Source organism: Aquisalimonas asiatica, assembly GCF_900110585.1.
GTDB classification, from domain to species: domain Bacteria; phylum Pseudomonadota; class Gammaproteobacteria; order Nitrococcales; family Aquisalimonadaceae; genus Aquisalimonas; species Aquisalimonas asiatica.
In genome coordinates, this window is record NZ_FOEG01000004.1 from 336,657 (window position 1) to 433,083 (window position 96,427).

Below are 96,427 nucleotides of genomic sequence, written 5' to 3' on the forward strand. Positions count from 1 at the left end.
GGTGGCTCTGATGCGCCGCTTTCGGTACAGTCTTGCCACGCGACCCAGGGGGATGTGATCCATGCAGGACGACCGTATTGCGCCATCGATACTTGCGGCGGATTTCGCCCGCCTCGGTGAGGAAGTGGACGCCGTGCTGGCCGCCGGTGCGGACATGGTGCATTTCGATGTCATGGACAACCACTACGTGCCGAATCTCACCATCGGCCCCATGATCTGCCAGGCGCTGCGCAACCATGGCGTGACCGCCGAGATCGATGTGCACCTGATGGTCAAGCCCGTGGACCGGCTGATCCCGGACTTCGCCGCCGCGGGTGCCGACTGGATCACCTTCCACCCCGAGGCCACCGAGCACGTGGATCGCAGCCTGCAGCTGGTGCGCGACCAGGGCTGTCGCGCCGGGCTGGTGTTCAACCCGGCCACGCCGCTGGACTACCTCAAGTACGTCATGGACAAGGTGGACATGATTCTGCTGATGTCCGTGAACCCCGGTTTCGGCGGTCAGTCGTTCATCCCCGCCACACTGGACAAGCTGCGCGAGGCGCGGGCGCTCATCGACGCCAGCGGTCGGGACATCCGCCTGGAGGTGGACGGCGGCGTCAAGACCGAGAACATCCGCGCCGTGGCCGAGGCCGGCGCCGACACGTTCGTGGCCGGTTCGGCCATTTTCGGCCAGTCCGATTACCGCGCCGTGGTGGACGCCATGCGGCAGGAAATCGCGCAGGCGCGGGCATGATGCGGCAGGTGCAGGCACTGCTCTTCGATCTGGACGGCACGCTGGTGGACAGCGCCCCGGACATGGCCGTGGCCGTGGATCGCATGCTGGTCGACGTCGGCCTGGCCGCCGCCGGGGAGGACAGGGTCCGCGGCTGGGTCGGCAACGGTGCGCGCCGCCTGGTGATGCGCGCCCTCACCGGGCGGGTCGACGGCGAGCCTCCCGAGGCGGATGTCGATCACGCCCTGGCCCTGTTTCTTCGCTATTATGAAGAGCGCCTCAGTGTGCGCAGCCGGCTGTACCCCGGCACGCGCAGCGGGCTGGACCGCCTGCGGGCGGACGGGTATGGTCTGGCTTGTGTCACCAACAAACCCGAGCGGCTGGCCCGGCAGCTCCTGAGCGACCTGGGCCTGGACGACCTCCTGCCCGTGGTGGTCGGCGGCGACACGTTGACGGTGCGCAAGCCCGATCCGGCGCCGCTCCACCATGCCATGGCGGCACTGGCGGTGCCGGCCGAGCAGACGCTCATGGTCGGTGACTCCCGGGCCGATGTGGAGGCCGGGCGCAATGCCGGCACGGGCGTGGTCTGTGTTCCCTATGGCTACAGCCAGGGCGAGGATGTCAATGCGCTGGCCCCGGACGTGGTGGTGGCGAGTATCGAGGAACTCCACGGCTTCCTGCGCGGAGCCGCCTGAGCCAACGGCAGGATCATGACGAGTACACCAGTGATGCAGAGGGTGAGCGCGAACGCAACACGATGGCGTGGCTGAACGGGAGTGCCCCGCGCGATTCGTTGTGTCCACGTGTTTTCCATCATTGGTGAATCTGCATGAACAAGCAACAATTCCAGGAACTTGCCGACCGGGGCTATAACCGCATCCCGGTCATCCGTGAAGTGCTTGCGGACCTCGACACCCCGTTGAGCACCTACCTGAAGCTCGCCGAAGGCCCGTATTCGTTCCTGTTCGAGTCCGTTCAGGGCGGCGAGAAGTGGGGCCGTTATTCCATCATCGGACTGCCCTGCCGCACGGTGGTGCGCGTCCATCAGGGCCGTGTCACCGTCGAGCGTGACGGTGAACTGATCGAAGAGGCGCAGCCGGATGATCCGCTGGCGTGGCTGGAAGCGTTCCACGGCCGCCATGCCGTGCCTGCGCCGCCGGGGTACCCGCAGCTGCCCCGGTTCACCGGCGGCCTGGTGGGGTATTTCGGCTACGACACCATCCGCTACATCGAGCCGCGCCTGGCCGCGTGCGACAACCCCGACGCCCTTGACGTGCCGGACATCATGCTCATGGTCGCGGACGAGGTGCTGGTGTTCGACAACCTGGCCGGGCGCCTCTACCTGGTGGTGCATGCCGATCCGGCCGAGTTCGATGCCTGGGAGCGTGCGCAGGCGCGCCTGCAGTCGCTGGCGCGGACCATGCGTACCGCGGCCACGGGGTATCGGCCACAGCACGAGCCCCGCGAGGTCGGCGAGGCGGATTTCCGCTCCAACATGTCCCAGGCCGGGTTCGAAGCCGCCGTGGAACGGATCAAGCAGTACGTGATCGATGGCGACGCCATGCAGGTGGTCCCCTCCCAGCGCATGAGCACCGAGTACCGGGCCGAGCCGCTGGATCTCTATCGTGCCCTGCGCTGTACCAACCCGTCGCCGTACATGTTCTTTCTCAACCTCGGCGACATGTATGTCGCCGGGTCGTCGCCGGAGATCCTGGTCCGCGTTGAAGAGGGCGATGTCACCGTCAGGCCCCTGGCGGGCACGCGCAAGCGCGGTGGCAGCGAGGCGGAGGACCGGGCCCTGGAGGAGGAGCTGCTCGCCGACCCCAAGGAGCGCGCCGAGCACCTGATGCTCATCGATCTCGGGCGCAACGATGTGGGGCGTATCGCCGAGACGGGTACCGTGGAGGTGACCGATCAGATGACCATCGAGCGCTACTCCCACGTGATGCATATCGTCTCCAACGTCACCGGCCGCCTGAAGCCGGAGTTCAGTCCCATGGATGTGCTGCGGGCGACCTTTCCGGCCGGCACGCTGAGCGGTGCGCCCAAGATTCGCGCCATGGAGATCATCGACGAGGTGGAGCCGACCCGGCGCGGCGTGTACTCGGGGGCCGTGGGCTACTGGTCCTGGTCCGGCAACATGGACACGGCCATCGCCATCCGTACCGCGCTGGTGAAGGATCAGCAGGTGCATGTGCAGGCTGGCGCCGGTGTGGTGGCCGACTCCGTTCCCTCCGCGGAGTGGGAGGAGACCCTGAACAAGGCCCGGGCACTGATCCGGGCGGTGGCCATGGCCGAACGCGGCCTCGACGACTGAGGAGACGGTCATGCTGCTGATGATCGACAACTACGACTCCTTCACCTACAACCTCGTCCAGTACCTGGGTGAGCTGGGGGCCGAGGTGCGCGTCCACCGCAATGATGCGGTGGACCTGGAGACCATCGAGGCGCTGGCGCCCGAGCAGATCGTGCTCTCGCCGGGGCCGTGTACCCCCAACGAGGCGGGCATCTCCCTGGCGGTGGTGGAGCGCTTTGCCGGGCGCATTCCGCTGCTCGGCGTGTGTCTCGGCCACCAGGCCATCGGCCAGGCGTTCGGCGGGCACGTGGTGCACGCCGGTCAGGTGATGCACGGCAAGACGTCGCCGGTGCACCATCGGGACCTGGGCGTGTTCCGGGGGTTGAGCAACCCGATGACCGCAACGCGTTACCACTCCCTGGTGGTGGATCAGCACCGGCTGCCCGACTGCCTGGAAGTGACCGCCTGGACCGAGAACCCGGACGGCTCCGTGGAAGAGATCATGGGGCTGCGCCACCGGAGCCTGGACGTGGAAGGGGTCCAGTTCCACCCGGAGTCCATTCTCACGGCCGACGGACATGCGCTGCTGCGCAATTTCCTGGACCGTTCATCCCCCGGCGGCAAGGCCGCCTGAGCCCGAGGAGCGCGGAACATGGACATGAAAGAAGCCCTGCGCGCGGTGACCGAGCGGCGAGACCTGAGCCGCGACGAGATGACCGACGTCATGCGCCTGATCATGACCGGCGAGGCCACCCAGGCGCAGATCGGCGGGTTTCTCGTCGGCCTGCGGATGAAGGGCGAGACCATCGACGAGATCGCGGCCGCCGCGGGCGTGATGCGTGGTCTGGCCACCCATGTGGACGTGGATACCGAGCATCTGGTCGACACCTGCGGGACGGGGGGCGATGCGGCCGGAACCTTCAACGTGTCCACGGCGACGGCGTTCGTGGTGGCGGCCGGGGGCGGGCGCGTGGCCAAGCATGGCAATCGCTCCGTCTCCAGCGCCTCGGGCAGTGCGGATCTGCTGGAGGCGGCGGGCGCCAACCTGGAGTTGAGCCCCGAACAGGTTGCCCGCTGCATCGAAACGGTTGGTGTGGGCTTTCTGTTCGCCCCGGCGCATCACTCGGCCATGAAACACGCGGTGGGGCCGCGTCGGGAGATGGGCGTTCGGACCCTGTTCAACGTGCTCGGCCCGCTCACCAACCCCGCCGGTGCGCCGCACCAGCTGCTGGGCGTCTACGCCCCCGAGTGGGTGCGGCCGCTGGCCGAGGTGCTGCTGCAGCTGGGCAGCGAGCGCGTGCTGGTGGTCAACGCCGAGGACGGCCTCGACGAAATCAGCATTGCCGCACCCACCCGCGTCGCCGAGGCGGACGGCGATACGGTGATCGAGTACACCATCACGCCGGAGGACTTCGGCCTGGAGCGCGCTCCCCTGGAGTCGGTGCGGGTGAGTGATGCGGCCGGCAGCCTGGCGATGATCCAGCGGGCCTTTGCCGGCGAACCCGGCCCCGCCGCCGATCTCATCGCCATGAACGCGGGCGCGGCCATTTACGCCGCCGAGCTGGCCGAGACCCTGGAAGCGGGGGTGGAGCAGGCCCGGGCCATTCTCTCCAGCGGTGCGGCGGCGGACCGGCTGAACGACTTCGTGGCGTTCACCCGGCGGGTGGACTGAGCCTGACCGACAGTACAGGGTGAATCGATGAGTGACACACCGGACGTTCTCAAGCGGATCCTGGCTCGCAAGGCCGAAGAGGTGGCGAGCAACAGCCAGGCGATGGATGTGCAGAGCCTTCGCCACGAGGCGGGGGTCGGTTCTGAGCCCCGGGGCTTTCTGCGCGCCCTGCGCGCCGAGGCGGAGGCCGGGCGTGCCGGCGTGATCGCCGAGGTCAAGAAGGCGTCCCCGAGCAAGGGGCTGATCCGGGAAGGGTTCGATCCCGAGGCCATTGCCAGGAGTTACGCGGCCGGTGGCGCCACCTGCCTGTCCGTGCTCACGGACCAGGACTTCTTCAAGGGGCACAACCTCGACCTGCGGATCGCCCGCGCCGCCTGCGACCTCCCGGTGCTGCGCAAGGACTTCATCATCGACCCCTTCCAGGTGTGGGAGTCCCGGGTGCTCGGTGCCGACTGCATCCTGCTCATTGCCGCGGCGCTCAGTGATGCGCGGCTGGAGGAACTCTACCGCCTTGCCCGCAGCATCGGCATGGACGTGCTCGTGGAAGTGCACACGGCCGACGAGCTGGAGCGGGCGCTGGCGCTGGAGCCGGAGCTGCTCGGGATCAACAACCGCGACCTGCATACCTTTGAAACCGATCTGCAGACGACCATCCGTCTGCTGGAGCGGGTGCCGGCGGGGACCTTTCTGGTCACGGAAAGCGGCTTCAGCACCCGGGAGGAAGTCGAGTACATGCTGGAGCAGGGTGTGCAGGGCTTTCTCATCGGCGAAGCGTTCATGCGCGCCAGCGACCCCGGCGAGCGGCTTCACGCGATGTTCCGGTAAAACCCCGGCCAGGCCCGGGGGTCAGCGGGTGTTGAACACCACCATGGTCTTGCCGGACACCGAGATCAGCTCCCGCTCTTCCAGGTCCTTCAGCACCCGGCCCACCATCTCCCGCGAGCAGCCGACGATACGCCCGAGCTCCTGGCGGGTGATGCGGATCTGCATGCCGTCGGGGTGGGTCATGGCGTCGGGCTCCCGGCACAGGTCCAGCAGCGTGCGCGCCACCCGGCCGGTGACATCCAGAAAGGCGAGATCGCCCACCTTGCGGCTGGTCCGGCGCAGGCGTTCGGCCATCTGCCCGGCGAGAAAGAAGACGATCTCGGGGTCTTCCGCCGCCACCTGGTGAAAACGGGCGTAGCTGATCTCTGCCACTTCGCAGGGGGTGCGGGTGCGTACCCAGGCGCTGCGTGTCGTCTCCTGGCCGAACAGCCCCAGCTCGCCGAAGAAGTCGCCGGCGTTGAGGTAGGCCAGCACGATCTCGTGCCCGTTCTCGTCCTCGATCACGACGCTCACGGAGCCTTCCGTGATGTAGTAGAGCGCGTCCGGCTGGTCGCCTGCGTAGATGATGCCGGTCTTGCTGGGGTAGCGGCGGCGGTGGCAGTGCCGCAGTAGGTTATCGATCGACCAGTTTGTTTTTCTCATGGGATCAGCCGCGCTCATGCATGCACCTTTGCGTGTTGCGTCCGGGGCGGCCACGGACCACATCCCTGGCTGTCATTCCCCCCATCGGTCCCGAGTATACCGAACCAGGCCGCATCACCAACCCCCCCGTCCACTCAACCCTGTGTCCCCACGGACGTTTTACCCATCCAGGCCATCCGTCTATAATGCCGCGGCCACGCGCGCGGCGCGTGGCAACCAGGCGACACAGGAGCAGGTCCATGCGGGCAACGGTAAAGTGGGTCGGTGACGCGGCCTTCGACGGCACGGCCGGCAGCGGGCATACGGTGCGCATGGACGGCCCGCCGGATCTCGGCGGCCAGGACTCCGGCGTGCGGCCCATGGAGATGCTGTTGCTGGGGCTTGGCGGCTGCAGCGCGTTCGATGTGGTGCACATCCTGCAGCGCGGGCGTCATCCGGTCAGCGATTGTGTGGTGGAAATCGAGGCCGAGCGCGCCGAAACGCCGCCCAAGGTGTTCACGCGCATTCACATGCACTACCGGGTCAGTGGCGACGGGCTGAAGGATGCCGCGGTACGGCGTGCGGTTGACCTCTCGGCGGAGAAGTACTGCTCCGCGTCCATCATGCTCGCCCAGGTGGCGGAACTCTCCCACGATTACGAGGTCGTCGGGACCTGACGGAAGAGTATCGGGGGCGGCCGGCAGGGCTGCCCGGAAATTCAGAAAGACGTCCTGCGGGATGCCTCTCGACCATGTTTCGGAGGACGGGCTCTTGGTCCAGTCGGATTCCCTGAGGCTGCACGGTTTCAACAATCTCACGAAATCGCTCAGCTTCAACATTTACGATGTCTGCTATGCCCGGGATGCCCAGCAGCGTCAGCGGTATATCGAGTATATCGATGAGGTCTACAACGCCGAACGGCTGACCCAGATTCTCACCCAGGTGGCGAACATCATCGGCGCGAACATTCTCAACATCGCGCGCCAGGACTACGAGCCCCAGGGCGCCAGTGTGACCCTGCTCATCTCCGAGGAAGAGGAGATCGAGGGTGCCGAAGTGGGCAGCGCGGCCCCGGGGCCCCTGCCGGACACGGTGCTCGCACACCTGGACAAGAGCCACATCACGGTGCACACGTATCCGGAGACGCACCCGGATCACGGTATCAGCACCTTCCGGGCGGATATCGACGTCTCCACCTGCGGGGTCATCTCGCCGCTGAAGGCGCTGAACTTCCTGATCCATTCGTTCGATTCCGATATCGTGACCATGGATTACCGGGTGCGTGGTTTCACCCGGGACGTGGAAGGGCACAAGCACTTCATCGATCACGAGATCAATTCGATCCAGAATTATCTCTCGGATGACACCAAGGCGCAGTATCACCTGATTGACGTCAACGTCTATCAGGAGCACATGTTCCACACCAAGATGCTGCTCAAGGAACCCAAGCTGTCGAACTACCTGTTCGGGGAGTCGGCCGCGGATTTCTCCGAGGAGGACCGGCAGCAGATCCGCATGCAGCTGCGCCGGGAGATGGCGGAGATCTTCTACGGCCGCAACCTGCAGCCGGGGCAGGAAGTCTCCCTGGGTCTGGAGTTCCGCTGATGCGGTCACAGCGTGCGAGGGCATAATGGGTTACTATCAGCGCCACGTGTTTGTCTGTACCAACAGCCGCGAACCGGGCAAGGACTGCTGCGCGGCCGATGGTGCCGCTGATGACGCCCGCGGTTATCTCAAGGACCGGGTGCGTGAGCAGGGCATGAACGGTGCCGGCCAGGTGCGTGTGAGCGGCTCGGGTTGCCTGGGCCGCTGCGCTGACGGGCCGGTCATCGTGATCTACCCCGAGGCGACGTGGTATACCTATGTCGACCGGGACGACCTGGACGAGATTGTCGATCGACACCTGGGTGGCGGCGAAATCGTCTCGAGACTGCTTATCGACCCCGACTGATCGACGCGCGTCATTCGCGGCTTGAACCCGTCGGGGGATTTGGTTACTATCTGCGCCCTTCTTAACAGGACGACGGCGCTCGGAGTGAGTGTGCATGAAGACCTTTAGCGCGAAACCGGCTGAAGTTGAACGCGACTGGTTTGTCGTGGATGCCGACGGCAAAACCCTCGGCCGCCTTGCCACTGAAGTGGCCCGGCGCCTGCGCGGCAAGCATAAGCCGGAATACACGCCGCACGTGGATACCGGCGACTACATCGTTGTGGTCAACGCCGACAAGATCAAGGTGACCGGCAACAAGGCCACCGACAAGATGTACTATCGCCACACCGGTTTCCCGGGCAACCTGCGCAGCAGGACGTTCGAGAAGCAGCATGCCGAGAAGCCGGAATCCGTGGTGGAGATTGCGGTCAAGGGCATGCTCCCGCGCAACCGCCTGGGCCGTGCGATGGCCAAGAAACTGAAGGTCTACGCGGGTCCGGAGCACCGGCACAACGCGCAGCAGCCCAAGCCGCTGGAGCTCTAAGCCCGCGGAACCAACGATCGGACGGGAACGGCAATGGCAGAAGAGCAGTATTACGGAACCGGTCGCCGCAAGACCTCGCGGGCGCGGGTGTTCCTGCGCCGCGGCAGCGGTGAGATTCGCGTCAACGGGCGCACGCTGGAAGAGTACTTCGGCCGCGAGACTGCCCAGATGGTGGTGCGTCAGCCGCTGGAGCTCGTGGACGCCCTGGACAAGTTCGACATCAACGTCACCGTCGCCGGCGGCGGCGGCAGTGGTCAGGCGGGTGCGGTGCGCCACGGCCTGACCCGCGCGCTGATCAATTACGACGAAGAGCTGCGCGGTCCGCTGCGCAAGGCCGGCTTCGTCACCCGTGACAGCCGTATGGTGGAGCGGAAGAAGATCGGCCTGCACAAGGCCCGCCGCGCCACGCAGTACAGCAAGCGCTGATCGCGAGACCTGTTTATTGGGGGATCGTCTAGCGGTAGGACTACGGACTCTGACTCCGTCAACCCAGGTTCGAATCCTGGTCCCCCAGCCATTTCAAAATCAGGTAGTTACGGAAGATCGAGGCCATGGATGGCCTGCCTGAGTAAGCAAATGGTAAGCAACCCGCCTCGTTGCCTTCCCTGTCATCACCAACGACAGGAGAGCAAGCAATGCGTACCTTTCACGACTGGCGTCATCACTACGGGCTATCCGACAACGCGGATAGCCGCCGCGAGTACTCCGAGTACTGCGAAGCCCTCCAGGCCCTACAAGCTGCCAGCGAGCGCACGGGGGTGGACCATGACTGATTCCACCGGACTCTACGCAATCGGCATCACCGGCGGCTCCCTGGAGGGATACGACTTTACCGGCGTCTACGCGGTCGTCTTTGACCCTGATAAGCCGGTACTCCGTGGGGATATGGTGGCCGTCTGGCCGGCTGGACGGGAGCAGCCCAACGTGATGATGGCCGTTACCGCCATGCCGCCGGCAGACCTCAAGGATGATGACACCTTTGCTCGGGCGATCCTGCTCAAAGGCCGAGGGGTCACAGTGTCGGAAGCCCTGTGCGACCTTGATGCCGTGCACGCGGCCACCGGGTATATGGACCACTCCGGCGCGGTCCATCCGTTGGAAGGCATCGCCGTGGCGTAGGCATGAACACGCCCACCGCGCCCCGCTGCGGCGGGGCTTTTTCGTTTACGCGCGATAATCGTCCATTATCGCGCGTAAACGTCCCTGCGTTCAGGCCGCCGCTTTGCCGTCCAGCGAGAACGGGCCCTCGACCCGCACACCGTTGGCATCCACAACACCGGTATCAAAAGTATCCGACGGGTAGGCCACCCACCCGATGGCGCCGGTGCGCATGGCATGCCCCTGGTTCTCCAGCATGGCCCTGTGGAACCGGGGCACGCGCTGTCCGCGCTCGGCCTGTTCGGAGTAGCGGACCAGGTGCTTGAAGCCCGGCGCAGACTCGCACGGTGCGGGCTCCATGCCGTGCTTCGTCTCTACTCTCTGTGGACGGAAGCCGTTGTCCAGGTCGAACAGGTAAGCCAGACACCGGCCTTCTGAGCGGGACCAGCCGACATGCCAGATACGCATCGCTGTCATGTACGGCATGTTGTGCTGGATCGCCTTTACGACACTCTCGTCGACGTCCGCTGGCAGATCGGATAAATCCCCGTCCCTCCAGCGGATGAATGCCTGGAGCTCGTCAGCGGTCTGCTCCGCCGTGTCGGTCACATCACCGGGCCCGAGCCGATCCACGCACGCCTCGCCCCATAGGGCGACGGGGTACGCCAGGCCCACGCCACCGACGAGCATGTGCCGGTCGGGGAAGGCGCGGACCTTGGGCACCTCTCCCCGTGGTTCCGGGTGCCAAACGAGGCCGGGCTTGCTTGTGTCCTGGTGCCAGGTCGCCCTATCTTGCGTGAGCCAGGCACGCTCCGGCGTGACGGTCACAACGAGGTTGCTCATGCGGCAAGGCCTCCGAGATGGACCTGGGTTGCACAGATACCGAATGCGCCGGCGAATCCGACGCTTCCCGTGCCGAAGGCCGTGGCCGCGGCGATTGCGGATCCTGCTACGACTGGTGGCATATCAGTTGCTCCTCTCGGGTGGTTGATCGTGGATCCCGGCGGCCTGGAGCATGCGCTCATGGAGTGCTGCCAGCACCTTGCGGGTTTTCACTTCATCATCCGCGAGCGCGCTCACACTGGCGCCCACGGCCATAGCCATCACAGCCACGCCGTCACCGGCGTGGAGGCCGCGGCTGTCCAGATACCGGCATAGTGCCTGCGCTTCTGCCCGCAGATCCCTTTCTCCACTCATAGCCGGCTGCGCCCCCGGCGCCGTTGGCGGTCCTGGATCGCCCGGATGGTGTCCTGTTTGATGCGCTCGGCTTCGCGGCGCAGGCTCCGAGCCGCTCCCTCGTCGGCGCCCCTCGCGTCAATGCTCATCGTGACGTGGAACGTATCGCCCATACCGCGCTTGGTGTGATCGATCACGGTCTCCCGCGGGTGCAGGATGGCCGGGAACCCGCCCATGCCATCGAGGCCCCCGGAGCGCGGGGCGTCACCGGTGTATCCGCCGCCGGCAAAGCTGCGGGGAGTCGAGGCCCCGACGCCCTGGAAGGCGCCGCCACCAGCGCCTATGCCCGAGAAGGCGTTGGCGAGGCTTCCCACCAGGGGCTCTGTGACCATCATCCGCAGCATGACCCGCTGGACGTCCTCCATCGCGGAGCTGGCCACGTCGCGCCAGTTCTCGAAGTCGATAATGCTGTCCTCCAGGGCGCTGGAGAATGTCATCTGCAGGCTGCGGGCATGCTGGTTCGTCGCATTCGTGGTTTCCGCGAGCTGCTGCTCCGCCTGCTCAAGCCCCCGGTTGAACTCCTCCTGGCTGATGAGGCCCTCACCGTGGAGGCGCTGAAGGCGGGCGACGGATTCCCCGTAGGCTTCCTGCGGGGTCTGGATCTGGCGCAGGAGGCGGTCACGCTCCTGCAGTAGTTCGTTCTGCCGACGCTCCCGCTCGTTGGCCTGTTCGCCGGTGAGGTCCACGCTCTCCATGTCGGGGCGTGCGCTGGTGAAATTCTCCTCCGGCAGCGCCGCGCGGTCGGGGGAGCGTCGCCGCACGTCGGGAACCACGGTGCCGCTGGCAAGGTCTCGGGTGATCTGCAGGCGGCGCTCCAGCTGGCGGACCAGTTCCCGCTGCTGGTCGACGGCGCCCGGGTCGAAGAACCCACCGCCACCGGTTTCCTCCATGGCCTGAAGCTCGGAGCGCGCATCTCGCAGGAGCCCCACCAGTTCACCAACGTCGTCAGTGGGTGCGTCGGCGCCGCCAAGAAGCGCGAGGCGGCCAGGCAGCGTCGCGGGGGATACCGAGAGCAGGGACTGCCACTGCACATCGAAGTCGCGCAGGGCGTGGTTCGCCTCAAGCACGGCCCCCATGACGTTCATGCGAATGGTGTCACCCAGCTGCCGGAACTCGCGCTCGGTATCCGAGGCGGAATCGATCAGCTCGTCTCGCAGAATGCGGTTCGTATCGTGGAGCGACTCGATGACACCGCGCAGCGCTTGCTCACCCTGGCCCAGGGCGCCGGCAAGCTGCGGACCTGCTGTCTCGCCGAAGATATCGGACGCCGCGGCGGCGCGGTCGGATTCGTCGTCGATGCCTGCAAGGGCCGAGATCGCCTGTTGAAGGGCCGGCCCCGTGCCCTGCTCAAGGGTGATGTTCAGCTCTTCGAGCGTGTCGCGGGCCTGGCCGGTGCCCTGGCGGGCCTGGCCGAACCGGCGGTTAAAGCGGCGCAGAGCGCCGGCGGTGACCGACTCTGCGACGTTGCCGAGGTCCTCGAACCCCTTCGTCAGCTCCTGGTACTGCTCCGCCCCGAGGCCGGCCGTGTCGGCTGCGTCCTGAATGTCGGCGCCAGAGGCGATCATCTGCTGACTCATGCGGGCCAGCATGCTGACACCGCCGACGCCGGCGAGGGGGCCGATGACGCGCCGCAGGGTGCCCAGCGATGACGCCCACGTCTGGAACCGGGAGTTCGTCACGTCGGTCGCCTGGCCCGTGTGCCGGATCTGGGTCTGCAGGCGCCGCGCCTCACGCTCGGTTGTGCGCATTGACTGGACGGCGCCGCGGTGATTACCGGTCAGCTGGACACCGAAGCGGATGTTACGCGTCATGGCTGCTTACCTCAGGCTGCGTCGCGCTCCAGGAACGCCACATACCCACGGGTTCCGGAGCCCCCCTCGGAAGGAACAACCTGCTTCAGCGTCCAGCCATCGTTGGCGGCATCAATGAGCGGTTGCTCATCAACCGGCGTGTCGGCGGAGTCAGTTCCGGTGCGCAGGCCCAAGTAAACTGTCTTGTATTCCATAATTGCCTCCAGTGATCGAGTAAAGTACCGCCAGTGCGGCCGGGCCACGTGGTGTCGAGGTTTCGCCACTGCCCGGTGTCGGGGTTATTCCTGCCGGGACACTCGCCGACTTGTCCCGCTGTCCCTGCCACATGATTGGTCCGAATCCCTCTCGGCATGCGTGCAATGCCACCCCTAATGCTGCGTCCCGCCCGGCGTGTTCAGGCGGGCATAGATCGGTTCCGGGTCAGGCATCTGGCCCTGCTTGCGTTTGCCGCCGGTGCGGGCAGGCTTCCCGTTCATCTGCTCGTAGATCTTCTTCGTCTTGATGCTCATTCAATCACCTCCAGAACCGTCCTCGGGTCAGCATCGGGGCGGCGCGGAATGGTGATTCCAGCCTCCTCGGCCGACGTGATGATGCGCTCCTCGCTGATCTCAAGATCGAGGATCTCGCGGTCGATCTTCTCGGCCTTTTCACCCCGCTGATCCAGCGGAAGGCCCGGTTCATAGCCGGGGGCATTGACGGCCGCCTGAATCAGCTTCTCCCGAATCTCCTCGCGGAAAAGGGCCGCGAGCGCTGGACCCATATCGAGGTTCCCGTTCGACTTGGTGAGGATCGAGAGTGGCGGATCCCCGCGACCATCCGACGACGCGAACTGAGTGGCACGCTCGGGCAGGTAGAACTCCGACGCATTCTCCTCCAGCCACGCGTCAATGCGGGATTCCACCTCTTTACGCGGCAGGGGTGCGTTCAACACCTGGTCCTTCTTCTCCGAGAGATCCCGAATCTGAGACCGGATACCCTCCACCTCCTGGTGAAGCTGATCTGCGGCCGAGTCGATGCGAGAGCGCGCCTCCTCAACCTGGCTTACTGCCTTCGTTTTCGCAGCCATGTCAGTAATCCTCCGCTTCCCAACCAAGATGCTCGACTGCGTATTCCTCCAGCCGATCAGCGAGCCGCCGCTGGCGCTTTGATTGCTCGCTCTTCTCCTGCCATTCGCGATAGGCAGCATCCTTGGACAGCACACGCCCGCGACACCGATCCAGCTCTCTGAGCTGCTGCCGGCGCCCCTGGACACCCGGAGACTCCTCTTCGTAGCCTCGCGACCTCAGATCACTTAGGAGCTCACCGACGCGACGAATCTGCGCGTCGACCTTCTCCAAATCAGAGCCATCGATATGGTCGAACCCCGTCATTTCCGGGATCCGGCTCACCGTCTTATCGACGGAGTAATGCCGGTCCAAGAAAACGTCGTGTTGGCTATTCGCCAGCTTGGCGGCCGCCTCGGCATCCCGTCGGATCTTCAGAAGCTTCTCTTCGTTGAACATTGCAGTACCTCCTGACCTCTATTGAACACCGACCGCTTTGCAATGAAACCGGAGGTTTCACTGCAAAATGCGCATCAGGCCCCAGCGCGATTCCGGCAGCTTCTCGCCGGTGCGCGCCGCCTTGTGGATGTAGCGCTTGACCGCTGGCGCATCGCCAGGGGGTTCGTCCAGGTCGCGCCAGCGCTTCGCCGTGGCCTCGAGGTAGCGCAGCACCTGACTTTCGAGGGCCACAGCACGTGCCCACTTGGTCGAACCGTCGACTTCGCCCGCGGCGAGTCGCAGCCACGCATCACGCCGGCGCCGTGCGATCGTTCGCCAGGCCGGGTCCGCTCCGTTCCCGGGGGCGTGGACCTCCAGGGCACGCTCCAGCGGCTCGCCGCGGAGATGCCGGATAACGCCCTCGCGCAGCCAGTCGCGCACGTCCGCCGGGAGCGGTTGCTCGCTGGCGAGGGCGCGTTCCAGGGCTTGGAGGCGATCCGCTGTCATGCCGTGCGCTTCGCTCGCTCGGCCAGGACCCGAACGACGAGTGCCGTGGCCTCCGCCTTCTTGGCGCCGGCCCGCCTGGCCAGGTCGATGGCCGCCGGATACCAAACGGACTCAGGTTCGTCGCACAGCATCCAGGCATCGAGGTAGTTCCAGACGACAACCCCAGCCGGCGGGAGATCATCGACGCCGGCCGCCTTGGCTCGCTCGCTGCCGTAGAACCAGTGCATGCAAACCGGCCCGTCGTACAGGTTTGGCCGGCCGCGCCCCTGGGACCGGTAGGGCATTCCCCTTCGCTGAAACGCTCCGATGGTGGTCCGGTCCACGTCGAGGAGCTCGGCGAGCTCGTGCTGGTTCAGCTGCTTATTCATCGATCGCCTCCCGACCAGTAGTGGTGGTGGGCCCGGAAACCGGGAAAAGTTGTCGAAATCCGGGGATCGAACTACCCCCGGTGGACCCGGATCGGGCTGGGGGCCCGCCGCATTCGTTGCTGCGGGCCAGCTCTGCCACCCAAGGCGTGACCGCCCTAGGGGCGCCAGTGGTGCAGTGCACTGGCAGCCCCGTAGGGGCAAGGGTCTGCACCACTGCACCACTCCCGTCATACGGGCGTTTCAGCCGGTTCACCCCAGCTGCACCACTGCACCACTTAAACCCGCGCCACGCCGGGCTATAACTGGTGTAGTGGTGCAGTTGCACCGCTTTGCACCACTGCACCGCTGCACCACTTCCACGCCGCTTCATCACTCATCCCCCGGCTTCAGGTGCAGGTCATGGCCGCCACCTCGGGTGTCGCGTGGCCGCTCTAGCAGCTCACCTTCCTCAACAGCCCGACGCAGGCTCGTCCACACCGCTCGCTGACCAGCTCCCATCACGCCTTCCTGTCCGCCGTAGGTGTCCCGGATATGGCGTGCGCTCATGGGGCCATGACGGCGAAGGAGTGCCTTTGTGGCCGTTACGACACGGTCATACCGTTCATCGGCCCGCTGCTGTTTCGCCTCGGCGTGGTGCTCGTGCAACTCGGTAGGGGCCAAGACACCGCCGTCCAGGCGCTCCAGCCACATGCCGTCCCATGGCTCGCAGTAGTTCGCCGCCGGTGTGGTGAAACGCACGTACCGGGGTGCATCTTCCTCCTGGAGGCCGTATCGTTTCGCGTCCGCCTTGCGCAGCTTCTGCATGAGCCCGATCCACCGGGCGCCGTCCACCAGCCCCGACGCGCCTCGAACCGCCTCCTGTCCGGCGTCTTCGTCCAGGGCGGCCGCCTTGCGGGTGTGGTGCGGCAACAGAACCGTAGCGCCTGTGTGCTTGCGGATGTGCTCGGCGGTCTCGATCACGCGTGTGGCGTCGTCGCTGGCATTGGGCTCACCACCGTCGAAGCGCGCCAGCGGGTCCAGGACAATCAGGACCGGCCCGGGTAGCTCGTTGGCTGTGGCGATCACCCGATCCGCCATCGGTGTGCGGATGAGCTCCCGCTCTACCCGCCGGGTCAGCAGGTTGTCGGAGCCGACGCGGTCCAGTACGTGCAGCCGCTCGGCGATGAGTTCCTCCGCGGCCTCGGTCCATTCGCCATCAGCCTGGAGCTGGCGCTGTATCGCCCGCAGGCGTCGCCACACCTCGTTGCGGTCATCTTCGGCAGAGAGGATCAGGACCGAGCCGGTATGATCGATCTCCATGCCGAGCCACGGCAGCCCACTGGTTGCGCTAACGGCCAGTTGCAGCACTGCCATGGATTTACCGGTCTTGCCCGCAGCGGCCAGAAGGCCCACCACCCCGAGAGGAAGGCGATTCTTCACCAACCAGTCACGTGCAGGCGGATCCGCCTCGAGCATGTGCGCCACGCTCGCCTGCGACAGGTCGAAGGGCTCGGGGCCAGCGTGGGCCGCCGGGTCGACAGGGCGAAGGTGAATAGGTGTCTCGCTCATGCAGCCACCCCCTTCGCGTTCACCGCGTCGTTCCAGTCGGAGCCCTGGCTCGGGTCAATCTCGGGTATCGCCACTAGAGCGTCGGCAGCGAGCGCGGCCTCGCGGGCCTTACGGCGTCCTGTATCGTCGGCATCGCCGCAGATGATGATGCGTGCCCCGGGCCAGCGCCGGCGGCACTCAACAGCTACGGGCATGATGTTCCCGGCATCCAGGGCAGCGAGCACCAGAGCCTGCGGCTCCATCGTCGTCAGCGTCATGCCGGTGGCCCAGCCCTCGCAGATGAGGATGCGGTCTGCACCGCGCCGGCCTGCCACCGGGATCACACAACCCTGTTTCCGGCCGCCGCGGATGAATCGCTTGCTGCCGTCCGGGCCAATGAACTGCAGGCTCCATAGGCGGCCATCCAGGTCCACCAGCGGGAGCACCAGCCTCGGGCCCAGCTGCCGGGCGTGACCGGCCGTGATGGCCTTGGCGTGCAGGTACGGGTGCGCGGGATCGGCGTGCCGGGCCTGGCGCCATAGACTGCGGGCACGATCAGCGGCCTGTGCGCGTTTCTGGGCTTCGTCCGCCTCCCGCTGCAAGCGCACCTGCCGGCGCCGCTCGCGGTCCGCTTCCGTCTCCGCAACAGTGCGCGTGCGGTTGCTCCCTCGCCAGTCGCACCGCCAGCAAAGCCAGCACGCCGAGCCGTCCACCTCGACCAGAACCGATAGTGCCCGGTCGCTTCGGCCACGGTCACACCGCGGGCATGGCATTCGGTGGCGTCCGGGTCGATCCGGGATGGCCGGTGCATCTGTCCCCGCGCTATACTGGTGGCCGAGTGCTTGCCCTTGCTCTCGTCCAGCGCCTCCGGTTGCCGCCAAGCTCGCCGGGGGCGTTGCTCGTTTCACTGGTCGCATTCGCGACATCCCCCCATCAGTTGCAACCTCATGGCGCGGAGTTCCGCGGTTCTCAGCAGCGTCTCGCCTGCGACTGAGCGCACCGTGAGGCGACCGGCCAGGATCGCCGGCTGGATCACATCCAGCGGCAAGCCGTACAGGCGCGGGACGGCGGAGATGGTCACCCATTCGCTGGCGTTGAAGGGGCGGGCGTCCATCAGGCCGCCTCCCCGGTCGTGCTGTCGCATGCGGTCTGCGCAATCCATTCATCCAGGTCGGCGCGGTCGTAACGGACCGCCCGCCCGAACTTGTGAAAGCGCGGTCCGTCGCCCGACCACCGCCAGCGGCTCAGAGTGTTGGGGGAGAGGTTCAGGTAGGCTGCGGCCTGCGCCGTGGTGAGAGACTTGCCCTCATACGCCTGCCGCAGAAGTTCGCGGGAATCGTCGGTCATTGCTGTTCGCCCTCAGTCGTGTGACTTCGTGAGCCAGATGCGTTGATCTAACTCTCGGGCGAACTTATGTAATTGCTTTGCGGGTGAAAATTGGCGACAGCATGACACGCTGTCGCCACCCTTGGATTATTCGTTGGAGTGCTGTTGCCAATACCGCAGCGACATCGCTGCGAATTCTCGCCGTGCGTTGTACTCGGGGCGCTCGCGCCAACGACGAATCGTGTCCCGGCTGACGCCCAAGTCATCGGCGAGCGCCTTGACGGATAACGGGGAGCCAGCGGCGTCCGCTTCACCGTCGCGGCGCGAAGCCTCAATGAACCCGGGCCGGTCCCGTACCCCGGCCGGCAAGCGAAGCCGCTGGGTGAGGTCGGCCGCCGGCTTTTGCTCTACCAGCTCTAGCGCTTCAAACGTCAGCTCCATCAGCTCCGTAGGTGGCTGGTAACGGTGCCTACGGCAGTACGCCTGCAGCACATAGGCCCATTGCTTTATGTGCTCAGGGACTCGTGATTCCCGCCTTTGGTGATCAACTTTCTGGCGCTCGTTATCCAGCTCCCGGAGAAGGCGGCATGCAATGGCCTCCACGCCGTGAGTCTGCACATACTGCCTTAGCTCCCCACCGATACCATCCGGGCCGTGGAGCAAAGAGGGTATGGTGCTGTCACGGTTCATCCGCGGCCCTCCATGCTGACGATATTATCGGCCTCGTAGGCGAGGCGTTGCCGGTCGATGAAGTCGGCAATCCGCTGCGCGTGGTCGCGGTACTGCGTCATGTCCGTTGTGTCGTAGCTCTCCATGCGTACCGCGAGCGCCTGGAAGGCTTCGCCCTTGCGGTTGCTCAGCAGCTCCACCACCAGAGGATCGACCGCAGCGGCTTGGGGGCCGCACACATCAACGAACGTGCGTCGGAGATCGTGGGCGCTCACCTGACACTCGGCGGCCTCGTTGGCTCGCACCAGTCCGTCGCGGATCTCCGAGATATACCCTGACTTGCTTTTGCCCGGGAAGACGTAGTCTGTGCCGTCACCGAGCTTCTGCACGTCCTCAAGGATGGTCACGGCCTGCGATGCCAGCGGGAACGTCCGGGGTGTCCGATGCTTCGTGTCGGGGACGTGGATGGTGCCGGCGTCGAGATCAACCTCGCTCCACTGGCGCGGGAGAACATCGGCCTTACGCAGTCCGGTCAGCATCAGCAGAGACGCCGCAGCGGCCTTGATGCGCACACCAAGGAACTCGGCCGGATCAGTGCGTGTTACTTCCAGGGCAGAGTAGAAGGCGCCGATCCGATCCAGCGGCACCCGAGTCTTGCGGCCGGCAACGTCGCCGCGGTAATGGCCGGCGTCGTGGATGACCGTTGCCGGGTTCATGGCTATCACGGTGCCTTGGTGACGCCTGACAACGTAGTTCAGGATCCCCGAAAGGACACGCATCGCCTGGTTGCCCTGCGCCTGCGAGCGGTCGGCGAGCTTCTTGTAGCGCGTGGCGACGTGGTCGGGGGTGATGCGGTTGACGGGGCGGTCCGCCCAGTCGGAGAACGACACCTTCAGGTGCCGTCGAATATCGGCCTTGGTCCGCTCTGCCAGGGGCTTGCCGTCCGACTTGCGGCGCTTGTTGGCGATGTAATCCTCTGCCGCCTGTCGCAGCGTCAGCCCCGATAGCTCTGTGTGGCGTTGTTCCTCGACGGGGTCGATGCCATCAGCCATTTTCCCGAGTGCCGTCTTCGCCCGGTTGCGTGCCTTCTCGGTGGTGAGCGTGCCGTCTTTGATGGGGGCACCATGCCGGCCGATGGTGATGCGCCGGCTCTTGCGCTTCACACGCCCTTGGACGATGTAGGAGCGGGTGCCGGCGGCGGTGACGCGCAGACCAAAGCCTGTGAGTTCGGTATCCCAGTAGAGTGCGGTGCCTGATTCGGGGACGCGTTTGTCGCTCTCGACGCTGGTCTTGGTGAGCTTCAGGTGGCTGCCTTCTGCCATGGTCGGGGTCCGTTTTGTAAGCACATTGTAAGCAGGTTAGAGAATACTGCATCTAAAAACAACGGACTCAGTGAGCAATAAGCCATTGACTTATCGCAGTTGAGGTGCTTACATCTATCTCAGGGAAAGGCAACGCGGCGGACTCTGACTCCGTCAACCCAGGTTCGAATCCTGGTCCCCCAGCCAACAGTGGAAAGGGCCCCTTATCGGGGCCCTTTTTTTGTTCGACACCCGGCACCTCCGCGGCGCCCTGCGAACCACGGCCAACGTAGGCCCGTAGGGCGGACCTTCAGGTCCGCCACCATCATCAGCAATCGCCCCCCGTGGTATCGTTCCCGGCATGGATTTCATCCGCTACAACGGCTGCAACACCCTGAGCTTCCGGCAGCTGGACGCGCTGAACGGTCTGCCCAAGGGCAGCACGTTCCGGCTGTTCAAGCGGTGTGCGGGACTGCAGGAGGGAGAGGACTACGTCTACCTGGCGGCCGGGGAGGCGCCGGAGGCCATTGCCCGGTGGCGGGAGGCAGGGTTGATCTATCCGACGACGGTGAACGTGGTGCTGATCACCGAGGCCGGCTACCGGAAGCTGCAGGCCGCCCGGAGCTGACGCCCCGGGTGCGGCCTGCGGTCACATCGTCGGTCAGAGGTCCAGATCGCGGTCCGTGACGGCGCCGTGGCTCGCCGAGGAGACCAGCTTGGCGTACTTGGCGAGAACCCCCCGGCGGTAGCGCGGTTCCGGCTTCTGCCAGCGCTTGCGGCGCTCCTCGAGCTCGGCGTCGGAGACGTTGAGCTGGAGCAGGTTGCGGTCGGCATCGATGGTGATACTGTCGCCCTCCTCCACCAGGCCGATGGTGCCGCCCACGTAGGCCTCGGGCGCCACGTGACCCACCACCATGCCGTAGGTGCCGCCGGAGAAGCGGCCGTCGGTGATGAGCCCCACGTCGTCGCCAAGCCCCGCGCCGATGATCGCCGACGTGGGCGAGAGCATCTCGCGCATGCCTGGGCCGCCCTTGGGCCCTTCGTAGCGGATGACCAGCACGTCGCCCGCCTTGATCTCGTTGTTGACGATGGCCTCCATGCTCTCCTCTTCCGAGTTGAAGACCCGTGCCGGCCCGGTGATGGACGTCTTCTTCAGCCCGGTGATCTTGGCCACACCGCCTTCCTCGGCGAGATTCCCCTTCAGCACCGCCAGGTGGCCCTGCCTGTACAGCGGCGCCTCCATGGAGCGGATGATGTCCTGGTCCGCGGGAGCGGTGGCCGGGATTTCCGCCAGCAGCTCGGCGATGGTCTGACCGGTGATGGTCAGGCAGTCGCCGTGGATGAGTCCCGCTTCCAGCAGCATCTTCATCACCACCGGCGTGCCACCCACGGCGTGGAACTGGCTGGTGACGTAGGCTCCCGAGGGTTTCAGGTCGCAGAGCACCGGCACCTTGCGGCGGATGGCTTCGACATCGTCGATGGAGAAGTCCACTTCGGCGGCGTTGGCGATGGCCAGCAGGTGCAGGACCGCGTTGGTGGAGCCGCCCAGCGCCATGGTTACCGCGAAGGCGTTCTCGAACGCCTTGCGGGTCATGATATCCCGGGGTTTGCGGTCGGCGCGGATGGCCTCCAGCAGGACTTCGGCGGAGCGCGCGGCCGAGTCGCCCTTTTCCTTGTCCACGGCGGACTGGGTGGAGGAGCCCATCAGGCTCATGCCCATGGCCTCGAAGGCGCTGGACATGGTGTTGGCGGTGAACATGCCGCCGCAGGAGCCGGCGCCGGGGCAGGCGTTCTTCTCCACGCCGGCCAGGTCCTCGTCGCTGAGATTGCCGGCGGAGTACTGACCCACCGCCTCGAACACGCTGACGATGGTGAGGTCTTCGCCCTTGTAGTTGCCCGGCTTGATGGTGCCACCGTAGACGAAGATGCCGGGGACGTTGATGCGGGCGAGCGCAATCATGGCACCGGGCATGTTCTTGTCGCAGCCGCCGGTGGCGAGAATGCCGTCCATGCTCTGGCCCTGGACCACCGTTTCGATGGAGTCGGCAATCACCTCGCGGGAGACCAGCGAGTACTTCATGCCCTCGGTGCCCATGGAGATGCCGTCGGAGATGGTGATGGTGCCGAATGTCTGCGGCATGGCACCGGCGTCACGCAGGGCCGATTCCGCCCGTTCGGCCAGGGCGCCGATGCCCACATTGCAGGGCGTGATCGTGCTGTGGGCATTACCGACGCCGACAATCGGCTTGTCGAAATCGTCATCGTTGAAGCCCACCGCGCGCAGCATGGCGCGGTTCGGGGCGCGCTTGAAACCCTGCGTGACCGCCTTGCTCCGATTGTTGTCTGCCATCTCCCGCTCCCTTCGTCTGGTTCGCGTGTTACCGGAAAACTGCCGTGCGCGGGGCGCCGTTTCAGCCGCCGCCGAATCCGCCATTGTAGCAGCGTGGAGGCTGTCGTGGAGTCGCCCTGTCACCGCCGTTGTTGGACCTGGTGACCCTGGTCTCGGCATACTACGCCCTCGGTGCGTTGCGGAGAGACCCCACAGTGTCGGAAACCACACCCTGGCAGCGGTATCAGGCCGATCTGGAGCATCCGGACTTCAGTCACGACCCGGCTCAGGAGCGTGTGGTCAGGGCCCTGGATGACCTGCATCAGCGACTGGTGCGGGCGAGCCGGGAGCCGCAACCCCGGGCGGGGCTGCTGAGCCGCATCGGGCTCGGCGCCAGGCCGCGACAGACCTGGCCAAGAGTCAGGGGGCTGTACCTGTGGGGCGGTGTCGGTCGCGGCAAGACCTACCTGGTGGACATCTTCCACGACACGCTGCCCTTTCCCGAGAAGCGGCGGCTCCATTTCCACCGTTTCATGCAGCTGGTTCACTATCGGCTGCGCGACCTGGAGCGGGTGCAGGACCCACTGGACGTGGTCGCCCGGGAGTTCGCGCAGGAGACCCGGGTGCTGTGCTTCGACGAGTTCTTCGTCTCCGATATCACCGACGCCATGCTGCTGGGCGGGCTGTTGCGCGGGCTGTTCCGGGAGGGCGTGACGCTGGTGGCCACGTCGAACATTCCGCCGGCCGAGCTGTACCGGGACGGTCTGCAGCGTGAGCGGTTTCTGCCCGCCATCGATCTGCTCAAGGAGTACACGGAGGTGATGGAGGTTGCTGGTGACACGGACTACCGCCTGCGTTTCCTGGAACAGGCCGAGCTCTATCACTCGCCCCTGGACGAGGCGGCCGAGGAGGTCCTCAACGAGGAGTTCGTGCACCTGGCGCCGGACACACCCGAGTTCAATACCGAGCTGCAGGTGGAAGGTCGTTCGATCCCTGTCCGGGGGCTCGCCGACGACGTGGCGTGGTTCGATTTCTCCGCCATCTGTGACGGCCCCCGCGGGCAGGCGGACTACATCGAGCTGGCTCGTACATTCCACAGTGTGCTGGTCTCCAATGTGCCGGCCATGGACGAGACACGCGAGAACCAGGCGCGGCGCTTTATCGCCATGGTGGACGAGTTCTATGATCACGGCGTGAAGCTCATCCTGTCAGCCGAGGTGCCGCTGGAGTCGCTGTACCAGGGGCAGCGGTTGCGGTTCGAGTTCGAGCGCACCCGCAGCCGGTTGCAGGAAATGCAGTCCCAGGCCTATCTTGCGGGGCCGCACAGGTCCGGCTGACGAGGCTGTGGAGGAGGAGGCAGATGTCCGATCTGCTGGATCGTATCCTTGAGGCCCATGGCGGGGCGCTTCACTGGGGGGAGGTGCACGCCGTGCTTGCCCGTGCGTCCATGGGCGGGGTCGGGTTCGCGTCGCGTCTTCAGGGCCAGCCGCTGCAGGACGTGGAGGTCACCCTCAATGCGGCCTGGCCGTCCATTACCCTTGCTGACTGGCCCGAGCGGGGACAGTCCGCTACCTGTCAGCCAACGCGGGCCTGGATCGAGCGCGCCGACGGTGAACTGGTCACCGAGCGCGGCGCACCGGGTGCGGCGTTCCGGTCACTGCCCCACGCGTTGTGGTGGGATTACCTGGACCTGCTCTACTACTGCGGCAACATCCTCTGGCAGACGCTCTGTCTGCCCTTCACCCTGGCCCGGGAGGGGTGTTCGCTGCAGGAGCTGCAGCCGCTCGACGTCGGCGGACAGCGGCTCTATCGGCTGGCGGTCACCTATCCCGCGGATATCCCCACCCTGCGTACCGATCACGTGTTCTATGCCGATGCCACGGGGCTGTTGCAGCGCGTCGATTTCGCCCCCCGTTTCACCGGTTCGTGGATGCAGGCCACGCAGCTGCTCGATGCCTACGAGACGGTATCCGGATTCAACTGCGCAACACGGTATCGGGTGTATCCGGCCATGCCCGGTGGCCGCATGGTTCCGGTGGGGCCATTGAGCTGGATCGACGTTGACGACATCACGTTCGCATGGGCGTGACGCCGGGGTGACAACCTCTGTAGAAGTGTCGAATGGTTCACACGGCTTCCAGCTTTTGCCGCTAACCCCTTGGCAATATTTGATGAATCCCGATTGTCCACAGAAGCTGTGGATAAGGTTGTGGATGACGCGTTAAAACGGCCCTCCGAATCCCGTACCGAGCGGCTTTCCCTTAGAATGTCCAAATTTTGACCGCTTTGTTAAAAAGCCGCAAAAACAGTGGGATAGGGTGGTATTGGGGGATTGGAAGCCGGCATGGTACGACCCGGCACGACGTCGTTCCAGGACGACAGTCGGGTGTGTATAACTTTCCAGCCGGAACGGCTTCCATGCACTGATGTCAAGGGGGGAGCCGGCTTTTTCCGAGGGAAAAGGCCAGAACGAACGGTTTGGTCTATTCGTCCAGCGCCTGCACGTGTGCGGCCACACCATCGGCCAGGGCTTTCAGGTTGTACCCCCCTTCGAGGGTGGAGATTACCCAACCGTTGCTGAACCGGTTGGCCACCTCGACGATCTCCCGGGTTGCCCAGGCCAGGTCCTGCTCATCCAGTTCCATGTTGGCAAGCGGGTCCGACCGGTGCGCGTCGAATCCCGCGGAGATGAACACGAGCTCGGGCCCGAACGAGCGAAGTGCCGGGATGACGTCCTGCCGGAACGCATCCCGGAACGTCTCCGAGTCGGTCATTGCCGGTAGCGGGACGTTATGGATATTGGGTGCGCCGGGAATCGGCCCTCGCCCGGTGCCGGGAAACAGCGGGTGCTCGTGGGTGGAGGCATAGAACAGTCCACGCCGGCCGGCGAACATGGTCTGGGTGCCATTGCCGTGGTGGACGTCGAAATCCACCACCGCGACCCGTTCCAGATGATAGGCCGCCTGCGCATACGTCGCCGCCACTGCCACGTTGTTGAACAGGCAGAAGCCCATGGCGTGGTCCGGCTCGGCGTGATGACCCGGAGGGCGCACGGCGCAGAAGACCCGCCTGGTCTCCCCGGCCATGACGCGGTCCACGGCCGAGCACACGGCGCCGGCGGCCCGCAGGGCCGCTTCCCCGGAGGCGGGGCAGATGACCGTGTCGCCGTCGAGGGCGTCATAGCCTCGACTCGGAATCGCGGCGAGGGTCCGGTCCACGTAGGCTGCGTCGTGCACACGCAGCAGCTGCTCGCGCTCCGCCGGTGGCGCCTCCGCCCAGGTCAGCCCCTCGAACGGAGACTCCCGCAGGCGCGCCAGCACCGCCTCGAGCCGTTGTGCCGACTCCGGGTGACCGGGGCCGGTGTCGTGTTGACTGCAGCTTTCGTGGGTAATGATCCAGGTCTGCATGAGCGGAAGGCGCTCCCTCGTCACAGGCGGTGCCGGTATGCGGTGAACTGCCGTACTACTTTAACAAAGTAGCAGCTCTCCCGGGCACTCAGGCGCGCTCGAACCGGTACAGGGCCACTTCCCCGAGCAGGTTGGGAAACAGCCGCGCAAGGCCGTGTTTGCGATGGGCATTGTCGATGAAGGTGCGCTCGAGGATGCGGATGCCCGTGTCCTCGCACAGGGCTTCGAAGTCCCGGACGGTGCACAGGTGGATATTGGGGCTGTTGTACCAGTCCAGGGCAGGGTCGCCGCTGACCGGCATCCGTCCGCTGAGCGCGAGCCGCAGGCGTGAGCGCCAGTGACCGAGATTCGAGAAGGTGACGATGCCTTCCCGCCCGACCCTCAGCATTTCGTTGAGCAGGTGCTCCGGATACCGCACGGCCTGCAGCGTCTGCGTCATCACCACGTAGTCGAAGGACAGCGGATCGAAGTCCTTCAGCCCCTCGTCCAGGTTGGTCTGGATCACGGGGATGTCCTTCTGCACGCAACTGACGATGTTCTCCGGGGCGATCTCCAGCCCGTAGCCGATCACGTCGCGGGTATCGCGCAGGTAGCGCAGCAGCTGCCCTTCGCCACAGCCCAGGTCCAGCACACGGGTACCGGGGTGGATCCATTCGCTGATCAGCGCCAGTTCCGAGCGCACGCTCATACGTTCGCCTCCTGCGCCACGCGGTTCATGTACGCCTGGAGCAGATCCCGGTAGACCGGGATGGGCATGAGAAAGGAGTCATGCCCCTGTGGCGCGACAATCTCCGAATAGGTGACCCGCTTGTTGCCGTCCTGCAGGGCGCGCACGATCTCCCGGGACCGGCTGGACGGGAACCGCCAGTCGCTGGTGAATGACAGGATCAGGAACGACGCCGTGACGTGCTCCAGCGCCGCGGCCAGGTTGTCATCGTGGTCCGCGGCAGGGTCGAAGTAGTCCAGCGCCTTGGTCATGAGCAGGTAGGTGTTGGCGTCGAAGTGGCGGACGAAGGTCTCCGCCTGGTAGCGAAGATAGCTCTCCACCTCGAACTCGACGTCGTAGTTGAAGTTGATCTTGCCCTCGCGCAGCTCCCGGCCGAACTTGGCCCGCAGCGCGTCCTCGGACAGGTAGGTGATGTGCCCGAGCATGCGCGCCAGGGCGAGCCCGCGCTCCGGGGTGACGCCGTATTCCGCGTACCGGCCCTCGTGGAACTCCGGGTCCCTGAGAATGGCCTGGCGCGCCACCTCGTTGAAGGCGATGTTCTGGGCCGAGAGCTTCGGCGCGGCCGCGATCACCACGCAGTGCCGGGTGCGCTCCGGGAAATCGATGGCCCATTGCAGCGCCTGCATGCCGCCCAGGCTGCCCCCCACCACGGCGGCCCACTGGCCGATGCCCAGCGCATCGGCCAGGCGCGCCTGGCTGCGCACCCAGTCGGGCACGGTCACCATGGGGAAGTCGGCCCCGTACAGTGCGCCCGTCTCCGGGTTGTGGGACACCGGCCCGGTGGATCCCCGACAGCCGCCGAGATTGTTGCTGCAGACGATGAAGAAGCGATTGGTGTCCAGCGGTTTCCCGGGGCCGATGGATGCATCCCACCAGCCGGGCTTGCGATCATCAGGCGAGTGGTAACCCGCCGCGTGGTGGTCGCCCGACAGGGCGTGGGTCACCAGGATGGCGTTGGATGCGTCGGCATTGAGCTCGCCGTAGGTCTCGTAGACGAGGTCGTACTCGGGCAACACCCGACCGCAGTCCAGTTCCAGGGGCTGGTCGAAGTGGAGCGTTTTCGGGGTGACGAGGCCGACGGAGTCAGCTGGGAATTGTTCTGGCATCCGATCCGTAGCGGCTTGCTGTCGAAGAGAACCGAGTCTACTGACGGTCTCCGGGGGCCGCAACCGCCCGGAGACCGGCGCCGCCGTGCGGGCGTTCAGAGGAACGCCCTGGCCAGATCCCGCAGGGGCATGACGAACAGCATTTTCGCCAGCTGAATGCCGATCAGCACCGCAATGGGGGAGAGGTCCAGGCCACCGATTGCGGGGATGACCCGGCGTGCCGGCGCCAGTACCGGCTCCGCCAGACTGTCGATGAGGCCGATGGCCGGATTGTAGTGGCCCGGATTCACCCAGCTCAGGATCACCCGGATGATGATTACCACCAGGAACACGTTGAGCAGCAGGTTCAGCAGCTCCGACGCCGAGCGCACGGCCAGGAAGCCCGCGCTGACATTGGTGCCGTTGATCCAGTACACCAGTGCCAGGGTGCAGAACTGCAGCAGGAACATCAGCACCAGTGCCGAGGTATCCGCACGGCCGATGGGCGGCAGGACGCGCCGCAGTGGTTGCATGGGCGGCTGGGTGATCCGGATCAGGAACTGCGAGATCGGGTTGCTGTAGTCCGCGCGCACCCACTGCAGCAGGAAGCGCAGCATGATGGCCAGTATGTACAGGCCGAACAGGGTGTTGATCAGAAACGCCAGCGGGTCGGTGAGGTACTGTCCTGACATGCGCTGCTCCGGTTATGCACGAGCCGGGGCGGCGCGGTCCCGTGCCGGGCCGCCGGCTCGCGGTTGAGATTCAGTCGTTATTGATTGCCAAGCTCATCGCCCAGGGACTCCGCCCGGTCCGCGGCGGCCTTGAGCGCCTGCTCAACCAGCTCGCGCAGGCCGCCATCCTCGAAGGCCTGTATGGCCTGTTCGGTGGTCCCGCCCGGAGAGGTGACCTGCCGGCGCAGCGTGGCCACGTCCTCGGCGCTCTCCAGCGCCATCTTGGCCGCCCCCAGGGCCGTCTGCAACGTCAGCAGCCGGGCGGTCTCCCGCGGCAGGCCCAGGTCGGCGCCCGCCTGCTCCATGCTCTCCATGAGCAGGAAGAAATAGGCTGGCCCGCTCCCGGATACCGCCGTGACGGCGTTCATCTGATTCTCGTCATCCAGCCAGCAGGTGAGCCCCACGGCGCGCATGAGCGACTCCGCCAGGCTGCGCTGTTCGGTGGAGGTGGCCGTGTTGGCGTACAGGGCCGTGGCGCCCGTCTGCACCAGCGAGGGGGTGTTGGGCATGACCCGCACCACCGGGAGGCCGTCACCGAGCCAGCGCGAGAGGTCCGATTCGCGGATGCCGGCGGCGATGGAGATTACCACGGCGCCCGTGCGCGCGAGTTGCGGCGCCAGCTCCGTGGCGACGTCACGGATGACCTGGGGCTTGACCGCCAGGACCACACCGTCAGCGTCCGCCACCGCGTCCCGGTTGTCCCCCGTGACCCTGACCCCGAACGTTGCCGACAGGTTGCCGCGCTGCTCCGGGTCCGGCTCCGCGACACGGATCCGGTCGGCCGGAAAGCCGTCGGCAATGAGTCCGCCGATCAGGCTGCGCGCCATATTGCCGCCGCCGATGAACGCGATGGTCTTGTTCTCCATGGTGAACAGGCCTCCTCGGTGGTCAGGTGGTTGCCGGGTAATCCCGCGGGCCGAAGATGTCGGTCCCGACCCGCACCATGGTACTGCCTTCGGCGACGGCTGCCTCCAGGTCGCCGGACATGCCCATGGACAGGGTGTCCAGTTCCAGTCCGCTGCGCTGCAGTGACTCCAGCAGCTCCCGCAGCGCCCGGAACGGTGCCCGCTGGGCGTCGAAGCCCTCCGCGGGCGCCGGAATGCACATCAGGCCACGCAGGCGCAGGCGCGGCAAGGCGGCCACGGCGTCGGCCAGCGCGGGCACGTGGTCCGGGGCGACGCCGGATTTGCTGTCCTCCCCGCTGACGTTGACCTGCAGGCAGACGTTCAGCGGCGGCAGGCCGTCCGGGCGCTGCTCCGACAGGCGCCGCGCGATCTTCTCCCGCTCCACACTGTGAACCCAGTCAAAGTGCGGCGCCACGAGTTTTGTTTTATTCGACTGTAGCGGCCCGATGAAATGCCATTCCGCGGTGGTGTCCGCCCCCAGGGCGTCCTGCTTGTCGCGGGCCTCCTGGACGTAGTTCTCGCCGAAGGCGCTCTGGCCGGCTGCCATGGCGTCACGGATTGCCTCAACCGGTTTGGTCTTGCTCACGGCGAGCAGGGTGACGCTGCCGGCGGCGCGCCGGTACTGCGCCTCGGCAGCGCGGATACGGGCCTGCACGGCGGCAAGGCGCTCAGCGGTCTCGGTCATGTTGCCTGGCCCCGGTCATCACTGTAGGTTGATCGGTCATGGCCTGCGCACGCCGCCGCTGGCTGCGACAGCCGGAACAGATAACCAGCGCAAAGGATGCCCGATGGATATTGCCGACCTGCTCGCCTTTGGCGTCAAGAACAACGCCTCGGATCTGCACCTGTCGGCGGGATTGCCGCCAATGATACGTGTGGACGGCGATGTGCGTCGAATCAACCTGCCGGCCATGGACCACCAGCAGGTGCACGGCCTGATCTACGACATCATGAACGACAAGCAGCGGCGTGATTACGAGGAGTTCCTGGAGACCGACTTCTCCTTCGAAATCCCCAATCTCGCCCGCTTCCGCGTCAACGTCTACAACCAGAACCGGGGCGCGGCTGCCGTGTTCCGCACCATCCCCTCCACCGTGCTGACGCTGGAGGACCTGAATGCGCCGCAGGTGTTCCGGGACATCGCCGACAACCCCCGGGGGCTGGTGCTGGTCACCGGGCCGACCGGCTCGGGGAAGTCCACCACGCTGGCGGCGATGCTCAACTACAAGAACGAGAACGACCACGAGCATATCCTCACCATCGAGGATCCGATCGAGTTCGTGCACGACTCGAAAAAGTCGCTGGTGAACCAGCGCGAAGTGCACCGGGATACCCTCGGCTTTTCCGAAGCGCTGCGCTCGGCACTGCGTGAAGACCCGGACGTGGTGCTCGTGGGTGAGCTGCGCGACCTGGAGACCATCCGGCTCGCGCTGACCGCAGCCGAGACCGGGCACTTGGTCTTCGGCACGCTGCACACCAGCTCCGCCGCCAAGACCATCGACCGCATCATCGACGTCTTCCCCGCGGCGGAGAAATCCATGGTGCGCTCCATGCTCTCGGAATCCCTGCGTGCAGTGATCTCGCAGTCGCTGCTGAAGAAGACCGGCGGCGGACGGGTCGCGGCCCACGAGATCATGATCGGCACCGCCGCCATCCGTAACCTCATCCGCGAGGACAAGGTCGCGCAGATGTACTCATCCATCCAGACCGGACAGGCCCAGGGCATGCAGACGCTGGATCAGTGCCTCCAGCACCTCCTCAAGCAGGGGCTGATCAGCAAGCAGGACGCCCGCAACAAGGCCGCCAACAAGGATCTGTTCGCCTAGCCGCGCCGGCTGGCCCAGGGAGATCGCAATGGACTTCAACGCCCTGCTCGAATTCATGGTCAACAAGAAGGCCTCGGATCTGTTCATCACCGCGGGCATGCCCCCGTCCATGAAGATCGCCGGCCGCATCGCCCCGGTGACCAAGGGCAAACTCGCCCCGGATCAGGCGCGTCAACTCGTGCTGGCCATCATGACCGAGGCGCAGCGACGGGAGTTCGAGGAGAGCCGGGAGTGCAACTTTGCCATCAGCGCCAAGGGGCTGGGGCGGTTCCGCGTCAGCGCCTTCTACCAGCGCAACCACGCCGGCATGGTGCTGCGGCGGATCGAGACCGCCATCCCGCAGCTCGACGAGCTGGGCCTGCCGCCGATTCTGCGCGATCTGGCCATGACCCAGCGCGGGCTGGTGATGTTCGTCGGCGCCACCGGCACGGGTAAGTCCACCTCCCTGGCGTCCATGATCGGCCATCGCAACCAGAACAGTACCGGGCACATTGTCACCATCGAGGACCCCATCGAGTTCATCCACCAGCACCAGGGCTGCATCATCACCCAGCGCGAGGTGGGCATCGATACCGACTCCTTCGAGGTGGCGCTGAAGAACACCCTGCGTCAGGCGCCGGACGTCATACTGATCGGCGAGATCCGCACCCGCGAGACCATGGACTACGCCATCGCCTTTGCCGAGACCGGCCATCTCTGCCTGGCCACGCTGCACGCCAACAACGCCAACCAGGCCATGGACCGGATCGTCAACTTCTTCCCGCCCGAGCGGCAGAACCAGCTGTTCATGGATCTCTCCCTGAACCTCAAGGGCGTGGTGGCCCAGCAGCTGGTGCCGACGCCCGACGGCAGCGGGCGGGTTCCGGCGATCGAGGTGCTGCTGGGCACACCACTGGTGCAGGACAAGCTGCGGGCCGGCGAGGTGCATGAGCTCAAGGACATCATGAAGCGTTCCAACGAGCACGGCATGCAGACCTTCGACCAGCACCTCTACCGGCTGTATCAGGAAGGCCGGATTACCTACGACGACGCCATCCGCTACGCCGATTCCGCCAACGAGGTGCGCCTGCAGGCCAAGCTCGGCGCCGAGGACCGCGAGCAGCAGTATGTCGCCGCGGCCGATGACATGCGCCTGGCCGACGACGACCGCTAGTGGCCCGGCCCGGCGGAGCGCGTCGAACGCACGGACTCCCGGACTAGCCCGGAGGCAGGTGATCCCACCATGGGTGGGCCTGTTCCAGCTGGGCGGCGAGGCGCAGCAGCCGCCCTTCGCCTCCCACCGGCGCCATGAACTGGCTGCCCACGGGCAGCCCGTCGGTGCTCCGGTGCAGCGGCACCGACATGGCGGGCGTCCCGGTGAGATTGGCCAGCTGGGTGAAGGGCGTGCGCGCGAGGCTGCGGAAGGCGAGCTTGTCCACCACCCCCGTTTTCATGAGCAGCCGACCGGCATCGAGCCGTAGCAGGGGGCGCAGGGCGAGCTGTTCGACCCGGGGCGTCTCCAGCTCGCCGATGCGTGCCGGCAGGGCGGCGGTGGTGGGGGTCAGGTACAGGTCATGATCCTGGAAGAAATGCCCGAGGGTGCGGCCGAAGTGGTTCCACTGCTGATGCGCCCTGACATACTCGCCGCTGGTGAGAGCCCGGCCGAGCATCGCCAGCGCCCGCGTGTCCAGCTCGAAATCCTGCGGGCGCCCGTCGGTGACCATGGCCGCCACCTGACCGAAATAGAGCGTCAGGTAGCAGCGCGCCAGCGCCATGCCGTCGATTGCCGGCTCCGCTTCCTCGACCGTGTGGCCGAGCGCCTCGAGCTGCCGGGCCGTCTTCTCCACCGCGTCCCGGCAGGCGGGGTCGACCGCCGCACCGAGGGGCGAACGGGTGCTGAAGGCGATCCGCAGTCGACCGGGCGCGTGTTGCAGCTCTTCGCTGTAGGGGCGCTCCGGGGGCGCGACGTGGAACGGCGCACCGGTATCCGGCCCTGCCAGGATGTCGAGCATATGGGCGCTGTCGCGAACACTGCGGGTGAGCACGTGGTCGCTGGACGCGCCTTCCCAGATCTCGTGGAACCGGGGCCCGACGGGAACCCGCCCGCGCCCCGGGCGCAGCCCGAAGAGGCCGCAGTAGGCGGCCGGAATGCGGATGGAACCACCGCCGTCATTGGCCCCCGCCATGGGCACGATACCCCCGGCCACCGCCGCGGCCGCGCCGCCGCTGGAGCCGCCGGGTGTGCGGTCGCGGTCCCAGGGGTTGCGGGTGGCGCCGAAGGTCCGGTTCTCGGTGACGCCCTTCAGGCCCAGCTCCGGCGTATTGGTCTTGCCGAACAGGACCAGTCCGGCGTTATCGGCGCGGCGGACGAAGGTGGAGTCCTCCGCCACCGGCGTGTGGGCGAATGCCAGGCTGCCCATGCTGGTGGGCTCGCCGCCCACGTCCTGGGCCAGGTCCTTGACCAGAAACGGGACGCCGGCGAACGGGCCGGACAGCGGCACCGAGAGCGTCCGTTCGGCCCGGTCGAGGAGCAGCCGGTTGATGGCGTTGAGTTGGCTGTTGGTCTCCTCCGCGCGGCCCGCGGCGAGCCTGAGCAGTTCGGTCGGGGTGACCTCGCCGCTGCTGACCCGCTGTGCCAGCCCCGTGGCATCATGACGCCGGTATTGTTCGAAATTCATTTCACGGTCCTTACAGCCGACGAACGGGAGTCATCATGGGCGCGAGCGAAATACCGGGACGACAGGGTTACAGGGTCTTCCGCGATATCACCACCCGCTGGATGGATAATGACATCTACGGGCACGTGAACAACGTGACCTACTATTCGTACTTCGATACCGCCGTGAACCACTATCTCATCGAAGCCGGCGGCCTGGACATCCATCACGCACCGGTGGTGGGGCTGGTGGTCAGCTCCAGTTGCAGTTATCACCGCCCGGTCGCATTTCCGGAGCCGGTGGAGGCCGGCTTGCGCGTGGACCGGCTGGGCAACAGCTCCGTGCAGTACGGCGTGGGGATCTTCAGGGCCGGCGAGGCAGAGCTCTGTGCGCACGGGCAGTTCGTCCACGTGTTCGTGGATCGCGCCGAGAACCGGTCAGTGCCCATCCCTGGGCCGCTGCGGGTGGCGCTGGAGCGGTTGCTGGTTCCCTCGGGGTAGATTCGGTGGGAGGATGGGAGTCCGGTTCGCGTGCGGCGGCCTGTCGCGGGAGGTCTTGATGCGTTACGGGGTATATCGTCAGGGCGTGGCCCTGGTGCTGGCGGTTGTGCTGACCGCGATGCTGGGCGCGGCTCACGCCCGCGATCTGGCCATGGATCCGGACGACATGGTGCCCGTGGAGCTGGCCACCATCGGGGTGGACCGCGCGGGCGGGACGCCGCTGGTGCTGCTGCGGGAGCCGGAGTCCGGTGACGTGGTGCCCATCCGGATCGGGCTGGCCGAGGCGCGGGCCATTCTCATGGCGCAGCAGGACATGCCCGTCCCGCGCCCGCAGACACACGATCTCATCGGCAATGTGCTCGAGGGCCTGGATGCGACGCTTGAGCGGGTGCTGGTCGACGACCTCTCCGATGGCATCTACTACGGCATGCTGGAACTCAGCGTTGCCGGGCGAGACGAGCCCGTGCTGGTGGACACCCGGCCCAGCGATGCCCTGGCCCTGGCGGTGCGGACCGGTGCGCGGATCCTGGTATCTCCGGAGATCCTGCAGGCCGGTCAGGACCTCGAATACGAGGGCATCGAGGACGACCAGGTGGTCACGGCCCTGGGGATCACCGTTGTCGAGGCCACGGATGACCTTCGCGATGCGCTGGATATCGGCGACCAGGCCGGGGTGATCGTCAGCGGTGTGCGTGGCCACGCAGCCCATGTGGGCCTGACCGAAGGCAGTCTCATCGTCGCCGTGAATGATGAAACGCCCGAGACGCCCATGGATTTCCTTGATCTCGTGCGTGACACTCCGTCCGGTGAACGGGCGCGGATCCGCTACGTGGATGAGGGAGAGGAGCGGGAGATCGAAGTGCCCACCGATGTCCCGGACCGGCGGCGGGACGAGGGCATTACCCTCTGAGCCGCCGCCTGTCGGTCCTGGCGCCCCGCGGCGTCAGGACCGGCTTTCCAGCTTGCCGAACCGCTTGTCCAGCACTTTCTCCAGCCGGTCTGCGGCGCCGGACGCTGCATCGTAGGCGTTCTCCGAGAGATGCTCTGCAGCAACCGGGTCCAGCCCGCGCGGGCGCGCTTCCAGCTTGCACTGTTTATTGACACCGCCTTTCGGACCGTTGACGTCCGTGAAGTAGGCTTCGATCCGGGTGAGCTGGTCGCCGAAGCGCCGCTCGATAGTCTCAAGACGCTGCCGGAGGTGTCCCTCCAGTGCTTCGGAAACCGTGACCCCCTGGGCCGGATTGATCTGCAGATGCATTGTCACAACTCCTTGCGTCGTCTCTACCTGTATAAGGATCTGGCGCAAGCAGCGGTGTTTTTCAAGGGGAGCCTGGCCCCGGGAAGCATCCCGGGGCCAGGTCGGTCGCCTTACGCCCGGGTCAGGCGTTGGCGGCGGGGCGGTGTTCCGCTTCACCGTGGGACGGCAGCGCCGTGGAGGCGAAGTACTCGTCCGCGGTGAACACGTCCACCTCGATGGCGTCCATGGCGGCGTCGTTGGCCTGCTGGAGCTGGCGTGCCTCCGTCTCCGTGATCACGCCCTTCTCCTGCGCCTCGGCGATCACCTCGTAGGCCAGCCCGCGGGACAGTTTCCGCTGCTTCTGGGCCTTCTGGATCTTGCCCATGATCGGCAGTGCCTCCTGGTGCAGCCGGAATGCCTTCAGCAGGCGGCCGGCGCCGGGGGCGCTCTCCGATGCCCGTGCGACGCCGTTGGTAATGCGCCGGTACTGGTCGTTGAGCGCCTGGATGGCGGCGGCCGTAGGGGCGATCAGCTTGTCGCTCGGCCCCTGGGAGAGCGGGTTGATCCGCAGGAAGAAGGCTGCCGGCTTGCGCAGCCACCAGCCCACCACCGGCGCGTCGAAGTTCGCGTGGATGCCTTCGAACGCCTCCTGGATCTTCGCCAGGGCGTGCTCACAGGCGTACTGCACCACCGGCAGGTCCTCGTCCTTCCGGCCTTCGGCTTCGAAGCGGCGCAGCGCGGACAGGGCCAGTACCTGCCATGTAAGCGCGTCGGCGAAGCGGCCGGTGAGGTTGCCCTTGGCCTTGAGCTTGCCGCCGATGAAGTACATGGCCAGATCGGTGAGCAGTGCGAACCGGGACGACGCCCAGGCCAGCCGGCGGTAGTAGGTGGCCGTCGGGCCCGATACCGGGCTGCCGGCACTGAAGCCGCGGGTGAGGCCGCGCACCTTGGTGCGACCCCAGTTGCTGGCAGTGTGTCCGAGCCAGCCCAGCAGCCGCTGCCGGAATGCCGTGGCGTCGCCGTCCTCGATGGCCTTGACCAGCGGCAGCGCGTAGGGATGGCAGCGGGTCGCCCCCTGGCCGAAGATGATCAGGGTCCGGGTCATGATGTTGGCGCCTTCCACGGTAATGCCCACCGGGGCACCGTGGTAGCCGGAGGCGAGGATGTTGTTCGGCCCCTGCATGACGCCGGCGCCGGAGAAGACATCCATGCCGTCGGTGAGCAGGCGCTGCACCATCTCCGTGCTGCTGGACTTCAGCAGCGCCGAGATCACCGGGGGCTGCTCGCCACCGTCGATGGCGGAGCAGGAGTACACCCGCGCCCCCTCGAACATGTAGGCCATGGCGGCGATGCCGGCCACCTTGTCCTGCACGCCTTCCATGTAGCCGATGGGGATGCCGAACTGGTGCCGGACCATGGAGTAGGCGCCGGTCACCGCGGCGGTGGACTTCATGCCACCGATGGCGCCCGCGGGCAGGGAAATGGCGCGGCCGCCGGCGAGCTGCTCCATGAGCATGCGCCAGCCCTGGCCGGCGTACTCGGCACCGCCGATGATCTGGTCCGGGGAGCACACCACGTTTTCGCCGATGATCGGCCCGTTGTAGAAGCCCTCGCCCACCGGCATGTGGTGGTCACCGTTGTGCAGGCCGGGCGTGCCCTTGTGCAGCATCACCACGGTGATGCCGGGGTACTCGCCCTTGCCCAGCAGGTTGTCCGGGTCGTGCATCTGGAACGCCAGGGAGATGAGGTTCGCCACCGGCGCCAGGGTGATGTAGCGCTTGCGGAAGTTCAGGCGGATCTTCACCTCGCCGGCGTCGTCCTTGAAGACCTCGCCCTCAGCCTTGATGGAGGCGGCGTCGGACCCGGCGGTGGGCTCGGTCAGCCCGAAGCACGGCACATACTCGCCACTGGCCAGGCGCGGCAGGTAGTGATCCTTCTGCGCGTCGGTGCCGTAGTGCTTGAGCAGCTCCGCGGCGCCCAGGGAGTTGGGGATCACCACGAAGGTGCCCACCGTGGACGAATAGCTGTTGACCTTGGCCATGACCGAGGAGACCGCGAGGGTGGAGAACCCCTTGCCGCCGTACTCCCGCGGAATGATCATGCCCATGAATCCCTGCTTCTTGATGAAGTCGACGGCGTCGTCGGGCGCGCGACGGGTGCGGGCCACCTCGTAGGTGTCGATCATCTGGCAGAGCTCTTCAGCCGGCCCGTCGAGGAACGCCTGCTCCTCGTCCGAGAGCTGATTGTAGGACTCGGCCATCATGCCCTTGAAATCCGGGTTGCCGGAGAAGAGCTGGCCATCGATCCAGACCGTGCCGGCCTCCAGGGCCTGGCGCTCGGTGTCGGAGATGCGCGGCAGCATGTTCTTGGCGCGCATGACGTTCATCAGTGCAGAAAACATAATCATCCTCCCGGTCACGGCTCGGTGGTCTGACGAGGCGTAACACGACTGCGTTCCCGCGGATCCGCCGCGGGCGAATGCCATGATGTGTCTGTTCCGCAGAGCGGCTGGGGATCACCATCAGGTTAGCTGACGTTTTACCATACTCTCCCGTATGGTCAAGTGTTGGGTGTCGACCGGCAGGCCGGGTCTCGACAGCCGCGATGATTCTTCTATAATCCGGCGCTTCATAGGGAATTGTGACAACGTGATAAGGAGATCCTCATGCGGTTCACTGGTGGAATCGGTGTCGTCGTGGGCGGCGGCCTGGTGCTGGCCGGCGGTGTGGTCGGGCTGCTGCTTGCCCAGACCGGGGCACTGCCACAGGGCGGCGAAACCGACACAGACACCCCCGAAGTACCCAGTCTGACGCCGGGCGACACGGCGGAAGGCGAGCTGACAACCCGCTCCCCCTACAACCCCAACAGCGGCAGCCGTTACCAGCGTTTCCGGGTCGAGATCCCCGCAGGCGACGTGGTGACGTTCGAGCTCAATACCGGTTTCCCGGGCGTACTGGCTCTCTACGATGAGCGCGGAAACCAGATGGTGACCGCGCAGGAGGGGCGTCCCGGCACCGGCTGCTACCGGTGCTCGCGACACGAGCGCAACCCGGTGATGACCTACCGGTCGACAGAAGGCGGCGTTTACGACTTGACCGTCAGCGCGGAGGAGGCCGATGAGTTCGGGCCGGTACGCGTGGAGACGGACACCATGAGCCTGGACAGCGATGACCGTATTGTTCCGGAGGAGGCGTTTCCGGCGTGGTTCGATGGGGACCGCACCCGCCTCGGTTTCGACGTCGACACCGCCGGCTATTATCGGGTGGACCTGGAGGCAGCTCATGACATCGTCGCGTTGGTCGCCAATCCCGGGAGCAGTAACCCGATTGAAAGGCGTGCGGGTGCGGATGGGCGGCTCAGCCTGTACGCCTGGTTCGATGAAGGTGAGCAGGAGCTGGCGCTGAAAGACTACGGCTACCGGCCCCCGGTTCCCGGTATTGTCACCCTGGAGGCGCATGCGGTGGATACGGACGCGCCAGCTCCGGCGGATCGAGAGGCAACGTTGCGTGACGGCGAGACCACCGGTTTTCTGCAGTCCGACGAAAGGGTTGCCTACACCCTGGAGCTTGATGAGGCGAGCGCGGTGGCCATCGTCGTGCAGGCGAGTGAGTTCAGTCCAGAGGTGCAGTTGGAGGGTGAGCAGATTACCCTGTCCGCCGGCCCTGATTGGCGCACAGAGGACGCGATCATCGAAGATGCGTTTCCTGCAGGTGAGTATCAGCTGGAGTTGGCCGCGTCGCAAGGAACCGGCGGGCGGTATACCGTCGATGTCGTCACACGGGCCTACGATGATGATGGCGACGCGGACCTGGAGCCGGGTGTCGCGTTGCAGGGGCGGCGTCATGGGGAGCGGGATTCGGTCCATGCGCTGGTGATCGAAGAAGCCGGTCATTACATCATCGACATGGAGTCGAACGATTTCGACACCTACCTGACCCTCACCGGCGACGACGTCCACATCGAGAATGATGACGGCGGTGAGCAATACAACGCCCGTATTCATGCGCTGCTGGAGCCGGGGGAGTACGAGGTGGTGGCTGGGGCCTTCGGCCAGCGGGAGCGTGGCGCATACACCCTGGAGGCAACAGCGGAAACCCTTGGCGACGTGGATGCCCTCCGTGGCCCAGCCTCACTGGGCGATGGGGAGTCCGTTGCCGCCGTGGTGCCCAGCGGTGAGCGCAACGAGCACACCGTGGTGATCCCGGAATCCGGGGAGTATCGCATCGAGCTGGACGCGGCAGACTTCCATGCCGAGATGTTGCTGTCCGGCGAAGGTGTGGAGGCCTATGCGCCCGAGGGCGTCACAAGCGTTACGCGCACCCCGGTTATGGAGGAATCACTGGAGGCTGGTGAATACCAGCTGCGCGTCTACCCCCTTGTCCGCGAAGAAGGTGGCGCATACCAGCTCGACATCTCGCGATAGCCGCCCGTGTCCAGCCTGCCCGCGCCGGATTACGCCGGCAGCGGGCAGGTGTGGTGTTCGCCGACGCGGCCGCGCAGCAGTGCCGTGAGTTCATGCACACGGGCCGTGGAACCGATCACGGTGACGGCCATCTGCCAGCGTTCATGGGCGGATCGTGTCGACAACCACGTGTCCACGAGCGATGCCAGCACGCCTTCCTGACAACCGGGCAGCGGGGTGGGGTGCGCTACCCGACTGGGGATGCCCGCATCCTCCAGTGCACCGACGCCGGCGATGGCGCCGGCCTCGAACCCCTCCAGCACGAAGCGCGAGGGGCGCAGGCGGACGTCCGGAATTTCGCTTTCCAGGGCGATGAGCGCCAGTGCCACGGGCTCTCCCCGGGCGGCGGCGAACAGCACCGCGGGCAGGCCCGTCTCGTCGCTGACCACCACCTGCTGGCGCTCGCCCGCGGGATCGGGGAGCGGGCTGCCGTGTGGTCCGTCGCTGTCGCAGGGGGCGCCCCGGGTCACGTCCGCCAAGGCCGCCGGTGCCTGGAAGGCGAGCCAGCCTTCCCGAGGCGATGCATCCAGTACCGCCAGGCGGTGTTCCTGTCCCGCCACGGTGAGCCGGAACCAGTGGCCCGGCCTTGCCTGTCCGGCACAGTCGCTGTCCAGCCGTAGCAGACGGCCGCCGCCCGGTAGCGCCGTGTTGGCGAGTATGGCGGTCAAGCGGCCTGATGGACGGTCACGCCGCCCACGAGCGTTCTTGCCACGCGCCCCGTCAGCTCCCAGCCCAGCATCGGCGTGTTGTGTCCGCGGCTGCGCATGGTGTCGGTGGTGAGCCACCAGGGCGCTGCCGGATCGACAATGCAGAGGTCCGCTGGGGCGCCGGGCTGCAGTGTACCGGCCGCGAGCCCCAGGGCGCCCGCCGGGCCGCTGGTCACCCGGGCGATGGCGTCGGGCAGGGGCAGGAGGTTCTCGTCGTGGAGCCGCAGCGTCAGGGCCAGCAGGGTGTCCAGACCCGAGATCCCCGGTTCGGCGGCGACGAAAGGCGCCGCCTTGGCATCCGCGTCGTGGGGCTGATGATCCGAGCACACCGCCTCGATGGTGCCGTCCGCCACGGCCTGGCGCAGGGCGGCGCGATCGCCATCCCCCCGCAACGGCGGCTGGACATTGCACAGGCTGGCAAAGCCGCTGACGTCCATCTCGGTCAGAAACAGCTGATGCATGGCCACATCGGCGCTGACCGGCAAGCCTTCACGCCGTGCCCGGGCAACCATGGCGGCGCCCCTGGCGGAGGACAGCCGGTTGAAGTGCACCCGTGCACCGGTCTCTTCCACCAGGGCCAGGGCAACGGCCAGGGCCGTGGTTTCCGCCGCGACCGGGATGCCGGCGATGCCCAGCCGGGTGGCGACCCAACCCTCGTGCATGGCACTGCCGGAGGTCAGGTCCGGGTCCTGGGGGGTGAGCATGACCGTGATGCCGTAGGTCGCCGCATACTCCAGCGCGCGCCGCAGGACCAGGCGGTTACCGACCGGGCGGCCGCCGTCGCTGACGGCAACGCAGCCTGCACGGGTGAGCGCGGCCATCTGGCTCAGGTGCTCGCCGTCCAGTCCGGCGGTCAGGGCGCCCAGGGGAGCAAGATGGCTGGCCTGCGCCTTCTCGGCCTGTCCCTGGACCAGCTCGAGCACGGCGGTGCTGTCGATCACCGGCTGCGTTGCGGGGGAGGCACAGACGGTGGTGATGCCGCCCGCGGCCGCGGCCCGGAGTTCGTGGACGATATCCGCCTTGTGCTTTGCTCCCGGTTCACGCAGGTGCGCTGCCAGGTCCACCAGGCCGGGAAGGATCAGGCTGCCGCCGGCCTCGATGGTCTCCCGGGGGGCGAAGCCGTCCGGCGCCGTATCCAGCCCGGCGATGCGCCCATCGACGATGTAGAGGTCCGCGACCCGGTCCACGTCCGCCGCCGGGTCGATGATCCGCCCGCCCCGGATCAGCGTGTTGCCGCTCATGCGTCCTCCTCGGCGGGCGTGCCGCGTCCTTCCAGGCACATGGACATGACCGCCATGCGCACGGCGATGCCGTTGGTCACCTGGTTGAGGATGACCGAGCGCTCGCCGTCGGCCACCGCGGACTCGATCTCCACGCCGCGGTTGATGGGGCCGGGGTGCATGACGATAGCGTCCGGCTTTGCCAGCGCCAGGCGCTCCCCGGTAATGCCGTAGAGCTGGTAGTACTCCTGTTCGCTCGGCAGCAGGGCCCCGCGCATGCGCTCGCGCTGCAGGCGCAGGGTGATGACCACGTCCACGTCACGCAGGCCCTCGGTGATGTCGTGGTAGACGTGCACACCCAGGCGCTCCACGTCCCTGGGCAGCAATGTGCGTGGCCCCACCACGCGCACCTCGCCGACGCCGAGACCGTTGAGGGCGTGAATCTGGGAGCGCGCCACCCGGGAGTGGAGGATGTCCCCGACAATGGCCACCCGCAGCGGCTCGAACGCGCCCTTGTGGCGGCGGATGGTGTACATGTCCAGCATGGCCTGGGTGGGATGGGCGTGGCGGCCGTCGCCGGCGTTGATCACGGCCACGTCGTCGCCCACGTGTTCGGCAATGAAATGGGCGGCGCCGCTCTCCGCGTGGCGCACCACGAACATGTCGCACTGCATGGCCTCGAGGTTGCGCAGCATGTCCAGCAGGCTCTCGCCCTTGGAGGTGGCCGACGTGGCCACATCGATGTTGAGCACGTCCGATGACAGCCGCTTGGCCGCCAGCTCGAAGGTGGTGCGGGTCCGGGTGCTGGCTTCGAAGAAGAGGTTGATCACGGTGCGGCCCCGGAGCAGGGGGACGGTCTTGATGGATTTCTCGATCACGCCCGTGAACGAGCCGGCGGTATCCAGGATGCGTTCGAGCAGGTCCCGCGGCAGTCCCTCGGTGGTGAGAAAGTGGCGCAGCCGCCCGTGTTCGTCCAGCTGAATGTCGCGTCGGTTCATGCGGGATCCTGAATGGTGAGTTCCAGGGGGTCGGGTCCATGCAGCTTGACCCGTTGCCCGTCGTTCAGGGTGATGCGCGTGCCCACCACATCGGCGGCCACAGGCAATTCCCGTTCGCCCCGGTCAACCAGCACGGCGAGCAGCACCCGTCGCGGGCGGCCGAAGTCGAAAATCTCGTTCAGGGCGGCCCGGACCGTGCGACCGCTGTAGAGCACGTCATCCACCAGGACGATGTCCCGGTCATCGACGCTGAACGGCAGGTTCGATGGCCGCACCTGCGGGTGCACGCCACGGGTGCCCACGTCGTCCCGGTAGAAGGCGATGTCCAGGGTGCCCAGGGGGGTGTCCGGCGCCAGTTCCCGGTGCAGGGCCTCCGCGATCCAGGCACCGCCGGAGTGGATGCCGATGATGGCGGGGGCGCCCACCCCCCGACGGTTCAGCTCCGTGCGCAGGTCGTCGCTCATCTGCCGTACCAGCGTATCCACGGAGGCAAGTGTCGTCATGGGGATTGGTCCGCCAGCCAGGTTTCGAGAATGATGCAGGCCGCCATGCTATCAACTGCAGGGTCCGGGCCGCGACCGTGGCGGCGCCGTTTGCCGGTCTCGGCCAGCCGTTCCTCGGCGGCGCGCGAGCTCAGCCGCTCGTCCACCAGGTGGACGGTGAGCCCGAACCGCCCCTGCAGCTGCCGCGCGAACCGCTCGGCGCCCTGGGTGACCGCATTGCCGGTGCCGTCCGCGTGCTCCGGGCGGCCCACGACCACGGCGGTGGGCTGCCATTCGCGGATCAGCGCCTCGATGCGCTCCCAGTCGGGGCGGCCTTCCGTCGGGCAGTCGAGCGTCACCAGCGGACGGGCGGCACCGGTGATGGTCTCGCCCACGGCGACACCGATCCGGCGGCGGCCGTAGTCGAAGCCGAGCAGGGTCGCCCCGGTCACGCGTGTCCGGCGTCCGAGGACAGCAGCGTGAGGTCGACCCCGAGCAGTGCGGCGGCCGCCTGCCAGCGCTCGCCGGCACCCCGCGCGAAGATGATCTCCGGGTCGGCCGGGCCGTTGAGCCACGCGTTCTGGGCCAGCTCCTCCTCGAGCTGCCCCGGCTCCCAGCCGGCGTAACCCAGGGCGACCAGATAGCGTTCCGGCCCCTTGCCCTCGGCGATGGCGGCCAGTACGTCCCGTGAGGTGGTGACCGAGACCTGCTCGGAGACCTGCAGGCTGGAGTCCCACTGCTGATCGGGGCTGTGCAGCACGAACCCGCGCTCCCGCTGGACCGGGCCACCCATGTAGACGGTCTTGCCGGCGATCTCCGCGGTCGCCGGCGTGATGTCCAGGTGTTCCAGCAGCTCGCCGAGGGTGACGTCGGTGGGGCGGTTGATGATGATGCCCAGCCCCCCCTCGGTATTGTGCTCGCACATGTACGCCACGGTCTGATGGAAGTTCGGATCTTCCAGCGTGGGCATGGCGATCAGGAAATGATTGGTCAGGGATGCATGCTCGTCCATGGTGTCAGTATCCGTCACCCGGAGGTGCCTTCTCAAGCACAGTCACCTCGCCTCCAGCTCACCGTCACTGACGAACTCCCACGTGCGGGTGATCACGAGCTGATCCTTGCCGTCGAGCACGTCCTCGGGAATGGCGTCGAACGGGCCCGCGAGCTCGACCACGCGCTTGGCGGATTCGTCCAGCAACTGGTGCGGCGAGCGTTCAAGAAGCCGGACCTCCGCCACGCTGCCGTCCGGCTCCAGGGTTACTTCCACGATCATGCGCCCGGACAGGCCCTGTCGCCGCGCTTCGTCCGGGTAGTTGAGGTTGCCCACCTGCTCGATGCGCTCGATCCAGCTCTGCATGTACGCCGCGGCGTCGTGCGCCCGTGTACGCGCGTTGATGCGCTGCTGCGACGGGTAGCGTGCGTTCCAGTCGATGCTGCGGGAGGTGTCGGCGATGTCCCGGGCAACCTGTTCGTCGGCATCCACCAGGTCGCGGTTGGGGGCGTGGTCCGGTTGCGGCTCGTTCTGCTCCGGCTCCGGTACCGCTGCCGTCGCGTCGTCGGTGGTGATCGTGCGGGTGTCGTCGGCGGCCGGATCCGGGCGCTGCGTGGGGGCGGCGGAGACCAGATCGCTCATGTCCCGCGGGTCGGGCAGCAGCGAGCTTGGTTCGGCCGGCCGCATGGCCTCCTCGGCAGTCCCCCCGCCGTCCTGGTCGTCGGGCGCCAGGAAATCGTAGTCGTCCGGCGTTTCGTCCGTGGGTGACTGGGCCAGCGTGATCTCGATCAGAGGTGGCGTGTCACGCTCGCCGACGGGCATGGTGAAGCCGACGCCCAGTAGCACGGCGCCATGCAGGGCCGCCGCCATGAACAGCGTCATGCCGAGGCGGTCGCCGGGGCTGATGCGGGGCTTACTCATGCATGGATCTTCGCGGGTCGCGGGTGTCTCGGTTGAGTCGGCGCAGCAGACTGGCCGCTATCATACCATTGAGGCAGCCGAAGGCGACCGCCGCCGTCATCAGCACCGGCAACAGGGCAGGCAGTGCCGGGTGTGGCACCAGCCACAGCCAGGCCAGCAGGAACTGCCCCGACATGTGCGCCATGCTTGCCAGCAGACTCAGACCCACCGGGCCGATTCCCGGCAGCCAGCGTGCCAGGCCCAGCGCGGCAATGGCGCTGACTGCGCCGGCGAGGCTGAGAACGAAGGTCGGCGACAGGAAGGTGCCCACCAGCAGCCCCCCGGCGAATACCCGCAGGATTGCGACCCAGGCCGCGGCGCGCCAGCCGAACAGCACCAGCACGGTGACGACGACGATGTTGGCCAGCCCCGGGCGGATGCCGGGGATCGGGCTGGGGACCACCGTCTCGGCCACGTGGATGGCCACCGCCAGCGCAGCCAGTGCGGCGATGCGCAGGTCGTCCCGGTCTGGCGTGATATGGCGGTACACGGGACTCCCTGTGATTCGCTGACGGCCGGCGTGCCAGACGTCAGAATGTTTCGCCGTCCAGGCCGTGATCGGCGCGTCCGGTAATCTCGACCACCACCCGATTCGGCAGACAGACCGTGCTTGCGCCTGCCCGGGTCAGCCAGCCGTCACGGACGCACAGCTGCCGGGCGCCCGGGGACTCGGTCACGCGGATACGCCCGTCGGCCACCTGCAACCGGGTCTTGCCCAGGCGGCCGGTTACCGTGTGCTCGCCATCGCGGCGCAGATCCAGGGTTGTGACCACGTCGCCGTCAACCGAGACCCGGGCCGTCCGGCCGGTGTCCCCGGGCTGCCAGAGCAGCGCGTACAGGCCGGCGACGAACAGCACGGCAGCCAGCAGCAGCCCGCCATCGACGCGGGTCATGGCGCCTGAATGACCTCCAGCGCCGCACCGCTGTCGTCCTCCAGTTCCAGGCGCTCCGCCATGGGGGCCGTGGCGGTGATGGTGTTGTCCGCCGCGACCGCAAGAACGTCCCGCAGGCCCAGGTCCCCGGCGACCTGCGGCCACTCCTCGGGGCCGGCCACCAGCAGCGCGGTGGCCGCGGCATCCGCCAGGGCGGGGTCGTCGTGGATGACCGTGACCGACTCCAGGCCCTCGGCCGGTTCGCCGGTGTCCGGGTCGAGAACGTGGTGATACCAGGTGTCGTCGTACTGGAATCCACGCTCATAGCTGCCGGAGGTGAAGACGGCGTCCCCGCCGTCAACGCGCAGGGTGCCCAGCACACCCTGGCCCCCGGGGCTGCGTACGCCGATGGCCCAGTCCCGGTTGCCGGGGCGTCCGACGGTGATCAGATCGCCACCGGCGTTGATGATGCCGGCGCTGATCGCCTCCTCCGCCCTGGCCTCTTCGAGCACGGTCCGCAGCTCCGCCAGGGCAATGCCCTTGGCCACGGCACCGAAATCGAGCTGGAGATCGCGCCGGGCCACCTCCACGCGCCCGTCGGTGTAGCGCAGATCCGCGGCGCTGTGAGGGTCGTCCCGCCAGGCATCAATGGTGGACCGGGCCGGTGGGGCGGTGTCGGGCTCGGTGGCCTCGCCGTGGAAGCCCCAGTCCTCGATCAGCGCCCCGATGCCCGGGTCCATGCGGTAGCCGGTGCGCTCCGCCAGGGACAGGCCGGTCTCCAGCAGGGGCGCGAGGGCGTCCGGTACCGCGGCGTCACCACGTGCCTGCAGCTCGGCATTGAAGCGCGTGAGCTCACTCTCCTCCCAGGCGTGCCACTGTGCGTGACGCCGGGCGAGTGCGTCCTCGATCTCCTCCAGCAGGGCGTCGCCGGTGTCCTGTGGGGAGCCGTAGAGGCTGACCTCAACCACGGTGCCGAAGACCAGCAGGCGTTCGTGCTGAAAGTCCGGCTCCCGATCGCAGGCCGCCAGCAATGCGGCCAGTGTGGCCAGCGAGGCCGCTATGCGCGTGGCCCGGCGGGTATTCATAGGTCGGCGGCGATGCGGTCCAGCAACTGGCCGCCGATGTCGGTGCCGTTGATGGCGTCCAGCTCGCGCACGCAGGTGGGGCTGGTGACGTTGATCTCGGTGAGATAGTCACCGATCACGTCCAGCCCGACGAAGCGCAGACCGCGCTCGACCAGTGTCGGTCCCACCTGCTGGCAGATCCAGCGGTCCCGCTCGGTCAGTGGCACGCTCTCGCCGCGACCGCCCGCGGCCAGGTTGCCGCGAGTTTCACCAGCGGCGGGGATGCGTGCCAGCGCCGCATCCACCGGCTCGCCATCGATCACGAGGATGCGCTTGTCGCCGTCCCGGATCTCGGGCAGATAGCGCTGCGCCATGATGTACTCCCGGCCGTCACCGGTGAGGGTGTCGATGATTACCGAGGTGTTCGGGTCGCCGTGTTCCACCACGAAGATGGAGCGCCCGCCCATGCCGTCCAGCGGCTTCAGGACCGCCTTGCCCTGTTCGGCGATGAACGCCCGGATCCGGTCGCGGCTGCAGTCCACCAGCGTGGGCGCGCAGCACTGGGCGAAATGGGCCGTGAAGAGCTTCTCGTTGGCGTCCCGCAGCCCGGCCGGGTGATTGACCACGCGGGCACCTGCGGCCTGCGCGCGCTCCAGCAGATGGGTGGCGTACGTGAACTGGGCGTCCACCGGCGGGTCCTTGCGCATCAGAATGACGTCCAGATCCCCCAGCCGCACTTCCGAGGGGGCACCCAGGGTGAACCAGTCGGCGTTGTCGTCCCGCACGTCCAGGGGGCGGGCGCGACCCCTCGCCTCGCCGTCGCGGAGGAAGAGGTCGCCCAGCTCGAAGTAATGCAGCGTCCAGCCGCGCCGACGGGCGGCGAGCAGCAGGGCCAGGGACGTGTCCTTCCAGGGTTTGATCTGCTGGATCGGGTCCATGACGACCCCGAGGTGAATGGTCATGGTGCATGACTCCGTGCGGTGGTCGGAAGACCGGACTGACGTTCTCGATCCGGGGTGGCGACGGCGTTCACAGTTCTGCAGCGGAGAGCCTGCTAGCGTGGGCGAACACGATCCGGAACGCCGGTCCGCTCCACTTGCCGGTCTCCATCCTGCTAGCGCGTAACGGGCTCATATGTTACATAGACCCACACGACTAGGGAACGGAAGCCGCTCGGTGCTGTACTGCAGTGCCGGACACAACACGAAAGTCGGGGGAGTTGGTGGATAAGGAAACCAGTCAGAACGGATTCTCGGGCCTGAAGGTCATGGTCATCGACGACAGCAAGACCATCCGCCGTACGGCCGAGACGCTGCTCAAGAAGGAAGGCTGCGAAGTCATCACCGCGAATGACGGCTTCGAAGCCCTGGCCAAGATTGCCGACCTCAAGCCCAGCATCATCTTCGTGGACATCATGATGCCGCGGCTCGACGGTTACCAGACCTGTGCGCTCATCAAGCACAATCAGATGTTCAAGCATACGCCGGTCATCATGTTGTCCAGCAAGGACGGCCTGTTCGACCGTGCGCGGGGGCGGATCGTCGGTTCACAGGAATACCTCACCAAGCCGTTTACGCGCGATGAATTGCTGGGGGCAATCAAGCGCCACCTGACTCAGGCCGCATAGCCGTTTCGGGTGCGGCTCGGGCGATTACGGAGGTGTCCGTCGCGGGCCTCGGCATGGCGCGTGTCCAGCCGGCGATCCAGAGAAAAATGACCACGGATACGGGAGACAGTCCGAATGACCCGGGTACTCATTGTTGATGACTCGCCAACGGAGACGTATGTCCTCCGGGAAATGCTCGAGAAGCATGACTACGAGGTGAGTGTGGCCGAGAACGGCGAGGACGGCATCCGGCAGGCGCACGAATCGGCCCCCGACGTCATTCTCATGGATATCGTGATGCCGGGCGTGAATGGCTTCCAGGCCACCCGGAAGCTCAGCAAGGATCCGGCCACGTCGGCCATTCCCATCGTGATCATCAGCACCAAGGATCAGGACACGGACCGGATCTGGGGAATGCGCCAGGGGGCCCGCGATTACATCAGCAAGCCTGTGACGGAGCAGGAGCTGCTGGAAAAGGTTCAGGCCGCCCTCGGTGGGTGAGGCGTCGACGCCATGACCGGTACCGCCTTCGAACTGCTCACGGACCTGGAGCGCCTCGGGCGCGACCACGCCGCTGACCTGCCCGCGCAGGAAGAGCATAGCGAAGACTGGGTCGGTGTCGGTTTCCGGCTCGGGGGGCAGCGGTTTGCCTCCCCCATGGCGGAGGTTGCCGAGCTGCTGAAGTATCCGGAGCTGGCGCCGGTGCCACGCACGCGCCCCTGGGTTCGCGGCATGGCCAACGTGCGCGGCACGCTGCTTCCGATCATGGATCTCAACGGGTTCATGGGTGAGCACAACTCCAGCCTGACCCGGCTCAGCCGGGTGCTGGTGATTCCGATCGAGAACGCATATACCGGTCTGCTGGTGGACGAGGTGTTCGGCTTGCGGCACTTTCCGCGGGAGGCGCTGGATGGCGTCCCGGAGGACGTGCCCGGGTCCTGCGCGCCGTTCGTCACCGGCAGTGTGACGCACCACGGCGAACGCTGGCTGCTGTTCAGCATGCGTGCGCTCGTGGATGACCCGCAATTTCTGATGGTGGCGAGCTGACCGGGTCGGGTCGGGCTTGCCGGGCGGTACCGTGACGGTGGGCGTGACCGGGTCAACACGCCTGATGCCATGGAGTGCCGGCGGCGGATGACAGAGGCCGTTCACCGGCCCGGGGGCAGAATTTCACTGGAGGGACAGCACACATGAAAGGTGCGCAGAACACCGCGTCGGCGGAGCGTATGGGCAAAGCCGTGACCGTTCTCAGCGGGCTTGTCATCATCGCGATCATTCTCATGGTCGTGAGTTTCGCCTACACCGCCTATCACGCGCGCTACGACGCGGAGTACATCGAGCGGGCGGAAGCCGTTCGCGTGCTGTCGCAGACCGTTGCCAAGAACGCGTCCGAGGCCGCCAACGGGCGGACCGACGCGTTCTTCATGCTTCGGGATGCCCGCGACGAGCTCGCCGAGCACTACGCCGTGCTCACGGACGGCAACCCCGAGACCGGCCTGCCGCCCACGGCGGAGGTCAGTGAAGAGGCCGGCGAGCAGCTGGAGCAGGTCAGCCGGGCGTGGCTGCGCATCGATGGCCACGTGGCAACCATCATGGACCGGCAGGACATGGTCGTGACGGTCAACGAGCTGGCCGACCGCTTCCGCGTCTCGGTGCCCGAGCTGCAGCGGGTGGCGGAGGATGCCGCCACCGACCTCTCCGAGGCGGGTGCGCCGTCGGCCCAGGGGTACTACGTCGGGCAGCTGATGCTGCACAGCGAACGCATCCGTCGGCACACCGGCGACATGCTGCGTGGTGGTGTTGGCAACGAACTGGCTGACCAGCGCCTGGACCAGAGCAAGGACGATCTCCGGCTGGTGCTGGATTCGCTGCTGGGGGATGGTGAATTGCCGGTGCCCGCCGTGACCGACGACCAGGTGCTGGCATCGCTCCAGGACGTCGATGAGCGGTTCGGCACCCTGGAGCAGCAGGTGGACGAGATTCTCGCCGGGGCGTCGGACCTTTACCTCGTCCGGGATGCCGCCTCCGAGATCTTCAGCGATTCGCGCCAGATCGACGCGGCCAGTAACGGTCTGCTGGATGTCTACCGTGATCTTCCCGCTGCAAGGCCGCTGCAGGAGTGGTACGGCTTTGCCTTTGGCGGGCTGGCGCTGGCCCTGCTGGTGGCCCGTGGCTTCATGACCCGCGTTCAGGCGCGGCGGGAACTTGCGGCGTCGGAAGAAGAGAAGCAGCGAGCGGACGAGCAGTCGCGCAAGAACCAGCAGGCCATTCTCGACCTGCTGGACGAGATCCAGGGGCTGTCCGAAGGCGACCTGACGGTGCAGGCGTCGGTGGACGAGGCGTTCACCGGGGCCATCGGCGACGCCTTCAACGACGCCATCGAGGCGCTGCGCAGCCTGGTCACCACCATCAACGACACGTCGGTGCAGGTCTCCTCGGCAGCGCAGCAGACCCAGGCCACGGCCATGCATCTGGCAGAGGCCTCCGATCACCAGGCCCATCAGATCACGGCCGCATCGGCTGCGGTCAACGAGATGGCCGTGTCCATCGATCAGGTATCGAAGAACTCCGAGGAGTCCGCCGACGTGGCGCAACGCTCCGTGGAGCTGGCGACCCGTGGCGGCGAAACCGTCCGCCGGACCATCGACGGCATGGACTCCATCCGCGAGCAGATCCAGGAGACGTCCAAGCGGATCAAGCGCCTGGGCGAGTCGTCCCAGGAGATCGGCAACATCGTCGAGCTCATCAACGACATCGCCGACCAGACCAACATCCTGGCGCTGAACGCCTCCATCCAGGCCGCCATGGCGGGTGAGGCCGGACGTGGCTTCGCCGTGGTCGCCGACGAGGTGCAGCGGCTGGCGGAGCGCTCCGGTAACGCCACCAAGCAGATCGAAGCCCTGGTGAAGACCATCCAGACGGACACCAACGAGGCGGTGATCTCCATGGAACAGTCCACCTCCGGGGTGGTCAGCGGTGCGCATCAGGCGGAGGAGGCCGGCGAGGCGCTGCGGGAGATCGAAACCACCTCCCAGCAACTGGCAGGTCTGATCCAGAACATCTCCGAGGCAGCCGGGCAGCAGGCGCAGGCCGCGGCCAACATCTCCGACACCATGAACGTCATCCAGGAGATCACGTCGCAGACCTCGGCGGGGACCAACGAGACCGCAACATCCATCGGCAATCTCGCGGACCTCGCCAACGAGCTGCGCGAATCCGTTGCCGGGTTCAAGCTTCCTGACAACCGGGGTTGAATGCGGTGAGCATGGCGGCGGCGGACCAACAGCGTGGCGATCTCCTGCAGGCGAGCGGCCTGCCGGAGATGGACGACCGGCAGTTTGCCTGCTGGGCGTCGCTGCTGGAGCGCCGTACCGGAATGACCATGCCGCCGGAGCGCAAGTCGTTTCTCGTTACCAGTGTCGGGCTGCGCATGCGCGAGGTGGGTTTCCAGGACTACGACGCCTACTACCGTCACCTGCAGTCCGGTGTGGCCGGCAATCTGGAGTGGGCGGCGCTGGTGGACCGGCTCACGGTGCACGAGACCCGTTTCTTCCGTGATCCCGCGGCAGTTCAGTATGTAGCGGACACCGCGCTGCCGGAGCGCATCGACCACGGGCAGGACGAGCTCAGTCTCTGGAGTGTCGGGTGCTCCACTGGCGAAGAGGTCTACACCCTTGCCATGAGCGTCGCGGACGGGCTCGCCCGCCACGGCAGCACAGCGCGCTTCGGCGTGACGGGCACGGACATCAGTCTGCAGGCCCTGTCCGTCGGACGGTCGGGGGTGTATCCGGCGCGCCGCCTGCGTGATATTCCGCAGACGGCGCAGGCAGCCTTCTGCGAACCCGTGCCGGGCCAGAATCACTTTCGCATCAAGGCAGGGCTGCGCCGGCGCGTGTGTTTCGCCCAGATGAACGTGCTCAACGTGCATCAGGCGCGCCGCCTGCCCATGGACATCATCTACTGCCAGAACCTGCTGATCTATTTCGACTGGGCGAGACGTCAGGCCATTGTGGATGGGCTGGCGCAGCATCTGCGCCCGGGCGGGTTGTTGATTCTCGGTGCGGGGGAGCTGGTGCGCGGGCACCCCGAGCAGCTGGAACGGGTGACGGACGCGGGTGACGTGCTGGCGTTCCGGCGGCCCACGCAGTGAATCGCGGGTGCGGACAATGAGCAACGAGCACCACAACGACGCGAGCACCCTGGGCTGGGTGCGCAACGAACTGGAGCAGACGCTGCAGCAGGCGGCGCAGGCGTTGGAAGACTACGCCCAGGATCCCGGCGACAGGACCCAGCTGCGTTTCTGCGCCACCTATCTGCACCAGGTGTACGGCACACTGCAGATGCTGGAGCTCTACGGCCTGTCCATGCTCGTTGAAGAGATGGAGCAGGTGCTGGACGGCGTCATTCATGCCGAAGCGGATGAGCCAGGCGAGGCGGAAGAGACGCTCATGCGCGGAATCCTCTCCGTCTCCGGCTACCTCGACCGAATCCAGCAGGGGGAGCGGGACAGTGGCATCCTGGTGCTGCCGTTACTCAACGATTTGCGTGCAGCACGCGGGGAATCCCTGCTCACCGAGAACATGGTGTTCAGCCCGGATCTGCAGGACGATGACCAGTCGCCGGGTGACGATGCCCAGGTGCAGGCGTCCATTCGCGAGCTTGCACGGGAGCACCGCCACGACTATCAACGCGCCTTGCTGGCCTACCTCCGTGGTCAGGCGGTCCAGCCGAGCCTGGACCGGATGCAGGACATCCTTGATCGCCTTGACGCAGCCTCCGGCGACGGGGCCAGTGGCAGCCTGTGGTGGATCGCTGCCGGCGTTGTCGACGGGCTGCGTCACGGGGGGCTTGAAGCAACGCCAGCGGTCAAGAGCCTCCTGGGCCAGGTGGATCGCCACCTCAAGGCGGTGATCGCCGGAGGCGACGTGGCCGCCGATCCGCCCCGGGAGCTGCTGAAGAACCTGCTCTACTACGTGAGCCAGTCGGGGGAAGGTACGGAGCGGCTGGAGCAGATCCAGCGCCGGTTTGCACTGGCCGACTCGCTTCCTGACGATCAGGGCCGGGGGAAACACGCCGACACCGGCGGTTACCGCCCCGGTTCGGACATCCTGAAGAGCGTGGCCGATGCCCTGCGCGAGGACGTGACCAGCGTCAAGGACGCCCTGGATCTCTACGTGCGCGGTGAACAGCAGGACGCTCAGCGGCTCGCCGGCATGGACGAAGCCCTGCAGCGGGTGGCCGATACCCTTGGAATGCTTGGCCTGGGCGGGGCGCGCCGGACCGTCCGCGAGCAGCTCCCGTTCGTACGGCGGCTTGCCGAAGGCCAGCCCGCGGATGAGCCCGAACTCATGGAGTTCGCCCGGGCGCTGCTGTACGTGGAGTCCGCGCTGGATGGGCTGGCTGCCGCCGGTGACGGCACCGAGACCGATGACCCCGGTGAGGGCGACGATGCCGGTGTCGTGCAGGGCAACGACCTGTTCGATATCGAGTATCGCGCCGTCTACCACACCGCCATCCGTGAGGCGGTTGCCGACATCGGTGTCATCAAGGAGGCCCTGGTTTCGCTGATGGAAGAGCGCGGCGAGGTCTCGCTCGAGAGCATGGAGCCGGTGCTGCGCCGTCTTCAGGGTGCGCTTGAGATGCTGGGGCTGAAGCGCGCGGGCGGGCTGCTGGATGCCGCCGGGCGCTGCATCCGTGACGAGGTCATTGCCGCGGGGCAGCTGCCGTCCGAGGAGCGGCTCGACGCGCTCGCAGACGCCATCACGAGTCTCGAGTACTACCTTGAAGCGGTTCTGGAGAATCGGTCCGGGCGGGACAGCATCCTGGATGTCGCCGAGAACAGCGTACGCGTACTCGGTTACGGAATCGCCGCGGATGCGCCGCAGGGCGATGATACCGAAGGCGATGCCGACGCGGCTCCGGACGACGCACCGGATGACGCACCGGAGGCCGTCGACGACCGGTCGGAGGAGGTGGGATCCCCCGCTTCTGTCGATGCCGCCGCCGAGCCTCCGCGGCCGGCATCAGCGCCCCGGGGCGTCGACTTTGATATTGCGGTTGCTGCGGATGAACTTGACGACGAGATCCTGGAGATCTTCCTCGAGGAAGTGGACGAGTGCCTCGAGACCATTCGCGAGGCGTACCCGCGCTGGCGTCAGAACCCCGACGATACCGAGCCGCTCACCACCGTGCGCCGCATGTTCCATACCCTGAAGGGGAGTGGCCGGCTGGCCGGGGCGCTGCTGCTGGGTGAGCTGGCATGGTCCGTGGAACGGCTGCTCAACCGTGTGATCGACGGCTTCGTGGCACCCGGTGAGGACGTCTTCGCCGTGCTCGACGACGCCATTGCGTCCATACCGCTGTTGGTCGACGAACTCCAGGGCGGGCAGCCCACCCGGAACGATGTGCGGGAGCTCATGCGTCGCGCCGTGGCGCTGGCCGACGGGGCGGCGGAACCGCCTCCTGTTGCGGACGCCGCGGCCGGCCCCGACACTGCCGAAGCCGAAGCCGAAGCCGAAGCCGAAGCCGAAGCCGAAGCCGAAGCCGAAGCCGAAGCCGAAGCCGAAGCTGAGCCTGAGCCTGAGCCTGAGCCTGAGCCCGAGCCTGAGCCCGAGCCCGAGCCCGAGCCCGAGCCCGAGCCCGAGCCCGAGCCCGAGCCCGAGCCGGCGATGGATGCGGCGCTGTACGATATCTTCCGCAACGAGACAGCGGATCATCTGAACGTGGTGCGCGGCTTCCTGTCCGCGTGTCGGGAGACCGGGGACGGCACGGTCACCGATGATCTCCTGCGCGCCCTGCACACCCTGAGCGGCAGCGCGCGCATGGCGGACGTCAGCTCCGTGGCCACACTGGCGCGTGACATGGAGCTCCACGCCGCCATGCGTCACGACGAGAATCGCCCCCTTGATGACCACGACTGCGACTTGTTGCAGCGTGGCGCAGAGCTGCTGGACGAACTCGTCGTCGCGCTCGGCCGCAGTGCGCCGCTCCCGGACACCGCGCCGCTGCGGGATGAGCTTGCCGCCCTGGCGGTGGTGCCCGTCCAGCCGGACGACGATGCCGGGGTGCCGGATCCCGCCGCGCCGTCGGAAGCCGCCGCGGCGACGGATTTTGCGGCGGACTACGACGATGACGAAGTCGATCAGGACCTGGTCGACCTGTTCCTGGAAGAGGCCGACGACATACTCGGCTTCCTGGACGAGGCGCTGGCGCGCTGGGAAGAGGACCCGGAGCACGAGCGCTCCCTGGCCGAACTGCAGCGCTCCCTTCACACCCTGAAGGGTGGTGCCCGCCTCGCCCGTTTCGACCGGATCGCGACGCTGTGCCACGCCGTGGAAAGCCTGGTGAACGGGTTGGCGCACGGCCAGCTCGCGGCGGACGACGAATTCTTCACTGTCTTACGGCATGCCTGCGACCGTCTGGCCGGCATGGTGGCTGCCGCCCGTGCGCACGGTGACAGTGGTGACGCCGCGGAGGCGATCGCGCGCATCGAAGCATTGCAGGCCAGTGCCGGTGTGGCGCAGAGCGATGCCATCGCCGCCGAGGAAGGCGCGGATCGCGAACTCATCGACGTCTTCCTGGAAGAGGCTGCCGAGATTCTGCAGACCATCGAGGCGTCCCAGCAGGCCTGGATGGATGCGCCGGACGACATGGAGCGGCTGCGGGATCTGGAACGGGCGCTGCACACCCTCAAGGGTGGTGCCCGGATGGCGGGCTACCGGCCTGTCGCCAACCTGAGCCACGCCATGGAGACACTGCTGGTGCAGGTCCGGGATGGCGCCGTGCCCGCGGATAATGCCTTGTTCGAGCTGCTGGAACGCAGCCATGACCGCCTCTACCGTCTGCGCGAGCAAGCCGAACGGGGCGTGCCCCTGGAAGACGCGGACGACCTGCTCACCGAGATCGCGGCCCTGCAGGCGCGCGAACCGGCAGAGCCGCAGCCGCCCGCGCCGACCGACGACGCCCATGACCGGGTCGAACCCCCGGCCGTCCAGCGGGATGAGGACACTCCCGCCACAGGGGGTGATCAGGTGCGCGTGCGCGCGGAGCTGCTCGACCAGCTGGTCAGCCATGCCGGCGAGGTCAGCATCTACCGGGCGCGACTCGACCAGCAGATCGGCGCCGTGCGCTACAACCTGGGCGAGCTGGGACAGACGGTGCACCGGCTGCGCGATCAGCTGCGTACCCTGGACATGGAAACCGAGGCACAGATTCTCTACCGGTACGACCGCGAGGACGGGGGGCCACTGGCGCGCACCGCGGAGGAGGGCAAGGCGGATGACGACGCCTTCGACCCCCTGGAACTGGATCGGTATACCCGCATGCAGGAGCTCTCGCGGAGCCTGGGCGAGTCGGTGAACGACCTGGCCAGCATCGAGTCCCTGCTGGACCATCTGGCACGCGAGTCCGAGACCCTGCTGCTGCAGCAGTCGCGGGTCAATACCGAGCTGCAGGACGGGCTCATGCGAACCCGCATGGTGCCGTTCTCCAGCCTGGTGCCGAGGTTGCGCCGGATCGTGCGTCAGACCGCGGCCGAACTCGGCCGCAAGGCGCAGATCCGGGTCCAGGGCGCCCAGGGCGAGATGGACCGTACCGTGCTGGATCGCGTGGTGGCTCCGCTGGAGCACATGTTGCGCAACGCCGTCGCCCACGGCATTGAAACGCCGGAGCGGCGACTGGCCGCGGGCAAGTCCGAAGTGGGTCAGATCACGCTCAGCCTGGATCGCGAGGGCGCCGACGTGGTGCTCCGGGTCGCTGACGATGGCTCGGGCATGGACCTGGACGCCATCCGTCGCAAGGCGCTGGAGCGCGGCCTGCTGCACGACGAAGCGGAGCTGACGGATCGGGAAACCATGCGGTTCGTCATGGAGCAGGGCTTCAGCACCGCGGCCGAGGTGACGCAGGTTGCCGGGCGCGGTGTCGGCATGGACGTGGTCAACGCGGAGATCAAGCAGCTCGGCGGTGCCCTGGACATCGACTCCGAGCCGGGCGCGGGCACACGCTTCACCGTGCGTCTGCCCTTCACTCTGGCCATGAATCAGGCGCTGCTGTGTACGGCCGGAGAGCAGGTCTACGCCATTCCCCTGACCAGCATCGACGGTGTTGTCCGCGTCACCCGGGACCAGATGGAGACCTACCTGGCCCAGGGCGGTGATGCCGTCTATCACTACGCGGGGCAGGACTACCAGGTGACCGCCCTGGCCCATCTGCTGGGCGACGGTGAGCCCAACCTCGCCGGCCACCCCGGCCGCATTCCCGTGGTACTGCTGCAGAGCGGCGATCACCGCCTGGCCATGCAGGTGGACGGCCTGATCGGCTCACGGGAGATCGTGGTGAAGTCCGTGGGGCCACAGATCAGCACCGTCCCCGGTATTCACGGTGCCACCATTCTGGCGGACGGCCGTGTCGTGCTCATTCTCGAGATGGGGGCCCTGATGCGCCAGGGCACGGCGCCGGAGGCGGAGCAGGCGGAGGCCGAACCGGCTGACGCCGATACCGCCGTGGAGACGCCCGCCGACGCCGAACCGCTGGTGATGGTTGTGGACGATTCCATTACCATGCGCAAGGTTGCGGCCCGCCTGCTCGAGCGTCACCGTATGCAGGTGGTGACCGCCAGTGACGGTGTCGATGCCGTGTCCAAGCTCCAGGACGTCGTGCCCGACGCCATGGTGCTGGACATCGAGATGCCGCGCATGGACGGCTACGAGCTTGCGACCCACATGCGCAACGACGCGCGCCTGAGCGGGGTGCCCATCGTCATGGTGACATCGCGCACGGGCGACAAGCACCGGCAACGCGCCCTGGAGATCGGCGTGGATCGTTATCTGGGCAAGCCCTACCAGGAATCCGAGTTGCTGGGGAATCTGGGCGAGGTACTGACGCAGGACCATGGCGGCGACTGACACTTCATCACAGCCGGGGCGTGCTCCGGTTCAGGTCGGGCTGATCGGCACCGCCAGTTCCGCCCGCGCGACGCTGTGCGAGGGCCTGGTTCAGCACGGGCTGGCGGTGATGGCCCAGAGCGACCTGGTCAGCGTGGCCACGGAGCCGTTGCAGGGGGATGTGCAGGTTCTCCTGGTGGATCTGAACGGCGCCAGTGATGCGGACCTCGACGCCCTGGACCAGCTCATGGAGCGGGACGACCTGCCTCCGGTGCTGTTCAATGAAGACGCTCCCGAGCAGCATCAGGCGGTCTGGATGCGGCGGCTCGCCGGCAAGCTCAGGGCCATGGCCGGGGCCGTGTCGGATGGTGAGGCCGCGCCCGCGGGGCCGCCGGTTTGGGTTCTCGGTTCCTCGTTCGGTGGGCCTGAGGCCGTGAAACGGTTTCTCGAGACGGTCACCCACGTGCCGGAGGCCGTGTTCATCCTTGTCCAGCATATCGGTGACGGCTTCGTCGACCTGCTGGCGGCGCAGCTCAATCGCTCCACCCCGTTCCGCGTCGAGTCCCTGGCCAACGGCATCGTGCTGCGGCCGGGCCGTGTGTACGTCATGCCCGTTGACCACGTCCTGCACCTGACAGACGCCGACGAGGCCAGACTGGTGCCGGAGGTGGGCGCCGACCACAGTTACAGCCCCAATATCGATGCCGTCCTGACGGCCGTGGCCCGGACCTACGGGCCACGCTCGGGGGCGATCATTTTCAGTGGCATGGGCGATGACGGCGCCGCCGGTGTGCGCGCCATCGCCGCATCGGGCGGCGAGGTCTGGGCCCAGGATGCGGGCAGTTGCGCGATCAGCAACATGCCCGACTGTGCGGCGGCCACGGGCGTGGTGACCCGGCGCGGCAACCCCGAGGAACTGGCCGGCGCCCTGGTGCAGTATCTGCGCTCCGAGGACGCGCCGCCCAACGCCGTATGACCGGGGGCGCGGAGCGCAGTGCCCGCGCCGAAACGAAAAGGATGTGTTCATGCCCGAATCCGATGGCGCGATCCGCAGTCTGTTGCTGCCCCTGGACGATGCCTACCTGCTGCTGCCCGGCACGGTCGTGGCGGAGGTCGTGGGGTACACCACTCCGCAGCCGCCGGCCCTGGACGGGGCGCCGGAATGGCTGCTCGGCACCGTGGCCTGGCGCGGACAGCAGGTGCCCTGCGTTGCCTTCGAGGCGCTGAACGGCCAGACGCTAGGTGCCCCGGGGACGCGGGCGCGAACGGTTGTGCTCAAGGCGCTCGGTTCGCGGTCCGGCATGCCCTACATCGCCCTGCGGACACGGGGTATTCCGCGGCTGATCAACGTCGAGCGGGACGGCATCGAGCCTCTGGATGAACCGGACGCCCTCGGTCCGGCGGTGCGGGAAGCGGTGCTTGCCCATGGCGAGCCTGCGCTGATTCCCGACATGGACTACCTGGAGACCCAGACCCACCGGTTGCTCGGCGACTGACATGCGCGTGCCCAGAATTCACGTCGCCGAGACGCTGGAAGAGGGCCGGGAGCTTCTCCTCGAAGGGGCGGCCGCCAACCACCTGAGAGTGCTGCGCGTGCGCAGCGGGCATCCGCTGGTGGTCTTTGACGGCCACGGGGTCAGCCACGACGCCGAGCTGTGCACCATGGAACGGCGCCGGGCCACGGTGCTGCTCGGTGCGCGCCGGGATGAGCCGGCCGAGTCGCCGCTGCCGACCGTCCTGATCCAGGGGGTGAGCAAGGGCGACCGCATGGACTGGGCGATCCAGAAGGCGGTGGAGCTGGGGGTCACGCAGATCGTGCCGGTCCTCACCGCCCGCAGCGTTGCCAACACCGATACGGACCGGCTGCGCAAGAAGGACGCGCACTGGCACGGGGTCATGGTGAGCGCCTGCGAACAGTGCGGCCGCAGCGTTCTGCCGCGACTGGAACCCGTGCAGCGGCTCATGGATTGCTGGGAGACCCTGCCCGGCGGTATGCGGCTGGTGCTGCATCCGGACAACGGTCAGCGCCTCGGTGAGCTTACTGCCCCGGGCAGCGAAGGCTGCAGCCTGCTCGTGGGGCCTGAAGGGGGCTTGAACGAACAGGAGCTGACCGCCGCCCGCGGGCAGGGGTTTGCGCCGGTGCGTCTCGGGCCGCGCGTTCTGCGGACCGAGACGGCGGGCGTGGCAATGCTGGCCGCCCTGCAGGCGCTCTGGGGTGATCTGGCCTGAGGGCCTCAGTCGCGGGTGGCGATATCGATGCCCTCGGTGGCCACCGTGGCCAGGTGGTCGATCTGCTCCTCGGTGATGACATACGGCGGCATGAAATACACCACGTTGCCCAGCGGGCGGAGCAGCGCCTCGCGGGTCAGAGCGTGCTGGTAGACGCGGATGCCGCGGCGTTCCTGCCACGGGAACGGGTCCCGTGCTGACTTGTCGCGTACCATCTCCATGGCCAGCACCATGCCGTGCTGGCGGATCTCCCCCACGTGCGGATGGTCTTCCAGATGGGCGACCGCCCGGCGCATGTGGGCTGACAGCGCCCGGTTGCGGGTGATGACGTCGTCGTCCCGGAAGATGTCCAGGGTCGCCAGCGCCGCACGGCAGGCAATGGGGTTGCCCGTGTAGCTGTGGGAGTGCATGAACGCCCGCAGCGTCGCGAAATCGTCGTAGAACGCCTCGTAGACGTGGTCGCTGGTCATTACCACAGCCAGGGGCAGATAGCCGGCGGTCAGCCCCTTGGAGAGCAGCAGGAAGTCCGGGACGATGCCGGCCTGCTCGCAGGCGAACAGCGTCCCCGTGCGGCCGAACCCGGTGGCGATCTCGTCGGCGATCAGATGGATCCCGTGCCGGTCGCAGGCCTCGCGCAGCAGCTCCAGGTAGACCGGGTCGTACATGCGCATGCCGGTGGCGCACTGGAGCAGGGGTTCGACGATCACCGCCGCCGTTTCGTGGGCATGCGCCTCCAGTGCCGCCTCCATGTGGGCGAACATGCGCCGGCTGTGCTGTTCCCAGCTTGTGTCCGGGTCCCGGTGGAAGCAGTCGGGAGAGGGCACGGTGACCGCCTCCATCAGCAGCGGTTTGTAGGTCTCCTTGTAGAGCGCCACATCGCCCACGCCCAGGGTGCCGAGCGTCTCGCCGTGGTAACTCTGGGTGAGTGTGATGAACTTGGTCTTGTTCGGATTGCCGCAGTTCTTCCAGTAGTGGTAGCTCATCTTCAGCGCCACCTCGACGGCGCTGGAGCCGTTGTCGGTATAGAAGCAGCGGCTCAGGGGGGCGGGCGTGATCTCCACCAGGCGTTCCGACAGCTCCACCACCGGCTCGTGGGAGAAGCCCGCGAGGATGACGTGCTCAAGGCTGTCGATCTGGTCTTTCAGCGCGGCATTGATGCGCGGGTTGGCGTGCCCGAACAGGTTCACCCACCAGGAGCTGATGGCGTCGATGTAGCGGTTGCCGTCGAAATCGTGGAGCCAGACGCCCTCGCCCCGCCTGATGGGGACCAGGGGCAGCCATTCGTGGTCCTTCATCTGGGTGCAGGGGTGCCAGACGGCGTTCAGGTCGCGCGCGATGACGTCGCGGTTGCTCATGGTGCTGCTCCACGCTGCGGGTTCAATGGCCGTAAACGAAAAACGCCTCCTCGGGTTTACAGCCCGAAGAGGCGTTCGACCTTACCGTCACCGTGGAGGCGGATCAATCCGCGGCGGCGGCCTTCTGCTTCTGGGTCAGCCCAAGGTTGTTCCAGATGGTCTCGGACGCCTTGGCCTGGTTCAGCGTGTAGAAGTGCAGCCCCGGCGCGCCGGCATCCAGCAGGTCGGCGCACATCGCCGTGACCACGTCGATGCCGAAGGCCTGCATGGATTCCTTGTCGCCCTTGGCGTCGTACGCTTCCAGGCGCTTGCGCAACCAGCGCGGAATGTCCGCACCGCACATGTCGGAGAAGCGCGCAAGCTGCTGGAAGTTGACGATGGGCATGATGCCCGGAACCAGCGGGATGTCGATCCCCATCTTCTCGCAGCTCTCAACGAACCGGTAATAGCCCTCCGGTGCGAAGAAGTACTGGGTCATGGCGCTGTCCGCGCCGGCATCCACCTTGCGCTTGAAGTTCTCCAGATCGGAGAAGGCATCCTTCGCCTCAGGGTGGATTTCCGGGTAGCAGCCCACCTCGATGTGGAAGTGGTCGCCGTGCTCCTGGCGGATGAACTCCACCAGCTCGTTGGCGTACTTGAAATGACCCGGGCCGCCGCCGGTACCCGAGGGCATGTCGCCGCGCAGGGCAACAATGTTGCGGATACCGTTCTCGCGGTAGCGGCTCAGCAGCTCGCGGATGCTGTCCGGCGTCGCGTCGATGCAGGACAGGTGCGGCGCCACGTCGATGCCGGAGCGCTTCTGGATGTCCACTACCGTCTCGAACGTGCGCTCGCGCGTGGATCCACCCGCGCCGAAGGTCACCGAGAACAGGCGCGGCCCCAGCGCCTGCAGGCGCTCGCGGGTCTTGCGCAGCCGCTCTTCCCCGTCCTCGTTCTTGGGCGGGAAGAACTCGAAACTGAAAACCGGTGAGTGTTTCTTCTGGGATTCCATCTGTCACCCCCGTATTGCGGGAACCATCGCCGGACCGGCCGGTTGCCGGCCCGGCGATGCGGGCCGCCCGATCGCCGCGGACGGCGGTCGGGCGGGCCGAGGGACCGAAAGGCGGCCGCTCAGTACCGGTAGGTATCCGGCTTGAACGGGCCATTCACGTCCAGACCAAGGTAGTCGGCCTGTTCCTTGGTCAGCTGGGTCAGCTTGGCGCCCAGCTTCTTCAGGTGCAGCTCCGCCACCTTCTCGTCCAGGTGCTTCGGCAGAACGTAGACCTTCTTCTCGTACTTCTCGAGATTCTGGGCGATCTCGATCTGTGCGAGCACCTGGTTGGTGAAGGAGTTGGACATCACGAAGCTCGGGTGGCCGGTGGCGCAACCCAGGTTGATCAGACGGCCCTCGGCCAGCAGCAGGATCTTGTTGCCGCTGGGCAGGGTGATGTGATCAACCTGCGGCTTGATGTTGTCCCACTCGTACTTGCGCAGGCTGGCCACGTCGATCTCGTTGTCGAAGTGGCCGATGTTGCACACGATGGAGTTGTGCTTCATGCGCACCATGTGGTCATGGGTGATGACCTGGTAGTTGCCGGTGGCGGTGACGAAGATGTCCGCCTTGTCGGCGGCATCGTCCATGGTGACCACCTGGTAGCCTTCCATCATGGCCTGCAGGGCGCAGATGGGGTCGATCTCGGTGATCCACACGGTGGCGCCCATGGCCTTCAGGCTCTGGGCCGAGCCCTTGCCCACGTCGCCGAAACCGCAGACCACGGCGATCTTGCCGGCGATCATGACGTCGGTCGCACGCTTCAGGCCGTCCACCAGGGACTCGCGACAGCCGTAGAGGTTGTCGAACTTGGACTTGGTCACCGAGTCGTTGACGTTGATGGCCGGGAAGGGCAGCTCGCCCGCCTTTTCCATCTTCAGCAGGGAGGCCACGCCGGTGGTGGTTTCCTCGGACACGCCGCGGATCTGCTCCAGCTGCTTGGTGTACCAGCCGTGGTTGGTCTCCAGGCGCGCCTTGATGCTGTTGAACAGGGCCTTCTCTTCCTCGGCACCGGGGTGGTCCAGGAAGGAGGGGTCCTTCTCCGCCTTGGAGCCGACGGTCAGCAGGGTGGTGGCGTCGCCGCCGTCATCCAGGATGGTGTTGGCACCGCCGTCGAAATCGAAGATGCGGTGGATGTACTCCCAGTATTCGTCCAGGGTCTCGCCCTTGTAGGCGAACACCGGCACGCCGCTCTTGGCGATGGCCGCAGCAGCGTGATCCTGGGTGGAGTAGATGTTGCAGGAGGCCCAGCGCACTTCGGCGCCCAGCTCCACCAGTGCCTCGATCAGCACGGCGGTCTGGATGGTCATGTGCAGGGAGCCGGCGATGCGCATGCCCTTCAGGGGCTGCTTGGCACGGTACTCCTCACGCACGGACATCAGGCCCGGCATTTCCGTCTCGGCGATCTCGATCTCCTTGCGACCCCAGTCGGCAAGGCCGATATCACTGACGATGTAATCGTTCTGGCTATCTACGACAGCATTCATTGTTGCTGACTCCGATTCTCTTCAGCGCAGTTTGTATGAGTAGGCATCCGGCTGAGCCTGGCAGGCTTGTGGCCTGTTGCAGCGCTCCTCAACCGGACGGCCAGCCGCGGTACGCGCGGTTGGCAACCCTCGCGCAATGCCCGCGGGCACTGCGCAGATACTGATTGCGTTACGCTCGCCGGGGATGGTTGGTCCCCGGCAAGTGTGCCACAACGGCTCAGAGGCCGGCAGCGTCCTTCAGGGCGGCGGCCTTGTCGGTCCGCTCCCAGGTGAACTCCTCGTCTTCGCGACCGAAGTGACCGTAGGACGCGGTCTTGGAGTAGATCGGGCGCAGCAGGTCCAGCGTGTTGACGATGCCGAACGGACGCAGGTCGAACTGGTCACGCACGATCTTCTCGATCTTCGCTTCGTCGATCTTGGCCGTGCCGAAGGTCTCGACCATCACGGAGGTGGGCTCGGCCACGCCGATGGCGTAGGAGAGCTGCACCTCGCACTTGCTGGCCAGGCCGGCGGCGACCACGTTCTTGGCGACGTAGCGCGCGGCGTAGGCAGCGGAGCGGTCCACCTTGGACGGGTCCTTGCCGGAGAAGGCGCCGCCGCCGTGGCGGGCCATGCCGCCGTAGGTGTCGACGATGATCTTGCGCCCGGTCAGGCCACAGTCACCCATGGGGCCGCCGATGACGAACCGGCCGGTCGGGTTGATGTGGAACTTGGTGTTGTTGTCGATCCACTTGGCCGGCAGCACCGGCTTGATGATCTCTTCCATCACCGCTTCGTGGATCTCGTTGTCGCTGACGTCGTCGGAGTGCTGGGTGGACAGCACCACGGCGTCCACACCCACGGCCACGTCGTCCTCGTAGCGCAGGGTGACCTGGCTCTTGGCGTCCGGACGCAGCCACGGCAGCTTGCCGTTGGCCAGCAGGGTGGCCTGCTGCTCCACCAGGCGGTGGGCGTAGTTGATGGCCGCCGGCATGTAGACGTCGGTCTCGTCGCAGGCGTAGCCGAACATGATGCCCTGGTCGCCGGCGCCCTGCTCCTCGGGGAGCTTGCGCTCAACGCCCTGGTTGATGTCCGGGGACTGCTTGCCCAGGGCGTTGATGAACGCGCAGGTGTCGGCGTCGAAGCCCATGTCGGAGGAGGTGTAGCCGATGCGCTTGGTGGTGGCGCGGGCGATGTCCTCGAAAGGCACGTTGGCCGTGGTCTTCAGCTCGCCGGCGAGCATGATCATGCCCGTGGTGGTGACCGTCTCGCAGGCCACCTTGGCCTTGGGATCCTGCTCCAGAATGGCGTCCAGCACGGCGTCGGAGATCTGGTCCGCCATCTTGTCCGGATGGCCGGCGGAGACGGATTCCGAGGTAAACATGTAAGACTTGCTCATTGTTGCTCCTCTCTATTGAGTATTCCGTAGTCAACAGTCGACGCGCGCCGCCGTGATGGCGGCGCACGCGTCGGCGTTACGCCTTGCGGAAGCGGAAAATGCCCCAGGCCAGGTAGCCATTGTTGCCACCGTCGACCCAGTGCTGCAGACCCGTCTTCATGCGGTCGATGTAGCCCTGGGAGATTTCCCCTTCCAGGCTGGCCTCGCGCCGCTTGGTCTCCTCCAGCACCCGGCCGTAATGGCGCGGCAGCTGGTGGGCGTGGTCCTCGTAGTCGATCTCCTCGAGGCCGTACTTCTTCGCCGTCTCCCGGTAGAACTTCGGCGAACCGAGCGTCTCCAGGTGGATGCGGTCAAGGATGGGCTGAAGCACGCCCTCGGGGCAATCATCCGCCTGCATCGGGTCGGTGAAGATCAGCACGCCGCCCGGCTTGAGCACCCGCGCTGCTTCCTCGATGACCTTCTCGCGGTTGCCGCTGTGCAGGAAGGAGTCCTGGGACCACACCACGTCGAAGTGGTTGTCCGGGTAAGGAATCTCCTCGAAGCTCGCGTCCAGCACCTCGATCATGTGCTCCAGGCCCACGGCGCGGTTCATCTCGCGATCGCGCTCGTTCTCCACCTCCGAGAGGTTCAGGGCCACGACGGGGCATCCGAACGAGGACGCCAGATAGCGGGCCGTGCCGCCGTAGCCGGCGCCCAGGTCCAGGACCTTGTGCTCCGGGGTCAGCTCGCCCAGCAGGTCGCCCATGTGCGCGACGGTGCGGCGGCTGGCATCGGCGATGGGTTCCACGTCATCCTCGTAGAGGCCAACGTGGATGTCCTCGCCGCCCCATACCCGGTGGTAGAAGCGGTCCGCATCGTCACTATTGTAGTACTCGCGTGCCGTGGCGACGGCACCGGTGTAGTTCTGGCTGCTCATTGTTCGTCCTCCACATACTTCTTCTCGGCGAAGTGGATGAAGAAGTCCGGCTCGCTCTCCCGGTAGGTCTCCTTGAAATCGCCGTAGGTCTGGATGTCCTGGAACCCGACCTCGCGCATCAGACGGCGCGCATAGGCCTTCCGCAGCGGGAACATGTTGAGGTGGTAAACGGAGTCATCGGGGAAGGCGTAGCGGAAGCGGGTCAGGCCAGGGTCCACGTACTCGGGGTAGACCGAGATGTCGTTGCCGCAGTAGTAGTACGTGTGCTTGCTGGAGTAGCCGTGATCCAGGATGGAGTCGTAGTTACGCTGGTCCAGGATCAGCACACCGTCATGGTTCAGCGCGGAATAGAACTCCGCCAGTGTCTTGCGGCGATCATTCTCGTTGAACAGGTGGGTGAAGGAGTTACCCAGGCAGATCACCGCATCGTAGCGGCCGTTGATGTCCCGGTTCAGCTGGCGCCAGTCGGCCTGGACCGTGCGCAGGATGTGTCCGCGCTTGCGCCCGTTCTCGAACGCCTTGGCGAGCATGTCGGCGCTGCCGTCGGCGCTCACCACGTCAAAGCCGGCCTCGATCAGACGGACCGAGTGGAAGCCGGTGCCGCAGGCAACGTCCAGGATCCGCTTGACGCCGCGCTCCTTGAGCGTCTGGATGAAGAAATCACCCTCGCTCTCCGCGCGACTGTCCCAGTCGATCAGGTCGTCCCATTTGTCGACGAAGCCGTCGTTGTACTCTTTCACGTAATGATCGGTATCGCGACATTCCTCGGGTTTCGGCCCGAAAGCCTGATCTTTACTTGCTGTCGAAGACATAGTGTTACCTCCCACCGTCCAGGGAAAAATGCGTGCAGCTGGCACGCGACCGGCCCGGGGTGTCAGGTGCCCGTACTTCAATACCTGAACCACGAATGGTCTGGATGCACGAATGCGTCTCCAAACCTGCTGGCTCGGCGAAAACAGCTGCACTGTTGCTGATCAGCCGCAATGGTGGTGTGCGGCCGGCAGCCTTCTTGCGGAACCCAGACGTCTGCTGAGCGTCCGCACTGGAAAAAAGTTGATTGTTTTTGGCCACAGAGCAGGACGGGGAAACCTGGTGATGCAGGTCATCCAGCTCCGGCAGCCCGAAGGACACGCAACGCGTCACCTTGCCGACGCGGTGCCTGGGTCGACGTACGAGTCGCCTTGTGTATGTGGCGAGCGTCCAGTACGCGACGAAAGGCAAATTCTCACTGCGCCATTGATTGCAGGTCTGGCGCAGTACCCCCCCTAACCTATCGTGTTCTGAGAGGATTTCAACCGTTGTAAACGGTGACGGCGGGGAAATGGCTGTCGGAGCCGGCGTATGGCGGCGCTTCCGGCTGTCTTGCCCGGGGCCGTGGATTTCGAGACAATTCACGGCTTTCAGCGTGCCCGGGAGTGCCCGGGTGGCTGTCGTCCACTTGCAGATCCGGAGACTGTCGCCGATGCCCTCTCGTCGTGAACTTGCCAATGCGATCCGTGCGCTCAGCATGGATGCCGTCCAGCAAGCGAAGTCCGGTCATCCCGGTGCGCCCATGGGCATGGCGGACATCGCCGAGGTGCTGTGGAATGACCACCTGCGGCACAACCCGGCCAACCCCGACTGGTGGAACCGGGACCGGTTCGTGCTCTCCAACGGGCACGGATCCATGCTGCTGTACAGCCTGCTGCATCTCTCCGGTTACGACCTGGGCATGGAGGATATCCGCCGCTTCCGTCAGCTCGATTCACGGACGCCCGGACACCCCGAGCTCGGCTATACGCCGGGTGTCGAGACGACCACCGGCCCGCTGGGGCAGGGGCTGGCCAACGCGGTGGGCATGGCGCTGGCGGAGAAGATCCTGGCCGCGCAGTTCAACCGGCCCGGTCACGAACTGGTGGATCACCACACCTACTGCTTCGCCGGCGACGGCTGCCTCATGGAAGGCATCTCGCACGAGGCCTGTTCGCTTGCCGGCACGCTGGGGCTCGGCAAGCTGATCGTCTTCTACGATGACAACGGCATCTCCATCGACGGCAAGGTCGAGGGCTGGTTTACCGACAACACGCCCGCGCGGTTCCGGGCCTACGGCTGGCACGTGATCGCCGACGTGGATGGCCATGACAGTGAGGCCATTGACGCCGCCATTCGCAAGGCGCGCCAGGAGTCCGACAAGCCCACGCTGATCTGCTGCAAGACCGTGATCGGTTTCGGCGCCCCCAACGCCTGTGGCAGCCACAGCGTTCACGGCGCCCCCCTGGGCGATGACGAGATCCAGGCCACCCGCGAGTTCCTCAAGTGGGACCACGGGCCGTTTGAAGTGCCCGATGCCGTCTACGAGGGCTGGGACGCCCGTACGGCCGGCGCTGCCGCCGAAGAGGCGTGGCAGCGCGTTCACGAGGACTACCGGCGGGCCCATCCGGAACTGGCGGCCGAGTTCGACCGGCGCATGCAGGGGGCGCTGCCCGCCAGCTTCGCGGAGCACGCCGACGATCTCATCCGCAAGGCGGCGGAAGACGGCGCATCCGTTGCCAGCCGCAAGGCATCGGAGATGGCGCTGGAAGGGTTCGGCCCCTATCTGCCCGACCTGGTCGGCGGCTCCGCCGACCTCACCGGGTCCAACAACACCCGCTGGTCCGGGTGCACCCCGGTGACCGCGGCGGACGGCGACGGCAACTACATTTTCTATGGCGTGCGCGAGTTCGCCATGACCGCAATCCAGAACGGCATTGCCCTGCACGGCGGTTTCATCCCCTACGGCGGCACCTTCCTGGTGTTCTCCGACTACGCCCGCAACGCCGTACGCATGGCCGCCCTCATGGGCCAGCGCAACGTGATGGTCTACACCCACGACTCCATCGGTCTGGGTGAGGACGGGCCGACGCACCAGCCCGTCGAGCACCTGGCCAGTCTGCGCATGATCCCCCGCTTGAGCCTGTGGCGTCCCTGTGACGCCGTGGAGACCGTCGTCGCCTGGCGCGCCGCCATCGAGCGTGCCGACGGGCCGACCGCTCTGGTGCTCAGCCGGCAGGGTCTGCCCCATCAGGAGCGTGCTCCGGACCAGATCGACGCCATTCGACGCGGTGGCTACGTGCTCCGGGACAGTGGCAGCGCCCCGGAACTGATCCTGATTGCCACCGGGGCGGAAGTGGGCCTGGCCGTGGAGGCCTGGGAGCAGCTGCAGTCCGACGGCGTTGCCGCGCGGGTGGTGTCCATGCCGGCGGTGGATGTCTTCGAGGCGCAGGACGAGGCCTACCGTGAGTCCGTGCTTCCCGCTGCCTGTGACCGGCGCGTCGCCATCGAGGCGGCGTCGGCCGAGTACTGGTACCGGTTCGTCGGGCCGCGAGGCCGTGTCGTGGGCATGCACGGCTTCGGCGAGTCCGCTCCGGCAGGCGATCTGTTCAGGCACTTCGGCTTCACTGTCGACAACGTGCTCGCACAGGCGCGCGCCGTGCTCGGTCACTGACGATGCTGCGCCTTGCCATCAATGGCTATGGCCGGATCGGTCGCTGTATCCTGCGCGCGCTGCACGAAGGCGATCGCCGGGACCGCATGAGCGTGGTCGCCATCAACGAGCCCGCGGACCTGGAGAGCATCGCCCACCTCACACGCTTTGACTCCACGCACGGCGCGTTTCCGGGTCGCGTGGAGGTGGATGGCAGGGACCTGGTCGTGGATGGCCAGCCGATTGCCGTCAGTCACGCCACCGATCCGGAAGGGATCAATTGGGGGGTCCACCACGTGGACCTGGTGCTGGAGTGCTCCGGCAGCTTCAGTCAGCGCGCCGGCGCCGAGCGCCATCTGGCGGCGGGCGCACCGCGGCTGCTGATCTCCCACCCCATGGCCGACGCCTCGGATGTGGATCTGACGGTGGTGCAGGGCGTGAACGCCAACGCACTGAAACCCGAGCACCGGCTGGTATCCAACGCCTCGTGCAGCACCAACTGCCTGCTGCCGGTGCTGCGGCTGCTGCAGGACTACGTGGGTATCGAGGCGGCCAGCGTCACCACCGTTCATTCGGTGATGAATGATCAGCCGCTGGTGGATGGCTACCACGCCTCGGATCTGCGCCGCACGCGCTCGGCGCTCGCCTCCATCGTGCCCGTCTCCACCGGGCTGGCCCGCGGGATCGCCCGGTTCATGCCGGAGTTGACCGACCGTATCCATGCGCAACACCTGCGCGTGCCGACGCTGAATGTGTCGGCAATGGACGTGAGTCTGCAGCTGAACAGGCGCGTCGAAGCGGCCGCCCTCAACGATCTGCTGAAGGCGGCCGCAGAAGGGCCGATGGCCGGCGTGCTCGGCTACAGCGACCGCGCACACGCGTCCACGGACTTCAATCACGACCCGCGCTCTGTCATCGTCGACGGAACACAGACCCGTGTCAGCGGCGATCTCGCGCACCTGATGCTGTGGTTCGACAACGAGTGGGGGTTCGCCAACCGGATGCTCGACGTGGCCGAACGGTGGCTCAGGGCGGCCTGATCGCGGTCCGCCGTCCGTCGCCTCTGCGCCGCGTGGGCAATGCCGGCCCGATTCACCGACCAACCGAAAGGAAGTGCCCATGTCCGTGCTCCGCATGACCGACCTGGACCTTGCCGGCAAGCGTGTCCTGATCCGGGAGGACCTCAACGTGCCCGTGGATGACGCCGGCCGGGTTACCGACGACACGCGCCTGCGCGCCTCCCTGACCACCATCCGGCACGCCCTGGATGCGGGCGCCAAGGTGATGCTGCTGAGCCACCTGGGGCGTCCGAAGGAGGGCCAGCCCGATCCGTCCGCCTCCCTGGCGCCCGTGGCCCTGCGCCTGGGCGAACTGCTCGGCCGGGATGTGCGGCTGGAAACCAGCTGGCTCGACGGCCTCACTGTCGATGACGGCGAACTGGTGCTGTGCGAGAACGTGCGCTTCAACGCAGGCGAAAAGGCCAACGACGATGGCCTGGCACAGCGCATGGCAGCGCTCTGCGACGTGTTCGTCATGGACGCCTTCGGCACCGCTCACCGCGCCCAGGCCTCCACCCACGGCGTGGCGCGCTACGCCCCGGTGGCCTGCGCCGGCCCGCTACTGGCCGCCGAGCTGGACGCCCTGGGCAAGGCCCTGGAGACGCCGGCGCGGCCCATGACCGCCATTGTCGGCGGCTCCAAGGTGTCCACCAAGCTCACGGTGCTGGAGTCCCTCTCCGGTGTGGTGGATCAGCTCATCGTCGGCGGCGGTATTGCCAACACCTTCATCGCCGCCGCCGGTCACCCGGTGGGCAAGTCGCTCTACGAGGCGGACCTGGTCGACGAGGCGAAGCGACTCATGGAGGCGGCACGGGCCAAGGGTGGCGAGATTCCCGTGCCCACGGACGTGGTGACTGCCAAGGCGTTCGCCGAGGACGCGGCGGCGACCACCAAGCCGGTGGCCGATGTGGCTGACGACGACCTGATCCTGGATATCGGCCCGGAGACCGCCCGCCATTACGCCACGCTGCTCAAGCAGGCCGGGACCATCGTCTGGAACGGCCCGGTGGGCGTGTTCGAGTTCGAGCAGTTCGGGGGCGGTACGCAGGCGTTGAGCGAGGCCATCGCGGCCAGCGAGGCGTTCTCCATCGCCGGCGGCGGCGACACCCTGGCGGCGGTGTCCCGCTACGGGGTGGGGGACCGGATCTCCTACATCTCCACCGGCGGCGGTGCCTTCCTGGAGTTCCTGGAAGGCAAGACCCTGCCGGCAGTGGCCATCCTGGAAGAGCGCGCCCGGACGGTGTGAATGGTCGCGGCTTGCGCCGCTCCTACGGAACGTCATGGCGTTGTGGGAGCGGCGCAAGCCGCGACACCACGTTGGCACGACCGGGGATCATTCGCCGGTCAGCAGCCGTGCCGCCTCCCGGTATTTCTCCGCCGTCTGCCGCAGGATCTCCTCCGGCAGCGTCGGCCCCGGGGCCGTCTTGTCCCAGTCCAGCGTCTCCAGGTAATCGCGCACGAACTGCTTGTCGAAGCTCGGTGGCGAGGTGCCGATGCGGTAGTCGGTTGCGGGCCAGAAGCGGGAGGAGTCCGGGGTGAGCGCCTCGTCGATGAGCGTCAGCCGGTCATCGGCATCGAGGCCGAACTCGAACTTGGTGTCGGCGATGATGATGCCGCGGGGCGCGGCGTACGCCGCCGCCTCCCGGTAGAGTCGCAGTGACACGTCCCGGATCTGCTCCGCCAGCGGGCGGCCCAGGGCCCCGATGGTGGCCTCGAACGCGACGTTCTCGTCGTGGTCGCCCACGGCGGCTTTCGTGGATGGCGTGTAGATGGGTTCCGGCAGCTGCTGGGCCTGCTGCAGCCCGTCCGGCAGGCGGATACCGCAGACTTCGCCGCTGGCCTGGTAGTCCTTCCAGCCGGAGCCGCTGATGTAGCCGCGCACGATCGCTTCCACCGGCAGGGGGCGGAGCCGGCGAACCACCACCGCACGCCCCTCGATCTGTGCCCGGTCGTCCGCATCGGGCACGGCCTCGGCAAGCGGCATCGCCGCCAGGTGGTTGGGAATGATGCCCCGCAGGCGGTCGAACCAGAAATTCGACACCCGTGTCAGCACCAGCCCCTTGCCCGGGACCGGGTCGGGGAGGACCACGTCGAACGCGGACAGGCGGTCCGTGGTGACGATGAGCATGTGGTCGTCGTCCACGGCGTAGATGTCGCGGACCTTGCCCTGCTGGATCAGGGGCAGGCTGTGCAGGGAGCTGGTATGCAGGCGCGCCGGGGGTTGCGTCATGGTTCCGTTCCATTGGCTCGTGCGTGAGTCGCGATGATACCGGAACCGCTGCAGTCAGCGCCAAGCCGGCGCGTGCGGTTCAGGCGTCCGCGTTGCGGATGGTCTGATAGGCGTCGAGCGCGGCCTGTCTGGATGCCTTGAGGTCGACAATCGGGTGGGGGTAGGTTACGCCCAGCGTCACACGGGCATCGCGCAGCACATCCGCGGGCGCCTGCCACGGCGCGTGGATGTGCTTCGCCGGGAGGGTCTCCAGCTCCGGCACCCACTGGCGCACGTAGGCGCCGTCCGGGTCGAAGCGCTCGCCCTGGCGCACCGGATTGAACACCCGGAAATAGGGCGCGGCGTCGGCGCCGCAGCCCTGGATCCACTGCCAGCCCATGCTGTTGTTGGCGAGGTCCGCGTCCACCAGCGTATCCCAGAACCAGGCCTCGCCCCGCTGCCACGGGACGCGCAGGTTCTTGGTCAGCAGCGAGCCTACCACCATGCGCAGCCGGTTGTGCATCCAGCCGGTCTGCCACAGTTCGCGCATGCCGGCGTCGACGATGGGTATACCGGTCTGCCCCGCCTGCCACGCCGCCAGGGCGGTGTCCCCGTCCGGGTCCCAGGGAAAGGCACGGAAGCGGGTGTCGATGGGGTCGTCGGGCATGCCGGGGAAATGGAACAGCAGGTGGTGGCCGAACTCACGCCAGGCCACTTCGCTGAGGAACGATTCCGCATCGTCGCCATCGCCACCCGGTGAATCGCGCGTGGCGGTCCAGATCTGCCGCGGGCTGATCTCGCCGAAATGCAGGTGAGGGGACAGCCCCGATGTCCCGGGGACGGAGGGCCAGTCACGCCGGTCGTCGTAGCCGCGCAGGCGCGCCTCCAGAAACGTCGTCAGCCGCTGCCAGGCGCCCGCTTCACCGGGCGACCAGACCGGCTCGAAGCCCCTGTCCCAGCGGATGGCCGGCAGTAGCCGGAGGTCATCGAGGGCGGTGGAAGCGGGGCGTGCGGCCGGTGCGTCCATGTCGGGAACCGGCAAGGGGCGATCCGGCGACGCCTGCCGCCGCAGGCTCCGCCAGAAGGGGGTGAAGGTGCGGTAGTGGCCGCCGTCGCCCTTGCGGATCTCCCAGGGTTCGAAGAGCAGGGCGCCCTTGTGGCTCTCGGCACCGATGCCTTCTTCCCGCAGGATGCGCTTGATCTGTTGGTCCCGTTCGATAATGGCCGGATCGTAGAGCCGGTTCCAGGCCACCGCGTCGGCACCCGTCTCGCGAATCAGCCTGCGCAGGGTCTCCAGCGTCGTGGTTCCGGTGGCAATGAGCAGCGGCAACCGGTGGCGGGCGAGCTGGTCCTGGAGCGCCGCCAGGCTATGATGAAGCCACCACCGGCTGGCGCCACCCGGTGCCCACGGGGATTCTTCATCGGGTGCATGGATATAGACGGGCAACACCGCGCCGGCAGCCGCCGCCGCGCTCAGGGCGGGATTGTCGTGCAGGCGCAGGTCGCGGCGGAACCAGACCAGCGTTGTCGTCATGCAGACTGGCGCTGGTTGTAGTGCGTGTCCAGAGCGCGTACGGCTGCGCCGGTGTCCTCGCCGTCCACGAGCGTGAACCGCTCGGCATGGCCCTGGAGAGGGGCGGTGTTGCCGGCGACGAAGACCGGCACGTCGCCAGCGAGCCGGTTCAGTCCGGCTGTGCCGCCGGTATCGCCGCCGGTCCACAGCAACACACTTTCGGCGCCGGTCTGGCGGGCGGCGGTTGCCAGCGCGTCCGTGTCCACGGCGCACCCCAGAAGCGCGGTCCGGAATCCGTGGTCGATCAGCTGCAGGCCCAGCAGCAGCAGCGGGATGTCGTCGGCGCCGGAGTCCGTGGTCGCCAGCAGGACCCGGGGCCCGGCCGCCCGGCGGCAGCGGTGATGCATGCGGGCACTCAGGACCGTGCGCAGCCAGCTGTGGAGAAAGGCGCGTGCGGCCTGGTCGTCGGCGCTGCCCCCGGGTGGAAACTGCCGGTACAGCGGCGCCAGCAGGTGGTGCTGCACCTGGCTCGGGGCGAACAGCGAACAGGCCTCTTCGTAACACTCCGACAAGGCCTGTTCGTCATAAACGGTCACCCCGGTGCGCATGCGCGTCAGCAGGGCGCTCCAGGTGTCCTCGCCCGGGTCCGTGGTCTCCGCCGTGGTGGCCGCCGCGTCCCCGTCGCCCTCGTCCAGCACCTGCCGCGCCTGGCTGATGGGGATGCCCCGGTCCAGCAGTACCAGGATCTGGTTGATGCGGTCGATGTCCCGTTCGGTGTAGAGACGGTGCCCCTTGGGGGTGCGCTGTGGGCGGATCAGCCCGTAGCGCCGCTCCCAGGCGCGCAATGTCACCGGGTTGACCCCGGTCATGGACGAAATCGTCCGGATTGGATATAGCCCCTTGCTCAACGCGCTGACTCCCTTTGGCCGCCACGGCCGGCCACGGTCCGAATGTATAGCTATTGTATCAGTTCATCAAGCGGTTGTTCCCGGCCGGCTGCCGGATCCGGGGTCAGCGACGCGCCAGTGTCTGGAAATGCAACGGGAAGGGGGTGTTGTCGTCGGGTGCCTGGTGGCGCTCGTCGATCACCTGCCAGTCGTGCGCGTCGAAGGCGGGAAACCAGGTGTCGCCATCAATGGCGGTGTGGACCCAGGTGAGGTAGAGGCGGTCGGCGCGGGGCAGGAACAGCCGGTAGATCTCGGCGCCACCGATGATCATGACTTCCCTGGCGTCCCCCGCCGCGGTGAGTGCGGCATCGGCGTCGGCGACGACGGTACAGCCGGGGGCCTGGAAGTCGGGGTTGCGCGTCATGACGATGTTGTGACGGTCCGGCAGCGGGCGGCCGATGGAGAGGTAGTTGCGGCGCCCCATGATCACCGGCTTGCCGCGGGTGGTGCGCTTGAAGTGGCGCAGGTCGTCGGGAATGCGCCAGGGCAGGTCGTTGCCCTTGCCGATGACGTGGTCGGGGGTGAGGGCGGCGATGAGTGAGATCATGGTGAATATCCGCTCCGCTGCGTTCGTGGGTCGACCTCAAACAAAGGCACGGTGGGGATCGGGTGCGCCGGTCATGGACCGTCTCCAGCCATGGACGGCTGGAGACGAGCCTACAGGGAGGTACTCGTGGCGTGTCCATGACCGGCGTACCCGATCCCCACCCCCCGGAATATGCCTCACAGCTCCGGGCGGGGAGACTAGCTGCTTCTCCCGGCCGCCGGGGATGCGTCCGGGGGCTCCGGGCGGGCAATGCGGTCACGGACACGCCAACAAGTACGTCCCTGTAGGCTCGGCATCGGCCATCCCTGGCCGATGACGGTCCGTGACCGCATCACCCGCCCGGAGCCTGTGCCTGCTACGATCCGTTGCCTGCGCCGGAACTCAAACCGCGACCGGCGCCTTGATGTGCGGCTCCGGGTTGTAGCCTTCCAGACGGAAATCGTCGTAGGTGAACGCGAACAGGTCGTCCACCGCCGGGTTCAGATGCATGGTCGGCAACGGGTGCGGTGTGCGTGCCAGCTGGGTGTCCGCCTGCTCCAGGTGGTTCAGGTACAGGTGCGCGTCGCCGAGGGTGTGCACGAACGCCCCCGGGCGCAGGCCCGTGACCTGGGCAATCATCAGGGTCAGCAGCGCGTAGGAGGCGATGTTGAACGGCACGCCCAGGAAGATGTCCGCGCTGCGTTGGTAGAGCTGGCAGGAGAGGCGGCCGTCGGCCACGTAGAACTGGAACAGCGCATGGCACGGCGGCAGGGCCATGTCGTCCACTTCCGCCGGGTTCCAGGCGCTGACCATGAGCCGGCGCGAGTCCGGGTTGCGGCGGATCTGCTCCAGCAGGCGGCCGATCTGGTCAATGCGCTCGCCGTTGGGTGCCGGCCAGGAGCGCCACTGCACGCCGTAGACGGGGCCGAGATCGCCGTTGTCGTCGGCCCACGCGTCCCAGATGCTGACGCCGTGGCGCTTGAGGTAGCCGATGTTGCTGTCGCCGCTGAGAAACCACAGCAGCTCGTGGATCACCGATTTCAGGTGAATCTTCTTGGTGGTCACCAGCGGGAAGCCATCAGTCAGGTCGAAGCGCATCTGGTGGCCGAACACGGACAGGGTGCCCGTGCCGGTGCGGTCCTCCTTGCGGAAGCCGTGGTCGCGCACGTGGCGCATGAGGTCGAGGTACTGCTGCACGGCCGCTCTCCTATGTCCTGTTGCCGGCGGTGGTGCCCTGGCCGCGGCTGTAAGCGAGGTACAGCAGTGCCGCGCCCAGGGCGACCATGGGCAGCGACAGCAGTTGCCCCATGGTGAACCAGTCGAAGGCCAGGTAGCCCAGTTGCTCGTCAGGCAGGCGCACGAACTCGACGATGAACCGGAAGCTGCCATAGAGCACCAGGAACAGCCCGGACACGGCCATGGTCGGCCGCGGTTTGCGCGAGAACAGCCACAGCGCCACGAACAGCACCACGCCTTCCAGCAGGAACTGGTAGAGCTGGCTCGGGTGGCGCGGGTCGGGCCCCATGGGCGGGTAGACCATGGCCCACGGCACGTCGCTCACGCGCCCCCACAGCTCGCCGTTGATGAAGTTGCCGAGGCGGCCGGCGCCCAGCCCGATGGGCACCAGGGGGGCGGCGAAGTCCGTCAGGCGCAGAAAGCCGCAGCCCGTGCGCCAGCTGTAGAGCCAGAGCCCGGCGAGCACGCCGAGCAGCCCGCCGTGGAAGCTCATGCCCCCTTCCCAGATGCGGATCAGCGCCAGCGGGTCGGTGGTGAGCAGGGCGGTCTCGTAGAACAGGACGTAGCCGATGCGCCCGCCCAGGATGACGCCGATGGCGCCGAAAACGAGGACGTCTTCCATCTGCTGCGGCCGGACCGGGCTGTCGTCGCGGCGCGCCCGCCAGCGGCCGAGCAGCCAGGCGCCGAGAAAGCCCACCAGGTACATGAGGCCGTACCAGTGGATGGCGATGGGGCCGAGGTCGATGGCGACCGGGTCGATGTCTGGATAAGTCAGCATGATTGGCGATCTTACCTTCCTGGTGGAGAGGTTGCAGCTCGTATGGCGCCCAGGCGGTGACTCGGTCACGGACCGTCATCGGCCATGGACGGCCGATGACGAGCAGCCGTAGGGTGGACCTTCAGGTCCACCCTACGGGCGCGTCACGGCCCATGGGCCCGTGTTACCACGCCGTGCGCCGCCTCGGCTACGGCGTACTCCACGCCGGTGCCACTCTGGTGAACAGGGCCTTGAGGTACCGACTCTCCGGGATGGCCGGATGTTCCGGGTGATCGGGCGCCTGCCCGCCCCGTTCCACCAGCTGCAGTGAGCGGTCCACGTGCCGGGCGGCGCCCAGGACTTCGCCCAGGAGCTGCTGTTCGTCCACGTGCGCGGAGCACGAGGCGGAGATGAGCACCCCGTTCTTTTCCAGCACCTGCAGCGCCAGCTGGTTGAGGCGGCGGTAGCCGGAGAGTCCGGCCTTCAGATCCTTCTTGCGCTTGACGAAGGCCGGCGGGTCGACGATTACGGCGTCGAACCGCTCACCGTCCTGGCGCAGCGCCTTGAGCACGTCGAAGGCGTCGCCCTCGACCCCGGTGACGTGCTCGCCGAGGCCATTGCGCTCCGCGTTGGCGTCCAGGGCGTCCAGTGCATCCGAGGAGCTGTCCACGGCAACCAGCGATTCAGCGCCGGCGGCGAGGGCCTGCAGGCCCCAGGCGCCGGCGTAGCTGAATACATCCAGGACGCGCATGCCGCGGACGTAGGGCGCGATCCGGGCCCGGTTGGCGCGGTGGTCGTAGTACCAGCCGGTCTTCTGGCCAGTGGTGGCCGGAACCGAGAAAGTGAGCCCGTTCTCGATGATTTCCAGTGCATCGGGGCCTGCGCCGCCGGCCCAGTCAACAGTGCTCTCCAGGCCCTCCAGCTCCCGGAGGGGGCTGTCCGCGCGCACCAGGACGTGGGCCGGCGCCAGCACACGCTGCAGGGCGCTGATGATGGCGTCCAGGGCGCGGTCCATGCCGGCGGTGTTGGGCTGGACCACGCAGGTATCGCCGTAGCGGTCAATCACCAGCCCGGAGAGGCCGTCACCGTCCCCGTGGACCAGGCGGTAGTGGGGCGTGGGGAAATGGCGCTCGCGCAGCGCCAGCGCCAGGTTCAGGCGATGGACCAGCAGGGACTCGTCCAGCCCGCGCTCCGGGTCGCGGCTGATCAGGCGTGCGCAGATCAGCGAGTGCGGGTTCACGTACGCCGTGCCCAGGGGGCGGCCGGAGTGGTCCCGCAGCGTGGCGTCCTGCCCCGGCTCGAAGGCTTTCAGGGGGGAGCGGGCGCTGTCCACTTCGTTGCTGAACACCCACAGGTGGCCCGCGCGCAGGCGGCGCTCTTCACCCTGCTTGAGGTAGAGGGAGGGGCGTGTCTGCGCCATGGTCTAAACTCTCCGCGGTCGTGCGTGGCCCTGCTGTCTGTGAGCCGGATGGCAAGAGGGCGGATTCTACGCGGGATGCTGGCGCCTTTGCCAGGTATCCCGTGGCTGACCTGCCCGCGCCGGTGTGGATGGTGCTATGCTGCAACACCTGTCGCCAAATGGCGTCGGCTTGCCTGTCGGGCGCCTGGCGCTACAATTTTCGGCCCTTCCGCGCCGTGTTACTGGAGAGTGTTGCGTGACTGCTGCTGCGAGATGCGTCGCCCTGGTGGCGGCACTGTTGCTGGCCATTCCCGCCATGGTCAGTGCCCAGGACCGTTTCATCACCGACGAGCTGGGTCTTGATCTGCGGACCGGTCCGGGCAATCAGTACCGCATCGAGCGCATGGTGCCGGCCGGTACACGGGTCGAGGTCATGGACGAGGCGTCCGGCTGGAGCCAGGTCCGCCTGCCCGATGGTCTCGAGGGCTGGGTGCTCACGCGCATGCTTACCGATCAGCCCAGCGCCAGGGTGCGGCTCAGCCGGTCCGAGAGCGCGCTGGAGAACGTGCAGCAGGAGAACAGCGAGCTCGAGGAGAGCCTCGCTGCCGCCGAAGCGCGCGTCGAGGAGCTTGAGCAGCGCCTCGGCACCAGCGAGAGCGAGCGCGAGACGCTGGAGCAGCGCATGGAGCAGGCCGAGCAGGGCCTCGATCTCTACGAGGAGAACGAGGAGCTCAAGAAGCGCGTCATTGATCTCCAGCGCGAGCTCCAGGACGTGGAGCAGGAGCGCGAGCGTCTGCGTGACCGTGACGACCAGCGCTGGTTCATCGTCGGTGCATCGGTGCTGGGTGCCGGTATCCTCGCCGGCCTGATTCTGCCGCACATGCGCTGGCGCCGACGCTCCAGCTGGGGTGGCGGCGGCCTCTGACCGACTCCGGGGGCCGCGTCCCGCTGCACGCGCCGTTTGCCCCCGGGAACAGGTTTATCCAGAATCCTCCCTGATGCAGGCGTTGTCGCAGCACGACGCATGTTCATGTGGCCGTGGTGTGCACGGCCGGTGACTCATCAATCCCGGGCCGCATAGCCGCGGCCCGATCGTACGGGAGATTCCACTCATGCCGCAGCAGCCGCCCGGGCTCATGCAGATGCTTGAAGAGCTGATCGCCATTCCGTCGGTGAGCAGCGTCAATCCGGCCTTCGACCAGGGTAACCGGGCTGTGGTCGAGCGACTTGGCGAGTGGTTGCATGGGTTGGGGTTTGCCGTGGAGATCCAGCCGGTGCCGGGCAGCGCCGACAAGGCCAACCTGATCGCCACCCTGGGACGGGGTGAAGGCGGCCTCGTGCTGGCGGGACATACCGATACCGTGCCTTACGACGACAGTGGCTGGACGTCGGACCCGTTCGTGCTCAGCGAGCGGGACGGGCGCCTCTACGGGCTCGGTACCTGCGACATGAAGTCCTTTCTCGGGCTCGTGGTGGAGGCGGTGCGGGACCTGCGTGCCGAGGACCTCAAGCAGCCGCTGGTGATTCTTGCCACCGCCGACGAGGAAAGCGGCATGACCGGCGCCAAGGCGCTGGTGGAGGCGGAGCGCCGACTGGGGCGTTACGCCGTGATCGGCGAACCAACGGGGCTGCAGCCGGTGCATCTGCACAAGGGCGTGATGATGGAGGCGATCCGCGTGCGCGGGCGCTCCGGGCACTCCAGCGACCCATCCTTCGGTAACAGTGCCCTGGAAGGCATGCACCGCATCCTGAACGACATCCTCGCCTGGCGACAGCAGGTCCAGTCCCGCAACGTGGATCGTCGCTTCGACGTGCCCGTGCCCACGCTCAATCTCGGCTACATCCACGGCGGCGACAACCCGAACCGCATCTGTGCCCACTGCGAGCTGCACATCGATATCCGGCCGTTGCCGGGGATGAATCTGGACGAGCTGCGCGGCCTCCTGGCCCAGCGCCTGCCGCGGGTGCTCGGGGAGACGGGGCTGGCGGTGGAGATGGAGTCGCTGTTTCCCGGCTTGCCCCCCATGGAGACGCCGTCGGGGTCGCCCATCGTGCAGGTCGCGGAGCAGTTGACCGGGTCAGAGTCCCGGGCCGTGGCCTTCGGCACGGAAGGACCCTACCTGCGCGATCTGGGCATGGATGTAGTGGTGCTGGGGCCAGGGGATATCGCCCAGGCCCACCAGCCGGATGAGTACCTGGCCGCGGACCGGCTGCAACCGACGGTGGACCTGCTGCGGCGGCTCATCCGGCGGTTCTGCATGGATGAGGCGGAGGTGCGGCATGCCCCGTGACGATACCGCCTTTGTGCAGTGGTTCCGGGGCAGCTCGCCGTACATCAATGCGCACCGCGGGCGTACCGTGGTGATCAGTGTCGGCGGCGAGGGGCTGCGCGGTGACGGCGCGGCCGCGCTGCTGCAGGATCTGGCGCTTCTCAATAGCCTCGGGCTGCAGGTGGTGCTGGTGTTCGGTGCCCGCCCGCAGGTGGAGGACCGACTGCGGGCCCGGGACGCGGCGCTGCAGTATCACGGCGGCTTCCGCATCACCGATGCGGCGGCGCTGGAGTCGGTGAAGGAGGCGGTTGGCGCGCTCCGGGTCGATATCGAGGCGCTGCTGTCCATGGGGGTGGCCAACTCCCCCATGGCGGGTTTCCGCCTGCGTGTCGCCTCCGGCAACGTGGTCACCGCGATGCCGCTGGGGGTGCGTGATGGCGTCGACTATCAGCACACCGGCGAGGTGCGCCGGGTGGATACCGATGCCGTCCGGGAGCGGCTGGCCGCCGGCAGCGTGGTGCTGGTGCCGCCGCTCGGGTATTCGCCCACCGGGGAGGTGTTCAACCTGGTCGCCGAGGACGTCGCTCTGCAGGTGGCCACGGCGCTGGCGGCGGACAAGCTGATCTACCTGACCGAAGGCCAGGTGCTCCTGGACGACGCCGGTGCGCTGATCCGGGAGCTCGATCTGCACCAGGCCGTGCGGCAGCTGGACGCCTTGCGGGCCAGTGCGGCGGCCGATGCCCCGGCCGTCCGGCTTCTCCACGGTGCGGTGCGGGCGTGTCGCCAGGGCGTTCAGCGCGTGCACCTGGTGGATCGCCAGCGTGACGGCGGCATGCTGCTGGAGCTGTTTACCCGTGACGGGGTCGGCACACTGGTGGCGGGGGATCCGTTCGAACGGCTGCGTGCAGCGACCGTGGACGACGTGGGCGGCATTCTGGAGCTGATCGAGCCGCTGGAGCGAGAGGGCGTACTGGTCCGCCGCTCCCGGGAAGACCTGGAGACCCGTATCGGCGAGTACGTGGTGGTGGAGCGCGACGGCATGATCATCGCCACGGCCGCGTTGTCGTCGCACCGCAGTGCGCGCATGGCCGAGCTGGAGTGTTTCGTGATCCACCCCGACTACCGCGGCGGCAGCCGGGGCGACGGTCTGCTGCGCCATGTGGAGCGGGAGGCGCGGACCCACGGCGCGGATCACCTGTTCGTGCTCACCACCCGCACGGCCCACTGGTTCCGGGAGCGCGGGTTCGAACCGGCGCGCCTGGAGGACTTGCCGGTGGAGCGTCAGGCGCTCTACAACCTCAAGCGGCGCTCACAGGTCTACATCAAGCCCCTGCGCAGCACCTAGCGGCTGCCGACGGGTCAGGAGTCGTCGGTGAGCTCGTCCGGCAGGGATTCCCGGATGTCGTCCGGGGCCGGATCCGGGGCGCTGTCCGCGGCGTCGGTGTCAGGGGCATCGGTGACGCCGGGGCGGCCGCGACCCATGGCGGCCAGTTCCCCCAGCGCCTCCATGGCGGGGGCGCTGCCGTTACCCGCGGCGCGGCGGATCCATTCCAGGGCGCGGTCCTCGTCGCGCTGGACGCCCTGGCCCTCGTAGTACATGTAGCCGATGGTGTACTGGGCATCCGGGTTGCCTGCTTCCGCTTCGGTGATCAGGCGCTCGAACGCGGTGCCGTAGTCACCGGCGACATAGGCCTGGCGGCCTTCCTCGAAGCGTTCCGATGGCGCCGTCGAGTCCGTGCCGGCGCAGCCTGCCAGCAGCATGGCGGCGACCAGGGCAGCCAGTGATTGTCGCATCCGTGTGAACTCCCGTTGGTCAAGGTTTCAGGCAAGACGGGTTGCCAGGGTGACGCCGTCACCGATGGGCACGACACTGACGTCCACCCGCGGATCCCGCGCCAGTGTCTCGTTGAAGCGCCGAAGCGCAGTGGTGCTCTCGCGCTGGTCGTCCGGATCCGCCACGTGGCCCGACCAGAGGACGTTGTCCACAGCGATCAGCCCGCCGGGGCGGACCAGTTCCAGGGCCTTTTCGTAATAGACGGCGTAGCGTTCCTTGTCGGCGTCGATAAACGCGAGGTCGAAGCTACCCGCAAGACCGTCGGCGATCAAGCCGTCCAGCGTCTCCGTGGCGTCTCCCAGGCGCAGTTCGATGCGGTCCGACACACCGGCGGCCTCCCAGAAGCGCCGGGCGTCTGCGGTGCTGACCGGGTCGTTGTCCAGGGCGACCAGGCGGCCGTCATCGGGCAGCGCCTCCGCCACGGCCAGCGCGGAATACCCCGTGAACGTCCCCACTTCCAGCGCCTGCCGGACGCCCATGGCCCGGGCCAGCACGCGCATGAAGCGCGCCTGCTCCAGGCCGATGCGCATCTGTGGCGCGTGGTACTCCGCCGTTCGCTCGCGCAGCATCCGCTCCACGGTGGTCTCGCCGGGCAGGATGGAAAGCAGGTAGTCGTGCAGGCGGCTGTCGAGATTCAGTGTCTGCTCGGTCATGATGTTGCAGCCTCGTCGTTCATCAACCAGAGTTCTCCTGTAACGGCCAGTCGGTCCGGGCAGCCTTGCTGCGGGGCAGAACGAGAATGTGATGGTTACGGCAGAAACCTGCCGGTCGCCGCGAGAGACTGACCGGATCCTGGCAATGTAACCGCGTTGCGGCATCCACATGTAGAGGCGAATACGGGTATGGACTCCTTGGACCTGCCGCGGGGACGCGCCCTGCGGGTCCTGCAAATCACGGACACGCACCTTTACGGCGACGACGGGCGCCTGGCAGGAGTCGATACCGAGGCCACCTGCCGTGCGGTGGTCGATGCCGTGCGCTACCAGCGTACTCCCGCCGACCTGCTCCTGCTGACCGGTGACGTCATCCACGACGGTGCCGAGCGGCCCGAGTCCGCCTACCGGGATGCCAAGCGCCAGTTCGACGCGCTCGGCGTCCCCGGCCTGGTGATCCCCGGCAATCACGACGATGCGACTCGACTGGCCCGTACGTTCGCCGCCGGCAATGTGCAGCAGCGTGATGCCCTGCTGGCGGGGGACTGGCTCTGCATCATGCTTGACTCCTCCCTGCCCGACGCGGTGTCCGGCCATGTCTCCGCGGGCCAGCTGCAGCGGCTCGACGACTGTCTCTCGGCGCACCCGGACCGGCACGCCCTGGTCTGCCTGCACCATCAGCCCGTGCCCGTGGGATGCGGCTGGATCGATCAGCTTGGCCTGCAGAACAGCGACGAGCTGTTCGCCGTCCTGGACCGGCACGCCTCGGTGCGTGCCGTTGTCTGGGGGCATGTCCACCAGGAGTATGACGGCTGGCGCAACGGCGTGCGCCTGCTTGCCAGCCCCAGCACCTGTGTGCAGTTCCACCCCGACAGCGACGATTTCCGGATCGACCCGCGGCCGCCGGGCTACCGCTGGTTCGAGCTGCGGCCTGATGGTGCGTTGTCCACGGAGGTCATCCGTCTCAGCGATGTGCCGGCGGGGCTCGATCTCGGCCTGCCCGGCTACTGACGCCGCCCCGCCCGATCCCAGTTGCCATGACCCGCCCGACCGTGGACGATAGCGGGTACCGGGCAACACCGGGACGATGCCCGGACGTGGAGGGATCATGTCAGCAACGGATGCGAATCGCCCTGATAACGGCGGCGAGACCGAACGGTTGAGGCGCGAGCTGGCCGCCGTGCGGCAGCGGCTCGAAGACGAGGTGGCGTACTACCGGGGCCAGGTTGAAACCACGCGCCAGCGCGTGGAGTCGGAACACCTCCGCGCCCAGGCCCGGGAGGTGGCGCGCCGGCGGCAGCTGGAAGAGGAGCTGAGCCGTGCGAAGACGGAGCTGCGCGAGCTCCGTGAGCAGAGCGAGCGCCTGCAGCGTCGCTACGAAACCCTGAACCAGCAGTATCTGCAGCAGGAGGAATCGGCGCGCTCCAGTGCCGAAGAGCAGCTGGCGCAGACGCGTGCGGCCGCCCGCTCGGCGTGGCAGAGCGCCGAGGAGGAACTGGCCGCCATGGAGGCGGATCTCGCCCAGGCACGCCGGGCGCTGGCGGAGGAGCAGGAGCGCGCGCGGCAGCTCGAGGAAACGGTGGCGAGCCTGCAGGGGCTCGACGACACCGGTGGCAGTGATCACGAGTCCACCCTTCTGGACGAGATCGCGGCGCTGAAGAAGGCGCTGAACCTCTCGGAGCGCAGCCGCGAGCATGCCAATAAACGGACCGTGCGCCTGGCGGAGAAGCTGGTTGCGATCCAGGCGGAGCGGCGTCTTCGCGACGAGACGGAATCCGCGGAGCCCGCCGCAACCGGGGGGGCATCCCGGTTCGGGGCCGGGAACCCGGTGCCCGTGGACCTGAGTGAGGCCAATGCCGTTCTCAGCGCGTCTCAGGCAGCGGAATCTGCCGGTGACGATGTGGGTGCGGTTGTGCCTGCATCGGCACGTTCTCTGGAGGCCGATCTGGCCGACGAGTTTCGGGTCATCCAGGCGGACCGGTCGCTGGATCGTAGCCGGCTGGAGCGCCTGGAACAGCAGGTCAGGGAGCAGGAGCGCGAGGATGTGCGTCGCGAGCGGGAGCGCAGGGCCCGGCAGCCCGGGGCGTCGTCGCCCCCGGTCGCCGATCCGCCGGAGCCGGACAGCACGCCGCGCGCCCGACCCGGGCCGCCTGCAGCGTCGCCCGCCCCTGCGGCGGAGGACGCGCCGGTGCGTCCCCGTCGCTGGCCATCGGTGCTGGCTCTGGTGGTGTTGATCGGGTTGCTGGGAACGGGGAGCGCCTGGTTTTTCGGCGTACTCCCCTGATCCGTGGGGGCTACGGGGGAGGGCGTCAGATCTCGATCATCTCGAAATCCGCTTTTCCTGCCCCGCACTCGGGGCAGACGAAGGTATCCGGGATGTCCTCCCAGCGGGTGCCGGCGGCAATGCCCTCGTCGGGAAGCCCGTCTTCTTCCTCGTAGATCCAGCCGCAGACCACGCACATGTAAGACTTGTATTCCATGTTTCCTGCCCTGATGCCTGTGTCGGGAGGGCGTTACTCTACCTGTTCGTCTGGCGGGCTCCAATCCCGCCGCCGGGAAGGAGATCGAGACGATGGCTGATGCCGGTGCCGTGCGCGGCCTCTACGCCATAACCGATGCCACGCTGCAGCCGGCGGATGCGCTGCTGGAGCGTGCAGAGGCCGTGTTGCGTGGTGGTGCCGCCGTGCTGCAGTACCGTGACAAGAGCCAGGACACGCCGCGGCGTCGGCGCGAAGCGGCGGGGTTGCTGGCGCTGTGCCGCGACTACGGTGCGCTGTTCGTGGTCAACGACGATGTGGACCTGGCACTGTACGTCGGCGCGCCCGCTGTGCATCTGGGGCGTGACGACGCCGGTCTGCGGCAGGCCCGCACGGTCCTGCCGTCCGGCACGCTGATCGGGGTCTCCTGCTACAACTCGCTGGCGCGGGCGGACACACTGGCCGCGGCGGGAGCGGACTACCTGGCGTTCGGCCGTGCCTACCCGTCGCCCACCAAACCGGATGCGCCGCCGGTCAGCCGCGACACCCTGGCCGCCGCCGTGGCGCGTTACCGGCAACCGGTGGTGGCCATCGGCGGCATCACGCCCGAGAATGCCCAGCCGCTGGTGTCCCTGGGCGTGGATGCCGTTGCCGTGATCAGCGGGGTGTTCGCGGCCGCGTCCCCGGAGCGTGCCGCCGCCAGGCTGGCGGCGCTGTACCACTGACCGCCGGATACGGCTGGTACACTGGCGGGTAGCACCCATTGCGTCATTCACCGACTGCTCCAGCGGGAGGACCGTCAACCCATGAAACACTCCGAGACCCTGTTCCAGGCCGCGAGCCAGCACATTCCCGGCGGCGTCAATTCACCCGTGCGGGCGTTCCGGGGCGTTGGCGGCACGCCGGTGTTCATGCGCCGCGCCCAGGGCCCCTACCTCTACGACGAGGATTATCAGCGCTACGTGGATTACGTCTGCTCCTGGGGGCCGATGATCCTCGGCCACGCCCACCCGGAGGTGGTCGAGGCCGTGCAGCAGGCGGCGGCCCACGGCCTGAGCTTCGGCGCGCCCACCGAGGCCGAGACGCGCATGGCGCAGCAGATCAAGGTGCATTTCCCGTCCATGGAGCTGCTGCGCATGGTCAGCTCCGGCACCGAGGCCACCATGAGCGCGCTGCGGCTGGCGCGCGGCTACACCGGGCGCAACAAGATCATCAAGTTCCAGGGCAACTACCATGGCCACGTGGATGCGCTGCTGGTGAAGGCGGGCTCCGGTGCGCTGACCCTGGGCAATCCCACCTCGCCCGGTGTCCCCGAGGCGGTGGTGGCCGACACCATTACTCTGAGCTACAACGATCTCGACGCCGTGAAACAGGCGTTCGCGGAGTACGGCGAGGAGATCGCCGCCGTGATCCTGGAACCGGTGGCCGGCAACATGAACATGGTGCCGGCGGACGCGGCGTTTCTGCAGGGGTTGCGGGATCTGTGCACCCGTAACGGCAGTGTGCTGATCTTCGACGAGGTGATGTCCGGGTTCCGGGTGCACCTGGGCGGTGCCCAGGCCCGTTACGGCATCACCCCGGACCTCACCTGCCTCGGCAAGGTGGTGGGTGGCGGTATGCCGGTGGGGGCCTTCGGTGGCCGCCGGGAGATCATGGAACACCTCTCGCCCCTGGGGGGCGTCTACCAGGCCGGGACGCTGGCGGGGAACCCGGTGGCCATGGCCGCTGGCCTGAAGACCCTGGAGGTGCTGTCGCGCCCGGGCACCTTCGAGGCGCTGGAGGCCACCACCCGGGTGCTCGCCGATGGCTTCCGCGAGCGTGCGGAGCGCGCGGGCATTCCCCTGCAGGTCACCCACATGGGCAGCATGCTCGGCCTGTTCTTCACCGAGGACGGCCCCGTGCGCACGTACCAGCAGGTGGTGGACAGCAATACCGCACGTTACGGCCGGTTCTTCCACGGCATGCTGGAGAACGGTGTCTACCTGGCGCCCGCGGCATTCGAGGCCAGTTTCGTCTCCACGGCGCACGATGACGACGTGGTGGAACTCACCCTGGACATGGCTGCCCGGGTGATGCAGAACCTGGGAGACTGACCGCCGCGGCTACGCGGGCAGGCGCAGCTGGGGCAACAGCTCCTGCAGCGCCTGCAGCCGCTCCAGCGGGTCGTGCATGGCCAGCAGCTGCTGCTTGCGCTCCAGGGTGACGGGCATCAGCTCCGCCAGCCGGCCGCCGAGCCATTCTGCATCCTGGTCCCGGCGGGTGCAGTGCTGGTAACCGAGACTGGTCATGGCCATGACCCGGTCCAGCAGCTCGACGATGTCGTCCGGCTGCGGGGGCAGGGTGATCTGCTCCGGGGCGGGCAGGGTGAGAACGTCCGCCATGCGGAGCCGGTTCGGGGCCAGCCAGGTCTCGGTAATCTCGAAGCGGTCGCCCCCCAGGGCAAGAATGGCAAGCAGGCCGTCCTTGCCCTGTTCCCAGTCCACGATACGCGCCAGCGTGCCCAGGGGATGAGGTGTGGATGCACCACCCACCTCCCGTCCCTCCCGGATCAGGCAGACGCCGAACGGCGAGTCGGTGCGCAGGCAGCGGCTGATCATGTCCAGGTAACGCGGCTCGAAAATGCGCAGCGGGATGGGGCCGCCCGGGAACAGCACCGTGCGCAGCGGAAAAATGGGAATGTTCTGCAATGTCTTCGGGTGCCGCTCGCTCATCACCGCTATCCGCGTGGTTCGCCCCAGCGGGGCATCAGGTCCTGTGGAATTTCGAGGTGGTCCAGGATGCGTGCGACGACGAAGTCCACCAGATCCTCGATGCGCTCGGGGTGATGGTAGAACCCGGGGCTAGGCGGCATGATCGTCGCGCCCGCCCGGCTCAGTCGCAGCATGTTCTCCAGGTGAATGGTGGAGAACGGCATCTCCCGCGGCACCAGGATGAGTTCCCCGCGCTCCTTTAGAATGACGTCGGCTGACCGTTCGATCAAGTTGTTGCTGGTGCCTGCGGCCAGGGCGGCCAGCGTGCCGGTGGTGCACGGGCAGATCACCATGCGCCGTGGTGCGCCCGAGCCCGATGCGCACGCCGCTGTCCACTCGCTCTGGCCGAGCACCTGGAGCTGTCCCTCCCGGGCGCCAAAGCGCTCCGCCAGGTACCGGGCCGCTTCGCGGTTGCGCCCCGGCAGCTGTTCATCGGTTTCCAGGCCGATGACCACCCGTGCCGGGTCGGAGATGAGCAGTTGCACCGGGCGTTCGGCGGCCAGCAGGCAGGCCAGCAGGCGTAGCCCGTACTGGGCGCCGGATGCGCCGGTGAAGGCGAGGGTGACGCCCTGGTCGCGCAGGGTCATGGTCGTGCTCCCGTGTCGTCGGCGGTGTATCGGGCCGCGAGCGCCTGGAGCAGTCGGTCGTGGATGCCGCCGAAGCTGCCGTTGCTCATGACCACGATGGTGTCCCCCGGGCTGGCGTCGGCGACGATGCGCGCGACGAGCGTGTCCAGGTCGTCGGACCAGTCCGTGGGCGCCTCCATGGCCGCCATCAGTTCACTCACCGACCAGTCGATGCCCTCGGGCTGGAACAGGAACACACTGTCCGCTGCCGTCATGGCCGGTGGAATGGCGGCGCGCTGCGTGCCCAGGCGCATGGTGTTCGAGCGTGGCTCCAGCACCGCGAGCAGACGCCCCTGACGCGCCGGTTTGAGTGCCTCGAGGGTGGCGCGGATGGCGGTGGGGTGGTGAGCGAAGTCGTCCAGCACGCGAATGCCGCTGATCTCGCCGCGCAGCTCCTGGCGCCGGCGCATGCCCCGGAAGCCGGGTAGCGAGGCGAGCCCCTGGGCGATGGGGACACCGGCGTGGCGGGCTGCCAGCAGTGCCGCCAGCGCGTTGCTGGCGTTGTGTTGCCCGTGCAGATGCCAGTTCAGCCGGCCGTGGTCGGTCGTCCCCTCGGCCACGGCGTAGCCGCCGTCGGCCGGTACCAGATGCCAGCCGTGCGGGTCATCCATGGCTTCCAGCTCGCTCCAGCAGCCCAGCGCCAGCATGTCGCGCACCCCGGCATCCTGCAACGGGGCGATGATGCGGCCGTTGCCCGGCACAGTGCGCACCAGGTGGTGGAACTGCCGCTGGATGGCCTCCAGGTCCGGGAAAATATCCGCGTGGTCGAACTCGAGGTTGTTCACCACCAGCGTCTGCGGGCGGAAATGCACGAACTTGGAGCGCTTGTCGAAAAAGGCGCTGTCGTACTCGTCCGCTTCGATCACGAAGAAGGGGCTGGTGCCGAGGCGGGCCGAGACATCGAAGTTGCCCGGGACACCGCCGATCAGAAAACCCGGGTCCAGCCCGGCGTCGTCCAGCAGCCAGGCGAGAATGCCCGCCGTGGTGGTCTTGCCGTGGGTGCCGCTCACGGCCAGCACCCAGCGCTGGTGCAGCAGGTTGTCAGCCAGCCACTGGGGGCCCGACGTATACGGGATGCGGCGCTCCAGCACCGCCTCCACCATGGGGTGGCCCCGTGACAGGGCGTTGCCGATGATGACGCAGTCCGGGGCCGGGTCCAGTTGCCCGGCGTCGTCGTCCGGTGTGACCTGGATGCCCTGGGCGGCGAGCAGATCGCTCATGGGCGGATAGATGCCACGGTCCGAGCCGGTGACCGTGTGGCCCGCCTCCCGGGCGAGCAGTGCCAGGCTGCCCATGAACGTGCCGCAGATTCCGAGGATGTGTACGTGCATCGGGTGCTCGTCTCTTGTCAGGTAGTGTCTGGTTCAGGCCCCGCCGGTGAGGAACAAGGATAACAGCGTATACAGCACCGCCACGGCGATACCACCGCTGATCGGGAGGTCCAGCGCGTGCCGGAAGATGTGGCCCTTGATGGCGATGCTCCACAGCCACAGGGCCAGCAGGGCGAACTGCAGCGGCGGTGTGTCGCCGTCGGTCGTGGCCAGCAGCAGCGGTGCGGCAGGAATGAGTAACAGTAGATCGGTGCCGAACAGGGCGGAGGCGGTCTGGACGAAGCGGTTGGGCAGCCGCCGGAGCTGCAGGGCCAGCCACGTGAACAGGAGCGCAAAGGCCGTTGCGAACGTCACTTCCAGCGCCACTGGCCCGGCCGTCCCCAGCTGTTCCAGAACGAGGACGCTGGCGCCCCAGCCGAGGGCAATCAGCGTGGCCAGGATGGATGTTGCCGCCGGCAGATCCTGGGGACCTGTCTGGAACAGGCAGATGCGCACCAGGGTGCGAAACAGATCGGTCATGCTGACTCCTTCCCGGCGGCGGCGTTCGCCCCCGGATTCTACCCACCTTCCGGGCCGGTGTGTCATGGCGTTGCGCGTCCGGCAGTCCGGGGTCCGGGCCCCTGGATCAACTGATTGGCCGGCCGGGATTTCGGTATGGTGACAGTTTGAGCTATCCTTGCGGCGCTTTTCACCACCGCGACAGCTCAATCCAGCGAGGACCAGTCCATGCCTCCGAGGAACGCCTTCTACGCCCAGTCCGGCGGCGTCACCTCCGTTATCAACGCCAGCGCCTGCGGCGTGATCGAGACCGCGCGTCAGCACCCGGACCAGATCGGTCACGTCTATGCGGGCCGCAATGGCATCATCGGCGCGCTCCGGGAAGACATGATCGACACCGGTCAGGAATCGGCTGAAGCCATCGCCGCGCTGCGGTACACGCCGGCCGGCGCGTTCGGTTCCTGCCGCTACAAGCTCAAGGGGCTGGAAGAGAACCGGCTCGAGTACGAGCGGCTCATCGAGGTCTTCGCCGCCCACGATATCGGCTACTTCTTCTACAACGGCGGCGGTGACTCCCAGGACACGGCGCTGAAGGTCTCGCAGCTGGGCGAGCGCATGGGCTACCCCATTACCTGCGTGGGCATTCCCAAGACCGTGGACAACGACCTGCCGGTGACCGACTGTTGCCCTGGCTTCGGCACCACGGCCAAGTACGTGGCCGTGTCGACCCTGGAGGCCGGGCTCGACGTGCGCTCCATGGCCGAGTCCTCCACCAAGGTGTTCGTGCTGGAGGTGATGGGCCGTCATGCCGGCTGGATTGCCGCCGCGGCGGGGCTTGCGGCCGACCACTCCGGTGATCCGCCCCACGTGATTCTCCTGCCCGAGGTGGCCTTCGACCGGCCGGCATTTCTGGAGCGCGTGCGCGACAGCGTGGACCGTTTCGGTTACTGCGTGATCGTGGTCTCCGAGGGCTTGCGTGATGCCAACGGCGGGTTCATTGCCGATGGCGGCAGCCAGGATGCCTTCGGCCACACCCAGCTGGGTGGCGTCGGGCCGGTGATCGCGCAGATGTGCAAGGACGAACTGGGCCTGAAGTACCACTGCGCCGTGGCCGACTACCTCCAGCGGGCCGCCCGCCACATCGGCTCGAAGACCGATGTGGACCAGGCCTACGCGGTGGGGCGGGCGGCCGTGGAAATGGCGATCGAAGGGCGGAACGCCATCATGCCCACCATCGTGCGCAAGGCCGACGACCCCTACCAGTGGGAGATCGGTGCCGCGCCGCTCAGCGACGTGGCGAACATCGAGCGCAAGCTGCCCGCCGAGTACATCACCGAGGATGGGCTCGGCATTACCGACGCGGCGCGGCGCTACCTGCGGCCGCTGATCCAGGGGGAGGATTATCCGCCGTACCGGGACGGGCTGCCCACGTACATCACGCTCAAGAACGTCTCCGTCCCCCGGCTGCTGGGCACGCCGTTCGATATCTGACGTTTTCTGTACAATGCGCCGCAATCCGCGGCCGGTCACGGCCGCGGAATCAGTCACAAGCAAACGCGAGGGGTTCATCATGAACGTGGACAACATTCCGGTCGGCAAGTCCGTGCCCGACGACATCAACGTCATCATCGAGATTCCGCAGAACGCCGACCCGGTCAAGTATGAAGTGGACAAGGACAGTGGCGCCCTGCTGGTGGACCGGTTCATGGCCACCGCCATGCACTACCCCTGCAATTACGGCTATGTGCCCCACACGCTGTGCGGCGACGGCGACCCGGCCGACGTCCTCGTGGTCGCGCCGTTCGGCCTGGTGCCCGGATCCGTGATCCGCTGCCGGCCCGTGGGCGTGCTGGAGATGACCGACGAAGCCGGTGAGGACGCCAAGATCATCGCCGTGCCGATCAGCAAGCTTTCGCCGCTGTACGACAACGTCCAGGAACCCTCGGATCTGCCGCCGATCCTGCTCGAGCAGATTGCGCATTTCTTTGAGCATTACAAGGACCTGGAGAAGGGCAAGTGGGTCCGCGTGGATGGCTGGAAAGGGGCTGACGCCGCTCGCCAGGAGCTGCTCAGTGCGGTGGAGCGCCACAACGCCGGCGCCTGAGACGCATCACGGGCGTGCAATCCGTGCCCACCTGTGGTGCCATGGAGTCATGTCCAGTGCGCGGAACGGAATTCCGCAGGGGTGGACACGGATTGCAGCAGGCCTATAATCGGTGCTTTATTGCAGTGCACCAAGGCGGGGGTGGCAGTTTGTTCGCTGGCACCCCTGGTCTCGGCAACCGGATAGGCGGGGTGAGCTTCATGGCGATGGCTGAGGTCATGGGCAAGCAGCGTCTCGAAGAGGAAAACCGGGCCTATCGCTCCACCGGCGGTGTCAGCGAGAACAATCGCTGCCTGGGATTCCGGCCAGCGTTCAAGGATGCCGAGACCGGCACGGTGTATCCGTCTCTCAATGCCAGCGGGGCGCCCTGTCCTTTCCACTGCCTCGATGGCCTGCCACCCGAAGTCGTGACCGAGCGCAGTGAATCCGGGCACGTCACCTGCGTGAAAACGTCGCTTGAAGCCGGGTTCGAGCGTCAGGGCGAGTTCTTCACCCGGGCGCAGGCGGCGGATCTGGTCGCACGCGGCGAATAGGGATCATCCTATGCATCATCGTCAGATCCGGTGCACGCTGCCGGCGGCGGCCTGTGCACGGGCCGAATCCATACTGCTCGAGCGTGGTGCCTACTCCGTCACCTTTCAGGATCCGGGCGGAGAGCCCGTTCTTGAGCCGGATCTCGGTACCAGCCCCCTATGGGAGGATGTGGTTGTTCTGGCGCTGTTCGACGGTGACGCCGACCTGCCCCGGATCCGTTCCGGGCTCGAGCAGGCCCTTGGCGCCGGCGCCATCGAGGCGTGGCGTGAGGAAACACTGCCCGACCAGGACTGGGAGCGGGCCTGGATGGACAGCTTCGCGCCCATGCGTTTTGGCTCCCGCCTCTGGGTGTGTCCCAGCACCCATCCGCCCCCCGATGCGGAGGCCGTCAACCTGAAGCTGGATCCCGGGCTGGCGTTCGGTACCGGCACCCACCCCACCACCGCATTGTGCCTGGGGTGGCTGGACGCGCAGCCGCTGGCGGACACGCGGGTCCTCGATTACGGTTGTGGTTCCGGCATACTGGCCATTGCGGCGCTGCTGCTCGGGGCGCCGGAAGCCCATGGTGTGGACAACGACCCGCAGGCCCTGGTGGCCAGTCGCGAGAATGCCGAGCGGAACGGGGTCACCGACCGTCTGCACTTGCTGCGTCACGACCAGCCCGACCCTCCGGTGGCGGACCTGCTGGTGGCCAATATACTGTCGGGCATTCTCATCGACATGGTGCCGCGCCTCATGGCACTGGTGCGGCCCGGTGGGCGCGTGGCGCTGTCCGGTATCCTCGAGCAGCAGGCCGATACGGTGATCGCGGCCTATGCCTCGCATGTGGCGTTCGACGCGCCCCGGTTCCAGGATGGCTGGACGCTGCTGACCGGGGTGCGGCGCGACACCTGACACGGGCATAATTCGGCGAGGACCGCCATGGGGCATGCTCCTAAGGTTTCCATGTACACGCAATGCCCGACCTGTGCCACCGTGTTCCGCATCGACGACGAGCTGTTCCAGGCCGAGGGAATGGTGCAGTGCGGGTATTGCCTGCAGACCTTCGATGCCCGCCGCCGCCTTGCCATGGACCTCCCCGACAGGCTCGCTGATGCCATGCCCGAGCCCGAGCCCGAGCCCGAGCCCGAACCGGAACCGGAACCGGAACCGGAACCGGAACCGGAACCGGAACCGGAACCGGAACCGGAACCGGAACCGGAACCGGAACCGGAACCGGAACCCGAGCCGGAACCCGAGCCGGAACCCGAGCCGGAACCCGAGCCGGAACCCGAGCCGGAACCCGAGCCGGAACCCGAGCCGGAACCCGAGCCGG

General features: G+C 67.1%; 102 protein-coding genes, 1 tRNA gene and 1 riboswitch. Of the genes, 46 read left to right on the forward strand and 57 right to left on the reverse strand.

Annotation, left to right across the window (positions count from 1 at the left end; translation table 11 throughout):
* Positions 1-61 precede the first annotated feature (61 nt).
* The 6 genes from rpe (at position 62) to trpC (ending at position 5,508) form a co-directional block, all read left to right on the forward strand.
* Positions 62-736 carry a ribulose-phosphate 3-epimerase gene (gene rpe / locus BMZ02_RS11465; protein ID WP_091643780.1) on the forward strand — a complete coding sequence of 225 codons (675 nt, stop codon included), beginning with the start codon at positions 62-64 and terminating at the stop codon, positions 734-736.
* The gene (locus tag BMZ02_RS11470; RefSeq protein ID WP_342707942.1) at positions 733-1,410 is read left to right on the forward strand and encodes a phosphoglycolate phosphatase; all 678 of its coding nucleotides are present in this window, start codon (positions 733-735) and stop codon (positions 1,408-1,410) included. The genes rpe and BMZ02_RS11470 overlap by 4 nt, the downstream gene beginning before the upstream one ends.
* Before the next feature lie 134 nt (positions 1,411-1,544).
* Complete coding sequence (trpE, locus tag BMZ02_RS11475; RefSeq protein ID WP_091643783.1) at positions 1,545-3,032, forward strand: anthranilate synthase component I; 1,488 nt, start codon at positions 1,545-1,547, stop codon at positions 3,030-3,032.
* A 10-nt stretch (positions 3,033-3,042) separates the two neighbouring features.
* Entirely contained in the window at positions 3,043-3,645 is a 603-nt protein-coding gene (locus BMZ02_RS11480; protein ID WP_091643785.1) for an anthranilate synthase component II, read from the forward strand.
* A gap of 18 nt (positions 3,646-3,663) precedes the next feature.
* Positions 3,664-4,683, forward strand: a complete 1,020-nt coding sequence (trpD, locus tag BMZ02_RS11485; protein ID WP_091643788.1) for an anthranilate phosphoribosyltransferase — start codon at positions 3,664-3,666, stop codon at positions 4,681-4,683.
* Between the two features lie 27 nt (positions 4,684-4,710).
* Positions 4,711-5,508: an indole-3-glycerol phosphate synthase TrpC gene (trpC, locus tag BMZ02_RS11490; protein ID WP_091643790.1), complete on the forward strand. Its 798-nt coding sequence runs from the start codon at positions 4,711-4,713 to the stop codon at positions 5,506-5,508.
* A 21-nt stretch (positions 5,509-5,529) separates the two neighbouring features.
* Here trpC and crp read toward each other — a convergent pair whose 3' ends face one another.
* A complete protein-coding gene (crp, locus tag BMZ02_RS11495; RefSeq protein ID WP_216110817.1) occupies positions 5,530-6,150 on the reverse strand; it encodes a cAMP-activated global transcriptional regulator CRP in 621 nt (206 codons plus the stop codon).
* A gap of 239 nt (positions 6,151-6,389) precedes the next feature.
* Here crp and BMZ02_RS11500 point away from each other — a divergent pair, with 239 nt between their 5' ends.
* The 8 genes from BMZ02_RS11500 (at position 6,390) to BMZ02_RS11530 (ending at position 9,722) form a co-directional block, all read left to right on the forward strand.
* On the forward strand, positions 6,390-6,806 hold the full coding sequence (locus BMZ02_RS11500) for an OsmC family protein (protein WP_091643795.1): 417 nt from the start codon (positions 6,390-6,392) through the stop codon (positions 6,804-6,806).
* A 94-nt stretch (positions 6,807-6,900) separates the two neighbouring features.
* Positions 6,901-7,734 (forward strand): adenosylmethionine decarboxylase, encoded by an 834-nt coding sequence (gene speD / locus BMZ02_RS11505; protein ID WP_425425079.1) that lies wholly within the window; start codon positions 6,901-6,903, stop codon positions 7,732-7,734.
* A 25-nt stretch (positions 7,735-7,759) separates the two neighbouring features.
* Positions 7,760-8,080, forward strand: coding sequence for a (2Fe-2S) ferredoxin domain-containing protein (locus BMZ02_RS11510; RefSeq protein WP_091643800.1), 321 nt, complete (start codon positions 7,760-7,762; stop codon positions 8,078-8,080).
* A gap of 94 nt (positions 8,081-8,174) precedes the next feature.
* Positions 8,175-8,603: a 50S ribosomal protein L13 gene (gene rplM / locus BMZ02_RS11515; RefSeq protein ID WP_091643803.1), complete on the forward strand. Its 429-nt coding sequence runs from the start codon at positions 8,175-8,177 to the stop codon at positions 8,601-8,603.
* Positions 8,604-8,636: 33 nt separating this feature from the next.
* Positions 8,637-9,029 carry a 30S ribosomal protein S9 gene (gene rpsI / locus BMZ02_RS11520; RefSeq protein ID WP_091643806.1) on the forward strand — a complete coding sequence of 131 codons (393 nt, stop codon included), beginning with the start codon at positions 8,637-8,639 and terminating at the stop codon, positions 9,027-9,029.
* 17 nt (positions 9,030-9,046) lie between these two features.
* Positions 9,047-9,120, forward strand: a tRNA-Gln gene (locus BMZ02_RS11525).
* A 118-nt stretch (positions 9,121-9,238) separates the two neighbouring features.
* Positions 9,239-9,376 (forward strand): hypothetical protein, encoded by a 138-nt coding sequence (locus BMZ02_RS19020; RefSeq protein WP_171909908.1) that lies wholly within the window; start codon positions 9,239-9,241, stop codon positions 9,374-9,376.
* Positions 9,369-9,722 (forward strand): hypothetical protein, encoded by a 354-nt coding sequence (locus BMZ02_RS11530; RefSeq protein WP_091643809.1) that lies wholly within the window; start codon positions 9,369-9,371, stop codon positions 9,720-9,722. Before BMZ02_RS19020 ends, BMZ02_RS11530 begins: the two co-directional genes overlap by 8 nt.
* Before the next feature lie 90 nt (positions 9,723-9,812).
* Here the strand turns inward: BMZ02_RS11530 and BMZ02_RS11535 are convergent, their stop codons facing one another.
* The 15 genes from BMZ02_RS11535 to BMZ02_RS11595 form a co-directional block, all read right to left on the reverse strand.
* Positions 9,813-10,544 carry a hypothetical protein gene (locus BMZ02_RS11535; protein WP_091643811.1) on the reverse strand — a complete coding sequence of 244 codons (732 nt, stop codon included), beginning with the start codon at positions 10,542-10,544 and terminating at the stop codon, positions 9,813-9,815.
* A gap of 123 nt (positions 10,545-10,667) precedes the next feature.
* Positions 10,668-10,898, reverse strand: a complete 231-nt coding sequence (locus BMZ02_RS11540) for a hypothetical protein (RefSeq protein ID WP_091643814.1) — start codon at positions 10,896-10,898, stop codon at positions 10,668-10,670.
* Positions 10,895-12,748 carry a phage tail tape measure protein gene (locus BMZ02_RS11545; protein ID WP_091643817.1) on the reverse strand — a complete coding sequence of 618 codons (1,854 nt, stop codon included), beginning with the start codon at positions 12,746-12,748 and terminating at the stop codon, positions 10,895-10,897. Before BMZ02_RS11545 ends, BMZ02_RS11540 begins: the two co-directional genes overlap by 4 nt.
* An 11-nt stretch (positions 12,749-12,759) precedes the next feature.
* On the reverse strand, positions 12,760-12,942 hold the full coding sequence (locus BMZ02_RS11550) for a DUF4177 domain-containing protein (protein WP_091643820.1): 183 nt from the start codon (positions 12,940-12,942) through the stop codon (positions 12,760-12,762).
* A gap of 174 nt (positions 12,943-13,116) precedes the next feature.
* On the reverse strand, positions 13,117-13,257 hold the full coding sequence (locus BMZ02_RS19025; protein ID WP_171909909.1) for a hypothetical protein: 141 nt from the start codon (positions 13,255-13,257) through the stop codon (positions 13,117-13,119).
* Positions 13,254-13,814 (reverse strand): hypothetical protein, encoded by a 561-nt coding sequence (locus BMZ02_RS11555; RefSeq protein ID WP_091643823.1) that lies wholly within the window; start codon positions 13,812-13,814, stop codon positions 13,254-13,256. The genes BMZ02_RS19025 and BMZ02_RS11555 overlap by 4 nt, the downstream gene beginning before the upstream one ends.
* Before the next feature lies 1 nt (position 13,815).
* A complete protein-coding gene (locus BMZ02_RS11560) occupies positions 13,816-14,250 on the reverse strand; it encodes a hypothetical protein (protein WP_091643825.1) in 435 nt (144 codons plus the stop codon).
* Positions 14,251-14,307: 57 nt separating this feature from the next.
* Complete coding sequence (locus BMZ02_RS11565; protein WP_091643828.1) at positions 14,308-14,736, reverse strand: hypothetical protein; 429 nt, start codon at positions 14,734-14,736, stop codon at positions 14,308-14,310.
* Positions 14,733-15,104, reverse strand: coding sequence for a hypothetical protein (locus tag BMZ02_RS11570; protein ID WP_091643831.1), 372 nt, complete (start codon positions 15,102-15,104; stop codon positions 14,733-14,735). Before BMZ02_RS11570 ends, BMZ02_RS11565 begins: the two co-directional genes overlap by 4 nt.
* Before the next feature lie 369 nt (positions 15,105-15,473).
* Positions 15,474-16,652 carry a helicase RepA family protein gene (locus tag BMZ02_RS11575; protein WP_091643833.1) on the reverse strand — a complete coding sequence of 393 codons (1,179 nt, stop codon included), beginning with the start codon at positions 16,650-16,652 and terminating at the stop codon, positions 15,474-15,476.
* The gene (locus BMZ02_RS11580) at positions 16,649-17,404 is read right to left on the reverse strand and encodes a toprim domain-containing protein (RefSeq protein ID WP_171909910.1); all 756 of its coding nucleotides are present in this window, start codon (positions 17,402-17,404) and stop codon (positions 16,649-16,651) included. The genes BMZ02_RS11575 and BMZ02_RS11580 overlap by 4 nt, the downstream gene beginning before the upstream one ends.
* 131 nt (positions 17,405-17,535) lie before the next feature.
* Complete coding sequence (locus BMZ02_RS19030) at positions 17,536-17,745, reverse strand: hypothetical protein (protein ID WP_171909911.1); 210 nt, start codon at positions 17,743-17,745, stop codon at positions 17,536-17,538.
* Positions 17,745-17,978: a helix-turn-helix domain-containing protein gene (locus BMZ02_RS11585; protein ID WP_091643839.1), complete on the reverse strand. Its 234-nt coding sequence runs from the start codon at positions 17,976-17,978 to the stop codon at positions 17,745-17,747. Before BMZ02_RS11585 ends, BMZ02_RS19030 begins: the two co-directional genes overlap by 1 nt.
* A gap of 126 nt (positions 17,979-18,104) precedes the next feature.
* Positions 18,105-18,647, reverse strand: a complete 543-nt coding sequence (locus BMZ02_RS11590; RefSeq protein ID WP_091643841.1) for a hypothetical protein — start codon at positions 18,645-18,647, stop codon at positions 18,105-18,107.
* Positions 18,644-19,948: a tyrosine-type recombinase/integrase gene (locus BMZ02_RS11595; RefSeq protein ID WP_091643844.1), complete on the reverse strand. Its 1,305-nt coding sequence runs from the start codon at positions 19,946-19,948 to the stop codon at positions 18,644-18,646. The genes BMZ02_RS11590 and BMZ02_RS11595 overlap by 4 nt, the downstream gene beginning before the upstream one ends.
* Positions 19,949-20,288: 340 nt before the next feature.
* On the opposite strand from BMZ02_RS11595, the gene BMZ02_RS11600 reads away from it, so the two are divergent.
* On the forward strand, positions 20,289-20,555 hold the full coding sequence (locus BMZ02_RS11600) for a hypothetical protein (RefSeq protein ID WP_091643846.1): 267 nt from the start codon (positions 20,289-20,291) through the stop codon (positions 20,553-20,555).
* A gap of 33 nt (positions 20,556-20,588) precedes the next feature.
* Here BMZ02_RS11600 and ilvD read toward each other — a convergent pair whose 3' ends face one another.
* Complete coding sequence (ilvD, locus tag BMZ02_RS11605) at positions 20,589-22,277, reverse strand: dihydroxy-acid dehydratase (RefSeq protein ID WP_091643848.1); 1,689 nt, start codon at positions 22,275-22,277, stop codon at positions 20,589-20,591.
* Positions 22,278-22,471: 194 nt separating this feature from the next.
* Between ilvD and zapE the strand changes: the two genes are divergently transcribed.
* Together zapE and BMZ02_RS11615 are read left to right on the forward strand one after the other, a co-directional pair.
* Positions 22,472-23,593: a cell division protein ZapE gene (zapE, locus tag BMZ02_RS11610; protein WP_216110818.1), complete on the forward strand. Its 1,122-nt coding sequence runs from the start codon at positions 22,472-22,474 to the stop codon at positions 23,591-23,593.
* 23 nt (positions 23,594-23,616) lie between these two features.
* Positions 23,617-24,345 (forward strand): hypothetical protein, encoded by a 729-nt coding sequence (locus BMZ02_RS11615; protein WP_091643851.1) that lies wholly within the window; start codon positions 23,617-23,619, stop codon positions 24,343-24,345.
* A 394-nt stretch (positions 24,346-24,739) separates the two neighbouring features.
* On the opposite strand, the gene BMZ02_RS11620 is transcribed toward BMZ02_RS11615, so the two are convergent.
* From BMZ02_RS11620 to BMZ02_RS11645, 6 genes are all read right to left on the reverse strand, one after another.
* Positions 24,740-25,663, reverse strand: a complete 924-nt coding sequence (locus BMZ02_RS11620) for a histone deacetylase family protein (RefSeq protein ID WP_091643853.1) — start codon at positions 25,661-25,663, stop codon at positions 24,740-24,742.
* Positions 25,664-25,751: 88 nt separating this feature from the next.
* A complete protein-coding gene (gene metW, locus BMZ02_RS11625; RefSeq protein WP_425425080.1) occupies positions 25,752-26,351 on the reverse strand; it encodes a methionine biosynthesis protein MetW in 600 nt (199 codons plus the stop codon).
* Positions 26,348-27,496 carry a homoserine O-succinyltransferase MetX gene (gene metX / locus BMZ02_RS11630; protein ID WP_091643856.1) on the reverse strand — a complete coding sequence of 383 codons (1,149 nt, stop codon included), beginning with the start codon at positions 27,494-27,496 and terminating at the stop codon, positions 26,348-26,350. Before metX ends, metW begins: the two co-directional genes overlap by 4 nt.
* Positions 27,497-27,591: 95 nt before the next feature.
* Positions 27,592-28,167: a YggT family protein gene (locus BMZ02_RS11635; protein WP_091643859.1), complete on the reverse strand. Its 576-nt coding sequence runs from the start codon at positions 28,165-28,167 to the stop codon at positions 27,592-27,594.
* Between the two features lie 77 nt (positions 28,168-28,244).
* The gene (gene proC, locus BMZ02_RS11640) at positions 28,245-29,072 is read right to left on the reverse strand and encodes a pyrroline-5-carboxylate reductase (protein ID WP_091643862.1); all 828 of its coding nucleotides are present in this window, start codon (positions 29,070-29,072) and stop codon (positions 28,245-28,247) included.
* A 22-nt stretch (positions 29,073-29,094) separates the two neighbouring features.
* A complete protein-coding gene (locus BMZ02_RS11645; RefSeq protein ID WP_091643865.1) occupies positions 29,095-29,796 on the reverse strand; it encodes a YggS family pyridoxal phosphate-dependent enzyme in 702 nt (233 codons plus the stop codon).
* A gap of 103 nt (positions 29,797-29,899) precedes the next feature.
* On the opposite strand from BMZ02_RS11645, the gene BMZ02_RS11650 reads away from it, so the two are divergent.
* Positions 29,900-30,937 (forward strand): type IV pilus twitching motility protein PilT, encoded by a 1,038-nt coding sequence (locus tag BMZ02_RS11650; RefSeq protein ID WP_091643867.1) that lies wholly within the window; start codon positions 29,900-29,902, stop codon positions 30,935-30,937.
* A 28-nt stretch (positions 30,938-30,965) separates the two neighbouring features.
* The gene (locus BMZ02_RS11655) at positions 30,966-32,090 is read left to right on the forward strand and encodes a PilT/PilU family type 4a pilus ATPase (RefSeq protein WP_091643870.1); all 1,125 of its coding nucleotides are present in this window, start codon (positions 30,966-30,968) and stop codon (positions 32,088-32,090) included.
* 43 nt (positions 32,091-32,133) lie between these two features.
* Here the strand turns inward: BMZ02_RS11655 and BMZ02_RS11660 are convergent, their stop codons facing one another.
* Positions 32,134-33,594, reverse strand: coding sequence for an amidase (locus BMZ02_RS11660; protein ID WP_091643873.1), 1,461 nt, complete (start codon positions 33,592-33,594; stop codon positions 32,134-32,136).
* A gap of 35 nt (positions 33,595-33,629) precedes the next feature.
* On the opposite strand from BMZ02_RS11660, the gene BMZ02_RS11665 reads away from it, so the two are divergent.
* Together BMZ02_RS11665 and BMZ02_RS11670 are read left to right on the forward strand one after the other, a co-directional pair.
* Positions 33,630-34,073 (forward strand): acyl-CoA thioesterase, encoded by a 444-nt coding sequence (locus tag BMZ02_RS11665; protein ID WP_091643875.1) that lies wholly within the window; start codon positions 33,630-33,632, stop codon positions 34,071-34,073.
* Between the two features lie 58 nt (positions 34,074-34,131).
* The gene (locus tag BMZ02_RS11670; RefSeq protein ID WP_091643878.1) at positions 34,132-34,983 is read left to right on the forward strand and encodes a bifunctional nuclease domain-containing protein; all 852 of its coding nucleotides are present in this window, start codon (positions 34,132-34,134) and stop codon (positions 34,981-34,983) included.
* A 33-nt stretch (positions 34,984-35,016) separates the two neighbouring features.
* Here BMZ02_RS11670 and BMZ02_RS11675 read toward each other — a convergent pair whose 3' ends face one another.
* Complete coding sequence (locus tag BMZ02_RS11675) at positions 35,017-35,331, reverse strand: HPF/RaiA family ribosome-associated protein (RefSeq protein ID WP_091643881.1); 315 nt, start codon at positions 35,329-35,331, stop codon at positions 35,017-35,019.
* Positions 35,332-35,452: 121 nt separating this feature from the next.
* Positions 35,453-37,711: an acyl-CoA dehydrogenase gene (locus BMZ02_RS11680; RefSeq protein ID WP_091643883.1), complete on the reverse strand. Its 2,259-nt coding sequence runs from the start codon at positions 37,709-37,711 to the stop codon at positions 35,453-35,455.
* A 264-nt stretch (positions 37,712-37,975) separates the two neighbouring features.
* Between BMZ02_RS11680 and BMZ02_RS11685 the strand changes: the two genes are divergently transcribed.
* Positions 37,976-39,733, forward strand: coding sequence for a hypothetical protein (locus BMZ02_RS11685; RefSeq protein WP_091643886.1), 1,758 nt, complete (start codon positions 37,976-37,978; stop codon positions 39,731-39,733).
* A 29-nt stretch (positions 39,734-39,762) separates the two neighbouring features.
* Here the strand turns inward: BMZ02_RS11685 and BMZ02_RS11690 are convergent, their stop codons facing one another.
* Genes BMZ02_RS11690 through gshB form a run of 11 tightly spaced genes read right to left on the reverse strand, consistent with a single transcriptional unit; the run spans position 39,763 to position 48,028 of the window.
* Entirely contained in the window at positions 39,763-40,440 is a 678-nt protein-coding gene (locus BMZ02_RS11690; protein ID WP_091643888.1) for a ferredoxin reductase domain-containing protein, read from the reverse strand.
* Complete coding sequence (locus BMZ02_RS11695) at positions 40,437-41,720, reverse strand: dihydroorotase (RefSeq protein WP_091643891.1); 1,284 nt, start codon at positions 41,718-41,720, stop codon at positions 40,437-40,439. Before BMZ02_RS11695 ends, BMZ02_RS11690 begins: the two co-directional genes overlap by 4 nt.
* Complete coding sequence (locus BMZ02_RS11700; RefSeq protein WP_091643894.1) at positions 41,717-42,697, reverse strand: aspartate carbamoyltransferase catalytic subunit; 981 nt, start codon at positions 42,695-42,697, stop codon at positions 41,717-41,719. Before BMZ02_RS11700 ends, BMZ02_RS11695 begins: the two co-directional genes overlap by 4 nt.
* Positions 42,694-43,200, reverse strand: coding sequence for a bifunctional pyr operon transcriptional regulator/uracil phosphoribosyltransferase PyrR (gene pyrR / locus BMZ02_RS11705; protein WP_091643896.1), 507 nt, complete (start codon positions 43,198-43,200; stop codon positions 42,694-42,696). Before pyrR ends, BMZ02_RS11700 begins: the two co-directional genes overlap by 4 nt.
* Complete coding sequence (gene ruvX, locus BMZ02_RS11710) at positions 43,197-43,631, reverse strand: Holliday junction resolvase RuvX (RefSeq protein ID WP_091643899.1); 435 nt, start codon at positions 43,629-43,631, stop codon at positions 43,197-43,199. Before ruvX ends, pyrR begins: the two co-directional genes overlap by 4 nt.
* A complete protein-coding gene (locus BMZ02_RS11715; RefSeq protein ID WP_091643901.1) occupies positions 43,628-44,191 on the reverse strand; it encodes a YqgE/AlgH family protein in 564 nt (187 codons plus the stop codon). The genes ruvX and BMZ02_RS11715 overlap by 4 nt, the downstream gene beginning before the upstream one ends.
* A 42-nt stretch (positions 44,192-44,233) precedes the next feature.
* On the reverse strand, positions 44,234-45,091 hold the full coding sequence (locus tag BMZ02_RS11720) for an energy transducer TonB (RefSeq protein WP_091643904.1): 858 nt from the start codon (positions 45,089-45,091) through the stop codon (positions 44,234-44,236).
* Complete coding sequence (locus BMZ02_RS11725) at positions 45,084-45,620, reverse strand: Gx transporter family protein (RefSeq protein WP_091643906.1); 537 nt, start codon at positions 45,618-45,620, stop codon at positions 45,084-45,086. Before BMZ02_RS11725 ends, BMZ02_RS11720 begins: the two co-directional genes overlap by 8 nt.
* A 40-nt stretch (positions 45,621-45,660) precedes the next feature.
* Entirely contained in the window at positions 45,661-46,023 is a 363-nt protein-coding gene (locus BMZ02_RS11730; protein WP_091643908.1) for a NusG domain II-containing protein, read from the reverse strand.
* Positions 46,020-47,087 carry an FAD:protein FMN transferase gene (locus BMZ02_RS11735; RefSeq protein ID WP_091643911.1) on the reverse strand — a complete coding sequence of 356 codons (1,068 nt, stop codon included), beginning with the start codon at positions 47,085-47,087 and terminating at the stop codon, positions 46,020-46,022. The genes BMZ02_RS11730 and BMZ02_RS11735 overlap by 4 nt, the downstream gene beginning before the upstream one ends.
* A complete protein-coding gene (gene gshB / locus BMZ02_RS11740) occupies positions 47,084-48,028 on the reverse strand; it encodes a glutathione synthase (RefSeq protein WP_091643914.1) in 945 nt (314 codons plus the stop codon). The genes BMZ02_RS11735 and gshB overlap by 4 nt, the downstream gene beginning before the upstream one ends.
* Positions 48,029-48,333: 305 nt before the next feature.
* Here gshB and BMZ02_RS11745 point away from each other — a divergent pair, with 305 nt between their 5' ends.
* The 9 genes from BMZ02_RS11745 to BMZ02_RS11785 all read left to right on the forward strand — a co-directional run bounded on the left by BMZ02_RS11745 (position 48,334) and on the right by BMZ02_RS11785 (position 60,782).
* Entirely contained in the window at positions 48,334-48,693 is a 360-nt protein-coding gene (locus BMZ02_RS11745; protein ID WP_091644100.1) for a response regulator, read from the forward strand.
* A 114-nt stretch (positions 48,694-48,807) separates the two neighbouring features.
* Complete coding sequence (locus BMZ02_RS11750; RefSeq protein ID WP_091643917.1) at positions 48,808-49,173, forward strand: response regulator; 366 nt, start codon at positions 48,808-48,810, stop codon at positions 49,171-49,173.
* 12 nt (positions 49,174-49,185) lie between these two features.
* A complete protein-coding gene (locus BMZ02_RS11755) occupies positions 49,186-49,719 on the forward strand; it encodes a chemotaxis protein CheW (RefSeq protein ID WP_091643921.1) in 534 nt (177 codons plus the stop codon).
* Between the two features lie 143 nt (positions 49,720-49,862).
* The gene (locus BMZ02_RS11760; RefSeq protein WP_245754018.1) at positions 49,863-51,926 is read left to right on the forward strand and encodes a methyl-accepting chemotaxis protein; all 2,064 of its coding nucleotides are present in this window, start codon (positions 49,863-49,865) and stop codon (positions 51,924-51,926) included.
* Positions 51,927-51,937: 11 nt separating this feature from the next.
* On the forward strand, positions 51,938-52,822 hold the full coding sequence (locus tag BMZ02_RS11765) for a CheR family methyltransferase (protein WP_091643923.1): 885 nt from the start codon (positions 51,938-51,940) through the stop codon (positions 52,820-52,822).
* A gap of 16 nt (positions 52,823-52,838) precedes the next feature.
* A complete protein-coding gene (locus BMZ02_RS11770) occupies positions 52,839-58,574 on the forward strand; it encodes a hybrid sensor histidine kinase/response regulator (protein ID WP_091643926.1) in 5,736 nt (1,911 codons plus the stop codon).
* On the forward strand, positions 58,561-59,529 hold the full coding sequence (locus BMZ02_RS11775) for a chemotaxis protein CheB (protein ID WP_091643929.1): 969 nt from the start codon (positions 58,561-58,563) through the stop codon (positions 59,527-59,529). Before BMZ02_RS11770 ends, BMZ02_RS11775 begins: the two co-directional genes overlap by 14 nt.
* A 49-nt stretch (positions 59,530-59,578) precedes the next feature.
* Entirely contained in the window at positions 59,579-60,049 is a 471-nt protein-coding gene (locus tag BMZ02_RS11780; RefSeq protein ID WP_091643932.1) for a chemotaxis protein CheW, read from the forward strand.
* Between the two features lies 1 nt (position 60,050).
* A complete protein-coding gene (locus BMZ02_RS11785) occupies positions 60,051-60,782 on the forward strand; it encodes a 16S rRNA (uracil(1498)-N(3))-methyltransferase (RefSeq protein WP_091643935.1) in 732 nt (243 codons plus the stop codon).
* A 5-nt stretch (positions 60,783-60,787) separates the two neighbouring features.
* On the opposite strand, the gene BMZ02_RS11790 is transcribed toward BMZ02_RS11785, so the two are convergent.
* From BMZ02_RS11790 to BMZ02_RS11815, 6 genes are all read right to left on the reverse strand, one after another.
* A complete protein-coding gene (locus BMZ02_RS11790; protein WP_091643937.1) occupies positions 60,788-62,137 on the reverse strand; it encodes an adenosylmethionine--8-amino-7-oxononanoate transaminase in 1,350 nt (449 codons plus the stop codon).
* Between the two features lie 103 nt (positions 62,138-62,240).
* A complete protein-coding gene (gene metF / locus BMZ02_RS11795; RefSeq protein ID WP_091643940.1) occupies positions 62,241-63,128 on the reverse strand; it encodes a methylenetetrahydrofolate reductase [NAD(P)H] in 888 nt (295 codons plus the stop codon).
* A 119-nt stretch (positions 63,129-63,247) separates the two neighbouring features.
* Complete coding sequence (gene ahcY, locus BMZ02_RS11800) at positions 63,248-64,654, reverse strand: adenosylhomocysteinase (RefSeq protein ID WP_091643943.1); 1,407 nt, start codon at positions 64,652-64,654, stop codon at positions 63,248-63,250.
* Positions 64,655-64,669: 15 nt separating this feature from the next.
* Positions 64,670-64,750, reverse strand: a riboswitch (S-adenosyl-L-homocysteine riboswitch).
* 121 nt (positions 64,751-64,871) lie between these two features.
* Positions 64,872-66,032, reverse strand: coding sequence for a methionine adenosyltransferase (gene metK, locus BMZ02_RS11805; RefSeq protein WP_091643945.1), 1,161 nt, complete (start codon positions 66,030-66,032; stop codon positions 64,872-64,874).
* Positions 66,033-66,108: 76 nt separating this feature from the next.
* Positions 66,109-66,948 carry an SAM-dependent methyltransferase gene (locus BMZ02_RS11810; protein ID WP_091643948.1) on the reverse strand — a complete coding sequence of 280 codons (840 nt, stop codon included), beginning with the start codon at positions 66,946-66,948 and terminating at the stop codon, positions 66,109-66,111.
* Entirely contained in the window at positions 66,945-67,760 is an 816-nt protein-coding gene (locus BMZ02_RS11815) for a glycine/sarcosine N-methyltransferase (protein WP_091643951.1), read from the reverse strand. Before BMZ02_RS11815 ends, BMZ02_RS11810 begins: the two co-directional genes overlap by 4 nt.
* Positions 67,761-68,410: 650 nt before the next feature.
* Here BMZ02_RS11815 and tkt point away from each other — a divergent pair.
* The 3 genes from tkt (at position 68,411) to BMZ02_RS11830 (ending at position 72,694) form a co-directional block, all read left to right on the forward strand.
* Positions 68,411-70,411 carry a transketolase gene (tkt, locus tag BMZ02_RS11820; protein ID WP_091643954.1) on the forward strand — a complete coding sequence of 667 codons (2,001 nt, stop codon included), beginning with the start codon at positions 68,411-68,413 and terminating at the stop codon, positions 70,409-70,411.
* Between the two features lie 2 nt (positions 70,412-70,413).
* Positions 70,414-71,430 carry a type I glyceraldehyde-3-phosphate dehydrogenase gene (locus tag BMZ02_RS11825; RefSeq protein ID WP_091643957.1) on the forward strand — a complete coding sequence of 339 codons (1,017 nt, stop codon included), beginning with the start codon at positions 70,414-70,416 and terminating at the stop codon, positions 71,428-71,430.
* 79 nt (positions 71,431-71,509) lie between these two features.
* Positions 71,510-72,694 (forward strand): phosphoglycerate kinase, encoded by a 1,185-nt coding sequence (locus BMZ02_RS11830; protein ID WP_091643960.1) that lies wholly within the window; start codon positions 71,510-71,512, stop codon positions 72,692-72,694.
* A gap of 87 nt (positions 72,695-72,781) precedes the next feature.
* On the opposite strand, the gene BMZ02_RS11835 is transcribed toward BMZ02_RS11830, so the two are convergent.
* The 7 genes from BMZ02_RS11835 to BMZ02_RS11865 form a co-directional block, all read right to left on the reverse strand.
* Positions 72,782-73,678, reverse strand: coding sequence for a phosphoribosylaminoimidazolesuccinocarboxamide synthase (locus BMZ02_RS11835; RefSeq protein WP_091643962.1), 897 nt, complete (start codon positions 73,676-73,678; stop codon positions 72,782-72,784).
* Between the two features lie 79 nt (positions 73,679-73,757).
* Positions 73,758-75,191 carry a cryptochrome/photolyase family protein gene (locus BMZ02_RS11840; protein ID WP_091643965.1) on the reverse strand — a complete coding sequence of 478 codons (1,434 nt, stop codon included), beginning with the start codon at positions 75,189-75,191 and terminating at the stop codon, positions 73,758-73,760.
* Positions 75,188-76,078: a MerR family transcriptional regulator gene (locus BMZ02_RS11845; RefSeq protein WP_281244336.1), complete on the reverse strand. Its 891-nt coding sequence runs from the start codon at positions 76,076-76,078 to the stop codon at positions 75,188-75,190. The genes BMZ02_RS11840 and BMZ02_RS11845 overlap by 4 nt, the downstream gene beginning before the upstream one ends.
* Before the next feature lie 103 nt (positions 76,079-76,181).
* Positions 76,182-76,664 carry a dihydrofolate reductase gene (locus BMZ02_RS11850; RefSeq protein WP_091643971.1) on the reverse strand — a complete coding sequence of 161 codons (483 nt, stop codon included), beginning with the start codon at positions 76,662-76,664 and terminating at the stop codon, positions 76,182-76,184.
* A gap of 381 nt (positions 76,665-77,045) precedes the next feature.
* Positions 77,046-77,840, reverse strand: coding sequence for a thymidylate synthase (locus tag BMZ02_RS11855; RefSeq protein ID WP_091643974.1), 795 nt, complete (start codon positions 77,838-77,840; stop codon positions 77,046-77,048).
* Between the two features lie 10 nt (positions 77,841-77,850).
* The gene (gene lgt, locus BMZ02_RS11860; protein ID WP_091643977.1) at positions 77,851-78,657 is read right to left on the reverse strand and encodes a prolipoprotein diacylglyceryl transferase; all 807 of its coding nucleotides are present in this window, start codon (positions 78,655-78,657) and stop codon (positions 77,851-77,853) included.
* A 187-nt stretch (positions 78,658-78,844) separates the two neighbouring features.
* Entirely contained in the window at positions 78,845-80,056 is a 1,212-nt protein-coding gene (locus BMZ02_RS11865) for a class I SAM-dependent rRNA methyltransferase (protein ID WP_091643979.1), read from the reverse strand.
* 235 nt (positions 80,057-80,291) lie between these two features.
* Here BMZ02_RS11865 and BMZ02_RS11870 point away from each other — a divergent pair, with 235 nt between their 5' ends.
* The 3 genes from BMZ02_RS11870 to argA all read left to right on the forward strand — a co-directional run bounded on the left by BMZ02_RS11870 (position 80,292) and on the right by argA (position 83,650).
* Positions 80,292-80,960 (forward strand): TIGR04211 family SH3 domain-containing protein, encoded by a 669-nt coding sequence (locus BMZ02_RS11870; RefSeq protein ID WP_171909912.1) that lies wholly within the window; start codon positions 80,292-80,294, stop codon positions 80,958-80,960.
* A 187-nt stretch (positions 80,961-81,147) separates the two neighbouring features.
* Entirely contained in the window at positions 81,148-82,326 is a 1,179-nt protein-coding gene (gene argE / locus BMZ02_RS11875; RefSeq protein WP_091643984.1) for an acetylornithine deacetylase, read from the forward strand.
* A complete protein-coding gene (gene argA / locus BMZ02_RS11880) occupies positions 82,316-83,650 on the forward strand; it encodes an amino-acid N-acetyltransferase (protein ID WP_245754019.1) in 1,335 nt (444 codons plus the stop codon). Before argE ends, argA begins: the two co-directional genes overlap by 11 nt.
* 14 nt (positions 83,651-83,664) lie before the next feature.
* Here the strand turns inward: argA and BMZ02_RS11885 are convergent, their stop codons facing one another.
* Both BMZ02_RS11885 and BMZ02_RS11890 read right to left on the reverse strand, forming a co-directional pair.
* Positions 83,665-84,099 carry a tetratricopeptide repeat protein gene (locus tag BMZ02_RS11885; protein ID WP_139209205.1) on the reverse strand — a complete coding sequence of 145 codons (435 nt, stop codon included), beginning with the start codon at positions 84,097-84,099 and terminating at the stop codon, positions 83,665-83,667.
* 27 nt (positions 84,100-84,126) lie between these two features.
* Entirely contained in the window at positions 84,127-84,792 is a 666-nt protein-coding gene (locus BMZ02_RS11890; RefSeq protein ID WP_091643989.1) for a class I SAM-dependent methyltransferase, read from the reverse strand.
* A 189-nt stretch (positions 84,793-84,981) separates the two neighbouring features.
* On the opposite strand from BMZ02_RS11890, the gene cpdA reads away from it, so the two are divergent.
* Together cpdA and BMZ02_RS11900 are read left to right on the forward strand one after the other, a co-directional pair.
* A complete protein-coding gene (gene cpdA, locus BMZ02_RS11895; RefSeq protein ID WP_091643992.1) occupies positions 84,982-85,803 on the forward strand; it encodes a 3',5'-cyclic-AMP phosphodiesterase in 822 nt (273 codons plus the stop codon).
* A 97-nt stretch (positions 85,804-85,900) separates the two neighbouring features.
* The gene (locus tag BMZ02_RS11900) at positions 85,901-87,076 is read left to right on the forward strand and encodes a coiled-coil domain-containing protein (protein ID WP_091643995.1); all 1,176 of its coding nucleotides are present in this window, start codon (positions 85,901-85,903) and stop codon (positions 87,074-87,076) included.
* A 25-nt stretch (positions 87,077-87,101) separates the two neighbouring features.
* On the opposite strand, the gene BMZ02_RS11905 is transcribed toward BMZ02_RS11900, so the two are convergent.
* Positions 87,102-87,272, reverse strand: coding sequence for a rubredoxin (locus BMZ02_RS11905; RefSeq protein ID WP_091643998.1), 171 nt, complete (start codon positions 87,270-87,272; stop codon positions 87,102-87,104).
* Positions 87,273-87,364: 92 nt separating this feature from the next.
* Here BMZ02_RS11905 and thiE point away from each other — a divergent pair, with 92 nt between their 5' ends.
* Together thiE and hemL are read left to right on the forward strand one after the other, a co-directional pair.
* The gene (thiE, locus tag BMZ02_RS11910) at positions 87,365-87,994 is read left to right on the forward strand and encodes a thiamine phosphate synthase (protein ID WP_091644000.1); all 630 of its coding nucleotides are present in this window, start codon (positions 87,365-87,367) and stop codon (positions 87,992-87,994) included.
* 81 nt (positions 87,995-88,075) lie between these two features.
* Positions 88,076-89,362, forward strand: a complete 1,287-nt coding sequence (gene hemL, locus BMZ02_RS11915) for a glutamate-1-semialdehyde 2,1-aminomutase (RefSeq protein WP_091644003.1) — start codon at positions 88,076-88,078, stop codon at positions 89,360-89,362.
* 9 nt (positions 89,363-89,371) lie between these two features.
* Here the strand turns inward: hemL and BMZ02_RS11920 are convergent, their stop codons facing one another.
* The 4 genes from BMZ02_RS11920 to BMZ02_RS11935 are packed head-to-tail and all read right to left on the reverse strand — an operon-like array spanning position 89,372 to position 92,495.
* Positions 89,372-89,980, reverse strand: a complete 609-nt coding sequence (locus BMZ02_RS11920; RefSeq protein WP_091644005.1) for an LON peptidase substrate-binding domain-containing protein — start codon at positions 89,978-89,980, stop codon at positions 89,372-89,374.
* Positions 89,981-89,985: 5 nt separating this feature from the next.
* Positions 89,986-90,606, reverse strand: a complete 621-nt coding sequence (locus tag BMZ02_RS11925) for a flavin prenyltransferase UbiX (protein ID WP_091644008.1) — start codon at positions 90,604-90,606, stop codon at positions 89,986-89,988.
* The gene (gene mpl / locus BMZ02_RS11930; RefSeq protein WP_091644011.1) at positions 90,603-91,976 is read right to left on the reverse strand and encodes a UDP-N-acetylmuramate:L-alanyl-gamma-D-glutamyl-meso-diaminopimelate ligase; all 1,374 of its coding nucleotides are present in this window, start codon (positions 91,974-91,976) and stop codon (positions 90,603-90,605) included. The genes BMZ02_RS11925 and mpl overlap by 4 nt, the downstream gene beginning before the upstream one ends.
* 33 nt (positions 91,977-92,009) lie before the next feature.
* Positions 92,010-92,495, reverse strand: coding sequence for a hypothetical protein (locus BMZ02_RS11935; RefSeq protein WP_091644013.1), 486 nt, complete (start codon positions 92,493-92,495; stop codon positions 92,010-92,012).
* A gap of 207 nt (positions 92,496-92,702) precedes the next feature.
* On the opposite strand from BMZ02_RS11935, the gene BMZ02_RS11940 reads away from it, so the two are divergent.
* From BMZ02_RS11940 to BMZ02_RS11960, 5 genes are all read left to right on the forward strand, one after another.
* Complete coding sequence (locus BMZ02_RS11940; RefSeq protein WP_091644016.1) at positions 92,703-93,965, forward strand: 6-phosphofructokinase; 1,263 nt, start codon at positions 92,703-92,705, stop codon at positions 93,963-93,965.
* A 79-nt stretch (positions 93,966-94,044) separates the two neighbouring features.
* Complete coding sequence (ppa, locus tag BMZ02_RS11945; protein WP_091644108.1) at positions 94,045-94,578, forward strand: inorganic diphosphatase; 534 nt, start codon at positions 94,045-94,047, stop codon at positions 94,576-94,578.
* 200 nt (positions 94,579-94,778) lie between these two features.
* Positions 94,779-95,111: a hypothetical protein gene (locus tag BMZ02_RS11950; RefSeq protein ID WP_245754020.1), complete on the forward strand. Its 333-nt coding sequence runs from the start codon at positions 94,779-94,781 to the stop codon at positions 95,109-95,111.
* A gap of 10 nt (positions 95,112-95,121) precedes the next feature.
* Positions 95,122-96,006, forward strand: coding sequence for a 50S ribosomal protein L11 methyltransferase (prmA, locus tag BMZ02_RS11955; RefSeq protein WP_091644019.1), 885 nt, complete (start codon positions 95,122-95,124; stop codon positions 96,004-96,006).
* Positions 96,007-96,033: 27 nt separating this feature from the next.
* Positions 96,034-96,427 (forward strand): MJ0042-type zinc finger domain-containing protein (locus BMZ02_RS11960; protein WP_171909913.1); only part of this gene is annotated, 394 nt, incomplete at its 3' end.

Excerpts from the sequence above, each read along its gene's own strand:
- rpe (WP_091643780.1), top strand. The coding sequence starts at position 62 with ATGCAGGACGACCGTATTGCGCCATCGATACTTGCGGCGGATTTCGCC.
- BMZ02_RS11470 (WP_342707942.1), top strand. The coding sequence starts at position 733 with ATGATGCGGCAGGTGCAGGCACTGCTCTTCGATCTGGACGGCACGCTG.
- trpE (WP_091643783.1), top strand. The coding sequence starts at position 1,545 with ATGAACAAGCAACAATTCCAGGAACTTGCCGACCGGGGCTATAACCGC.
- BMZ02_RS11480 (WP_091643785.1), top strand. The coding sequence starts at position 3,043 with ATGCTGCTGATGATCGACAACTACGACTCCTTCACCTACAACCTCGTC.
- trpD (WP_091643788.1), top strand. The coding sequence starts at position 3,664 with ATGGACATGAAAGAAGCCCTGCGCGCGGTGACCGAGCGGCGAGACCTG.
- trpC (WP_091643790.1), top strand. The coding sequence starts at position 4,711 with ATGAGTGACACACCGGACGTTCTCAAGCGGATCCTGGCTCGCAAGGCC.
- crp (WP_216110817.1), bottom strand. The coding sequence starts at position 6,150 with ATGAGAAAAACAAACTGGTCGATCGATAACCTACTGCGGCACTGCCAC.
- BMZ02_RS11500 (WP_091643795.1), top strand. The coding sequence starts at position 6,390 with ATGCGGGCAACGGTAAAGTGGGTCGGTGACGCGGCCTTCGACGGCACG.
- BMZ02_RS11510 (WP_091643800.1), top strand. The coding sequence starts at position 7,760 with ATGGGTTACTATCAGCGCCACGTGTTTGTCTGTACCAACAGCCGCGAA.
- rplM (WP_091643803.1), top strand. The coding sequence starts at position 8,175 with ATGAAGACCTTTAGCGCGAAACCGGCTGAAGTTGAACGCGACTGGTTT.
- rpsI (WP_091643806.1), top strand. The coding sequence starts at position 8,637 with ATGGCAGAAGAGCAGTATTACGGAACCGGTCGCCGCAAGACCTCGCGG.
- BMZ02_RS19020 (WP_171909908.1), top strand. The coding sequence starts at position 9,239 with ATGCGTACCTTTCACGACTGGCGTCATCACTACGGGCTATCCGACAAC.
- BMZ02_RS11530 (WP_091643809.1), top strand. The coding sequence starts at position 9,369 with ATGACTGATTCCACCGGACTCTACGCAATCGGCATCACCGGCGGCTCC.
- BMZ02_RS11535 (WP_091643811.1), bottom strand. The coding sequence starts at position 10,544 with ATGAGCAACCTCGTTGTGACCGTCACGCCGGAGCGTGCCTGGCTCACG.
- BMZ02_RS11540 (WP_091643814.1), bottom strand. The coding sequence starts at position 10,898 with ATGAGTGGAGAAAGGGATCTGCGGGCAGAAGCGCAGGCACTATGCCGG.
- BMZ02_RS11545 (WP_091643817.1), bottom strand. The coding sequence starts at position 12,748 with ATGACGCGTAACATCCGCTTCGGTGTCCAGCTGACCGGTAATCACCGC.
- BMZ02_RS11550 (WP_091643820.1), bottom strand. The coding sequence starts at position 12,942 with ATGGAATACAAGACAGTTTACTTGGGCCTGCGCACCGGAACTGACTCC.
- BMZ02_RS19025 (WP_171909909.1), bottom strand. The coding sequence starts at position 13,257 with ATGAGCATCAAGACGAAGAAGATCTACGAGCAGATGAACGGGAAGCCT.
- BMZ02_RS11555 (WP_091643823.1), bottom strand. The coding sequence starts at position 13,814 with ATGGCTGCGAAAACGAAGGCAGTAAGCCAGGTTGAGGAGGCGCGCTCT.
- BMZ02_RS11560 (WP_091643825.1), bottom strand. The coding sequence starts at position 14,250 with ATGTTCAACGAAGAGAAGCTTCTGAAGATCCGACGGGATGCCGAGGCG.
- BMZ02_RS11565 (WP_091643828.1), bottom strand. The coding sequence starts at position 14,736 with ATGACAGCGGATCGCCTCCAAGCCCTGGAACGCGCCCTCGCCAGCGAG.
- BMZ02_RS11570 (WP_091643831.1), bottom strand. The coding sequence starts at position 15,104 with ATGAATAAGCAGCTGAACCAGCACGAGCTCGCCGAGCTCCTCGACGTG.
- BMZ02_RS11575 (WP_091643833.1), bottom strand. The coding sequence starts at position 16,652 with ATGAGCGAGACACCTATTCACCTTCGCCCTGTCGACCCGGCGGCCCAC.
- BMZ02_RS11580 (WP_171909910.1), bottom strand. The coding sequence starts at position 17,404 with ATGCCATGCCCGCGGTGTGACCGTGGCCGAAGCGACCGGGCACTATCG.
- BMZ02_RS19030 (WP_171909911.1), bottom strand. The coding sequence starts at position 17,745 with ATGGACGCCCGCCCCTTCAACGCCAGCGAATGGGTGACCATCTCCGCC.
- BMZ02_RS11585 (WP_091643839.1), bottom strand. The coding sequence starts at position 17,978 with ATGACCGACGATTCCCGCGAACTTCTGCGGCAGGCGTATGAGGGCAAG.
- BMZ02_RS11590 (WP_091643841.1), bottom strand. The coding sequence starts at position 18,647 with ATGAACCGTGACAGCACCATACCCTCTTTGCTCCACGGCCCGGATGGT.
- BMZ02_RS11595 (WP_091643844.1), bottom strand. The coding sequence starts at position 19,948 with ATGGCAGAAGGCAGCCACCTGAAGCTCACCAAGACCAGCGTCGAGAGC.
- BMZ02_RS11600 (WP_091643846.1), top strand. The coding sequence starts at position 20,289 with ATGGATTTCATCCGCTACAACGGCTGCAACACCCTGAGCTTCCGGCAG.
- ilvD (WP_091643848.1), bottom strand. The coding sequence starts at position 22,277 with ATGGCAGACAACAATCGGAGCAAGGCGGTCACGCAGGGTTTCAAGCGC.
- BMZ02_RS11615 (WP_091643851.1), top strand. The coding sequence starts at position 23,617 with ATGTCCGATCTGCTGGATCGTATCCTTGAGGCCCATGGCGGGGCGCTT.
- BMZ02_RS11620 (WP_091643853.1), bottom strand. The coding sequence starts at position 25,663 with ATGCAGACCTGGATCATTACCCACGAAAGCTGCAGTCAACACGACACC.
- metW (WP_425425080.1), bottom strand. The coding sequence starts at position 26,351 with ATGAGCGTGCGCTCGGAACTGGCGCTGATCAGCGAATGGATCCACCCC.
- metX (WP_091643856.1), bottom strand. The coding sequence starts at position 27,496 with ATGCCAGAACAATTCCCAGCTGACTCCGTCGGCCTCGTCACCCCGAAA.
- BMZ02_RS11635 (WP_091643859.1), bottom strand. The coding sequence starts at position 28,167 with ATGTCAGGACAGTACCTCACCGACCCGCTGGCGTTTCTGATCAACACC.
- proC (WP_091643862.1), bottom strand. The coding sequence starts at position 29,072 with ATGGAGAACAAGACCATCGCGTTCATCGGCGGCGGCAATATGGCGCGC.
- BMZ02_RS11645 (WP_091643865.1), bottom strand. The coding sequence starts at position 29,796 with ATGACCGAGACCGCTGAGCGCCTTGCCGCCGTGCAGGCCCGTATCCGC.
- BMZ02_RS11650 (WP_091643867.1), top strand. The coding sequence starts at position 29,900 with ATGGATATTGCCGACCTGCTCGCCTTTGGCGTCAAGAACAACGCCTCG.
- BMZ02_RS11655 (WP_091643870.1), top strand. The coding sequence starts at position 30,966 with ATGGACTTCAACGCCCTGCTCGAATTCATGGTCAACAAGAAGGCCTCG.
- BMZ02_RS11660 (WP_091643873.1), bottom strand. The coding sequence starts at position 33,594 with ATGAATTTCGAACAATACCGGCGTCATGATGCCACGGGGCTGGCACAG.
- BMZ02_RS11665 (WP_091643875.1), top strand. The coding sequence starts at position 33,630 with ATGGGCGCGAGCGAAATACCGGGACGACAGGGTTACAGGGTCTTCCGC.
- BMZ02_RS11670 (WP_091643878.1), top strand. The coding sequence starts at position 34,132 with ATGCGTTACGGGGTATATCGTCAGGGCGTGGCCCTGGTGCTGGCGGTT.
- BMZ02_RS11675 (WP_091643881.1), bottom strand. The coding sequence starts at position 35,331 with ATGCATCTGCAGATCAATCCGGCCCAGGGGGTCACGGTTTCCGAAGCA.
- BMZ02_RS11680 (WP_091643883.1), bottom strand. The coding sequence starts at position 37,711 with ATGTTTTCTGCACTGATGAACGTCATGCGCGCCAAGAACATGCTGCCG.
- BMZ02_RS11685 (WP_091643886.1), top strand. The coding sequence starts at position 37,976 with ATGCGGTTCACTGGTGGAATCGGTGTCGTCGTGGGCGGCGGCCTGGTG.
- BMZ02_RS11695 (WP_091643891.1), bottom strand. The coding sequence starts at position 41,720 with ATGAGCGGCAACACGCTGATCCGGGGCGGGCGGATCATCGACCCGGCG.
- BMZ02_RS11700 (WP_091643894.1), bottom strand. The coding sequence starts at position 42,697 with ATGAACCGACGCGACATTCAGCTGGACGAACACGGGCGGCTGCGCCAC.
- pyrR (WP_091643896.1), bottom strand. The coding sequence starts at position 43,200 with ATGACGACACTTGCCTCCGTGGATACGCTGGTACGGCAGATGAGCGAC.
- BMZ02_RS11715 (WP_091643901.1), bottom strand. The coding sequence starts at position 44,191 with ATGGACGAGCATGCATCCCTGACCAATCATTTCCTGATCGCCATGCCC.
- BMZ02_RS11720 (WP_091643904.1), bottom strand. The coding sequence starts at position 45,091 with ATGAGTAAGCCCCGCATCAGCCCCGGCGACCGCCTCGGCATGACGCTG.
- BMZ02_RS11730 (WP_091643908.1), bottom strand. The coding sequence starts at position 46,023 with ATGACCCGCGTCGATGGCGGGCTGCTGCTGGCTGCCGTGCTGTTCGTC.
- BMZ02_RS11735 (WP_091643911.1), bottom strand. The coding sequence starts at position 47,087 with ATGAATACCCGCCGGGCCACGCGCATAGCGGCCTCGCTGGCCACACTG.
- gshB (WP_091643914.1), bottom strand. The coding sequence starts at position 48,028 with ATGACCATTCACCTCGGGGTCGTCATGGACCCGATCCAGCAGATCAAA.
- BMZ02_RS11745 (WP_091644100.1), top strand. The coding sequence starts at position 48,334 with ATGGTCATCGACGACAGCAAGACCATCCGCCGTACGGCCGAGACGCTG.
- BMZ02_RS11750 (WP_091643917.1), top strand. The coding sequence starts at position 48,808 with ATGACCCGGGTACTCATTGTTGATGACTCGCCAACGGAGACGTATGTC.
- BMZ02_RS11755 (WP_091643921.1), top strand. The coding sequence starts at position 49,186 with ATGACCGGTACCGCCTTCGAACTGCTCACGGACCTGGAGCGCCTCGGG.
- BMZ02_RS11760 (WP_245754018.1), top strand. The coding sequence starts at position 49,863 with ATGAAAGGTGCGCAGAACACCGCGTCGGCGGAGCGTATGGGCAAAGCC.
- BMZ02_RS11765 (WP_091643923.1), top strand. The coding sequence starts at position 51,938 with ATGGCGGCGGCGGACCAACAGCGTGGCGATCTCCTGCAGGCGAGCGGC.
- BMZ02_RS11770 (WP_091643926.1), top strand. The coding sequence starts at position 52,839 with ATGAGCAACGAGCACCACAACGACGCGAGCACCCTGGGCTGGGTGCGC.
- BMZ02_RS11775 (WP_091643929.1), top strand. The coding sequence starts at position 58,561 with ATGGCGGCGACTGACACTTCATCACAGCCGGGGCGTGCTCCGGTTCAG.
- BMZ02_RS11780 (WP_091643932.1), top strand. The coding sequence starts at position 59,579 with ATGCCCGAATCCGATGGCGCGATCCGCAGTCTGTTGCTGCCCCTGGAC.
- BMZ02_RS11785 (WP_091643935.1), top strand. The coding sequence starts at position 60,051 with ATGCGCGTGCCCAGAATTCACGTCGCCGAGACGCTGGAAGAGGGCCGG.
- BMZ02_RS11790 (WP_091643937.1), bottom strand. The coding sequence starts at position 62,137 with ATGAGCAACCGCGACGTCATCGCGCGCGACCTGAACGCCGTCTGGCAC.
- metF (WP_091643940.1), bottom strand. The coding sequence starts at position 63,128 with ATGGAATCCCAGAAGAAACACTCACCGGTTTTCAGTTTCGAGTTCTTC.
- ahcY (WP_091643943.1), bottom strand. The coding sequence starts at position 64,654 with ATGAATGCTGTCGTAGATAGCCAGAACGATTACATCGTCAGTGATATC.
- metK (WP_091643945.1), bottom strand. The coding sequence starts at position 66,032 with ATGAGCAAGTCTTACATGTTTACCTCGGAATCCGTCTCCGCCGGCCAT.
- BMZ02_RS11810 (WP_091643948.1), bottom strand. The coding sequence starts at position 66,948 with ATGAGCAGCCAGAACTACACCGGTGCCGTCGCCACGGCACGCGAGTAC.
- BMZ02_RS11815 (WP_091643951.1), bottom strand. The coding sequence starts at position 67,760 with ATGTCTTCGACAGCAAGTAAAGATCAGGCTTTCGGGCCGAAACCCGAG.
- tkt (WP_091643954.1), top strand. The coding sequence starts at position 68,411 with ATGCCCTCTCGTCGTGAACTTGCCAATGCGATCCGTGCGCTCAGCATG.
- BMZ02_RS11825 (WP_091643957.1), top strand. The coding sequence starts at position 70,414 with ATGCTGCGCCTTGCCATCAATGGCTATGGCCGGATCGGTCGCTGTATC.
- BMZ02_RS11830 (WP_091643960.1), top strand. The coding sequence starts at position 71,510 with ATGTCCGTGCTCCGCATGACCGACCTGGACCTTGCCGGCAAGCGTGTC.
- BMZ02_RS11835 (WP_091643962.1), bottom strand. The coding sequence starts at position 73,678 with ATGACGCAACCCCCGGCGCGCCTGCATACCAGCTCCCTGCACAGCCTG.
- BMZ02_RS11840 (WP_091643965.1), bottom strand. The coding sequence starts at position 75,191 with ATGACGACAACGCTGGTCTGGTTCCGCCGCGACCTGCGCCTGCACGAC.
- BMZ02_RS11850 (WP_091643971.1), bottom strand. The coding sequence starts at position 76,664 with ATGATCTCACTCATCGCCGCCCTCACCCCCGACCACGTCATCGGCAAG.
- lgt (WP_091643977.1), bottom strand. The coding sequence starts at position 78,657 with ATGCTGACTTATCCAGACATCGACCCGGTCGCCATCGACCTCGGCCCC.
- BMZ02_RS11865 (WP_091643979.1), bottom strand. The coding sequence starts at position 80,056 with ATGGCGCAGACACGCCCCTCCCTCTACCTCAAGCAGGGTGAAGAGCGC.
- argE (WP_091643984.1), top strand. The coding sequence starts at position 81,148 with ATGCCGCAGCAGCCGCCCGGGCTCATGCAGATGCTTGAAGAGCTGATC.
- argA (WP_245754019.1), top strand. The coding sequence starts at position 82,316 with ATGCCCCGTGACGATACCGCCTTTGTGCAGTGGTTCCGGGGCAGCTCG.
- BMZ02_RS11885 (WP_139209205.1), bottom strand. The coding sequence starts at position 84,099 with ATGCGACAATCACTGGCTGCCCTGGTCGCCGCCATGCTGCTGGCAGGC.
- BMZ02_RS11890 (WP_091643989.1), bottom strand. The coding sequence starts at position 84,792 with ATGACCGAGCAGACACTGAATCTCGACAGCCGCCTGCACGACTACCTG.
- cpdA (WP_091643992.1), top strand. The coding sequence starts at position 84,982 with ATGGACTCCTTGGACCTGCCGCGGGGACGCGCCCTGCGGGTCCTGCAA.
- BMZ02_RS11900 (WP_091643995.1), top strand. The coding sequence starts at position 85,901 with ATGTCAGCAACGGATGCGAATCGCCCTGATAACGGCGGCGAGACCGAA.
- BMZ02_RS11905 (WP_091643998.1), bottom strand. The coding sequence starts at position 87,272 with ATGGAATACAAGTCTTACATGTGCGTGGTCTGCGGCTGGATCTACGAG.
- thiE (WP_091644000.1), top strand. The coding sequence starts at position 87,365 with ATGGCTGATGCCGGTGCCGTGCGCGGCCTCTACGCCATAACCGATGCC.
- hemL (WP_091644003.1), top strand. The coding sequence starts at position 88,076 with ATGAAACACTCCGAGACCCTGTTCCAGGCCGCGAGCCAGCACATTCCC.
- BMZ02_RS11920 (WP_091644005.1), bottom strand. The coding sequence starts at position 89,980 with ATGAGCGAGCGGCACCCGAAGACATTGCAGAACATTCCCATTTTTCCG.
- BMZ02_RS11925 (WP_091644008.1), bottom strand. The coding sequence starts at position 90,606 with ATGACCCTGCGCGACCAGGGCGTCACCCTCGCCTTCACCGGCGCATCC.
- mpl (WP_091644011.1), bottom strand. The coding sequence starts at position 91,976 with ATGCACGTACACATCCTCGGAATCTGCGGCACGTTCATGGGCAGCCTG.
- BMZ02_RS11935 (WP_091644013.1), bottom strand. The coding sequence starts at position 92,495 with ATGACCGATCTGTTTCGCACCCTGGTGCGCATCTGCCTGTTCCAGACA.
- BMZ02_RS11940 (WP_091644016.1), top strand. The coding sequence starts at position 92,703 with ATGCCTCCGAGGAACGCCTTCTACGCCCAGTCCGGCGGCGTCACCTCC.
- ppa (WP_091644108.1), top strand. The coding sequence starts at position 94,045 with ATGAACGTGGACAACATTCCGGTCGGCAAGTCCGTGCCCGACGACATC.
- BMZ02_RS11950 (WP_245754020.1), top strand. The coding sequence starts at position 94,779 with ATGGCGATGGCTGAGGTCATGGGCAAGCAGCGTCTCGAAGAGGAAAAC.
- prmA (WP_091644019.1), top strand. The coding sequence starts at position 95,122 with ATGCATCATCGTCAGATCCGGTGCACGCTGCCGGCGGCGGCCTGTGCA.